This window comes from Actinopolymorpha sp. B9G3 (assembly GCF_040120725.1).
Classification (GTDB): domain Bacteria; phylum Actinomycetota; class Actinomycetes; order Propionibacteriales; family Actinopolymorphaceae; genus Thermasporomyces.
On the sequence record NZ_JBEEAB010000012.1, the window covers coordinates 1 to 115343 of the forward strand.

Here is a 115343-nt window from a genome sequence, read left to right on the forward strand (position 1 = left end):
ATACCTCAAACGTCAAATGTTCGGCCGCGCAAACTTCGACCTCCTCCGGAAACGAGTACTACTCACATGACACCACCACCAACAGTCACCGACCGGCCCACCGCCTCACGAAATTTGAGACAGAACCGGTTCTCGTGCGCAGGTCGCCCCTGGGTCCGAATGTCGCTGACCGTGAACTGGTCCTGGTACGCGGCCGCTGTTGAGGGCTAGTGAGGGAAGTTCGGGGGCACCTCAGGGGCACGCCGTCGGACCATGATCCGCTCGGTCGAGTGCAGGTAGGCGGTACTCCGCGATGATGCGTTCCGCTGCTTCGGATGCTCCAAGGACGCCGGTGTCGAGATGCAGACTCTCGCGCCAGGGTATGGGCGTGAACAGGTCGTGTTCGGCCATGGCCCGGCGCAGACCCTCGACCGTGGCGAGCTTTCCTGCCGCCCTCCGCTGCGAGTCCGGCACCCGTGCCTCCAGGACTTCCTCTGAGCAGGTGAGCTGCACCGGGCACACGCGCCCGCCGTTGCTCTCGACGACCTCGAAACGTCGCATGGTCTGCGGATCGTTGTCCGGATGGCTGTAGACCGTCGTGGAGATCAGGTCCCGTCCTGAGCGCGCTGCCTCGGCCACGATGCCCTCACGGATCGCGCGTACCTGGCGCCAGAACGGGTCACTCCCGAACTCGAAGACCGGCCGAACACAGTCGATGGCCAAGTGGTTGTGAAACACCCGGTAGCCCGTGCGAGCGGCGAGCTCTTTCGCAACGGTCAGCTTCCCGACGGCCGGCGGCCCATACAGGTAAACCAGGTCCATCGCGGGGACGATACAGGAATAGCCACACCGGAACATCCTGAGCGGGGCCCGAGCCCCCGCCGGCCGATGAGCCTGAGACGGGACGTGGATGGCATCGCTACCAGCTTGGTGACACACGGGTTAGGACCCATGCCCGCTTGTCCAGATCAGTTCAGACTTGCTCGTTGGCGCTGGAGAGAGGGCGTCGGAAACCCTCGATTGTCCAGGCCAGTCCAAGGCCGTCCGGCTGCTTGTTGCACGTGGGTTCCACGCCAGAGCGCTGGTGTTGGAGTCCAGGGTGCCATGTACATTGCGGGCTATACGACGCTGAGGCCCTTCACGTAGTCGCTGAGTCGGTGTGCGAGAGCTTGTCGTTCGGCGTACTCGATCAGCGGAACCCACTCCGGTGGAGGGACCGGGGTGCCAGCTGCGCGCGGGATGACATGGAAGTGGACGTGGGGTACCTCCTGGCCAGCTGCGATGCCGTTTCGCTGGATCAACAGCACACCGTCGGGGTCGAGAACTGCGCGCACGGCGCGAGCGGCCTGCATCATTGCGGTCATGAGTGCAGCCTCTTCGGCCGGTTCGAGGTCGAAGAGGCTTTCTACGTGGCGCTTGGGGATGACGAGCAGGTGTCCCGGGCAGCCCCCGAATGAGAACGGGTTGACGAACGTGCGGGTCAGCTCATCCTCGGTGACAACAGCGCATGGCCCCGACTTCGGTGATGGTTCGCCGGCGAGATTCCGGCAGTAAGGGCACGGATCACGGCGGGGCAGTCTGAAGCCATTGGTTATCGACATGATCGGCATGTTGGTACTTGGTGCGCAGCTGGACCAGTCGACGTCGTGGATTGGACCGGACACATCCCTGAAGATGGCCTTGCTCTTCGTGGGGCCTCCCACATGGAGTGAGGTTCATGCCTAGGCGCTGGAGACCTGAGGTATCCCTGCCTTGCAAAGGAACGTCGCGGTCTCGCGCTGCACTGAGCGTAGATCGTCGCCGTGTCGGGGTCCGGTTGTCGTGACCGTCGTTGACCGCTGCGTACCCTGATCGGCCCTGGCTTGGGGCACGCGGAGGGCACGGCGACCATGGCGGCCATGTCGAGTGGTCACTGGTTCGTCGGAGGCACGGGGAAAGGCGTCTATCCTGCCGTGGTGATCGAGAGCCCGGAGGATTTTGCGCGCCAGCTTGTCGATCGTGAGGGCGATCCTGGTCGAGCCTGGTTGGCGTCTCTACCTGGCTTGGTAGATGAGTTGCTACGGCGGTGGCGCTGCACTCCGACCGCTCCGATCACTCGCGGCCATCTCGGGATCATCCTGCCCGTGCAGCGTGACGACGGCTCGCCAGCTGTCCTGAAGGTCTCCTTCACCCATCCAGTCAACATGTACGAAGCTCACGCCTACGCCGTCTGGGGTGGGCGTGGCGCCGTGCTGCTGTACGAACGGGACGACGCCAAGTTCGCCATGCTGTTGGAGCAGGGCGAGTGGCAGACGCTGGAGGACCTCGGCGACGTTGACCAGGCAACCGCCGTGGCCGGACAGCTTGCCCGACGACTGGCCGTCCCGGCCCCGGGCGAGCTGCCTCGGCTATCTGATCGGGCCGAAGGGTGGGAGCAGTCGCTCCACGAGAACTCCGAGTTGCTGGGCCATCCGCTGTCACAGCGTGCACTGGGCGCGGCGCTCGCCACCATCCAGGACCTCGCCCGCAAGCAACCCGACACCATGGTCCACGGTGATCTGCACTTCGCAAACGTCGTACGCTCCCACCGCGAGCCGTGGCTGGCGATCGACCCTATGGGACCGGCCGGCGACCTCGCCTACGACGCGCTCGAGGTGCTCAAGCGCGGTGCTGCGAGCCTGCTTCAAGCCGTCGACCTGGAGGCGGAGCTGCGGCGTCGGTTGGCCATCTTCGCCGACGCTGCTGAGATCGAACGCGAACGGGCCATCCGTTGGGCACAAGTTCGGGCGGCGACCGGGGCACATAAGAGCCGGAAGGCCGGGAAGCCAGCCTGGATCATCGAGCAGATAGCCGAGCTTCTGGCTTGAGACCGCCTGCGGGTGGCCTGACCCCTGTGACCACTCTTCCCCGTCGTCCTCGCAACCAGCCAGATTGAAGGTCGGAGCGGAGGGGGTCAAGAGTCGGCGCAGCCGATCACGCGTGACGCCGAAGGCGCTCTTGAGGCCAGGAGCGGAGGCCGGAGACTGGCGTGCGAGGAGGGCGGGGCGGTCACCGTACCTGTGAGGCTTGCCGTCGACTCTGGAGATCTCCGCTGGCCCGCCCGGCGAGCCCGAGGACGGCCGCCCGCAAGGGCGGCGGCCGGGCGGTGCGCCGCGTCAGCGGCGCCTTGATCAAGAACAGAGCCAGATTCGGCGACACAGCGCCTGTCTGGTCACAAGTTTGGTCACATCGAGACTGAAAACGCCCCTCAGAGAGAGCCTCTGAGGGGCGTTTTGCCTGGTAGCGGGGGCGGGATTCGAACCCGCGACCTCTGGGTTATGAGCCCAGCGAGCTACCGAACTGCTCCACCCCGCGTCGCCTGGACAAGAGTACGGGGATGGCTGGAGAACAGCAAATCGGGTCAATCCCCGCACCAGCCATCCCCGGCTGGCCTGCCTCAGCCCGCATCCGGTTCGTGTGGCTCCGTGCCGGTCGCGGGTGCTTCGGGCGTGGGGGTGGCGCCGTCCTCGGCACCGCCCTGCCCACCGCGACGGGCTTCCGCTGCCCGGGCGACGGCCGCCTGCGCGCGTTCCACGGCGTCGGCGTAGGCGCTGAGGTCACCCTCCTTCAGGGCAGCCTCGGCCTCCTCGAATGCCTCACTTGCTGCGGCCAGTTCGCGCGCCACTGCGTCGGAGGTAGGCGGTGCGGGCGACTCGCCAGGCTCCTCCGGCGGTTGCTCGCTGCCGGGGTTCTCGCCGGTGTCGGCGCCCGCGTTACCGGCGAACACCATGTCGAGCGCATCCTGCAGTGTCGGCCCGACCCCGATTCCACCCCCGAACGACGCGAGAACCAGCCGCATCAGCGGATAGGCCGCGTCACCGGAACCGCGCTGGACGTAGACCGGCTGGACGTAGAGCAGACCGCCTCCGACCGGGAGCGTCAGCAGGTTGCCCTTCTGGGCCTGGCTGTCACCACGGGTCAGCGGCAACATGGCGTCGGCCACCCTGGTGTCGGAGTCGAGCTTGTTGGCGATCTGGCTCGGCCCGTCGATCTGGGTCTCGTCGAGTTGGAGCACCTGGATCTTGCCGTAGTTCTTCGACGTGGCGTCGGCGTTGACGGCGACGAAGGCGGCGAGGTTCTCACGGTTGAAGTAGATGTAGGTCGACGTCAACGAGAACTCCGGCCCGTCCGCTCCCGGCATCTGCACCGACAGGTAGTACGCCGGCTGCTTCGTGGCGTCCTGCGCGCCCTTCGTCGGGTCTGCCGGCACCTTCCAACGTTCGGTGCCCTGGTAGAACGCGCCCGCGTCCGTCACGTGGTACTGCGCCAGCACCTCGCGCTGGATCTTCATCAGGTCCACCGGATAGCGGACGTGGCCCATCAGCGCCTTGGGCATCGCGGCCTTGGGCTCGACGGTGCCTGGGAACGCCTTCATCCAGGTACGCAGGATGGGATCCTTCTCATCCCAGGCGTACAGCCGCACGCTCCCGTCGTAGGCGTCGACGGTCGCCTTCACCGAGTTGCGGACGTAGTTGAGCCGCTCGCTCGGCTGCCCCACGATCGCCGGCTGCGGCGTGAGTGACGTGGAGGTCGCGTCGTTGAGGAGCAGCCGCTGGGAGAGCGGATAGTTCTCCGACATCGTGTAACCGTCGACGATCCACTTGACCCGGCCACCGACGATGGCGGGATAGGGGTCGGAGTCGACGTTGAGCCACGGCGCGACCTTCTGCACGCGCTGCCGGGGGTTACGGTCGTAGAGGATCTTCGACTCGGAGTTGATCCGCGACCGGTTGAGCAGGATGTTGAAGTCCTGGAACTTCGTGGCGTAGAGCAGCCGGCTGCCGAACGATCCGAGCGGCACTCCGCCGTTGCCCTGGTAGGTGTTCGTCGTCTGGGTGTCGGCGCTGCCGCCCGGGATGTCCAACTCGACCGGCTCGGTGCCCTTGGGCGCGCCGACGATGGAGTACGGCGGGGACGACTCACCGAAGTAGATCCGCGGTTCGTACTTCCCCAGCTCGCCCCGGCTGGGAATGCTGCCCTCCATCCACTGAGGGCTGCCCTCGCTGGTCCGCTGGTTGCCGTAGGCCGCGACGACACCGTGACCGTGGGTGTAGACGGTGTGGTCGTTGTTCCAGTTGCGCTGGTCGGCGGGTACGCCGTCGAGGTTGACCTCGCGGACCGCGACCACGGCGTCGCGGGTCTCCCCGTCGATGGTGTAGCGGTCGACGTCGAGCGCCGGCTCGGCGAAGGAGTAGAACCCACGGACCTGCTGCAGCTGTTCGAACGTCGGGCCGACGATGGCCGGGTCGATCAGACGGACGCCAGGAAGTGTCTCGGCGTCGTTGGCGAGCTGGCCTTCGCTCGTCGTGGTTTCGGCTTCGTACCTCGTGACCTTGGTGTCAGAGACGCCGAACGCCTTCCGGGTCGCGTCGATGTTGCGCTGGATGTAGCTCGCCTCGCGCACCGGCTCGTTGGGACGGACCTGGACCTGCTGCACGATCGCGGGCCACGCCCACCCGAGCAGGGCGGCGGAGAGGACGAGCAGGCCGAGGCCGAGGCCGGGGAGCATCCAGGTGCGGCGTACGACATTGGCGAAGAACAACACCGCGCAGATCGCCGCGATGAAGGTGAGGATGGTCTTGGCCGGTACGACCGCGTGCGCGTCGGTGTAGGTGATGCCGGTGAAACTCGAGTTCGACATCTGGTGCGCCGCGACCACCAGGCCGTAGCGGTCGAACCAGTAGGCGACGGCCTTCAACAGGACGAACAGCCCGAGGAGCACCGAGATGTGCGCCTGTGCCGCGGCGGACGCCTTCTGGCCCTGGGTCTGCAGCCGGATCCCGCCGTAGAGATAGTGCGCGACCAGGGCCGCCACCAGCGACAACAGGATGATCGCGAAGCCGAATCCGATCAGGAAGCGGTACCACGGATAGCCGAACACGTAGAAGGACACGTCGAGACCGAACTGCGCATCCTTGGTGCCGAAGCTCGTCGCGTTGCTCCACTGCAGGAACGTCTCCCAGCGCCCCGACGCGCTCGAGCCGGCGATCAGGCCGAGGAGACCCGCTACCACGCCGGCGATGAGCTTGCGGTGCGGGTCGATGACGTCGCGGTAGCGGTCCAGCGTCTGCTGCTCGTTGGACATCGTGCGGTAGCGCGGCCGGAGCCGGTGCGCGAGCGCCAGGTTGGCGAAGACGACCGCCCCCAGGACGACACCGAAGGTGACGAACATGCCCAACCGCGTCAGCAGCGTGGTCGTGAACACCTGGGAGTAGTTGACCGAGCCGAACCACAGCCGTTCGGTCCAGAAGCTCGTGAAGACGGCGAAGACGGCGGCCAGAACCACGAGGACGATGATCGTCGGCACGAGCGCCCTGGTACGGACGTTGCCGCCGCGAGGGCCCGAGGGTCCGCGCCGGAAAGGATCGCGCGGTGCGGAGAAGCTGCTCACGTCGTCATCGCTCCTGGAGGTCTGGGTCGGGCTCCTGCCCGTGGCTGAGGCGCCGCCTGGTCAGATCATCCCTGGAAGGGAAACTTAGCGAAAACGTCCCGGGTTCCCCCGCGACGCCCCGCGCTCCGATGGCCGCAATGGTCGGTTCGTTGTCGCGTCGTCGGCGGCCCGTCGCCTTCATCGCGCACAGCTCGGGACACGCGCCGACGGCTGGTCGCGCAGCCGCTCGAGGGACTGTACGGCGCCACGGAGCGTGTCGACCCGGACCAGGCGGATGCCGTCGACCTGGGCCGCCGCGGCCGCCTCGCAGTTGGCGGCTGGGACGAGGAAGGTCTCGGCGCCGTTCTCCTTCGCCCCGGCGATCTTCTGCTGGATCCCGCCGATGGGTTGCACCGTGCCGTCGGCCGCGATAGCGCCGGTGCCCGCGATGTGGTGTCCGCCGGTGAGGCTGCCCTTGGTCAGCTTGTCGACGATGGCCAGCGCGAACATCGTGCCCGCGCTGGGGCCGCCGATGTCCTGCCCGAGGTTGACGGTGACCTTGAACGGGAACTCGAAGCCGTCGAACGGCGTGATCCCGACGAACGCCTTGCCCGGGTCCTGGGGTGACTTCGCCGTGGTGATGGAGACGTCGACGTCCTTGCCGCCCCGGCGTACGGCGAACTGGATCCGGTCGCCCGGCTTGTGCCTGCCCACGATGTCGACGACATCCTGGGCACCCGTGACGTGCTTACCGTCGACCGCGACGATCACGTCACCGGCCTTCAGCCTGCCGACGGCCGGTGTGTCCTCGACGACGGCCTGCACCTGGACGACCGGTGTCACCTTCTCGTTCGCCTGGCGCAGCGCGGCCGCGACGGCTGTCTGCTGGGACGTCTGCATCGCCTCGGCGTTCTCCTGCTCGACCTGCTCCGGGGTGGGGTCGCCGGGATAGAGATAGTCGTACGGAACGACCGCGACGCGTGGGTCGATCCAGCCGACGATGACGCTGATGAGGTCCAGCTTCTGGTCAGGGCTGCTCACCGCGACGGTGGTGAGGTCGAGCGCGCCGTTGGTCTTGAACGTCTCGTGCCCGCTGATCTGGACGATGGGTTTGCCGTCGACGGTGCCGAGAGTGTTCTCGGTGGGCCCAGGGCTCATCGCGGCGAACGGCACAGGAACCAGCCAGGCGACGGCTACGAGGGCGATGAGCAGGACAGCGGTCAGCGTCATCGTCGCGACACGGCGAGACATGGGCCCCAGCGTAGGTGACCGTCCCGTAAGCACCCGCGACGGTCCTCGCGATCATCCCCGCTGTTCGCAGCCCCGGTGATCATGTCGGTCGTCATGTTCGTGATCATGTTCGTGATCATGTTCGTGATCATGAAAGGAATCGGGACCATGAAGGAAAACTGGCCCATAGACCCCAAAAGTCTTCATGATCACCGACATGATCACGAACATGATCACGGGGAGCCCGGGAAAACTGAGCCGAGCGGGGCGAACGAGTTATCCGGCGCCGACCCATTCGGCGGAGCCGTCGGTGAAGCGCTGGTGCTTCCACAGCGGCACCTGCGCCTTGAGGTCGTCGATCAACTGCCGGCAGGCGTCGAACGCCTCACCCCGGTGCGGCGCGGCCACGCCCACGATCACCGCGGCCTCCCCCACCGCGAGGTCACCCACCCGGTGGACGGCGGCCACCGCGCACACCGGATGCGCCGCCGCCACGGCCGAGGCGACCTGGCGGAGTTCCTCGATCGCCGCCGGGTGCGCTTCGTACCCGAGTTCGGTCACTCCGCGTCCGCCGTCCTCCTCACGTACGACTCCCACGAACAGCGCGAGCCCACCGGCCCGGCGATCGGCGATCGCCGCCAGGACCTCGTCGACCGACAGCGGCGTCTCTCGTACGTCGAGCAGCCGGATCACATCGGCCATCGGCCCGGTCGAACTTGAAGCCACCCGCGTCATGTCCCGCCTCGCGATCTTCTCCGCCGTGCCCTGCGTACGACGGCCGCGGCGCCCAGCAGAGCCACGGTGGCGCCGGCAGCACCCATCGTCGCGGTCTCGCGCCGACCGATCCGCCGACCGAGCGCCGCGTGCCGCCCGGCCACGTCGGTCGCCAGGACCTCGCAGGCCGTCACGTTGTCATAGGCCGGCTGCCAACCGGCGGCCAGCAACTTCGCCGACGACACTACCCACGGGTGGCTCACATAGGCGAGATCGCTGGCCGGGGCGGGGGTGAGGCCCAACCGGTGCAGGCGTTCGGCAGCACCGAGGGCGAGGCCCTCGGGAAGCTCGAGCCGCGGCAGGCCGAACAGCATCTCCACCTCGTCCTGTTCGAGATAGCCCTCGCAGCCGACCGTGACCGGACCGTCAACCTTGCCCAGCACGGCGTACTCCAGCGCGCTCACGAGGTCGTCGACATGGCAGAACTGCCAGCTCGGCTTGCTCCCCCGGATCACCAGGAGCCTCGCCGCCTCGAAGTGCCGGGTGAGGAACGTGTCGACGTCGGGCCCGACCAGCATCGACGGGCGTACGACGGTCACAGACAACCCGGGATGCGCCTTCGGCGCGCGCCGGGCAAGCCACTCCATCTCCAGCATGTCCGACACGATGCCTTCGGGCCGTGCCCGCAGCGGCCCGTCCTCGTCGAGCGGCACGGAGTTGTCCGGGGCGGCGCCGTAGACCATGGCACTCGTACACAGCACCACCCGGGGTACGCCCGCCGCGGCTGCCGCCGTCAACACCGTCTGCGTGCCACCCACGTTGCGCGCGCTCCGCTGCCGCGGGTCGGAGTCGGGCGAGCGGTCGAGGTCGAGGTGGACTACGACGTCGCAGCGGGAGATGCGCTGCGCGATCGCGGGATCACGAACCTCGAGGACCCGCCATTCGACGCCCTCGAGATCGCCTCGGCGCTCGTCGATCCCGATGACCCGCTTGATCTCGGGCAGCCCGACCAGCCGCGCGGCGAGGGCCCGCCCGATTCCCGTGGACGCGCCGGTCACCGCCGCCACCAGTCCGCCGCCCCTGCGCGCCGTGACGGCAGGCCGGCGCGTCGTGCGGCGGCTCCGCCGGGCACGAACGCGGGTGGGTTCGTCGTTCAGCTGGAAACTCCCGGGCTAGGTTGGACGATATGAACGCAGTGCTACGTACGGCCGTGGCGCGCTCGTGCACCAGCCCCCCGCACACCATCATCCGTACGCAGCCATCTCTCATCCTGCCGGAGGTCCAACCGTGAGCAACGACGAGCCCGGTGCCGGGCACGAGGGCGAGGAGCCCGAGAAGCGGCAACCCGGCGGTTCGGACAACCCGTTGGCGGGGTTCGACCTCAGCGCGATCTTCGGACAGCTGCAAAGCATGTTCTCGTGGCAGGGCGGCCCGATCAACTGGCAGCTCGCCGAGGAAACCGCCCGCCAGACGATCCGCCAGGCCGGCGACGCCTCGCTGACCGCGGCCGAACGTACGACCGTGGACCAGACGGTCCGCCTCGCCGAACACTGGCTGGACGACGCCACGAGCCTGCCCGCGGGCTCGGCCGGCGAAGCGCTCGCCTGGAACCGCGTCGAGTGGCTGGAGGGCACCCTTCCCGCCTGGAAGAAGCTGATCGAACCCCTCGCGACCCATGTCGTCGGCGCGATGGAGAAGGCGCTACCCGAGCAGCCTGGACCGATGGGAGCCCAGCTCACCGGCGTCCTCACCCAGGTCGGCGGAATGATGTTCGGCGCCCAGGTCGGGCAGGGTCTCGGCCAGCTCGCCACCGAGGTTTTCGGGTCGACCGACATCGGACTCCCACTGGGTCCACTCGGTCAGCCGGTGCTCATCCCGGCCAACGTCGCCACGTTCGGCACCGGGCTGGGGCTGCCCGAGGACGACGTACGCCTCTATCTCACCCTGCGCGAGTGTGCCCACCAGCGGCTCTTCCACCACGCGCCGTGGCTGTCGGCCCACCTCTTCTCCGCCGTGGAGGACTACGCACGCGGCATGCACGTCGACGTCAGCAAACTCGAGGACCTCGCCGGCAGGATCGACATGGCCAACCCCGAGGCGTTGCAGGATGCCCTCGGAAGCGGCCTGCTCGAACCCGAGGAGACACCGCGGCAGAAGGCCGCGCTCGCCCGGCTGGAGACCGCCCTCGCACTGGTCGAGGGTTGGGTCGACGACGTGGTGACCGCCGCCGCCGCGCCGCGGATGCCGTCCGCGGTCTCCCTCCACGAGGCTGTACGCCGGCGCCGAGCCGAGGGCGGGCCGGCCGAGCAGACGTTCGTCACCCTCGTCGGCCTCGAACTCCGTCCGCGCCGGATGCGGGACGCCGCCACGTTGTGGGCGACGCTGCGGGAGACCCGTGGCATCACCGGCCGAGAGGCATTGTGGGCACATCCCGACATGCTGCCGTCGGGCGACGATCTCGACGACCCGCGCGGGTTCGCCGAGCGGGCCGGATCTCCGGACCGGATGGATCTCGGCGACCTGGGCTTCGACGTACCACCGGATGGCGGCGGGGCGGCTGCTCCGCCGGAGGAACCCGGCTCGGAGGGTCCCGGCGACCGCCCAAGCCCAGACAGGCCCGACCAGGAGGGCCCCGACCAGGAGGGCCCCGACCAGGAGGGCCCCGACCAGGAGGGCCCCGACCAGGAGGGCCCCGACCAGGAGGGCCCTGACCAGGAGGGGCCTGACACGCCTGGATCCGGCCGGTGAGCTCGCTGCATGATGACGCCGTGGCGTCGCTCTCCCGGTGGAAGGCCCCCGACGCCGAGCAGGAGGCCCTCCGGCTCGACTATCTCGCCCACCTGGCGCGGCACTCCGATGGGGTGTGGCGCAGCTGCGCACCTGCCCATCTCACCGCCAGCATGGTGGTCCTTGACCCCACCGGGCGGCATACCGCGCTGGTCCTTCACAACCGGCTGAACCGCTGGGTCCAACCGGGGGGACACTGCGAACCCGACGACGTCTCGCTGGGCTCCGCGGCCCTGCGGGAGGCGCGGGAGGAGACCGGGCTGGACGAACTCACGGGCAGCCGCGAGCCGGTCATGTTGTCCCGCCATGGAGCGCCGTGCGGTGTGGAGTCGCACCTGGACGTCCAGTTCCTCGGCATCTCGCCCGCCGATCAGGCACCCGCGGTGAGCGAAGAGTCACGTGACGTTCGCTGGTTTCCGGTCGCTGACCTGCCGCGTGACCTTGCCTCCGGAGTGCCGCAGAGCGTCACGGCCGCGGTCGCCGCGCTTGCGCTGAGCCGCTGACCAGCGTCCGGAGTTAGCGGCAGGCCCCGCGGGGAGGGCGTTCCAGCCCTTGAACCCGCAGGTCAGTCCAGGAGGACGACCGCGAGGATCACGAGCGCGACGACGACCACGCCGACCACCGCCGCGATCCTGAGGGCGGTCTGCCGGGGTTTGGGTGCCCACGGAGGTCGGGCTCCCGGCTTCGCACCGTCATCGACGAAGCGCTGGAACATGGCCGTGTTGGCGCCGGGGTCCTCGTCGCCCCTTTTCACATTCGACATGTCCGAGACCATACCGGCGTTCACCCCTTGATCGGGGATTCCGTACATCCCGCCCATTCCGGACAAGGGCAGTGACATTCCTTCCCTGCCCCGAGAAGGTCCGCGCCTCAGGGCTCCCGTGGCCGATGCCGGCCGACCCCGTACGGTATCTCCGCACCAGCGACGGCACAGGGCGAGAACGCACGAGCTCGCCGTACGGAAGGAGTGGGGTTGGGCACGCTTCCCGACGGAGGATCCGTCCGACCGATCACCCGATGGGGCGAGCCTGTCATGCACCGACCATGCCGCCCGGTCGAGGCGTACGACGAAGCACTCGCGACGCTCGTCGCGGACATGACCGCCACGATGGTCGCCGCCGACGGCGTGGGACTCGCCGCCAACCAGATCGGCGTCGACCTCCGCGTCTTCGTGTTCCGCTGCCCGGACGAGGACCAGGTCATGGTCGAAGGCGTTGTCTGTAATCCGGTCCTCGAACTGCCGACCGGCGCGGACCGACACCTCGACGACTCCGAGGAAGGCTGCCTCTCGCTGCCGGGCGCGTACGCACCCTGCGCGCGTCCCGACCGCGCCGCGGTCCGAGGCTTCGACCACAGCGGAGCGCCCGTCGTCATCCACGGCACGGGGATGCTCGCGCGCTGTCTCCAGCACGAGACCGACCACCTGGAGGGAATCGTCTTCGCCGACCGAGTGTCCAAGCGGACCCGGCGGCAGCTGTTCGGGGAGGCGGAGGAGGTCGCCGACGAGTTCGACCCGCAGTGGCCGGCCTGAGGAGGGGGCCGGGCTGGCGGTACGTCCGGGCTGGCCGTACGTCCGGGCTGGCGGTACATCTGGGCTGAGCGCGAGCGTTCCAGCGGAGGCGGGGAGGCTGCTCCGCAGACGCCCGCGAGGATCAACCCCGTCGGGTCCTACGACCGAACTCACAACGGCAGCGCGACCATGCGCAACTCGAGCGCCGCGACCACCTCCCGGGTGACCACCGCGGGACCAGCGAGTTCGCCATATGCCGCGAGCATGGCGGTCTGCAAACTCGGCCAGACCGCGTCGACACCGAGCCTGGACACCACGCCGGCCGCCCGAAGACGCTCGAAGACCGGTGAGCGGAGCGCGCCGACGTACAGACGGACACCGTTGGCCCGTAGCCGGTAGTGCAACTCGATCAGGGCCTCGCACGCACTGTCGTCGATCTCGGGCGTGTGCTGGAGGGAGAGGACGACGACAACGGGAACCGGATCGCATTCCGCGACCCGGTTCAGAACACCGCCGACCACCACAGGGGCGACCTCGTGATCGAGGGCGCGGGTCGGCGCGAGGCACAGGACATCTGTGGCGATCGAGGCCCTGCACGCATCGGTCCGCGCAAGCTCCGGTGCGACCTGACTGCGTACCCTCGGGACCGGCCAGCGAAGACCGGTGCCACGCGGAGCGACTCGGCGGGCAAGTGAGAACACATCGTCGAGCAGCATTCCGTCCCCCGCAAAGTCGTTCCCCCAAAAGACTTCTGCGAAAAGTCTCCGCGAGGAGGGTGGGTGGGGGCCTCACCCGCGCAGGATGATTGGGCAAGCGCAAAATCCCCGGGCACCGTGCTCCGGGCACACCGCAACGGCCTCGGGGCCGGGCGCATGCGCGATGAGTTCCCGCCCGTGCGGCGGCGTCATGGAGACACGACAACGAGCCGGACCCACGCACCCGACCCATGACTGGGTGCAGCAGGTGAGCCCGGCGCGAATCCGGTGAGCTCAGCGGCCCGACCGGCGCTCCGACGGATGCAACTGCGCGGCGACGTACGGCCCCACCAGATCGCCGCAGGATCGCCTCGGCGCCGCCACCTCCACGATGGCTCCGTCGTCCAGCCGCAGCCTGAGCAGCAGCGGACACGGACCCAACCGGCGAAGGTCGGCAGGCGCGTCCTCGAGATCCTCGGCGAACCGGCAGGCGAACAGCAGTACCCGCGTCAGTGCGATCCCCCGATACACGACAAGGACGTCATGCACCCACACAGCGTAGGAAACATGTCTCGACCAGCGTTGCGTCAACGTGTCGAGACCCCACGACGAGCTTCGTAACCTGCACCGGAAAACGCCCGATGCGTACACCACACGACGTCGCCGCCACAGGACGGCGATCGCGAGACTTAGCACTGCAATCACGGCAGCGCTGATCACCCACAGCATTCCCGCACCTCCCCCTGCGCGGCCCCTCCACCGTCAGCCTCGACGAGGGAAGGGGGTGCGACCACGTCCGCAGGGGATGAAACTGCGCCAGGTCGAGGGTGAAATCCGGTCCGGGCCGTCCTGGCGCCGACCCACGGGCTTGACTAGCTCTTGTTCTCGTTCTCGCACTCCGCGAGCGACAGTTGCGCCGCGGCCGAGACCCCCTCGAGGTAACCGCGAGCGCGGTCGGCCTGGGGGTAACGGCGTACGAGCTCCCAGAATCGCGGTGTGTGCCCGGGTTCGACCAGGTGTGCGAGCTCATGGATGAGTACGTAGTCGACGACCCAGACCGGCATGCCCTGCAGCCGCGAGGACAGCCGGACCGTCCCATCGCTCGGCGTACATGATCCCCAGCGCATGCCCTGGTTGGAGACCCATCGGACGCTGGCTGGCCCGGAGACCTCGCCGAGGTAGCGCTGGCACAGCGTCTGGGCCCGGGTCAGGAGCTCGGCGTCACTCGGCCGCCGGCGACGCTCCTGCGCGGCGAGCCGGTCGAGCATGACGTCGACCCAGCGGCGCTCCTCGGCGCGGGTCATTCGGGCGGGGACCATGACCACTACTCGGTCGCCCTCCCGGTAGGCGCTCACGGTGCGGCGGCGGCGGGCGCTGCGGCGCACCTCCACGTGGTAGGGCTCATCACGCGCCCGGTCTATGCGTGAACTCGGGCGCGCCTGGCTCCGCTGCCTCGACGCCGGTTCGGCCACCCCAGCAAGGTACCCCCAACAACCGACAAGGGCTGCCCCATCCACGCGCGAAGCGCCGGATTCCCACAGGCCGCCGACCGGTGAACTCGCAGGTCAGGCTCATAGTCCTGGACAGAAGGTGCCAAGCGTCCACAGGTGTGCACACACCTCATCCACCGGGAATCCCCCAGATGTGCACATGCTCTCCACAGGCTTTTCCACAGCCGTGGATAACACAGCGTGGTGGGGCGACGGCGACCAGAGTGTCCCGCACTGTCGACCACGCACTGTTGACCACGCACTGTCGACCACGGCGATATGTCGATCACTGCGTCCTGTCGATCAGCAGCCGCTGGGGCCACGAGGTGGCGATCGAGGGGCGGTCGGCTTTGACGATCTCGGGGGGTCGGGTTTGACCCGCCGTCAACCACGGGTAGCGTCGACACGGCGCCGTCCGGGAGGCACATCCCGCGACCATCACGCACACACGGGTATAAAAGGGGACACCATGGGCAGGACATGGCCATGGGGTGCCGCGCACGGAGTCGTGGACGGCGCTGGAATAAGGTGACCCGAGATCGGGCGGCCCGGGCGGGCCCGCCCTGCCCCGACCCAGCACAGCGAGGAGGGCCGTCATGGCGGAGACCTACACAGGCGAGTTCTACTGCGTCAAATGCAAGGCCAAGCGGAATGCAACCGGCGAGGTCAAGGTGAACGACAAGGGCACGCGGATGGCCAAGGCCACCTGTCCCGAGTGCGGCACCAACCTCAACCGGATCCTCGGCAAGGCCTGAGCAATCTGGCCACCGAAGGGGCGGCCGCACGATGGGCCGCCCCGCATGGTTCCACCTTGGGCGAGTTCTGGCTGCCTGGCCTCGCGCCGGTTCCTGTCCTCCGCGACGCCCAGATCCAGCTGACGGCGCTGGACACGGCTAGACCCGCTCACCCCGCCTGGTGCGACGCGTGACGATCCGCTCGGCGAGGAACGACAGGAACGGCACGGTTCCGGCTACCAGCACCGCCAGGGTCCCCCGCACCGACCAGCGGGCCCGGAGGGCGAGATCAGCCCCCAGCACGAGGTAGACCATGTACAGGAACCCGTGAATCGGCCCGACAATCGCGACCGCACGCGCGTCATCGCCCAGGTACTTCATCGGCATCGCGACGAGCGCGAGAACCAGCAGAAACACCCCCACGACGTACGCGATCACCCGGAACCGGGTGAGGCGCCCGCGCAGTTCGGGCGCCATCTGCGATGTCGTCGCCGGCGGAGTCACCGGTACGTCGGCGTCGGCCGTCATCCCTCGCCCCCAGGTGCTCCGGCTCCAGTTGCTCCGCCCCCAGATGCGCCGCTCCCACGTGCTCCGGCCCCGCGTGGCGCCGCGCTCGTGGATCTCCCATGCCCCGCCGCGACGCGGAGCGACCGGCGGTGCAGGGCGTCGAGATAGTCGTTGTACGCCTCGAGCTCAGGATCATCGGCCGCCCGGGCCATCGGGTCGGGCACGGGCGACCCCAGCGGTCGCTTCGAAGGTAGGGGTGGCAACGCCGCCTCGTCGTCGCCAGAAGAGACGTCACTGCCGGCGAGCAGGCCTCCGCTGTCGTGTGGCGTGACGGCGGCTGGGTCCACGCGGCCAGGGCCAGCCGGTGCGCTTGTGTCCGCCACCCGGTGGGACTCGAGATCCGGCGGAGGTGCTGGTTCACGCAGCAGCTTCCACCACAGGTAGACCGCGAACGCCGCGAAGAAGGGCCACTGCAGCGTGTAACCGAAGTTCTGCCAGCTGCCAGACGACGACTCGAAGCGGTTCAGCTGCCACCACGCCAGGAACAGGAACGCCGCCACGGCGAGAACGACGGTGATCGTGAACGCGATCCACCGCGGGGTGAGCAGCCGGCGGAAGGACGGTGCGGCCGCGGCGGCGGGCTGCTCCGCCTCGGTGCGCGCGTCGTCCATGATGTCGGGTTCGACTTCCTCGTTCGGTGTGGTTCTCGTCCAGCGTCGATGCCTCGCGGCCGACACTAACACCGCCTGTGGATGACGCCCGCGGGCGTCCGTACGGACGTGGCAGGCTTCTCCCCCTGCGGGCGGAGGCGTCCGCAATTGGCGCCAGCACACACGGGGAGGCACCATCGTGCGGCCACGAATCAAACCTGCCCTGCATCGGATATGGCGGGATCCCCATACGCTCCAGGTCGGTCTCGACCCTGCCCACACTCTCGTCCTCACCGGGCTCGATCCGGTGCTCGCGGGTGTGGTCGATTCCCTGACCGGCATACGCACCGAGGACGCGCTCGTCACGCAGGCGGTCGCGCACGGCGGCAGCGGAGCCGATACCAGGCGGCTCCTTCGCCTGCTCGCGGAAGGCGGCGCGCTCGACGACGCCGGACGCGCCGCGGCTGGTGCAGTGCCAGGTCTGGGGCCCGCCGAGCGGGAACGTCTCCTGCCCGACCTGGCGGCGCGTTCGGTGGCCGAGGGTTCGATCGACGGTGGCGTGGCGACCATGAGCCGCCGGCGCGAAGCGCACATCGCGGTGTTCGGCGCCGGGCGGGTGGGCGCGTCGATCATCACGCTGGTGTCGTCCTCCGGGGTAGCTCGAGTCGTCGTCGACGACCAGGCTCCGACCGCTCCGGGTGACCTGGCGCCGGCCGGTCTCGTCGCCGCCGACGTCGGTACGCCTCGCGGCGAGGGCGCGGCTCGGGCCGCCGCCCGGGCCGCACCGTCGACCGAGGTCATGGCGGTCAGTCCCGGCCATCCACTCGAGCGGCCCGATCTGGCGGTGATCGCGCCCGACGACGAGCCCGATCGCAGGATGGCGGACGCCTTCGTCCGGGCAGGACTGCCCCACCTCTTCGTCCGCATGCGCGAGGGGCGGGCGATCCTCGGTCCGTTCGTACTCCCGGGGGTGTCCTCGTGCATCCGGTGTCACGACCTGCGGCGTACGGCGCACGATCCTCGGTGGCCGAGCGTGCTCTCCCAGGCTCTCGCGGCGCCCCGAGGGGCTGAAGCCTGCGACGTGGTCCTCGGGACCGCGCTCGCGTCCCACGCCGTCATGCATGTCCTGGCGTTCCTCGAGGGCGGCCGGCCGCCGTCGCTGGACGCGACGATCGAGATGGACCTGCCTTTCGGTTCCGTACGCCGACGTACGTGGTCTGCCCATCCCGCGTGCGGGTGCCAGTTCGACCCGGAACAGCACGCCAGCGACGAGTCGGATGGTCCGCGAGACGCCGGGAAGACTCCGCGCTCCACCGGCTCGTCGGCCCACCGCCGTTCAGGCTCGTCACCGATGGCAGCGGCCTGAGGGCGGCGGCGGGATGTGGGCAGTCTTCATGCAACGCGAGTAGTCGGAACCAGGGCCTAGGGTCGCGCCTATGCGCTTTGGATTCGTACTCCCCTATGGCGATGCCCGCACAGCCGGCGATCTCGCGGCCATGGCGGAGGAGCACGGCTGGGACGGCTTCTTCGTCTGGGAGGGCATCTGGGCGATCGACGCCTGGGTGAGCCTCACCGCTGCCGCCATGACCACGAACCAGATCCGGTTGGGCACGATGCTCACACCGCTCCCCCGCCGCCAGCCGTGGGAGCTGGCGAGCCAGACGTCCACGCTCGACAATCTCTCCGGCGGACGGGTCACCCTGTCGGTGGGTCTGGGCGTCACGGGCGACGACCGGTGGTGGCTGTTCGAGTCAGATCCCGGACGCAAGGTGCGCGCGGAGCGGCTCGACGAAGGTCTCGCGATGGTGTCGAAGCTGTGGACGGGCACACCATTCGACTATGCGGGCAAGCATTTCCGCTCGCGCGCCACCGGCTCGCTGGTCCCGCCGGCAGCTCCACCGCCCGTACAGAAGCCGCGCATCCCGGTCTGGGTGGTCGGTGGCTGGCCGCGCCCGAAGTCGATGCGCCGAGCGGCTGCCTGGGACGGCTGGTTGCCTCACTACGCGCCTCACGACACGTCGGCCGGATCCGACTTCACGCCCGACATGCTCGCCGAAGGCACCGACTGGATCAGGGCGCACCGGGCGGCACAGGGGCTCACGATGGACGACTACGACGTCGTGATGGAGGGTACGACGCCCCACGACGACCCGGTGGCGGCCGCCGAGATCGTCCGGCCATGGGCCGACGCCGGCGCGACCTGGTGGCTGGACGCCGACTGGTCGAGCCTGGACCCCGACGAGGTGCGATCTGCCTCCGAACGCCGGCTCCGTGCGGGACCCCCGCGCCCCGCCCGTCTAGGGTCGGTCGGGTGACGACGCCTGCGAACCGACAGCCCCACTCCGGAGAGGGCGATCTACTCCCTGGGCAGGACGCGGCACTTGCCCAGGAAGCGGACAATGGACGTGTGAGCGATCTTCCTCGCAAAGGTCTCGCCCGCACCGTCCGGCTGGCCGGCCTGCCCCTGGGAATCGCCGGCCGTACCGCGGTCGGCCTCGGCAAGCGGCTGGGCGGCAAGCCGGTCGAGGCCGTCACAGCCGACCTGCAGCGCCGCACCGCCGATCAGCTGTTCCGCGTGCTGGGCGAGCTCAAGGGCGGCGCGATGAAGTTCGGCCAGGCGCTCTCGATCTTCGAGGCAGCCCTCCCCGAGCAGCTGATGGCGCCCTACCGTGCGACGCTCACCAAACTCCAGGACGCCGCTCCGCCGATGCCGGCGGCAACGGTGCACCGGGTGCTCGAGGAGGAACTGGGACCGCACTGGCGCCGCCGGCTCCGTGGCTTCGACGACACTCCGGCCGCCGCCGCGTCGATCGGCCAGGTGCACCGGGCACGGTGGTCCGACGGGCGGGACGTGGCGGTCAAGATCCAGTACCCCGGCGCCGCCGACGCCCTGCGGTCGGACCTGAACCAGATCGGCCGCCTCAGCCGGCTGTTCGCGGTCTGGCTTCCCGGTATGGACATCAAGCCACTCGTCGAAGAGCTCAAGGCCCGCATCGGCGAGGAACTCGACTACACCCTCGAGGCCGAAGCACAGGCCGGATTCGCGGCGGCGTACGACGGCGACCCCGAGATCGCGGTGCCGCCGGTGCGGCTCTACACCCCGAGAGTGCTCGTCACCGACTGGCTCGACGGCACACCACTCAGCGAGGTCATCGCCAACGGGACGACCGAAGAGCGGGACCGCGCCGGTCTCCTGTTCGTACGGTTCCTCTTCTCGGGTCCGGCGCGGGCGGGTCTGCTGCACGCGGATCCACACCCCGGCAACTACCGCATCACCCCGGACGGGCGCCTCGGAGTAGTCGACTACGGCTTGGTAGCCCGCCTCCCCGGCGGCTTCCCGCCACAGATCGGCCGGCTGTTGCGGATCGGCCTCGACGGCGACTTCCACGCGGTGACCGAAGGGCTGCGCGCCGAAGGTTTCATCAAGCCGGACGTCGACATCGATCCACAGAGCCTGCACGACTACCTTCAGCCGTTCACCGAGCCTGCACAGACCGCGACGTTCCGCTTCACCAGAGAGTGGATGCGGACGCAGTTCCAGCGGATCAGCGACGTGCGTGCTGACGGCGCCAGGACAGCGCTCCGGCTCAACCTTCCGCCGTCGTACCTCCTGATCCACCGGGTCTGGGGTGGCGGAATCGGAGTGTTGGCCCAGCTGGGCGCCGAGGCGCCGTTCCGGGAGGAACTGGAACGTTGGTTGCCCGGATTCTCCGACCTGCCGGCGGGCTGCCTCGCAGAAGCCGTTTCCGCTGACGAGGCTGACGAGGCGGCCGAAGCCTGAATGTCAGGCCCGCCGTTTCCTCACCGGCCCACGGGGTCGAGCCGGCCCTCGATGGTGTGAAGGTTGGCGCGAGCGCACGGCCCGCAGTAGTAGCTCGACGTCAGATCGCGCGTGAACGACACCGCCCAGCTGAGCGGCAGGTCTTCGGTTGGCGCGTGAACGCCGCAAAGGTCGCACTCGATCATTGATCCGTCACTTTCTCGCCTTGAACCCGTCCAGTAGGCCGATTCGTTCGTACGCACCATCGTCGCGCGACCGTGTAACGGCCGCGGGACAGACATGCTTCGAAACGGGCCCCTGCAAGCGCAGAATATTTCGACAGACATTGTGACGGAATGCGATTCCAGACAAGGCGCAGGGCGGCCCTTTTGTCGTCCGGCGCGTCGGAATGCGGGCGAGAGCGGGCATCGCGGCAAGTCCCGGGGTACCCGGCATCGTTCACCGGTCAGGATACGCGGGTCGGGCATGGCGGCGATCTTCCGCGTACCCGACCCCGCGTTCGAGAAGAGTGGGTCGGGCATCGCGGTGTTCACGAGATGCCCGACCCTGCTCGGTTCTTATCCGAATCGCGCCCGGATGAGGCGGGCCCGCAACGCGGCTTCCCGGCTCTTACGGCTCAGCCGCCGGGCGCGGACGAGCTGAGTCGCTTGTCGTGTCTTGCTGGACTTACTGACACGCTCATGTATCTGCGCGCGTGCCAGCTCTTCGTGGAGAAGATGCACGGAGGTGCTCCTTGGCAGATCGGTGGCCGCATCGCCCGGAATCGCACGCGCCGGGGTATCGACCGAGAGGTCTCTGGTCATCGGGTTCTCTGTGGGATAGGAGGCGGCGGCCGGGCATTCCCCGGACTCCGTCCTCAGTCGGATGGTGGTCATGCGGCGACTTCGTTCTTGCGAGGACGTCCACGCGGCCGCTTCCGCGGAACTACCACACCGGCGATGAACAGCTCGCCGCCCCAGACTCCCCACGGCTCGCGCCGAGCGAGAGCACCGTCCAGGCACTCGCGCTTGATCGGGCAGTCGACGCAGATGGTCTTGGCGAACTCGACATCGTCAGGTGATTCTGCGAAGAAGAGCTCCGGATCGAACGACCGGCAGGGAAGTTCGAACTCGCTGATGACCTCGGGTACACCGTCGAGGACGCTGAGACTCACTTTCCGGTCACCTCCTTGTGTCCTGGTCTGTGTCTGCTGGCCTGGTCTCGTTGTGCTGGCTTCCTTGTTGGGTGTGTGTCTCACTGCCTGACTGACTCCCTGGCTGTCGTCGTCGACATCGCACTGGCTGGTTCGATCGGACTGGCAACTCGATGGGCTGGGCTTTTCCATGGCTGGTCATCTCGTTCGAACTGGGCAAACAAAAGGGCCGCGGATCCCGAGTCGGGTTCCGCGGCCCTGGTGGCCGGTCAGGTCTTGTCATAAGACCGGAGGGCTCCAGGCTGGGACACCCGACAAGGGTCCCTTGGTGGTACGCCGCGAAACGCTGCTCGGAACGGACAGGTTGGCCGGGACGGACACGTTGATCGGAAGGGTGGCGGCGGACGGGGCGGAAAGACCGGCAGGAATGCGGCCGGTCGTGAGAACACTGCTCTGCTCGACACCGGTCGTGGGCGCGGCTGGCGTCGCCGGAAGCTCCGCGCTCCACGGAAGAACGCTCACGTGGCCTTGGCTGGCGGTGTCATCGCGATAGACCTTCCGGCCGCGCGCGCACGAATCGAATCCGCCTGTGGGCAGACTGGTCCCCTGGAACGCGGGCGAGACGTATGAGATGGACCGCCGAGCAGGTGTCATCGAGCGGGGAGCACCGAGCGTCAGCTCACGGCGATGACGAATCACCATGATCATCTGGCGCACCTCCCTCTGCTCGGACATGCCAAACCGCGATGCGGCGGTGTGGGGTCGAGCTGACACTACGCCTCCCCCCTGCCGAGAGCAATGCAATTAATGGGGGGACCTGCAGCCTTTACCGTTTCGTGCCCACGAGGTCCGGCGCGACGGGACCTCGGCGACTCAGCTCTCCGGCGGGAGAAGCTCGCCCTGAACCGCGGGAGGGTCGTCGGACGACACCTTCCGCGTCGGTGAACCGCCGGCACAGATCGCGAGGACGTCCTCGGCGTACCGGCCCAGCTTCGTCGAACCTACGCCCGGGACTTTCGCCAGCTCGGCGGCCGCGGTGGGTCGGGTCTCCGCGATCGCGACCAGGGTCGCGTCGGTGAAGATGCAGTAGGCAGGGACACGCTGCTCCTGCGCCTGTTCGAGCCGCCACGCCCGAAGCTTTTCGAACATCTGCTCGTCGTAGGTCGCAGGGCAGTCCCCGCACCTGCCGACCTTGCGTTCGCTGGCGTCCTGGAGCGGGCGATCGCAAGTGCGGCAGCGGGCGACGGTGCGCTGGGCCTTGCGGCCCGACCGCCCACCATTCGTTCCTTCCGCACGACGATCGGCTACCGCGCTCCCCTGCGGACGGACGGAGGCGAGGAACCGCGACGCTGATCGTCGCGACCGGCCGCCGGGCGTGCGGGCCAGCGCCCAGGAGACCGAGAGGTGAATGCGGGCACGAGTGACGCCCACGTAGAGCAGCCGACGTTCCTCCTCCACCTGGTCCGCGGTGTCGGCGTAGGTGATCGGGACTGTCCCTTCGTGGATACCGGCCAGGAAGACGGCGTCCCACTCGAGACCTTTCGCGGCGTGGAGGGTGGCCAGCGTCACCCCGTCTGCCGCGGGCGCATGCTGGGCAGCCACGCGCTCGTCGAGTACGCCGAGGAACGCCGCGAGGTCAGCACCCGGCCGCTCGCGCGACAGGTCGCCGGCGAGGGACGCCAGTGCCGCCAGCGACTCCCAGCGTTCGCGCATGGCACCGGAACCACTCGGTGGTTCTGGTGTCCAACCGATGGCGCCGAGGACGGCCTGCACTTCCGCGAGCAGTTCCGGCGAGGGGGCGTCGGCGTCGCTGGTGGCCTCTGCGTCGAGGGCCGAGCCGGCGTCAGGGGCCGAGCCGGCGTCGGCGGCGGCATCTGCGTCGGCGGTCTCTGTGTCGGCGGAGCCAGGCGTGGCGGCTACCGAGGAGCCGGCTGCGATGGGAGCGGAGTTGGCCGCCCGGGCCGCCCCACGGAGGAGCACCAGAGCTTCGCGCACCTCTGGCCGGTCGAAGAACCGTTCCGCGCCGCGGACGACATAGCGAATCCCGCGTTCGGCGAAGGCCTGCTCGAAGGCGGCGGACTGGGCGTTGACCCGGAAGAGGACGGCCATCTCGCGGAGTGGGGTGCCCTGGCCGACGAGGCGTTCGACCGCGCGGGCGATCCCCTCGGCTTCGGCTACCTCGTCGGGATACTCGGTGAAGACCGGCTCAGGGCCGTCCGGTCGCTGGGCCCGCAGCGTCAACCGGTGCTTGCTCGCCGCACCGCGGGCATCGGCCAGGACGCCGTTGGCCACCTTGACCACCTGCGGCGTCGAGCGGTAGTCGCGTTCGAGGCGTACGACAGACGCCCCGGGGTGTCGCCGGGTGAACTCGAGGAGGTATGCCGGACTCGCGCCGGCGAAGGAGTAGATCGTCTGGTTGGCGTCCCCGACCACGCACACGTCCGGCCGGTCGCCCAGCCACAGGTCGAGCAGCGTCTGCTGGACCGGGCTGACGTCCTGGTACTCGTCGACGACGAAGTGGCGGTACTGCGCCCGCACCGCCTCGGCGACCTTGGGCGAGTCGGCCAGCAGGGCGACAGCGCACAGGAGGACGTCCTCGAGGTCGAGATGGCCCCGGTCCCGGCGTACTTCCTCGTAACTGGCGAAGACACGGGCGATCGTCGCGGCGTCGTAACCGGCCAACTGGCGGCCCGCCTGCGCGGCGGCGACGGGGTAGTCGTCGGGGCGGACGTTGCTGACCTTGGCCCATTCGATCTCGCCGGCGAGGTCGCGACGCCCAGCGAGGTCGGCGGGTATCCGGCACCGCCCGGCCGCTTCCGCGACGTAACGCAGCTTGCTCTCCACGATCGGCGGTAGCTCGCTGCGGTAGACCTGCGGCCAGAAATAGCGCGCCTGTCGCAAAGCGGCCGAGTGGAAGGTGCGCGCCTGCACGCCGGCCACGCCGAGTTCGCGGAGACGGGTGCGCATCTCACCGGCGGCCCGGGTCGTGAACGTGACGGCGAGGACGCGCTGCGGCTTCCACTGCCCGGACAGGACGGCGTAGGCGATCCGGTGGGTGATGGCGCGGGTCTTGCCGGTGCCGGCGCCGGCAAGGATGCAGAGCGGTCCGTCCAGAGAGGTCGCCGCCGCGAGCTGCTCCGGGTCCAATGCCGCCAGGACCGCGTCCGGGGATGGCGCGCCAGACGCTCTTCCAGGGGCGGCCGGCCCGCCGCCGGCCGGCCCCGAGCCGGCAGCACTCGAGCCAGCATGCCCGGAGCCGGTAGGCCCGGAGCCAGCAGGTCCCGAGCCAGCCGGTCCAGAGCCAGCCGGTCCCGAGCCGGTGGGTAGCAAGGTGAGGTGCGTGGCGGCAGCGTTCGCGTCAGTCACGCCGGACCATGATTCCAGCCGCAGCGGACAACCGCAGGCGCGCGGGCACCCGTTCCATGATCATGAAGCTTTTCGGGGCCCATACGCCACGTAACCTTCATGATCACCATCATGATCACGGGAAGGACGGGAGCCACCTGGGCGCGCGTGAAAGGTGAGAGAGGTGGCGGTGAGTAGCGTGGGCCCTTGATCAGGCGGGGGCGCCGAGGCGCTCGACGACCTGCGCGACCGACGGGTTGGTCAGGGCCGAGCCGTCCGGGAACACGACGGTGGGCACGGTCTTGTTGCCGTCATTGACCTTGGCGACGAGTTCGGCCGCGTCGGGGTGCTGCTCGATGTCCACCTCGGTGTAGGCGATGCCGGCGCGCTCGAGCTGACCCTTGAGACGGCGGCAGTAGCCGCACCACGGCGTGCTGTACATCGTGATGGAGTTCGACATCGAAGGTCCTTCCGGTACATGCGTCCGTTGTTACCCGACGCTTGCCTAACACCACGGAGCTTCGCGTTCTTCCCGGATCCTCGTTTGTCACGACCAGGTGGGCCAGGAGCGCGCGGGAGGCCCGGCCGATCTCCAGCCGCCTCACCAGGAACCGGGAAGCTCCTCGCCGTACCACGTCTCGATCAGCCGCCGGGCGATGGAGACCTTGCCCGGCAGCAGAAGCTCGCCGGAATCGATGGCCGTACGGAGCTCCTCCCGGGAGAGCCAGCGCGCCTCGGCGATCTCCTCCTCGTCGACCTTGATCTGCGTCGTCACCGCGCGGGCGAAGAACCCGAGCATGAGGCTTGACGGGAAGGGCCACGGCTGGCTGCCGGCGTACTCCGGATCGACGACCTTGATCCCCGTCTCCTCGTCGACCTCGCGCGCCACCGCGTGCTCGAGCGGCTCGCCCGGCTCGACGAACCCCGCCAGGGTGGAGAAGCGGCCCACGGGCCAGCTGGGCTGCCTGCCGAGCAGACAGCGGTCGTCCTCGTCGAAGACGAGCACGATGATCGCCGGGTCCGTCCGTGGGAAGTGCTCAGCGCCACACGACGGGCAGCGGCGTACGTGCCCTCCGGCAGTCGGTCGGGTGGCCGCGCCACAGCGGGCGCAGCACGGGTGGGCGGCGTGCCAGTTGACCAGGGCCACAGCATGGACGAAGAGACCCGAGTCGCGGTCGGAGAGGATCGCGCCGGCGTCACGCAGACCGGCCCGCCGACTGCCGCCAGCGGAGGAGTTCGGCTCGGCCGGCGTAGGACCCGGCACGGCGAAGTACGGCACTCCCTCACTGTCGAGCCCGAGAAGGTACCGCTCCTCCGGCGGCTGCGGGTCGTCCAGTTCCTCGGGCGTGGTGAAGAGCAGGGCGGTCGCGTCGTCGGTGACGGGGACCTCGCCGTCGACGACCACGAGCACCCGGCATCGCGGGTCCGCCCACCGGGCGTCGACCCAGGCAGCGTTGCGGCGGCGCTCGGTCGCGCGATCAAGGGTGGAGCGGGCGAGGGCGAGCTCTGCAAGGCGCGGCACGATGTGCACTGTAACTTCCCGGTCGGCATGGCTCCGCCGCTTGTCCAGTGGACGGAGGGCACCGGCCTCAACCGGTCGTCCCGGCAGCGAGCACCACCGGTGACCGGCCCGGGCTGACCGGTGGGAGTGGTCGGTCCGGTCTGGCAGGATCGCCGGCCATGAGCATCCACATCGGCGCGAAGCCCGGCGAGATCGCCGAGACCGTCCTCCTGCCGGGCGACCCGTTGCGGGCCCGGTGGATCGCCGAGACCTACCTGCAGGACGCGAAGTGCTATTCGACCGTACGCAACATGCTGGGATTCACCGGCAACTACGCCGGACAACGAATCTCGGTCCAGGGCACCGGCATGGGTCACCCGTCGCTGGCGATCTACGTCCACGAGCTGATGGCGGACTACGGCGTACGCACCCTTGTCCGCGTGGGGTCCTGCGGCGCCCTGGTCGACTGGCTTCCGCTCCGCGCGATCGTGCTCGCGATCACGGCGTCGACGGACTCGGCGATGAACCGGGTCCGGTTCGAGGGTGTCGACTTCGCCCCGGCAGCGGACTTCGACCTGCTGCGTACGGCCTATGACGTCGCCGTCGAGCGGGATGTCGCGGCGCAGGTGAAGCCCGTGGCGTCGGTCGACGCGTTCTATTCCGACCGCCCGGAGCTCCTACAGCGCCTGGCTGACCACGGAGTGGTCGCGGTCGACATGGAGACGAACCTGCTCTACACGCTGGCGGCGAAGTTCGGGGCCAGGGCGCTCACGATCCTGACGGTGAGCGACCAGATCCCCACCGGCGAGGCGACGACCGCGCTGGAACGCGAGCGGACGTTCGCGACCATGGCCGAGCTCGCGCTGGAGACCGTCATCCGAAGCGTTCCTCAGCGGTCCTAGCGACGCCTCGTCGCCACAGGCCGTCGCCCTGGCGTACGTGCGCAACGCCGACTGAGGGGCACTCCTATCCAACGGCACGCCGCATGAGCGCGTCCCCATCCAACAGCCAAACCGGGGGTGCCGCCAGGACGCCTGTACGCATTAGGGTTCCGGCGTGGACACGGTGACGATCGGCGTACTCCATCCCGGCGACATGGGCTCGGCCGTCGGCCGGCAGCTCGCGCTACGTGGCCACGAGGTGCTCTACGCCTCGAGCGGCCGCAGCGCGGAAACGCGGGCGCGCGCGGAATGGGCGGGAATGACCGACGCGGCCACACCGGCCGCCCTTGCCCGCGACTGTGCGTTCGTCCTGTCGATCTGCCCGCCGCACGCGGCGAAGGAGGTCGCCGGCGAGTTCGCCGGCTATCGCGGCACCTATGTCGACGCCAACGCGGTGTCCCCGACGACCGCGCGCGAGGTCGGCTCGCTGATCGAGGCGGGCGGCGGACGCATGGTCGACGGCGGGATCATCGGCGGACCGCCTGAACGCGAGGGTACGACCCGCCTCTACGTGTCCGGCGCGCACGCGGACTCCGTGGTGGACCTGTTCGAGGGCACGGTTCTCGGCGTCCGCAACGTGGGCGACGACGTGGGACTCGCCTCCGCACTCAAGATGTGCTACGCCGCCTGGACGAAAGGCACCAGCGCGCTCCTGCTCGCGATCCGTGCGGTGGCGACCCGGGAGGGGGTCGACGCAGGGCTGGTCGCCGAGTGGGAGCAGTCGCAGTCCGCCCTCGTCGACCGCAGTGCCGGAGCCGCTCGGGCCGCTCACGACAAGGGCTGGCGCTGGCGCGGCGAAATGGAGGAGATCGCGGCTACCTTCGCCGCCGCCGGTCTACCGGAGGGCTTCCACCAGGCAGCCGCTGAGGTCTTCGCCCGCTCGCCGCGGCCGACTGGCACCGCGCCTGATGACGTCCTGGCCGCCGTCGTCGACACGCTTCTCCTTCCGCCGGCCGACTAGATTTCCACCGGCCGACGAGTTTCCACCGGCCGACGAGTTTCCACCGGCCGGCGAGTTTCCACCGGCCGGCGGGGTCTCCGCCCGGCCGACTCGATGCGTGGTTCCCACAGGAGTCGCCTGATACGGTGCTCCGCTCGGAGGTGACCTGGGGGTCTCAGCTGGCCGGACGCGACAGGGTTCGGTCACCGGTTCGCCTTGCCAGCAGGAAAGTTGGCGAGCATCCTTCGCAGGACACGCAGAACGATCGTCGGCTGGTTCGCGGCGAGCGCATACGTGACCCCAGTGCCTTGTCAGACGCACGCGGCCAGAACGGCGGACGACGACGAGCGGAGGCGGCATATGGCCATAACGCGACGTGATCTGCTGAACCGATCCGGAGGTGTGGGCCTGGGCGTGGTCGTGGCGGGCGCGGTCGAGTCGCTCTTCGCCGCCAACCCCGCCGCCGGCAGCCGCGGCCCGGCGACAGGCTACGGCCCGCTGGTGGAGGATCCGCGTGGCTACCTGGATCTTCCCAGCGGCTTCTCCTACCGCATCCTGAGCCGTGAGGGTGAACCCCTGCGTTCCGGTGGCGGCACTGTGCCCAGCCGTTTCGACGGGCAGGCGGCGTTTCCCGGCCGGCATGGGCGCGGAACCATCCTGGTCCGCAACCACGAGTGCCGCGAGAACGTGGCCCATCGTGTGCCGGGCCCGGCCTCCCATACGTACGACCCGTTGGGTCCCGGTGGCACCACCACGCTGGAGATCTCGGCGCGTGGAGAACTGAAGGAGGAGTACGTCAGCCTCGGAGGCTCGTTCGTCAACTGCGCCGGGGGCCTCACGCCCTGGCGGACCTGGCTGACCTGTGAGGAGACCGAGGCGAGCCCCGCCGGCAGCGAGCTGTCGCACGGCTGGATCTTCGAGGTCGATCCGTACGACAACGCCCGCAACGCCGACCCCACTCCCCTGGAGGCGATGGGCCGCTTCGCGCACGAGGCGACGGCGACGGATCCGCGGACGGGCGTCGTCTACGAGACCGAGGACGCCTTCGACCATCCGTTCGGGCTGTTCTACCGGTTCCTTCCGGAGAAGCCGCTCGGCGGCTACGGCAGCCTGCGCGCCGGCGGCACGCTGCAGGCGATGCGGCTGCCTGGCGTCACCGACCTGTCCGTGGTGACCGAGGTCGGTGCGCGCTTCGACGGTATCGAATGGGTGGACGTACCTGATCCGTTGGCCGAGACCGTGCCGATCCGGTTCCAGGACTTCGGTCCGGGCGGCATCACGCACTCGCAGAAGCTCGAGGGCTGCTACTGGGGCAACGACAGCGTCTACTTCGTCGCCAGCTTCGCGAGGAGCGAGGACGGATCGACCGCTGACCACGATGGTCAGGTCTGGCGGTACGTCCCCGACAGCAACATCCTCGAGCTGAGCCTGATCTTCCGCTACGAGCCCGACGACGACGTACCGGGAGAGGGCCCGGACAACATCTGCCTGTCGCCGTACGGTGGGTTGATGCTGGCCGAGGACGCTGGTGGAGAACAACACCTGCTGGGCGTCACCGGGAGCGGCGAGGTGTTCCCCCTCGCCCGCAACCGACAGAATGTCGGGACCCCGCAGGCACCGTCGTACGGCGAGTTCGCCGGTGTCGACTTCTCCGCCGACGGCCAGACGCTCTACGCCAACTGCTACAACCCGGGAACAACGTTCGCCATCACCGGTCCGTGGCAGCGCCAGCGCTGACTTCCTGCCTGGGCTGGGCTTCCGCGGAGGCTCAGCCCTTGACGGCGCCGAGGATGATGCCCTTCACGAAGTACCGCTGCAGGAACGGGTAGGCCAGCAGGATCGGGATGATCGAGAAGATGATCGTCGCGGCCCGGATGTTGTCGGCGGAGACGATGAGCCTCTGCAGGTCGTTCGTCGGTGCGTTGCCGCCGCCCATGCCGAGCATGCTCTGGTCGATGATGATCGACCGCATCACCACCTGCAGCGGCCATTTCGAGCTGTCGGTCAGGAAGAACAGGCCGGTGAAGAAGTCGTTCCAGTGGGCGACCGCGTAGAAGAGTCCGATCGTCGCGATCACCGGTTTCGACAACGGCAGCACGATGTGCCAGAGCACCTGCAGGTCCGACGCACCGTCGATGCGTGCGGACTCCTCGATCTCCGGCGGCAGGCTCCAGAAGAAGTTCCGCATCAGGATGAGGTTGAACGGTGACACCAGCCCGACGACGATCAGCACCCAGATACTGTTGATGAGTCCCAGCCCCTTGAGTAGGAGGTAGGTCGGGATCAGGCCCGCGCCGAAGAGCATCGGGATGATGACGAGCCACATCAGGAAGCGGTAGCCGGGGATGTAGGTCTTCGACAGGCCGTACGCCGCGGTCGTCGTGAAGAACAGGTTGAGTGCCGTCCCCACCACGGTGACGAAGACCGTGATGGCGAACGAGCGCATGAGGACCGGAGTCTCGAAGATGTAGAGATACGCCTCGACCGTCAGCGACCTGGGCAGCAACATCAACGGGTGGGCCGAGATCGCGGTGCCCGAACTCAGCGACTTCGCCAGGATGTTGACCATCGGGAGCAGCGTCACGAGCCCGAGCACAATCAGGACGACGTGGATCGTCGTGTCGGCCCACCACGGGTTCCGGTCGAGATGGGATCGGCGCGGCGCGACCTCCTTTCCGGAGGTGAGGTTGGCGTCGGTCACCGGAGTCGTCGTCATTTCCTGCCTCCGTTCACCATTGCGAGGTCCGTGGCCACCGATCGCTCGCTCACCAGATGGACCGCTGTCCAAGCCGGCGCAGGACATGGTTGGCCGTGACGATCATCACCAGCCCGACCACACCCTTGAAGAGCCCCACGGCGGTGGCCAGTTCGAACTGCGCCTCGAGCAGCCCGACCCGGTAGACGTAGGTGTCGATGATGTCGCCGACCTCGAGGACCGCGGCGTTCTGCAACTGGAAGATCTGGTCGAAGCCCGCGTCGAGCAGGCTGCCGAGTGACAGCACGAGAAGCACTGCCATCACCGGTCGCAGGCCGGGCAGCGTCACATGCCAGATCTGTCGTAGCTTGCCGGCACCGTCGACGCGGGCCGCTTCGTACAGCTGGGCGTCGATTCCGGAGAGTGCGGCGAGATAGATGATCGCGCCCCAGCCGAACTCCTTCATGATGCCGGTGATGACGACGACGGACCGAAACGTGTCGGGGTTGGTCATGAAGTTGACCCGATCCCCACCGGATTCGATGATCAACGTGTTCAACAGTCCGGTGGGCCCGAGGATGTTGATGACGATCCCGGCGAAGACCACCCAGGAAAGAAAGTGCGGGAAGTACGTCACTGTCTGCACGCCGCGCTTGAACCACATCCGGCGTACTTCGTTCAGCAGCAGGGCGAAGATGATCGGCACCGGAAAGCCGAACACGATGCGGTAGAAACTGATCAGCAGGGTGTTCTTGATGAGCTGGGGAAACTTCTCCGAGGAGAACATCACCTGGAAGTGCTCGAGGCCCACCCACGGGCTCTCCCACATACCGCGGAAGACCTTGTAGTCCTTGAACGCGATCTGCAACCCGATCATCGGCAGGTACGCGAAGATCACGAAGTAGAGGACTGTCGGCAGGATGAGGGCGTAGATCCAGCGGTAGCGCCAGACCTCGGTCGCCTTGCGCTGGAGCCGCCCGCCGCGGGGCCGCGGTCCGGTCGCCACCCTCGCCCCCGCTGGCGAGCGGATCGTCGACGTCATCGGGGAATGTAGGAAGGCTTGGACTTGTCCTTCTGCGCGGTGTTGATCTCGTCGATGATCTGATCACCGCCAGCTGCCCGCCACTTGTCCACGGCCTTGCGCCAGTCGTCACGACTCACGTCGTGGTTGATGATCGTGGACTGGGCGACCTTCTGCAGATAATCCTCGTAGAGCTGGGTGCCCTTCTTGTCCTCGACCGCCGACCTGACCGTCGGGTCGCGATAGTCCGGGTAGTCCTGGGCGCAGTACTCGTCGAACTTCCCCTTGACGTAGTCGAAGCGGTCAGGGATCTTGGCGGCCTCGAAGGCCAGCTTGGTGATGTCCCAGTCGAGCTTCTCGCTGAACGGACCGAGAAAGCCCATGGGCTCCAACTGCGGCCCCTGGAACGCCTTCTCGCGTTCGTTGTCGGGGATCGGCTCCTTGCCATCTTCGCTGACGGTGAACGTCTTGTCCCTGATTCCCCAGCGGCGAAGCTCGGAGCCGTCGGTGAGCGTCCAGTTGAGGAACCGGAAGAAGCCGTCGGGATCCTCCATCGTCCCGGATACGTAGAAGCCGCGGTCGACCGGGAAGACGAGACGGTTCCCACCGAGCTCACCCAGCGGCGAGACGACACCGACCTTGGCATTCTTGTCGATCGACCTGAGCTGGGTCGTCGCGTCCGGGATCGATGACCAGTGCGAGATCACCATGACCGACTTGCCGGCCTTGAACTTGTCGTCGGCGAAGTTGGGTTCCTTGTTGACGCCGTAGTCGGGATCGAGCAGACCGCGCTTGTGCAGATCCTGGAACCAGAAGTACATGTCGACTTCCGGCTCTTTCATGTACCACGGGATGAGCAGGTCCGGGTCGGCCGGCGACGGCTCCCAGCTGAACATGCTCACACCGAACGACGTGGCGATCTCCTTCGCGCTCCACTCGTACCCCATGGTGAACGGCACCTGTTCGGGGAATGCCGACTTGACCTTCGCGACGGTCGGGGCGAACTCGTCGACGGTGGTCGGCGGCTCGATGCCCGCCTTCTCGAACAGATCCTCGCGATAGCAGAGGAAGAACGGCACCTGCGGCCAGATCAGATTGGGAATGAAGTAAGTGTCGCCGTTCTCGTCCTTGAGGATCTTCCAGATGCTCTCCGGCACGGCCTCACGCAGGGCGGGATACTGCTCGAGGTAGTCGTCGATCGGGAGGAAGGCACCTTCGTCCTGCGCTTCCTTCCACGTCGCCGAACTCGGGCCCGATCCCCAGATGACATCGGGAATGTCGCCCGAGGCGAGGATGGTGTTGACCTTCGTGTCGTAGTCGATGACCGGAATGATCTGCACATCGATGTCGGCCTTGCCCTGCTTCTCCAACGCCTTCTCGAACGGTCCGTCCTTGGTATAGGTCGCGGGGCCCCAGGTCGGTCTGAGGTAGGTGAAGCTGACGGCCCCGTCCCCTCCCCCGGCACCGTCGTCCTTGCCTGCACAGCCGGCGACGGTCACGGTGGCGAGAACGGCGGCGCCGGAGAGGAATTGACGACGGCTGACCATGAGCGGACCCTCTTCTCGGTGTGGGCATCGTTGGCAACCTGAGCGACGCCCGAAACCTAAAATTCATGTGTCAACATGTCAATGAGGTCGGCCGCGGCTGGCCCGATCCCTGTCCACTGCCGGAAGGTCAACATGGTAAATCGGAACGGACACGCGAGAATGCGGCATCGATGACCGTGGCACGTGGGGCGGGGCGGATCCCGCTGTACGAACAGGTCACGCAGGCGCTGGCCGAGGATCTGAGCAACAACACCTACACACCAGGTAGTCGTTTCCTCACCGAACGAGAGGTCTGCGAGCGTTTCGGTGTCAGCACGACCACCGCTGTGCGTGCGCTCAACGCCCTCGTCGGAGACGGTCTGCTCGTCCGCCGCCAGGGCAGTGGCACCTTCGTGGCTGACCGGCCGCCGGCATCCATGGGGCCTGACTCCATGATCCCCGGCCCTGCCGAAGGCATGGGTACCGACCCGGCCACCAATGCGGCTACCGACACGGACGCCGACTCAGACCCGAGCGGCGCGGGCAGCTTGGGAGGCGGGCGCCGGCAGAAGACCGTGGCGTGCATCCTGCAGTACGTCGACGGCACTCACGTGACCCAGCTCCTTGGCGGTCTCGAAGCCACCTGCAACGAGCTGGGTTACCGGATGTTCCTGACCCACACGGAGAACTCCGGCGAACGCGAGACGCAGGCGATCCGCAGCGCGATCGCCGCCGACGTGAGCGGCATCGTGCTCTATCCCGCCGAGCGAGGTGCCGACCCCGCCCTCTTCGCGGAGGCCCGGCAGCAGGGCATCCCGCTCGTCACCGTCGACCGCTACCGCACTGATGTCGCGACCGATGCCGTCGTCGCGGACAACCTGGCCGTGGGGTACGAGGTGACGAGGAAACTCATCCAGCTCGGCCACGAACGGATCGCGCTGCTGTGCGACGAGACCGACTGCACCAGCGTGCGGGACCGGCTGGCCGGACACCTCAAGGCGCTGCGCGACCACCAGGTCCCGACGAGACCCGAGCTCACCGTGCTGCGCAGATACGTACGCCCCACCCATCCGACCGAGGACGGGCTGGTGGCGTCGCTCCTGGACAGCCCGGATCCCCCGACCGTGCTGCTGTGTGGCAACGGATTCGCGCTCGCGCAGGCCGTCGAGGATCTGGTCGCCCTCGGGCATGACGTGCCCGGCGACATCGACCTCGCCGGCATGGACGATGCCGGACCGTTCGACATCTTCCCGCTCACCGCGGTGGCCGCGGCGTTACCGTCGCGGGAGATGGGCGAACGGGCCGCACGGCTGCTGCACACGCGGATGTCGAGCGGTGAGCCCTACCGCGACATGCACCATGTGGTGCTGCCGATCCGCCTGCGCACCCGACAGTCCGCCCCCGGCTACCTCCGCGTCGTCACTGCGGACACTCCTTAGAAGACGGGTCCACCGGTTCGCCGATGCCGTCGACTCGCAGCCTCCCACGCCCTGCCTGCCGCGACGCCGGCACCGTGGAGCGGCGGCGCGCGGGCAGGCAGGGTCGGGGACCCGGGTCAGAGGTCGAGGACGACGACCAGGTCGTATTCGCTGTCGATGATGACACCGCCTTCACGATTCACCGGCACGGCGACCCAGCGCTCGCGATGGGCTTCGTACCACATCAGGTATTCCCGGGCTTGGTCGAGATGACGCATGGCAGGGGCTCCTCCCCGTCGGAACACTGGCCTGCCAGCCCCTCCACGTCCTTGCCCGCCGACTCATAGCGGCCGCCACCGGAGCACGATGCTCGGGAAGCCGCCGTTCGCACTATGCCGACGGCGAGTTCGAACGCATGACCGGATACTAGGTGCGGCTACCGACAGTCCTGATCGCCATCCCTTCGACGTCCCCTCATCCGGCCCGGCGGGGCGCCACTCCGGCGGCCTCGCGGTAGCGGTGGGTCTGCAGGGTCGCGACGAACATCGGCACGATGAGGACGAGTCCGCCGATCGACACGGCACCGACGATCCACGACACGCCGACCATCGCCCACGTCGCCAGTGTCCCCTCCGGACGGCGCCGGGTGAGCCGCACCGACTCCCGGGCCAGCGCCACCATGGACAGGTCGGGCTTCGCGACGAACAGCGGACCCCAGTACGTCGCACACACCGACCACAGCAGCGTGACCAGGGTGAGCACCACGACGACCGGGGCGAGATCCCGGGCATCGGCGAGCACAGCCACCCAGATCAGGATCCCGAAGGTGCCGTAGAGCGGGGCCAACGTGCGCGCGCTCCGCACGGCGTACTCACGAAGCAGTTCGCCGGCGAGTCCCAGGTCGACGTGCTGGCCCCGGCAGGCCTCGGCGGCGATCCCGAAGAGCACGGCAGTGGCCGGCGGCAGTGCCGTCGCGGAGTAGAGCGCGAAGACGATCCGCAACCAGCTAGGCAGTTGCGGAAACGCCAACGCCAGTAGGCCGGGCACCAGTTGCAGCGCCCAACCGAGATTGGCGGCTACCAGGCGTTCGACCTGCGACGAGACGGTGGCGAAGGCCGCCCAGATCGGACCCCGCCGCTCGTCGCGCGGACCCGTGTCATCCAGAAACGGCATCGCCGGCGCCCATTCGATAACCCCTCATGCCTTGCCAGACAGCGATTCTCCGCTCGCGGCGTCGAAGATGTGGACCTTGCTCATGTCCACGCCGAGCGGAACTTCCTGGTCGAGATAGCTGGTCGGCAGCCGCACCTTGAACGTCGCCACGAAGTCGGTCTGCTCCGCGGTGCTGAGGTAGACCGTGCTTCCCGCGGCGGTGGGCTCGACGAGGTTGACGATCCCACGCAGCGTGTTGTCGTCGGTGACCTCGAACGGCGCCATCCTGGGCACGTGCAGGTGTTCGGGACGAACGCCGACCTTCACCGTCCTGCCGAGGTGCCGGCGCATCCGTTCGGTCATGTCCGGATGGAGGTGCAACGCGACACCGCCACCGGTGGCGACGATGCCGTTGTCCCGGTCGGGCGCGGCCTCCAACACCAGCTCGAAGAGGTTGATGCTCGGAGTGCCGATGAAGTACGCCACGAACAGGTTGTGCGGCGTGTCGTAGAGCTCCGGCCCGGTGCCGATCTGCTGGATCTTGCCGGCGTTCATCACCGCGATCCGGTCGCCGAGTGCCATCGCCTCGGCCTGGTCGTGGGTGACGTAGACGGTCGGCTTCCGCTTCTCCCGGTGGAGGGTGAGAATGTCCTCGCGTGCCTGGTAGCGAAGCTGGGCGTCGAGATTGGACAGAGGCTCGTCGTAGAGATACAGCGACGCATGCCGCACCATCGCCCGTGACAGCGCGACCCGCTGGCGCTCACCTCCGGAGAGCTGTCGGGGCTTGCGTTCCAGCAGGTGCTCGATCCGGAACGTCTTCGCCGCCTCCGGCACCCGTTCACGCACCGTACGGCGTGGTGTCCGGCGCGACCGCAGGCCGTAGGCGATGTTCTCGAACACCGTCATGTGCGGGAAGATCGCGTAGTCCTGGAACACCATCGCGACGTTGCGATCCTTCGGCCGGATCTCGTTGACCACCTTGTCGCCGAACCTGATCTCGCCGCCAGTCGCCGGCTCGAGCCCGGCGAGCAGCCGGAGAGTCGTCGTCTTGCCACACCCGGACGGCCCGACGAGAACCAGCAACTCGCCCTCGGTGATCCCGAAACTCACCTGGTCGACGGCACGCTTCTCGTCGAACTGCTTCACCAGGTCCTCGACCGCGATCGCGTTCACAGCTTCACTCCTCGCCAGTTCTTCGGGCAGCCCATGACGGAGACGCCCCTAGAAGAGTTCGAGTACGCCGGGCAGGTGGACAGGTTCCTCGCTGTCGGCGGCGAAGAAGTACGCCCGCTCCCAGTCCGGGGTGACGCGCACCTCCGCCGTATCCGGGTAGTCCACCGGCGCCGTCACGGCGACATTGGCACCGTCGAGGTTGCCGTAGACGAAGCTGGCTCGCTCGGTGGGAATCCGCTCCAGGTGCCGCACCGGCATCCGCGCGCCGTCGGAGGTGTCGAGCCGCCAACCCTCGGCGCGTACGCCGATCCTGACCGGGCCGACCGGGACCTGCTGAGCCAACTCGAACGGCAGCTGCCACCGCGCCGCCTCGCCACCGCCGACAGTCACCTCACCACCGTCGACGTACGCCGGCAGCACGGCCATCGGAGGCGAGCCGATGAACGTGGCGACGAACAGGTTCGCCGGGGTGTAGTAGAGGTCGTCGAAGGTGCCGATCTGCTCGATGTCGCCGTCGCGCATCACCGCGATCCGGTCACCCATGAAGATCGCTTCCTGCTGGTCATGGGTGACGTAGAGAGTGGTGATCGCGAACTTCTTCAGCAGGCGCCGGATCTCGATCCGAGTCTGCTCCCGCAGCTTCGCGTCGAGGTTGGAGATCGGCTCGTCCATGAGGAACAGCTGCGGCTCACGCACGATACAGCGCGCGATCGCGACCCGCTGCTGCTCGCCGCCGGAGAGCGTGGTGGGGACCCGGCCGAGCAGGTGCTCGAACCCGATGCCCATCCGGTCGGCGGTCTCCCGCAGCCGCTGCTCCTTCTCCTCCTCGGTCTTGTGGCGTACCTCGAAGTAGTAGGCAAGGTTGCCTTGCCCCTTCATCGACGGATAGAGCGCGTAGTCCTGGAACACCATGCCCACGCCGCGTTCCTGTGGACGTACCTGGGTGACGTCCGCACCGTTGTAGAGCACCCGACCGGCGTCGGGATACTCAAGGCCCGCCACCACCTTGAGCAGGGTGGACTTGCCACAGCCGGACGAGCCGACCACGCTGACGGTCTCACCGTCGGCGACCTGCAGGCTGACACCGTTCAAGGCCGGACGCTCCCTCGACGACTCCAGGTCGACGATCCGCTCGGCGGCATACCGCTTGACCGCCTGGTCGACATCGATTCTCGCCACGAGTACCTCACCTCACTTCAGGCCACGCAGGCGAATACCCTTGAGCAGGTACTCGCGGCAGACGATGAACGCGATGAACACCGGCAGCGACTGCAGGATGCCCAGCACCATCAGGCCGTTCCACGACATGCCCGCGGACAAGATCTCCTGCATCTGCTGGGCCTGGGCGGACGCCTGTTCGGCATTGGTGGCGCCCGCCTGGGTAAATCGTTCTAGGAGCAGGTAGATCTCGACCGAGGCCGGCATCTTCTCCGGCGTCTGCAACACGATCAGTGGCCAGAGGAACTGATCCCACGCCCCACTGAACGCACCCCAGATCGCCACCGCGTAGACGGGCACACTCATCGGCAGCACGATCCGGCGGAAGATGTTGAACTCCGAACCGCCGTCGACCCGTGCCGCCTGGATGACCGAGTCCGGGATCGTGTCGAAGAACCCCTTGAAGAGCAGGAAGTTGAACGCCTGGAACACGATGGGCAGGATCACCGCCCAGTGCGTGTCCCAGATGCGCACGCTCGGGAACTCCAGGTCCGTCCCGGGAATGGTCGGCACGTCCGGCAAGGCGAACGGGAAGTTCCGGGTCAGCAGGAAGTTGGGGATCAGCGTCAACGCCGCCGGCATCATCAGCGTGCCGATGAAGAACAGGAACGACCACCTGGCCAGTGGTCCTTTCTGGAGCTTGCTGTTGGCGTAGGCCGCAAGGGACGTGATCGGGATGCCGAGGATCAACGTCCAGAACGTGATCTGCACGGAGTTGAGGAAGAACAGCCAGAACGGCCCGTCCATCAGCGACTCCGCCGCCGTGTTGGAGCCCTGGACAAGGCTCACCACCAGCCGCCAGCCGGCGAGTGTGGCGTCCTGCGGGAACCACGTCGGCGGAAACTGCAGGACCTCCTCACCGGACTTGAACGACGTGATCAGCATGAAATAGAAGGGGAACAGGTGCAGGGTGATACCGAGGCACAAGAACGCGACGACCAGCCACCATGCGATCCGGATGACCGGCTGCTTCCGCCCCACGCGTGGGAACAGCATCGCTTGGTCTCCCCTCCTTTACGTGTCGGGATCTTCGCGGAAGAACCGGCGCTGGATGATCACCAGTGCCATCGTCACGACGAACAGGAACACGCCGAGTGCCGTCGCATCCGCATAGCGCAGGCTGCGCAGCAGGTCGTAGAGATACATGACGACCGTACGGCTCGCGCCACCCGGTCCGCCGCCGGTCATGATCAACGGAAACTCGAACACCTGCGACGATCCGATGACGGCGAAGATCAACAGCATCGAGATGACCGGACGCAGCCGAGGCAGCGAGATCGTCCACACCTTGCGCCAGAAACCGGCGCCTTCGATCTCGGCCGCCTCGTAGTACGACGCCGGAATTCCCTGCAACGTCGCCATGTAGATCAGGCCCGGACCAAAGAACAGGATTCCCGGGAACACCAGCCAGAACAGCACCTGGTCGCTGGAGTTCAGGAACGGCTGCGGAGGAAGGCCAAGCCACTCGGTCGCGATGTACTGGAACAGGCCGTACTGCGCGTTGAACATGTAGCGGAACAGCAGCGTGCTCGCGATGCCCGACAACGGCAGGAACCACAGCAGCATCATCCAGCGGATGTGCCGCTTCGGCATCTCCATCAGCAGGATCGCGACCACGATCGGGATCATGAACGTCAGCGCGAGGCTCAACGCGGCATAGATCGCCGTGACCTTGAACGCCTGACCCACCAGGGGGTCGTTCCACATCCGGATGTAGCTCTCCAGCCCGGTGAACTCGATCGGGCCCCGGAAGCGGGCGTTGGTCAGGCTGATCACGAACGCCATCAGCAGCGGATACCAACCCCACGAGAGTTGGAAGAGGAACGCCGGCGCGACGAAGAGTCCTCCCTCGAGCCGGCGCCGACGGCTCAGCCTGTGCGACGTCGGCGCGACGGTCGCGATGTCGGGTGACCCCAACGGCGGGCCGGCGCCGTCTCCGGACCGTTCCGCCTCGCCAGGCCGGTCGGCTCCCTGGTCGGCCCCCTGGTCGGCCCCCTGGTCGGCCCCCTGGTCGGCGCGGTCACCCGCGCCGACCGTCGGCTGCTGACTACTCATAGGCGAACGTTCACCCCTTCAACGCCGGAAGCACGGTGCCTTCGTACCAGTCCTTGAACACGTTCTCGTAGTAGTCCGGTGCATTCTCCTGCCAGTAGCTGGCATGCGCCTCGAAATAGCCGCTTGCGGCCTTGATGAACTCCTCGTCGGCGACGCCGGAGGTGAAGCTCTGCGCCTGCTGGTTTCGGGTCGTGTCCAGCTTCTTCAGGTCCGCACGGATGTCGAGGGTGCCGCGTTCACTCGTCCACCGCGACGTCATGTCCTCGCGGGCGGTCTCGGTCGGCGCGGCGTTGGGCTCGGGCGGGAAGTAGAACGCCTCGTTGGGGGCGATCGGGATCTGGGCCGCCCGACGCACCTCGTCCATGAACTTGGTGCCCCACGCCTCGTCCGGCGAGCTGGGCACCTCGTCGAGGAGGCCCTTGTAGGTCGGCATGAAGTTCTGCCAGTCGTAGACCCGCCGGGCATCCTTGGTGCTCTCGTACACTGCCTTGCGCTGGGCGATCCAGCCAGGTCCCTGCACGTGCAGGAGCAAGCTGATCGCCTTGTCGAGCGCATCGTCTTCCAGGTCAGGTGAGAAGCCCACCAGGTCGACCTGACCCTGCGTACCCGTGGCGCGGCCGTCAAGGCCGACGGGCTGGGTCATCCAGCCAGCGACGTCCTCGATCGGCTTGCCCAGCTTGTCGGCCAGGTCGGACGGCGTCGGGTTGTCGCCGCCCGGCGTGGCCGTATAGAAGACCACGCTGTTGCTGTGCATGCAGGCGTCGCCGCGGGCGAACGCGGCCTGCACGTCACCATCCGGCATGGAGATGTCGGCGAGTGCGGACTGGTCCTCGAAGATGATCGCCCGCAGCCGTTCGATCAACGGCACCCACAGGTCGGCCTGGGCGGAGTAGTCCCACCGCCAGTTCCACCCGGTGTCCGGCGCCGGCACCTTGGCGTGGAAGTCCATGCCGTCGGCGTTCAGGCTGCCGTTGAGGGCCTGGCCCTGCATCATGAAACCCTTGCGCTTGCCCTTGGTGAGACCCTTGGCCAGCACCCGGACGTCGTCCCAGGTCCAGTCCGGTGTCGGCTCCTTCAGGCCCAACTCGTTGATGAGGTCACGCCGGTAGTGGATGCCGGTCCCGACATTGTAGAGCCAGGGGGCCGCGTAGAACTTCCCGTCGATGCCCCACTTCTCCCAGATCGGGCTGACGTAGCTCTCGAGCTTGTCGGCGACGTTGTTTACCTCGAGATACTCGGTCACGTCGGCCGTGAGCCCCTGCAGCATGGCCGAACGGACGTTCGCGCGGTTCCAGCCACCGATCACGTCGCCTGGGTACGCCGACGGAGCCGTGCCACCGGTGATCGCCGTCGTGAGCGTCTCCTGGTCCCAGACGTTGAGCGCGGAGTTCTTGATCGTGACGCCTGGATTCTTGTCCAGCCACTGCTTCAGTACCTGTGCGTACGCCTTGGTGCTCGGGTTGGCCTTCTGCTCCGCCGCCGTCGGCATCCGACCGAACGGCCATCCGTCGAAGGTCGTCAAAGTGACGTCCACTGCTTCGCCGGCGCCGCTGTCACCGCCGCCCCTCGAACACGAGGCGAGCGCCCCGCCACCGAAGGCCAACATCCCACCTGCCGCCATCGCCTTCAGCACAGCGCGACGCGACGACACACCACCCATCGCTTGACCCGCCGAGGCGGTCTTTCCCAAGAGTCCCATGATGATCGAGCCCTCCCTTTGTTCCTCCGAGACGAGGCCAGTCCTACGAGACAAGGCCATTCGAACAAGCCGTGTCGGTACGACACCTCAGCCCAGCGCGGGAGCGACGGTCTGGTCGTACCAACCCTTGAAGACGTTCTGGTAGAACTCAGGAGCGTTCTTCTCCCAGTACGTCGCGTGATCCCCGTAGTACTTCTTCGCGGCCGCGACGAACTCCTCGTCGGCGGCACTGGACGTGAAATCCGCAGCCTGCTTGTTGCGGGTCTGCTCGAGGTTTCCGAGGTCAGCCCGGATGTCGACCTTGGCCTCGGAATACCACTTCTGCGTTGCGTCGTCGTACGCCGTGGTGGTGGGTCCGGAGTTCTCTTCGGCCGGGAAGTACCACGACGTCTGTGGAACAAGGGGAATCTGGGTGGCATGGCGTACGGCATCCATGAACGTGGTTCCCCATGCCTCGTCCGGAGAGCTGGGCAGCGCCTCGACGATGCCCGCGAAGATCGGTGTGACGTTTGCCCAGTCGTAGATCCGGCGCGGGTCTTTCGTCTGGTCGAAGATCGCCTTCTTCTGCAGGATGTAACCGTCGCCGGACATGTACGTGTGCAGGTTGACCGCGGCGTCGAGCGCGTCTTCGTCGAGGTCGGGCGAATAACTCAACAGGTCCGTCTGACCTTGAGTGGTTCCGATCCGGCCGTTGGTGCCGATGGGCTGCGTCATCCAGCCGACGAGCTCCTCCAGTGGTTTGTCGAACCGCTTCTCCATGACCACGTTGGTCGTGTCCTCGTCAGGACTGTTGGTGAAGAAGACCATCGAGTTGTTGTGCATCGCTGCCGTGCCGCCGATGAAGGCGTTCCAGATGTCGGGGTCGTTCAACGTGACGTCGGCCAGCACCGACTTGTCCTCGAAGATCATTCCGCGGACACCCTCGACGAGCGGGACCCACGTGTCGGCGTTCGTGGTGTAGTCCCACCTCCAGTTCCAGGTCGTCTCCGGCGCCGGGATCTCGGTGAACATCCCCATACCGTCGGCCGCCATGCGCATGCCGAGACCCCAGCTCTGCAGCCCGATCCCCTTGCGCTTGTCCGTGGTGAGGCCCTTGGCCAGCTCGCGTACGTCGTCCCAGGTCCAGTCGGGCGTGGGCTCCTTCAGCCCCAGCTCCTTGATCAGGTCCGCGCGATAGTGGATTCCGGTGCCGCAGTTGTAGGCGAGGGGCGCCGCGTAGTACTTGCCGTCGATCGCCCAGCCGTCCCAGATCGGCTTGGCGTAGTCGGCGAGCTTGTCGTGGAGCTTGTGCTCCTCCAGGTGGTCGGTGACATCTGCGACGAGACCCTTCACCATGGCCGCCTTGACCGCGGTGCGGTTCCAGCCACCGACCACGTCGCCGGGGAACATCGACGGCGCCGTACCGCCGGCGAGTGAGGTGACGAGCAGCTCCTGGTTGTCGGTGTCGAAGTCGAGGCGCTTGATCGTGATGCCAGGGTTCTTCTTGCTCCAGGCCGAAAGCGCCTCGGCGTACGCCCTGAGCGTCGGGTTGGCCTTCTGCTCCGCCGCCGTCGGCATCGGCCCGTACGGACGGTTGCCCGTCGTCAGCACGATGTCGGCACCACCCGATCCACCACCGTCCCGGGAACAGGACGCCAGAGCACCGCCGGCCACGGCGAGCACACCGCCCCCAGCCATGCCCTTGAGCAGCGACCGCCTGGTGATGCCGTCGTGGAACGTCATGGGGTAGGAACCTCCGGGGTTTCTCACCGCTTCGTGGACGTGTGGTCGTGGAGTTCGGGCCAGGTGGCACCTGGCTCGTCGTGCTCATCCGCCGGTCGCGCGCGGAGCTTCACGTCGCGCCACCACACCCGGCCTCCGGTCAGCAGAGCGTGGAGCCGGCCCTGCGAGAGGGCGATGTCGAGGACATCGGCCACAGGTAACCCCTCGTCCCACCGGACACCGACCTCACCGGTGGCGGCCACCGACCAGATCGCGGTACGGGTGAGGACCGCCAGGCCCTCACGACCACCTGCCACGGCCCGGATCCCCTCGTCGAGCTCGGCCCATGTGGACCAGTGGCCGTGCTGGTCCCGCGCGCACAGCGTGCGACCGAGGCTCACGAGCGGCGGGTCGGCGACGGAGCGGACAAGCGGCCACGGTGTCTCCGCCCGTACCTCCCGCGCCCATGAAGCGCCCTCGTCGGTCGAAGCCCAGAGCTGGATCGCGCCCATCCGCGGGTCGCGGGTCGCCGCGAGGACGATGCCAGCGGTGACCTGCAGGACGACGAGGGGGAGGACTCCGAACGGCGCCGGGACCGACTGCCAGCTCACACCGCTGTCGGTCGTACGCAGCAGATGGTTGCCGTGCCGGGCGGGTGCCGCCAGTCCGAACCCGTCTGGCCGGAACGACAGGACTCCCGCATGACCGTCCTCGCCCGCCACGACGGCGGTCCAGGCGGCGTCGCCTCCCGCGTTCCGGCAGAGCCCCGCCGGCCCCGACGCGACCAGGGCACCGTCAGGCGCGACCGCGAGTGCCGTCAGCGGGAAGGGGGTGTCAGCCAGAGCGGACCAGGTAGCGCCCTCTCCGGCGGAGGCTTCCGGTCGCACCACACCCGACCGTGCGCCCCCGACCGCCGGGCGTCCGTTCACCAGGAGCAACCGGTCGAGGTCGTGGGTAGGTGCGGCGTGAGCGGGGCGCCACGTGGCGCCGGCGTCGGCGCTCGTGACCAGGCCGCCGGCGGTCCCCGCGTACACCGCCCCGTTGTGCACCGCCAGGCAGAGGACCGTCCGCGCGGACCCGCCGTCGTCGGCGGCGGCGGTCCAGGTCGCTCCGGCATCGACCGAACGCCAGAGCCCGGCGTCGGTGGTTCCCACCAGCAGGGTTCCGTCGTCGAGGGCAACCACCGCCGTGACCTGACCGTCGACCCTTCCGCCGGGTGTCCAGGTACGCCCGCCGTCGCGGGAGGTGAAGGTCTGCCCCGACTCGCTCGCCGCGGCGAGGACGCCCCCAGGAGTGCCGGTGACGTCCGCGTACGCGATCGCCGCGACCGCCACCCCCTGAGTCCCCGCGGACCGGCGCCACGCCTTCACACTCGTCGTCGCCGTGAAGATGCCGTCCGCCGTCCCCGCCAGCACGGTCCCGCCCGGACCGACGCAGAGCGTGCTCACCTCGTGGTCGTCGAGCCCGAAAGTTGCCGGGGCCCACGACCGGCCTCGATCGAGGCTGCGGAGCACACCGTCGCCGAGGGTGCCGGCGAGCAGGAACCCCGTGTCCTCCTGCCGCTCACCATCCCCGACGGGCGGGATCGCGACGAGTGCCGCGACCGGAGCGCCGGACCCCTGCACGTCGGCCAGTTCGGCTTCGCCGTCGCGGTGGCGGACGATGCCCTCGGCGCCGCCGGCCACCAGCCAACTGCCGCTACGGCAGATGGCCGCGACCGAGGTGAGTGCCGTCGCGATCCCGGGAACGGCATCAGCATGGGGAACTGCGCGGGTGCCCAGGTCTCCGCCAGAGCTGGGACCCGGGCCGCCGTCGAGGCGCGCCAGCCCGCCGACACCACCGATCCACAGCCGATCGCCGTCCGCCGCGAGGGCGAGCACCGGCGTGGTCAGCTCGATGTCCGGCAGCTGCCGCCATGGGGATCGCTCAGCCACGGCCCGACACCACCTCGGCGGAGACGAGCAGCGCGGCCGTCTCGCCCCCGGCCTCCAGCGCGACCGACAGGACACCGGCGACATCGCAGATACCCGCGGAACGCATGTCGACGAAGGTGTTCGTCAGCACGTCGACGCCATGGCCCGGACCCAGCTCCAGCGCCTTGCTCAACGCCACCCTCGGCTCGCGCCGGCCGCCGTTGTGGACGATCTGCAGGAACGGCGCTTCGAGACCGGTACACACGGCGTCGATGCCGAGCATCTCGTCGGAGGTCGCGCAGTCGTCCCGGTGGGCGCGTACCCGCGGGATGCAGTCCAGGAACGCCACACCGCCACCTGGTACGACGCCGTCGCGGAGGGCTGTGTGCAACAGGCGTACGGCCTTTCTGGCATTGTCCTTGCGGCCTTCGATCTGCTGGCTTGTCGCCGCGCCGACGCGCAGGGCACCCACCCGACCGGAGAGCCGGGCCTGTCGTAGCCACAGACGTTCACGGGTGGTGCGTTCCTTGGCCTGCGTGGTCTGCTCGAGCTCCCACGCGCGGGTACGCAGCCGGGCCGCCAGCTCGGCGATCGCGTCCGCGTCACCGTCGCCGCCCTGGATCGTGACGTACCCCTTCTGCACGACAGCGCGGCGGAGCCGGCCGAACCACGCCGGCTTGAACGACTCCGGCGGCCGACCCAGCTCGCTCGCCAACACCTCCGCGCCGGTCAGCAGCGCGATGTCGGCCAGGTCGTCGGACAGGTGCGTCTTCGACGTCGTGACCACGACAGGTGCGCTCACCAACGTGCCCCGGAGGTCGTTGAACCCGAACATCGCGAGCGCAGCGTCAGACACCTCGCGCGCGACCACGAGCACCGGCGGGCGGCCGGGGACGCCCAGCGTCGCTTCGAGCATCGGACGTACCTGCTCGACTGTCTTCAGCTCCACGTCGGCGACCACCACGACCGGATCGACCAGCGTCAGCTCGGTACTCGCCCCAGACAGCAGGTCCGGATCCGCCGGCCGGCCGCGCCAGCGCGCGCCGTCGATGAAGTCATACGACAGGGTCATCGGCTCGTGCTCTTCGATCTGGACGGCGCCGTCGACCCCGAGTACGTCGAGCATCTCGCCCACGACCGCGGCCAACTCGGCGTCCCCGGTCACCGCAGCGGCGAGGCCGACGAGACCCGACGCCGGCGTTCTGTCGAGGGAAGCCACCGGAGCGGCCTGGTCCTTGAGCGCGTCGCACGCGGCGGCGACACCGACCTGGATACCGCGCCGGACTAGAACCGGGTTGGCGCCCGCCGCCACCACCCGCGTGGCATGCCTGAGAATCGACCGGGCAAGGACCGTCGCCGTGGCACCGCCGTCGCCGTATCCCCCACCGACCCGGCGTACCATCTCGCGGACGAGCGCGGCGCCCGCGCTGCGGCGCCGACCTGGCAGCGCCGTGATCCGCCGCGCGATCGTGGCCGAGTCGACCAGGCTCTCCGCCGAGCCGCGGCCGACCTCGCTCAGCACGACGCCCTGCGCCGGGCCGAGAGTCACGGCCAGGAGCTGCGCGAGGGTGTCGAACCCGCCGCGCAGCTCGCGCAACGCCTGTTCGGCGTCGTCGCTTCGCCAGGTCTGCGATGCCGTTCTCATGGGACCAGGGCCTGCGCGCTGTCTGCGTCGAAGAGCCGCATCCCCTCGGCAGCCACGCCCACCCGTACCGGATCACCGGGGCCGAGGTCGCCTTCCTCACCCGCGCGGAAAACGACCGCCAGCGGCTTCTTCTCCCGGGTCATCAGCCGGACGACCGTCTCGCCGATGAGCGGCTCGACGTCGGTCACCTCGCCCTCGAGAGTGCCGGCGCCGTTCTCCGGTCCGAGTACGAACGCCTCCGGGCGGATGCCGACTGTCACCTTCTCCTTGCCGTACCGCGCGAGGGCGGGACGCCAACTGTCGGGCAACACCAGACTGGCGTCGTCTGCCACCGCGACGTAGGAACCATCGGAGTCCTGGAGCCGGGCGTCGAGCAGGTTCATCGGCGGAGTGCCGACGAAACCCGCGACGAACGTGTTGGCGGGGCGTTCGACCAGCTCGCCCGGTGGACCGGCCTGTTGCACCTTGCCGTTGGCGACCACCGCGACCACATCACCCATCGCGAACGCCTCGCTCTGGTCGTGGGTGACGTAGACGCTCGGCTTGCCCTTCTCCCGGTGCAGCGCCATGATGTCGCGGCGCAGGCGGTACCGCAGCTTGGGGTCGAGATTCGACAACGGTTCGTCGAAGAGGTACGCATCCGCGTCCTTGACCATCGCCCGCCCGAGCGCGACTCGCTGCTGCTCGCCACCGGACAGATCGGTGATCGGAGACTTCAACAACGGCGTGAGGTCGAGCTTCTCGGCCGCGGCGCGGACGCGTTCCTCGATCTCCTTGCGGCCGACCCCACCGCGCGCCTGCAGGCCGTACGCCATGTTCCCGAACACGTCCATGCTCGGATAGAGGCCGTACTCCTGGAACACCATGCCGAGGTTGCGGTCCCGCGACGGCAGCGACGTCACCGGCCGGTCGTCGATGAGCACCTCCCCCGAGTCCGGCTGCTCCAGACCGCAGATGATGCGCAGCGTCGTGGTCTTGCCGCAGCCCGACGGCCCCAGCAGGACGAGGAACTCCCCTTCGGCAACGCTGAACGACAGGTCGTCGACCGCGAGATGGTCGCCGAGTCGCCGGACGAGGTTGCGAACTTCAAGACCAGGCACAGCGCTTCCTCCATTCCGAATCGGTCGGTCGCGTCGTCATCTCGCCGCCGCATGCGCGACGACGTCCTTCATGCCGGCCCACTCTCGCCAGATGTCGGTCATGCACTCCCACCTGACCTGTTCGTGGTCGACATGGCTGAGCCGGAAGAAGATGGCGTAGCGGATGTGTGGGGACGCGTTCCCCGTGATGCCGTGGCCCAGCTGGTAGTGCGCGAGCACGGCGTCGCCTGCCCGGGCGGTCACCTGTTGTGGCTCGGGAAGCTCGACCGGCGGCATGCCCTGCAACAGAGCGGCAGGACCGTGCTCGCGGAAGTACCTTTCGTAGCGTCGATGCGTACCCGGCCAGACGGTGAAGTTGCCCGAGTACGGTCCCGGAACATCGCTGAGGAAGACACCGATTAGTGCGGTGAAATTGCGGATCTCCCCCTTCGGCACACCATTGTTCGGCGAATACATCCCGTCGATGTGCGGATGCGGCTCATGCGGCGGGTCGGTGGACGGGAACCGCAACGCCACCTGGCCGGCCCCGCGTGCGCCGGGCGCGATCTTTCCTTCACCGATGGCCGACTCCGCCAGCTCCCACAGCGGGGACTTCGTCAGCAGATCGGTGATGGCCGAGGTGGTCTGCACCTGCGGGGTGTACGACTGGGCGCGGAACTTCTGCAGCTGGTCCGGTGGAATTCCCTGCGAACCGAGCGATGCGTTGATCGCCTGCAAGGCAGCGTTGACGTACTCCTCGGGGACGATACCGGGGAGCTGTACCAGACCATTCTTGTACAGCGCCTCTTTCTGCATCCGCGTCAACTGCATGGAGCACCCTTCGGTCGTCGTACTTCCTTGTTCAGCTGGTGCTGTGGCTAGGTGCGTGGAGCAGTGGAGCTTCGCTCGACGAGATGGACGCGCAGGCGGGTATCGCGCACGCCCATCTGCGGATGGCGGACACGTTGGGCGAGGTTCCAGACCGCCTGCATGCCCAGGTGTTCCTTGTCGACCGCGATCGTCGTCAGTCGCGGCACGGTTTGCGCGGCCATGTCGATGTCGTCGTAACCGATGACGGAAAACTCGTCGGGCACCGCGATCCCCTTCTCACGCAGGAGATCGATGGCGCCGATGGCGGTGTTGTCGTTGCAGCAGAAGACGGCGGTCGGTGGCGTGGGGAGGTCGAGCAACGCCCGCATCTCGTCGCGCCCGCTTTCGGCGCTGAGCCGGCCCTCGCGGACATAGGCGTCCTCGACCGGGATCCCGGACTCGGTCAGCGCATCCCGATATCCGGCGAACCGCGCCTCGATGGAGGTCGCCGTCGACGGACCGGTGATGATGGCCGGCGGCGGATCCCGGTGACCGAGCTCGAGCAGATGCATGGTGGCCAGGTAGCCGCCCCGATGGTCATCGGCACACACGCTGTCCACCGCGACACCGGCGGCATGGTGGTCGATCACCACGCACGGGGTCCCGGTGCGCAGGATCGCGGTGATGTACTCGGCAGACACATAGCCGGCGAGGAGAAGCCCCTGAGCTTGTCGACGCTCGACGATGAGCGGCATCTGGTGGTGCGAGCTCGGCTCGTCCCGCAGGGTCTCCAGGACCAGCGACAGGCCGAGCTCGCCGACCGCCCACTGCGCGCCGTACAACACCGGGCCATAGAACGGGTTCGACGGGCCGACGTAGTGCTCAGCCCTCGCCAGCAGGCCGAAGGTCGTGATGCCGGTCGCGAACTCCTTCGTCTGGCGTCGGCGTGGGTGATAGCCGATTTCCGAGGCCGCGGCCAGGACCGCCGCCCGCGCTTCGTCCGACACCGAGGAATTGCTGGTGAACACGCCGGAAGCGGTACCGACGGAGACGCCAGCGCGTTGCGCCACATCCCGCAGAGTCGACCGCCGCCGCGTACCCACACCACGCAACCCCTTCGTTTCAATGAACGTTCAGGGAACAACGTTGGCTGGACCTTACGCGCAGGAAACGGGGGTGTTCCATGCCTGTGTCCCAAGATGGACAGGCAGGCGTACGACGCCTCGGCGTCCAGGGCGACGCCATGAAGGTTCCACTGAACGTTCAGCGGCGCAAGGGTGTTCAGGACTCGTGCGGCACCGACGTGATCAGTGCTTCTAGTCCGGCAGCGTCGAGCAGGTCGACGGGACGAACCGTCAGGCAGTGGCGGACGTAGTGGAAGGCCGCGCCGACGCGTTCGAGTGGCAGCCCGGTGAGCTGCGCCCACGCCAGCCGGTACGCAGCGAGCTGAACGGCGCGGGCGGCCTCCTCCGCGGGATCGGTGGGTGGACGCCCGGTCTTCCAGTCGACGACCTCGATCCCGGGTGCGCCCACGGCGTCCGATGTCGCGGCAGGTCCCGTCTCCACCGCGCCGGGAAGGCCCGTCTCCGACTGGAGAGAGAAGACGGCATCCGCGCGTCCACGGACGACCACCCCCGCAAGCACCAGCTCGAACGGCACCTCGACCTCTATCGGCTGACGTTCTGCCCATTCGGAGGCAAGGAAGGCTTGCTGCAATGCGGCCAGCTCCTCGTCCGGCGCCGCCTGCCCGTCGGCCGAACCAGGAAGCTCGTCGACGTCCAGCAGCTGCGGCTTGCCGTACCTCGCCTCCAGCCAAGCATGGAACGCGGTTCCCCGGCGGGCCAACGGGTTGGGCGCGCGGGGAACCGGCCGCCGGATCGCCCGGGCGAGCGCGTCGGGATCCTGGCGTAGCTGGACCAGCTGGCTCACCGACAGGCGTTCGGGGAGTTCGACGACGAGTTCGTGCCGGGCCTGGCGACGCGCCCGCTCGGCCAGCAGCAGGTCGACGTCGCGAGCCCACTCATCCGCGGCATCCGAGGTGTCCGTCGCAGGCCCGGTCTGGCTGACCGCCGCAGGTTCACCGGTTTCGGCGGCCGGAGCGACGGAGCCACGGCCCGCCGTGATCTGCTCGGCGGCCGCGGACACCAAGGCGGCTCCGGCCGCGATGTCGCCTCGCCGGTCGGCAGTGAGCGGGTCATAGGGCCACGCGTGTCGTGGCGGATCCGCCGTCACGGGATTGCCGGCCGAGACGTCGACGTCGGCACACCACACAGGGACGGTCCCCGCACCGGAGCGGCACGCCTCGGCGACCTCACGCAGATACTCGCCCGGTTCCCGTGGACGCCTGGTCTCGTCCCAGCGGTAACCCGACCACACCACCAGCTGGCGGGCTCGCGTGGTCGCGACATAGGCGAGCCGGCGTTCCTCGAGCCGGGACCACTCACCGCACTCCTGCGCGAAACGGTCGAACGCCTCCTTGACCTCGCGCTGGTCGCCGGCCGGCTCGACGTCGAGCACCGGCAACACGTCGGCGTCACCACGCAGCGCGAACGGCAGGGCGCCGACATCGGTGAGCCACGCCTTGTCCTTGGCACTCGCGGCGGGGAAAACGCCCTCGACGCCACCGGGGACGAACACGACGTCCCACTCGAGGCCCTTCGCTCCGTGCACGGTGAGCACCTGGATGCGTTCCTCGGCCACCTCCGCCTGGCCAGGTTCCAACCCGCGCTCCTCCGCATCGGCGGCGTCGAGATAGGCGAGGAACGCCGGCAGGGACGCACCCTCACCGCTCTCAGCGAACGCGACCGCGACGTCGAGGAACGCATCGAGGTCGGCGCGGCTCACCGCCACATCACCGGTGCGGGCCGCGACCTCCACGTCGAGGCCGAGGGTACGGACGACATCGGCCACGAGATCGACCAGCGGCTGACCGGCCCGGCGGCGTAGTGAGCGGAGCTCGTCGGCGACCGCCCGCAGCCGCCGATATCCCTCGCCGGACAACCGGACGCCGCCCGACGTCCTCCCGCCGTTCGGCACGTCTTTGTCCGGCCGCTCCTCGTCCGCGCCCTCTCCGTTCGGCGCGACCTCGTCCGGCGCGACCTCGTTCGGCGCGACCTCGTTCGGCGCGACCTCGTTCGCGGACTCGTCCTTCGGGAGCAGCCGAGCTGGCATCGCGTCGAGGGCATCCAGGGCATCGACGATGCTCGCGTCGTCGACCTCATCCGCGGCGTGCTCCGCAGTGGCTTCGGCCCTTGGCCCGGCCGTACTGGCCGGCTCGGCCTCCCCCCGCGCCGCCTCGGACGTGCCGGCCGCCTCGGACGTGCGGGCCGCCTCCGTCGTGCGGGCCGCCAGCATCCGCGCCCACATGCCCAGGGCCGCCAGGTCCCGCGGGCCGATCCGCCAGCGCGCGCCGGTAAGCAGCCGCATCAGCGCGTCGCCCCGACCCGGATCGGCGAGCACCCGCAATGTGGCCACAACATCGGAAACCGCAGGCGTGGTGAGCAAACCACCGACGCCGACGATCTCGACCGGCAGGCCGGCATCCCGCAACACGTGGGCGATCCGGTCGATCTGGCTCCGTTTGCGGATGAGCACCGCGACGGTACGGCCAGGCTTTCCCCGTGCTCGCAGGCGAGCGTCCGCATCCCAGATCGCCTTGGCCCGCTGCGCGATGTCGCGCGCCTCGTCGTCGACGGTGTGATGAAGCGCCGCGACCACCTTGCCGCGGCGGTTGGCCGGGTGCGCCGTCAACTCGCGTACGTCAAGACCGCCTTGACGCAACGGTTCGGCGAGCACATTGGCGACCTGGAGTACGGCGGAGCCGTTGCGGAAGCTGGTCGTCAGATCCCGAGTGCGGGCGAGCGTGCCGTCGGAGGTACGAAAATGCCGGCCGAACGCCGTCAGCGTCGCCGCGCTCGCCCCTCGCCAGCCGTAGATCGACTGGCAGGGATCGCCGACGGCCGTGATGGGATGTCCGGTCGACCCGCCGAAGAGCCCGCGCAGCATCACCAGCTGGGAGTGGCTCGTGTCCTGGTACTCATCCAGCAGGACGACGCCGTAGCGGGCCCGCTCCTGCTGCCCGACCTCGGCGAATCCTTCAGCCAGCTTGGCCGCAAGAGCCGCCTGGTCGGCGAAGTCGACCGCCTCCCGACGTCGTTTCTCCTCCTCGAACGCCGCCACCAGAGGCAGGATCTGCAGCCGGGTCCGTTGCCGGGCAAGCGCGTCGGCCACGTCTGCGTACAACGCCTTGCGCGTCCGCGCGACCGACGGTTTGGCAGCCACCGAGGCGTGCAGGCGTTCGGTGAATTCGATGATCCTCTCAGCCGACACCAGGTGGCCGCTCATCTCGCCGTGCAGTGTCAAGACAGCGTTGACAATGGTCGAGAACGCCTGATCGACGGCGTCCATCGACCCGTCGTAGGACTCAGCGACGCGGGTGGCGTACTGCCAGGCCATCGCCGGCGTCACCAGTCGCGAGCCTGGCTCTCGCCCGAGCCGCAACGCGTGTTCGGCGACGATGCGCTGCGCGTAGGCGTCATAGGTGGACACCGTGACATCGCCCGGCGACCCGTCGACGTCGCCGTCGAGCTCCACATGCCCACGGGCGCGGAGTTGGGAGAGCCGGCGCCGGATCCGCGCGGAAAGTTCGCGGGCGGCCTTGCGGGTGAACGTGAGACCCAGAACCTGTTCAGGGAGTACGAACCCGTTGGCTACCAGCCACACGACCCGGGTCGCCATGGTCTCGGTCTTACCCGATCCCGCGCCCGCCACGATCACGCCGGGTTCCAACGGCGCCTCGATGACCGCCGCCTGCTCGGGCGTCGGCGGGTGCAGGCCGAGCAGGCCGGCAAGCTCGGGCGCCGTGTAGCGGACGCCGCTCTCGCGCTGGAGCGGCAGACCCAGCTGGGTCGTCATGGTGTCACCTGCCCACCCTCGGCGTGGACCGGGCACGACCGGCGCGAAACGCACACGCCGCACCAGCGGTTCTCGGTTCCGGGGAACTCGGCGCCCGCCATGCCCTCGGCGGTGTCCGCGACCAGGCGTTCCGCCCAGTCCGGATCCTCGGCGTCGGTCAGCGCGGGCTGGCGTTGCTCCGACACCTTCGTACCACTGCCCAGCTGGACGAGCATCGCCCCACCGGGTTCGCCCTCCGCTGTGGCGAACCCCTTCTTGGCGACGGCGAGTTGGTAGGCACCGAGCTGTGGATGCTCGGCCAGGTCAGCGGCCGCCGGCTTGCTTCGACCGGCCTTGAGATCGACGATGACGAGACGTCCGTCGGGATCGCGTTCGAGCCGGTCGACGCGCCCGGTGAGCCGGGCCCGGCCGATGTCCACCTCGAAGTCCTCTTCGGCGGCGACCAGTTCGCGGGGATTGGCGCGGAGCCAGCCGGCCAGCCGCTCGACGATCGTCGCGGCCCGGTCGTGCTCCTTGACGGAGTACCACCCGGTGCCGGTGTCGAGCAGGGCCCACCGTTGTTCGAACACCTCGGGCAGGTCCGCCACGTCGACGTTTCCGGCCGCCACCTCGTAGGCGAGCGCGTGGACCAGCGTGCCGACGCCCTGGCTCAGCGCGTCGCCCGCGGTGCCGCCGCAGCTTTCCAGCAGCCAGCGCAAGGCGCACCGGCTGAACGCCTCCACCTTGCTCGGCGAGACGCGCACGGTCTCGCCGGCGCCGCGGAGCGCCCGGTCGTCGGACAGCGGCGCGAAGGCGTACCACTGTGCGGGGTCGGCGCCGCGGATGCCTGCGGCCGCGAGGCGGGCAAGTTGGTACGCCGCGGCCCGCCGTCGCTGATCGGCGCCTTCGCGATCCGCAGTGTCCGCACCGTTCGCTCCGTCCCCCTCATCCGCGGCGTTCGCTCCGTTCTCACTTTCCGCGCCGTCCCCACCGTTCACGCCGTCTGCCCTGGCGCGACCGTCCGCACCGGCGGCCGGAGCACAGACGACCGAACGCAACTCGGCGACGACCGCGGCCAGGTCGAGTCCTCGCGGTACGCGCGTGACGGGGCGTTCGTCACCTGCGCCGGTCCACGGCAGAAGTTCGTCGAGGAACCGGGACGGGTGCGCCTCTTCGCTCGACACGGCCGTCACCACCAGCCGTCGCCGCGAACGCGTCACCGCGACGTAGAACAGCCGGCGTTCCTCGGCGAGCAGGTGGCTCACGGTCGTGACCGGCGAGGCGTCGCGGCCGGCCACCAGGTCGACGAGAGACTCCGAGCCGAGCAGCGATCCCCGCAGCCGCAGGTCGGGCCAGACGCCTTCCTGTACGCCGGCGACCGCCACCACGTCCCATTCGAGGCCCTTCGCGGCGTGCGCGGTGAGCACGGCAACGGTCTCGCCCTCGGGCGCGCGCGGCGCGAGCGTGTCGGCCGGGATCTCCTGACCCAGCACGTGATCGAGGAACACCTCCGGCCCCGCCGCCGGCAGCCGGTCGACGAATCGCGCCACGGCGTCGAACAGCGCCGTCACGGCGTCGAGGTCTCGGTCGGCGGCCGCTCCGCCCGGTCCGGCGCCGGCTGCCTGCCGCGCCCACCGGTCGGCCACCCGGCTGGTCGACCACATCGCCCACAGCACCGTCTCGGCCGTCGCCGCCGGGACAGCGATCGCCTCGCGTGCCGCGGTCAGCAGGCGGGCGATCCGGGCCGCCGGAGCGGTGGCGATCGGGTCCAGGTCCACCAACGCGGCCGGGTCGTCGAGCGCCTCGACCAGGAGTACGGACGACGACCTGCCCCCACCGGTGGACAACTCGTACCGGCGAAGCTCCTGGCGCAGGCGCCGCAGGGCTAGCGCATCGGCACCTGCGTACGGACTGCCGAGCAGGTCGACCGCCAGCTGCGGATCCAGGTCGCACCGGCCGACGGCGAGTTCGAGCAGGGTGAGCAACGGTCGAACGGCCGGCTGGTCGACAAGGGGCATCTCCTCCAGCCGTACCGTCGCGGGTACGCCAGCCGACGTCAGCGCGCGACGCAACAGCGGAATGTGCGTCGCCGCCCTGACCAGTACCGCCATCCGCGACCAGGCCACCCCGCCGACCAGGTGTGCTTCGCGGAGCTGCTGGGCGACGAAGGCGGCCTCCTGGTTGGCCGAGCGCAGCAGGTGCACCTCGACCTCACCCTTCGGCAGCTCCGGTTCGGGCACCAACGACCGGTGGGCCGTGGGGCCGCCGAGCCGGCGGGCGAACCGCCGGGACGCGTTCAGCAGCACCGGACCGGACCGGCGACAGCGACCGAGGGCGACCGTGTCCGCCTCCTCGCCGTCGGCGCGCCGGAAGCGTTCGGTGAACCGCCGGATCCCGTCGATCTCCGCACCCCGGAACGCATAGATGGACTGGTCGGGATCGCCGACCACGGCCAGGTCTCGGCCGCCCCCGGCGAGCAGCGACAGCAGCTCCTCCTGGGCGGGGTCGGCGTCCTGGTACTCGTCCACGAACACGGCAGTGCGCGTCTCCCGCTCCCGCGCGAGCAGTTCGGGATCGCTACGGAGGAGGTCGACCGCCGCGCGGACCAGCTCGGCCGGGTCATAGGCCGGAGCCTCGGGCCGAAGGGCGGTGATCGCGGCGTACTGCCGGGCGAACTTCGCGGCCGCCACCCAGTCGTCGCGACGCTCTCTGCGACCCAGCGCCCCGAGTGCCCTCGGGTCCAGCCCACGCTCGGCCGCCCGGAGCAGCAGGTCCCGCAGCTCCTGGGCAAAGCCGCGGGTGAGCAGCGCCGGTCGCAGCCGCTTCGGCCAGTCCTTCGCCCCGAACTCGTCGACGTCGCCGCGCAACAGGTCGCGGATCACGAGATCCTGCTCAGGGCCGGACAGCAGTCGCGGCATCGGCCGGTCGTGCAGGACCGCCTCACCGCGCAAGAGGCCGAAGGCGTAGGAATGAAACGTCCGCGCCAGCGGCTCGCGGATCGTGCGGTCGAGTCGCGCGGCGATCCGGTCCCGCAGTTCGGCCGCCGCTCGGCGCCCGAACGTCAGAAGCAGCACGCGCGCCGGATCGAGCCCGTCGCGTTCGATCCGGTCGACGGCCGCCTCGACCAGCGTCGTCGTCTTGCCCGTGCCCGGGCCGGCGAGCACGAGCAAGGGACCGCCACGGTGCTCGACGACCTGGCGCTGTGCGTCGTCGAGTGCGGGTGCGGTCTGGTGCGTCGCAGGCCTGTCGTGAGTACGCCGGACCAGTCGATAGGTCGGAGCCGCCTCGGCGCGCCCGCTCGTGGCGACTCGATGCGTTCCGGACATGCTCGGCATTCCATCAGAAAGCACGGACAGTGCAACGACCGACGCCCGCCTGCCGCGTCCGGTGGCGGCAAACGTGGTCGATCCGGCAGGGGATCGCCACGGTGTTGGACTCCGACGCGACGCGACCATTGCCCCTTCCGCATTCTCCAACGATGAACAGCCGTCCACACCGCGCCCTTTCGGTGGATCTTCCACAGGCGCCGGATCGCGTAGTGGTCGAGATTGTCCGTGAATGCGTACTGTGTGACCGCACATAAGCCGGTCGTGCTCATAGCCGCAGGACGGGGGTTCGCGAGAGTGCGTTACGACAACGGTGAGGAGCCATCCGGCGAGCTGACCGCGACTGACCCGACCGGATGCGTCCAGGTGCGGCTGGATCCTCACTCTGGACGTCTGACCGACGTTGCACTGACGACGCGTTGGCGAGACAAGGTGGGTGTCGCCGGAATGGCTGAGGCAGTGATGTACGCCGTCATCCAGGCGCGCCTCAGCTACCTCGACTCGCGGACCAATGTGCCCGAAGACCATCCACCCGCCGCGACGGCACCACTCCTGGAGCCGGATGCGCTGGCGGGACTGACGCCCGAGGCGCAGCGCGAAGCCTGGCATCGGGTGGCCGACCTGTTGGAGTCGGTCAACTCCGAAGCTGCCGCTACCATCAGCCGGCTGCAATCCACGACTGCTGACGGCCCCGACTCTCATCCCGGACACACCGGGAGCGATGACCACCGGAATGTTTCGGTTACGTTGAACGCATCTGGCGCCATCTCCGGGCTCACCCTCAGCGAGAAGTGGCTCGGCTCGGCTTCGACCGAACGTGTGGTCGAGGCCCTTCTGGAAGCATTTCATGCGGCTTACGAATCACTCGACGCTGTACCTGGATACGACCAACCGTCCCAGACGCCGGCGGCTGACCGCATCATGGCTTTGACCAACGACCCTGCCCGCTTGGCGCGGTGGCTGCGACAGGAGGAGGACTGACCGTGCCCGGACCACGCGCGAACTCAGCCAGCTACGACATCGACCTGATGCGGCAGGATGCCAAACGTTGGGGAGACTCCGCCGATGTGCTCAAGAAGGCACAACAGGTGGCCAAGACTCTCGAACTCGACCGACACAGCTTCTCCGTTGTCGCCGAACATGTCACTGCTGCGCAAAGGTTCAAGGACATCAGCGCTACCTACAAGGCGCTGTTGGAAACGGTCATCCGCCTGCTCGGCGAGGGTCAGAGCTGCTTCGACACAATGGAGTCGCACCTCCTGACCGTGGCCCGCAACGTTGAGGTGAACGAGGACGTCAACCACGGAACCTCGACGCACATCGAGCGGTCCATAGATGGAGGGAAGTGAGATGAGCGGCAGCGCGAACACGGATTGGTTGGAGTCTCCGTGGGATGAACAGACACCCGAGGTAGTGAAGAAGGCGATCGAGTCGGGTCTCGAGAGCATCAGAAAGACCCTGGAGTCGCTGCACGGTCTCGATATCAGAACCCTTGCTGTCGGCGGAGGAGCCATGCTGCTAGGTGGCCCCATACTCGGTCCCCTCGTTGCCGGATCGGCTATAGCGCTCCTTCAGGATCGGTTCAACGACAACATCGGCGACGCTCTGGAAGTCCTTGACAACGAACGCCGCAGGATCCATGGCTACCTCGAAGGAGTTGGCAATCCTTGGAGACTCAATCATGCCGCTGGCACCTGGGGTTCGGGGATCGGTCTGCCGGTGAGCGAAGAAGCCGGGCGGTACGGCAACAGCCAGATGCTGTTGGTCGACTACTGGACGGGTGATGCCGAGAAGGCGTACGAGGATCTCCTGCCCGATCAGAAGGCCGCACTTTCCCACATCGCCCAGATCGCCAATGGCCTAAACCAACCGCTCACCGAATGCGCCAGTCACGTCACGCAATTCTGGGTGCGCATCGGCCTGACGATTGCGCGCACACTCGCGGACGTGGCAACGGCGCTGGACAACGCCGCGACGCCCGACATTCTCTCGGTGCCGGTCGAGGCCGCCGCTGCTCTGGTGAAGGGTGTTGCCGACGCCCTGGAGAACTTCCGCGAAATGATGGCAAACTTCATGAGCTCATTTGCAGAGGTCGAGGCCCTGTTGAACAACAGTGAGGCATTTCCCGGTGGTCACTGGCCGCGGTCTAAGGCGGTCATCGGCGACCCGACGCGCTGGGACAAGAAGGAGGCCTGATGTCCGATTCACGTACTCGCTCCGGCGGTGAATGGGGGCGGAGCAACACACCTCGCCAACCGGGTGTCGCGCAGCGGCCCCCGAACCCACGGAAAGCCAGCAAAGGTGTGCTGCTCGCGATCTTCTCGACTTCGATCATCGGGATTCCTGTGCTGCTCGGGCTGACCTACCTCTTGTCCAGCCGGTTCCTCACAACGGAACCTCCGACTCCGCCGCCTCCGCCGAGAGACCTGTGTGCGGCAGTCGGCAAGGAACGAATCGCCGAGTTGGTCCGTGAGCCGGTAGTCACCTCCGACCACTCGTCACGGGGCGATATTGTCGGGTGCAGCGCAGAAACCGATTCTGATGCATCGGGGTATGACGCACTCACGGTGCAGCTCAGCCGATCCGCGCCAATTGGTTCCAGGGCAGCGGAGGAAGTCGCCTCTCGGGGCATCGACGAAAGCTGCCAAGAGCTAGCCAAAACGAAGATGCCGCCGGGCGGCGCGAAGGTGCCGATGCCGGGTCTCGACACGGTAGGTGATAGGCGTTGCGCCTGGGCCGCCTACGGCGCATCCGAGAAGACAGGGAACCTGGAGATATACGCCGTGCGAGGGCCGGACATCCTGCATATCCGATACGACCCGTCCCAGACCGATGACACGACACCTCAGCGGCTGCTCGTGGCCTTCGCGCGCGACGTCCTTGCAAAGACCGATCCGGCCGGTCAGTAACCCTCCGACCTCCGGGCAGTACTCAACGACGCCGCCCTGGCGCATGAAGGCCACTGGCGTACGCACGATGCCGCCAACCAGCGCTGGATCGCGACCACGGCGGACCGGCGCAACTCCCCGGGCGTATCAGTCGGGAGGCGGCGGTCGCGGCCACGGTCGACACACTCACGGCGTAACCGGACTACTGCCCTTCATCGCGTCACCGGCGACCATGACGTGCCGGGTGCATCGCCGGAAGAACGGAATGCCGGTACGCATCGCGGTCTGCGTACTCGAACCGTCGTGGAAGAGGGACCGTTCACGCGCGCTGGACACCACCAGGTCGAACGGCGCGTGTGTGAAGTCGTAGAGGTAGAGCCTTCCGCCGGGACGCAGGACCCTGGCGAGCTCCGGCACCGCCACTTCCGGGTCGTCCCAGTGGTGCAGGCTGAAGGACGAGACAATCAGGTCGAAGGAGTCGTCCGGAAACTCGAGGCCGGTCACATCGCCGACCCGGGCGACGGCCCGGTCGCCGTAGTCCTGGAGATTGCGGTTGGCCGCCGTCACCATGTCGGCGGACAGGTCGATCCCGGTCAGCTCCACATCGGCGCGCCGCTTCGCGATCTCGACCAGGAGGACTCCGGGACCGGTGCCGACGTCGAGCACCGCGCCACCGTTCGGCATGGCGTCGGTGACGTCGTCGGCGATCCGGCGGTAGAGCCGCCGCAGCAACCGTCTGGCCACGACGTCGTAGATTCGGCTGTTCCGTCCATGGAACATCGCCGGCGTGTTCCCAGGATGGACGTGGCGGTGCGCCCGCATGGCGGCTCCTCTGAGTTGTGCGGTACAACTATAGAATCACGGTACGCCCAATAGTTGTAGAGAGCAACTCTTGCCGTGCCAGGCTCCGCATCGAGGAGGTGGCCCGCCCATGACCGACGACGCATCGGTACGCCTCCACGAAGCCCTGATGGAGCTGATCCAGGTCGCCGGCCTGCTTCAGCCGGACCAGACGTTGCCGGGTGAGTCGGTGTCCATGTCTCAGGCGTTCGCCCTGCACGAACTCGACGTCGCCGCGCCTTTGTCCCAACGTGATCTCGTCGAACGCCTCCGACTCGAGAAGAGCACCGTCAGCCGGATGGTCGCCGACCTCGAACGCAAGGCACTCCTCGTGCGCGAACGCGATCCCGACAACCGCCGTCTCTACCGGCTCCGGCTCACCGACCAGGGGCGAGCGGTCCACGCGCGCATGGGCCGCCACTTTCACCAGCACTACGTCCGGTGGGTCGCCGCGATGAGCCCGGCAGAGCGGGACGCCCTGCTGACCGGACTTCCTGCACTGGTCCGCGCGATCCGGCAGGACCTCACGGCCGACGACGACGCTCACGCCTGACCGTTGGGCTCATCCCGCCTGCATCATCGTGCGGGTCGACGAACCCGACCTTGCGCGAGCCCCGCGGATGTGCCGCCTCAGGCGTCGAGGAAGTACTGCTCCGGATTCGTCACACCCGGGTACGGAAAGTTGGCGGCGAAGAACGTCTCGGCCACCATGTTCCGGAAGTCGTTCTTCGCCACGCCGTATCCAGGTAAGGCCGTCGAGATGCCGATCATGTAGAACTCCCCCTTGGTGATGGCGAGGATCTCCTTCATCAGCGCCGCCCGCTGGTCCGCCGACGCCTCGGTCAACATCTCGTCGTACAACGCGAACTGCCGTCGCGTCGGCGCCGGAGGCCGCATGCCCGCCTCGCCTTTCGAGTGGTACCACTGTGCCCAACCCTCGGCGTATCCCGTGGTGTTTCCCCCGAGCGGTAGGTAGTACGCAGGCGTCCGCATGACGTCGAGGCCACCGTCACCGTCCCACACGGTGGCGTCGATCGCGTTGCTGGAAAGGCGTTCGTTGAACAACGTCAGGTCCTCGGGCTTGACGTTCGCCTCGATACCGACCTCTCGCCAGTGGCTGCGGACCATCTCCAGACTGTCGGCCAGGTGAGGCTTTCCGGCGCCGCTGCCGACCTGCACCGTGAACCTGATCGGCTCACCGTCCGGCCCGAGGCGCACGCCGTCGCCGTTGCGTTCGGCGAAGCCCGCCTTGTCGAGGTGCCGATTCGCCAGGTCGACGTCGTACTCGGTGTACTGCTTCGCCATCTCCTCGTCGTAGAACTCGCTCTCCGCCGTGGGCGCCACCTGCCACGGCTCACCCTGCCGCGCGTGCACGGCGCGGATGATCTCGTCGCGGTTGATGGCGTAGGAAAGTCCGATCCGAAAGTCCCTGCTCCCGAAGATCTTCCGCTTCACCGGATCGGGACAGGTGAGGTTCAGCATGATGGTCATCGTGTTGAGCTTGTCCGGTACGAGATCGAAGAAGCGGTATCCGGCGGACTCGCGGTCGCGCGCCAGTACCGGTTTGTTCTCCGTCGTCGTCACGTGCCGGTCGATCATGTCGATCTCGCCCTTGAGGACCTTGAGCAGCAGCACCTGCGCATCGCTCACGAGGTCGAACACCACCCCGTCGAGATACGGCAACTGGTTGCCTTCGTCGTCGGTCTTCCAGTAGTACGGGTTGCGGTCGAAGGTGATCCGGGTTCCCTTGCCCAGTGGGCCTTTCGGCAACCAGGCGTGCAGCCGCGGGACGTCGGGCGCCTGCCAGAGCCCACCGAAGGCGTCGCCTTCGGCCTGGACGAGGGCGAGCCAACTGTCGTAGCCCTTGGCCCTCGCGTCCGCGTCGGCGGTCGGGTTGTACTTCTTGTGGTACTTCTGGAAATAATGTCGCGGAATCCGGGTCAGGGCGTTCGAGGTCTCCGAGGCCAGGCGGTCGAGAAAGAGCCCGTTGGTCTCGGCGAATACGAACGCGACCGTCCGCTCGTCCACCTTTTCCACCTGCGCCGGCTTGTCGCCCGAGACGAACAGCGGCGGCGGCTCAGGACTGATCTCCTTGTCCAGAAGGACATCCTCATACGCGAAGACGATGTCGTCGACGGTGAAGGGCTTCCCGTCGGACCATTTCATGCCCTCGCGAAGCCGGAACTCGAAACGTGTGCCGTCCTCGTTGCTGGTGAACGACTCCGCGACATTGGGGATCACCTTCTTCCACGACAGATCCCACCGGACGAGATTTTCGTACGCCAGCGTGTAGCCCAGCCGGAAGGCGTCTCCCGGACCGATGAGGGCGTTGCGCCACTGGCCGCCGTAGGCGCCGATCCGCTCGACCGGCGCGACGACGAGTGGCTTGTCCGGCAGCCGCTCGCGCAGCGGCGGAAGCTTGCTCTGCTTGACGAGTTCGGCAAGCGAAGGAGCCTCTCCGGTGTTCTTGGCAGACGGCGGAGCCCCCTGATCCTCGCTTCCTGGGTCGAAGGAGAAGAAGCTGCATCCTGGTAGCGCGGCCGCGATCGAGAGCATGCCGCTGGTCATGAGTACCTGTCGTCGATCCATCCGTCGCGTCATCGCGGCGTCTCCCTCGCACAGCTCGGGACGAGTAGTGGGTAGGTGAGTCTGTGGTGCGGTGGTGCGGTGGTGCGGTGGTGCGGTGGTGCGGTGGTGCGGTTCCGGCTCGTTCAGCGGTTCGTCCTGAGCGACGGCACGCTGGCGGCCGACAGCAGGGTTCAGTAGCCGTGGACGTCGGGCCAGGCGATCTCGACACCGTGCTGCGCCAACACCCGCTGGTAGTCGGCCAGCCGTGTGTCGTCCGCGCGGACCTGGTGCGGTGTGACCCGATGCGTCAGGCAGTACGCGGCGAGCAGGCCGGCGGACTCGCCGATGTTCCACTCCGGCGGGTGCAACCGGTAGCAGCCGTTGGTGATGTGCGTCGTCCCGATGTTCTTGTTGGCGGGCAGCAGGTTGGTGACCCGCACGGGCAACAGCGCACCGAGCGGAATCTGGAACGGGCACGAGCCCACGTCGATGTAGTTGTCGCCGCCGGTCGACGGGTGCAGGTCGATCCGGTACGACCCGATGCCCACCGAGTCGGCGTACCGCTTGGCGCCCTGTTCACCACGCACGGCGAGGGAGACGTCCTGCTCGACGACGGTGTACTCCGCGACGATCCGGCGCGACTCCCGGATGTACGGCGCCATGGCCAGGCCATCGTGCGTCCCCATCACGTCCGGCCGCAGCCGCAGGCCCGGCAGCCCGGTCCCGCCGTCGAGCCGCGGCATCTCCGTCTGCAGCCAGTAGACGAACGATCGGCTCATCTCCCGGGCACCCTCGAGATGACGGGCCGCCTCCGCCTCGTCGACCAGACCGTCCACCGGGAACACCGACCCGCGTTCGTAGTCGATCATCGGCCAGTTGACCAGGCAGATGTCGCTCGCGAAGGCACCCGGCTCGAACTGGTGCCGGGCCAGGATCCGCCGGAACGTCCACAGGTCCTGGTCGCCGCGCCGTCCCTTGCCGGTCCCTGCGAGCGACGGATCGTCCTCTGGGTGCGGGATGACCGTGCGGTGCATCGGTTCCAGGGTCCGCGGGTTGGGGGCGACGAGCTCGAACATCCGCCCCGGCCAGTACGGCGGCTGGTAGTCCCGCCAGAACGCGTAGTTGTCGGGCTTGTCGATCGTGTGGTCAGCACCCGCCTCGTGGTCGAGGGCGAAGCACCACGAGACCGCCTGCATGTTGGCGGGCTGGCGTTCGCTGGGCGCGCTCGGCTCCCCGGTGTCGGCCTGGGACTCGAAGCCGGTCACGTACTCCGTACCCGTCAGCGGCAGCAGGTCGCCGGTCTCGGTGGCGTCGAGGATGTACAGCGCGGTCACCACGACGTCCTCGCCCGAGGTGGCGTCGCGCAACGTGACGCTCGTGACCTGAGAGCCGTCAGCGGTGGCCGCGACCGGGCGGTGGTGCAGGCGTACGTCGAGGCGGCCGGCGCTACGCGCGGGGGCCAGCATCGCCTCGAGGACGGCATGGCCCACACGAGGCTCCGCGCAGATCCGGCTGACCCGACCGTCGCCTGGATTGAGGTGGCGAGCCGCCCGGGCGGTCGACGTGAGCGGATACCACTGGCGGTAGTAGTCGCGGATGCCGTCGCGGAGCTGGCGGTAGCTCGCAGTACACCCGAACTGCTCGATCCACGGGTGCTCGTCGGGAGGCACGCCCTGGGAGGTGAGCTGGCCACCGACCCAGGAGGTCTCCTCCGACAGCAGCACGCGGTGCCCCGCACGGCTGGCGGCGAGCGCGGCCGCGACACCGCCAAGTCCCCCACCGATCACGGCGATGTCGGTCTCGATCTGCCTCATGGCTTGACCCCTCTCGTAGTGCCGGACTGCTGGCTCACTTGCGGCTCGGGCGCGGCCTCGGTGGCGAACTCGGGCGGGGACTCGGTGGCGGACCTGTGGTGGTGCCGGCCGCGAAGTCGCAGGGAAGGACGAGGCGCCGCCCGTCCGCACCATCCGCACCGGCGGCGCCCATCTCGGGCGAGTCGCTGAGCATCGCGCCGAGCATGCGTACGGCCGCGGCTCCCATTTCCAGCCGCGGGACGCGGAGTCCGCTCACGTCGGCGTCCGGTCGGAGCGGCGACGGGTCGACGAGCGTGACGAGCGAGAAGTCGTCGGGCGCGTGAAGTCCGACGGAGCTGGTGAGTTCGAGAAGCCGGCGCAGGATCGAGTCGTCCTCGGTGAGGAAGGCCGTGGCTCCGAGAGCACGCAGCCCATGCAGGTCGTCCACGCGAAGCGACCGCGCCGGGCTGACGTACAGCCGCGGATCGGGGTCGAGACCGTGCGCCGCAAGCGCCTGCCGGTAGCCCTCTTCCCGGTCCAGGACGTGCTCCGCGTCGAGCCCGGATCCGAGATACGCGATCGCATGGTGCCCCAGTGCGGCCAGCCGGCCGACCGCCTCGGCCGTGGGTGTGGTGTAGTCCGCGGCGACGTAGGCGACGTCACGTCCGGGAACGTCGCGCCGGCCGATGACGACGAAGGGGAAGTCCTCGCCCGCGAGCCGGTCGAGCTCGGAGCGGTCACGCTCGTAGCCGAGCAGGACACACCCGTCGGCCATCCGGAGCCGGTTGAAGTTGTCGCGATAGATGCGTCGGCGACCGTCAGGTCCGGCAGCACTCGTGAAGAGGATGAGGTCATACCCCTCCGCCTCGGCGGCGCGCTCGACCCCGACGAGGAACGGGTGGTAGAAGTCGGCGCTCTCCGCAGGAAAGACGGATTCGAACGTGAAGACGCCGAGTAGCCGGTTGCGCCCGCCCGCGAGGCTGCGGGCGGCGGGATTGCCGGCGTAGCCGAGCTCGGCCGCGGCGGCCAGTACGCGCTCCCGGGTCTCGGGCCGGATCGCGGCACCCCGTCCGGTCCGGCCGTTCAGGACCATCGAGACCGTGGCCTGCGAGACGCCGGCGGCGCGCGCGATGTCGCTCTGCCGGCGCCGTGGCGCGCCTCGGTCGTCCGCCACTGTCGAGCCTCCGCTTATGCGCATCAGCGTTCCTGCGTACAAGTACTTTTGCGCATAAGTACGGCGAGGGGAACCGGTCGCGGTCAAACAGTCCAGCCCCGGCCAACACCGTGCACCACCAGAAGCCGTGCACCACCAGAAGCCGTGCACCACCAGAAGCCGTGCACCACCAGAAGCCGTGCACCACCAGAAGGCCGCGCAGAGATTGCAGGATCGGGGTTGCGAAACCTCAGAAGCGGTAGGTCAGGATCAGCCCGAGGTCCCTCAGCACCCTGACGTGCCGCATCAGCCTGACGAGTGCCCGTGCGGGCAATGGCGCCCTCGTGAGCTCGGGCAGGCTCATGAAGTCCTGGGAGCCGACGAAGGACAGGCCCGGCACCCACCGCTCCAGTTCACGTGGGTCGTCGATTCCCCACCCGCCGGTCCTTGCGCCGGTCGCCTTGATCGCTCGCACATGTCCGCCGAACCGCGCGGCAAGGGAGTTCCACGAGTCGAAGACCAGATGCCCATGGGGAAAGCGTTCGACGATGCGCTGGACGAGCCGGATGAAGTCGTCCTTGTCGAGATACTGCATGAGCCCCTCGGCCACCACCAGAACCGCCTGATCGGCCGGGACCTCCTCCAGCCAGCCTTCGGCCGTCACCGAGGATCCGATCAGGTGATAGTGGTCGCGGTCGGGCACGAGCACACGGCGGAGCTCGACCACCTCGGGAAAGTCCACGTCGTACCACTCGAGGCGGGCGTCCGGGTCGAGCCGGAACGCCCGCGTGTCGAGCCCGCATGCCAGGTGCAGCACAGTCACACGGTCCTCGGTCGCGAGGGCTTGTGCCGCCACCCGGTCGACGTACTTGACCCGGACCGCGATGCTCATCGCGTCGTTGCGTGTCACGTTCAGCTTGCTGAAGTCGTAGTCGACCCGCCCGACGATCTCGTCGGCGAGCCGGTCCCCCAGGATCGGGTCCGCCGCGCGCGCATCGAGTGCACGGCCGTACAGCGTGGCGAGCATCGTCTCCGGCGCCCCGCTCAGTTCCACCTTGTGGCCCGCCATCGCACACTCTCCTCATCCGTTGTCGCCGGCGTACGAACGAAAGCGCCATCCCGCCGACCTGTCAGAGGTATCTCGCCATGGAGGACGAGATACCTCTGACAACTCACGCTCTCCCGGGCCGACGAGCGGCGCGCCGCCGGCGTCAGGTGATCGGGACGTCGCGCCGGCGGAAGCCGACCAGCCCGACCGCCACCAGCACGACCACGACACCTGCCAGCCACACGAAGGGTTCCGCCGTCACGTCACCCCCAGGCAGCTTGGGGAGGTGCGTGAACGGCGAGGCGTCGAGCAGCACCTGGTCGAGCTGCAGGAGCGCCCCCACCCAGCCCAGGAACAGGCACAGGCCGAACGCGGCCCAACTCGCGGCCGCGATCCTGGGCAGCAGGCCGAACAACGTGACGGCGACGGCTGCCAGCGTCCAGACCGCCGGCAACTGCACCATCGCGCCGGCGAACACCCGCGGCAGTTGACCACCGACATCGTCGGCGTTCAACCCGTGCACGAAGCCGGCGGCCAGTCCCGCCGCCGCGAGTGCGACAGTCGGCCCCAGGAGAGCGAAGACCAGATGGCTCGCCATCCACCTGACCCGGCCGACCGCCGTTCCGAGAACGGGTTCCAGCCGCAGGCTGGTCTCCTCCGCCCGCATCCGCAGGGTCGCCTGGATCGCGTAGGCCGAGGCGATCAGGCCGATGATGCCCAGCATCGCTGCGAGGGTCGCGTCGACGATGCCGGCCGAGCCGCCCATGCGGGCGAAGATCTCCTCCATCTCCCGGTTGCCCTTGAGCATGTCGCGGACGCCCCACGCCACGCCGCCGTAGACGAGGCCGAGCACCGTCAGCCCAGCTGTCCAGCTCACCAGCAGTCCGCGCTGCAGCCGCCAGGCGAGCCCGAGCGTGCCGCGCAGGCGCGGCGAAGCTGAGGCCGGACCGAGCCGCGGCGGAAGAACGCCGGCACCCACGTCCCGGCGGGCCGAGAGCAGGAACGCCGCAGTCACCAGGCCCAGCACGAGCACTCCGGCTGGAACGAGGATCCACCACCGCTCGTCGCCGTACGACCGGATCTGGTGCGCCCAGCCGATCGGCGAGAGACCGGACAGCCAGGAGGCGCCGTTGCCCTCACCGCCGATGTCGCCGGCCAGGCGCAGGACGAACGCCGCTCCGAGAACAGTCAGCGCGAGTCCTCTGGCAGCACCGGCCCCCTCGGTGAGCTGGGCGGCGACACCGCCGACGGCCGCGAACACCCAGCCGGCGAGCGCGAAGCTCAGACCGAAGGCGAACGACCCCGCCACCGGCAGGTCCTGGCCGATCATGCCGAGGGCGATCACCAGTGCCAGCACGAGGTTGGCGCCCAGCACGACGATCAGGGCCGCCGCGAGGTTGGCCTGTCGGCCGATCACGGTGGCGCCGAGCAGGTCCCGCCGCCCCGCCTCCTCCTCGGTTCGAGTGTGCCGGATCACCGTGAGCGCGCAGATCAGCGCGAGGATCACCGGGAACATCCCCATCCGTTGGGCGATCACCCCGCCGAGGCTCACGTCGTACAACGGCCCGTACAACGCGAGGAAGGCTGGATTGGTCCCGCTGGTGTCGGCGTACTGCTGGAGCTCGGCCTGCGTCGACACGAGCTCCCGAGTCGCCGCCACTCCGCTCACCGGGACCAGTGCCAGGACGAAGACCCAAAGCGGCAGCAGGACCCTGTCCCGCCGCAGGATCAGGCGGATCAGTCCGCCCGTCCCGACGAGGTTCTGGCCGACGGTCATCGGGTCACCTCCGACACCTGCGCGCCGTTCAGCTCGTCCTGGTAGTGGCGGAGGAACAGTGCTTCGAGGGTGGGCGGCTGGCTGGTGAGGCTGCGTACCCCCACGGCGGTGAGCTGGCGGAGCACGGCGTCGAGCTGCGCGGTGTCGACCTCGAACCGCACCCTCGTGCCGTCGACCTCCAGGTCGTGGACGCCGGCGAGGTCGCCGAGCCCGTTGGGCGTGCCCGCGAGGTCGGCGGCGATCGACGTACGAGTGAGGTGGCGCAGCTCGGACAGCGTGCCCGTCTCGACCGCGCGTCCCTGCCGGATGATCGTCACCCGGTCACACAGCGCCTCGACCTCGGCGAGGATGTGGCTGGACAGCAGGACGGTCCGGCCCCGCCGCTTCTCCTCCTCGATGCACTGCTGGAAGACCTCCTCCATCAGTGGGTCGAGGCCGGAGGTGGGCTCGTCCAACATGAGGAGCTCGACGTCGGAGGCGAGCGCCGCGACCAGCCCGACCTTCTGCCGGTTGCCTTTGGAGTACGTACGCCCCTTCTTGCGCGGGTCGAGGTCGAACCGCTCGAGCAGTTCACCCCGTCGCTTCTTGTCGAGCCCTCCGCGCAGCCGGCCGAGGAGGTCGATCACCTCGCCGCCGGTGAGGTTGGGCCAGAGGGTGACGTCGCCCGGCACGTACGCGAGGCGCCGGTGCAGCCTGGTCGCGTCCCGCCAGGGATCGCCGCCGAGCAGTTCGGCGCGGCCCGCGTCGGCCTGGAGCAGACCGAGCAGGACCCGGATGGTCGTGGTCTTGCCGGCGCCGTTGGGGCCGAGGAAGCCGTGAACCTCGCCGGTGCGTACGTTCAGCTCGAGGTCGTCGAGAGCGCGGGTACGGCCGAAGTTCTTGCACAGGCCGGACACCGCGATGGCCATGTCAGTCATCGAAGTCCTTGTTCGTGGTGGGCGCTTGTGGCGCGCGGAATGGCATCGGAAACAGCAGGCATGCCGAGCAGACTTCCTGCACGACAGGGGACGAGGACCACCTCTGCCGGGTGATCCGGGACTCCGCGACGGGAGTCCTCAGGGCGGCTCAGCCGAGCCGTGACTCACCGGCCTGGTGTCGGGGCGGATCCGAGTCCGCCTTGCGCGCGGCCATCTCCGATGACCGCATCCGCCCGTCGACGCCGCACGTGGCACGGACGGCGTCGTCCCGGATCGGATGCCGGACATGCGTGAGGGCATCGACAAACCACCGCTCTCGTGCGGCGACCTGGACTGCGCTCATCACGCCTCTCTCCATCACGTGCCCGCGCCGGCCCTCGAGGATCTCTCGGGTGGACAATTCCGGACGCGAGCATCTTGAAGCTACACTAGATTCACAACTTCGTGAAGCTTGTTACGTCGGTGATCTCAGCTCGCGAACGCGGTCAGACCAGCGGTCGGGTCCCCGGAGGTGGCGGTGACAGGAAAACAGCCGAAACGGGACGAGGATGCCGTACGCCGCTTCGTCGAGCACCTGGCGATGACCCTGGCCGACATGGGCGTACCCCGCATGCCAGGCCGGGTGCTCGCGGCGATGATGGCCGCTGACGAAGACTCCCTGACAGCCGCAGAACTCGCCGATCGCCTCGATGTGAGCCCGGCGGCGATCTCTGGCGCCGTCCGGTACCTCCTGCACCTCGGGTTGGCCGTTCGGGAACCGGTGCGTGGGACGCGTACGCACCACTACCGGCTGCCGAGCGATGTGTGGTACGAGTCCAGCATCAGCCGGAGAGGGATGGTCAAGACCGTCGCCGACCTGTCCGACGAGGGTGTCAAGGCACTCGGCGGTCCGGACACGCCGTCAGGGCGCCGGGTCGCGGAGATGGGGGCCTTCTATCGCTTCATCGAGTCGGAGATGGACAGCCTCTTCGAGAGGTGGCAGGCCGCCAAGGCCACCACACGCGACACCGCGTCCTCGTGACGGCGGCCAGCGCGGCACCAGATTCGCATGAGGGGACCCCTGCGCCAACAGGTACGCCAGACAAGGGACCCCTCACGCAATGCCAGGGCACCACGGTCAGGGCGAGCCGTCCCAGCGGGCGTTGGCCATGTCGACGCGATCGCTCCGCGGTCCACGAAACGGCGTACCTTCCGAACGCAACCGGCGTACCGACTCGCCGACGTGGCAGTCGGCGGGCCGGCCGTCGGCGCGGACCACCCGCCACCACGGCACGCCACCGCCGTAGTGCGACATCACCCAGCCGACCTGCCGCGGTCCGCCGGAACCGACGTACTCCGCGATGTCGCCGTACGCCATGACCCGGCCGGCCGGGATCCGCTCCACGACCGACAGCACCTGCTCGACGTACTCGTCGTCGCGCACGCCGCGCCCTGCCCCCTTCGTAGGAACGTGACTCAGTACGACGGCTTGTCCGGCTCGATCTGGTTGACCCACGCGGAGATCCCACCGGCGACGTGTACCGCGTCCGAGAAGCCCGCACCCTTCGCGGCCGCGAGCGCCTCGGCCGAACGCCCGCCGACCTTGCAGTGAAGGACGACCTGCTTGTCCTTCGGCAGCTTCTCGAACGCCTCGCCGGTCAGGAACTCGCCCTTGGGGATGAGCACGGCACCGTCGATGTTGACGATCTCGTACTCGTTGCGCTCACGGACGTCGACCAGCACGAAGTCGCGCTCACCTCGCGCCCGGGCGTCGAGCCAGTCCTTGAGTGTGCGTACGTCGATCGTGGAATCCACCGCAGCCTCCGCCGCCTCGTCTGAGATCACACCGCAGAACGCTTCGTAGTCAATCAGCTCGGTGACCGGCGCCGTCTCCGGATCGCGGTTGACCTTGAGCTCGCGCCAGGCCATCTCGAGCGCGTCGAAGATCAGCAGCCGGCCGACCAGCGGCTCGCCGATGCCGGTGATGAGCTTGATGGCTTCGTTGACCATGACCGAGCCGATCGATGCGCAGAGGACTCCGAGCACGCCGCCCTCGGCGCAGGACGGGACCATCCCCGGCGGCGGGGGCTCTGGGTAGAGGTCGCGGTAGTGCGGTCCGTGCTCCGCCCAGAACACGCTGACCTGGCCCTCGAAGCGGAAGATCGAGCCCCAGACGTACGGCTTGGAAAGGATCACGGCCGCGTCGTTGACGAGGTAGCGGGTGGCGAAGTTGTCGGTGCCGTCGAGGATGAGGTCGTAGCCGGCGAAGATGTCGAGGGCGTTGTCGGAGTCAAGGCGTACCTCGTGCAGGTTGACCTTGACGAAGGGGTTGATCTCGGCGATCGACTCCTTCGCCGACACCGCCTTGGACTTGCCCACGTCGCTCTGGCCGTGGATCACCTGACGCTGGAGGTTCGACTCGTCCACGGTGTCGAAGTCGACGATGCCGAGTGTGCCCACACCGGCCGCCGCGAGGTACAGCAGGGCCGGGCTGCCGAGGCCGCCGGCGCCGATGACGAGGACCTTCGCGTTCTTCAGCCGCTTCTGACCGTCCATGCCGACGTCGGGGATGATGATGTGCCGCGAGTATCGGCGTACCTCGTCGACGCTGAGGTCGGAAGCGGGGGCTACGAGCGGCGGCAGGGACACGACTGTCTCCTCGGGTGGTCGGGATCCTCTTCTGGCACCAACCTGCGCGTGCTCCCCCATGTTCCCGCACGCGGGTTCTCCCACTGTTCCCGCATGCGGTTCCCGAACCGGAGGGCGCCGTCGGGGGTCGGAGCCCCGCACCTCGTCCCGTGGGCGTGCGGGACCCCGGCGAATGACCACGCTGGGCATGCGTTCGGTAGCCGGGACTGCTGTCGATGCCTGGTCGAGTACCTCAGGCATGCTCAGCGTGGTCATTTGCCGGGTTCGTCCAGGAGGCCCGCGTCGTGGCATCCCCGGGCCTTCGGCGGGGCGTGGGCGCAGTCGGTACTTTCGGCTGACCGTCGTACGCCGAAACTCGACCAAGGTCGAGCCGGCCGGTCCCGTTGGCCGATATGCCGTCGATAGCAACATTTCTGCGGTCAGGAGCATGCCCGAGCCCGCGTCAGCGCCACCGCCCGCCTCCCGCGCCACCGCCAGCACCTGACCCACCACTGCCCGCGTCTGATGCGCGTCCACCGGCCGTGCCTGAAGGGCCCCCGTCGTCCGTGCCGGCGAAGGCGGCGACGACCGTCGCCCGTGGCGGCGTCCGTCCCCACGAACGGGCGCTCGCGCCCGACCTCGCACGCGGCCTCATGCTGCTCATGATCGTGATGTCCAACACGGGCTTCTATCTGTGGGCGGCTCCCCACGGCCCCTCGGGATGGCACCCGGTGGACGGGACGCTCGCGGACCGCGTCGCCCAGTTCCTGATGATCACGATGCTGGACCTGCGGATCTATCCGCTGTTCGCGTTCCTGTTCGGCTACGGGATGATGCAGCTCTTCCTGCGCCAGACCGTGGGCGGCACGTCCGAGCGGGCGGCCGTGGCGCTGCTGCGCAGACGGAGCCTGCTGTTGATCGTGTTCGGCTTCGTCCATGCCGCCCTGCTGATGGCCGGCGACATCATCGGTTCGTACGGCGTGATGAGCCTCCTGCTGGGCTGGCTGTTCCTGCGCCGCCGGGACCGCACGCTGCTGGTGTGGAGCGCGATCGCCGGGCTCGTCATGGTGGTGGTGACGGTCCCGCGGATCTGGGCGCTCGTCACCGGGGATCTCGCTCAGCCTGGCGTGCCCCCCACGGAGCCTGCCACCGAGGTGTACGCATCGGGCGAGTATGAGCCTCGTCCTGCTCGCGTTCTGGGCGGCGCGGCGGCGCATCCTGGAAGAACCACTGACGCTGGTCCGGGACGGCACGGGTCTCGCCGGTGGACTCGGATACATCGCGGCCATCGCCCTGGTCGCGCACGAGCTGTCCGTCCGCCGTCGGCGGCCGCGTGCCGTTGTCGCGGTGGCGGCCGTCGGCAGCCGGTCACTGTCCTGCTACCTGACCCACTCGCTGATCTTCTCGCCGCTGCTCGCCGCGTGGGGCCTCGGACTCGGCGCGGTGATGGAGAGCGCGACCAGGGCGGGCTTCGCCTGCTGCGTCTGGCTGGTCACCGTCGTCGGGGCGTACGCCCTGGAGCGGTCCGGCCGGCGCGGACCCGCGGAGTGGCTCCTGCGCCGACTCCTCTACGGCGCGAACCGAGCAACCGCGCAATGCGGGACTCCGCGACTCACTCGCCAGCGAGCTTGCGCATCTGCTCGAGGACGCTGGTGAGCTCGCCGTCCATCCGCATCGTGTCGCCCATCATCTCGTCGAGTGACTGCTGCAACTCGGCAACCTGCTCGCCGATCTCCTCCGGGTCCGGCCGGCCGTCCCCACCGAAGGTCTCGTCGAGGACTACCTGAATCTGCCCCTGCGCATCGGCCCGCGCGGCATTCACCAGTCGCAGGATCTCCGCGGCCAGGTCCTCCGAGGGCATGCGCATCACCCGAGGATCCAGCTTCAGCTCTTCGACACCGGTCGCTTCGTTGAACGACACGGAGATCCGCTCGTCCTCACTCGTCGCCGAGCCCGTCACCTCGCCGATCCGGCGCTGCAGCTCCTCCGCCTTCGCCAACTGCTCGCGTTGCGTGGCCATGATCTCTTCCGGACTCCGCAGCAGATCCCTGAGATCGAAGCTCTCCGATGTCATGCACTTGCCCCTCTACGCCCATAGCCGAGAACGCGAAGCCAGCCCCTGCCACGAGGGCGTGTATCCCGCTCGTCAGACACCGCTGAAGTTGCTGAGTCCCTTGAGGCCGGCCCGCTTGTACTTCTCGAGCATGTTGCCGACGATGTCCACCGCGGAGTCGCCGAGGTTCTGCCAGCCACCGCCCTCGATCTCACCGATCTTGTAACCGTCCACGGCAGCGGCGTTCAGTCCCATGACACCGACGAGACCCGCATGGGCCCAGCCCACCTTGATCATGATCTCGTCCATCACCCGGATGATGGTCTGCACGGTCTTGATCAACGGCCTGCCGAAGTTGCGGATGGTCATCGCCGCACCCTGGCCGAAAGGGATGGCCATCAGGATCCAGAACGTGATCGCCATCGCGGCGAGGGCCACCATGATCGCCATGGCGATCGTGAGCTGGAGGAACCGCAGCATCGCGACGACCCCGGTCATCGCCGCCGTAACGTAGCCGAGCTGGGCGGTGGCGAGAATGCCGGCGCGGTGGACGGTGAGGAGTCTTGCGAACTCTTCCTGGTCCGCTGCCTTCCAGTTCTGCTCGGTGATGCTGTCGCCGTGCTGCTGCAGTTCGTCGTAGAGCTGGCTGCCCAACTTGGCGGACTCGTGGATCATCGAGCACGCCTCCATCATCTTGGCGGTGTCGGTGCGGATGAGGGCCAAGCGCATCGGCACGCTGGTGAGGGAGTCGCTCGGCATCCAGTCGCTGACGATGCTCTCCGCCTTGCCGAAGCGGATCACCCGAGTCGTCCGCGTCGCGCGCTTCGAGACCTGACCGGAGATCCTTTGCAGGGCGCCCAGGAGAATCCCACTCTTGGCCGCCGAGACGGGCAGCAGCAACTCGGGGAACGCCGAGCAGGCGGCGAGCGAGGAGTAGAAGGCGATCTCGCCGAATTCCTTGCCGGGACCCACCGCACCGGCCATCGAGTCATACGAGTTGCTCATCCGCCATCCCTGATCGTGGAGTTCACTTCGGTCGCTTCCCAGTTCCTGGACGTCTTCTGGGCAGCATCATTGATCTCGGCCGAGATCTCCTGCTTGATCTGGAACGACTGCTCGACGTATTCAGAGCCGAAGAAGAACGACGCGACGACGAACATCCCTCCGCCCTGGCCGGCCGCCATCATGGCGTCCTGGGCGTCGGCCGCCAGCCGGCTCGCCTGCGGCATGGTGTCGTTGGCCGACCGTTCGATTCGCTTACCCAACTGGCTGACGTAGTCCCAGTCCACTGCCCTCGGTCCCATGGGAGCAGCGTACGGGTCCAGAACACTGCCGCGGGACGTGGTCGGCCCCCGTCTGTGGATAACTCGACGAACGCCACCACCGCCACGTCCGACGCGCTCATCAGGGAGCTCCGTCAGGTCACGCGCAACGGCGACCGGTCCTTTAGTGTGAACATGTGGACTACACGATTCTGCAGACGGCCGCGGACACCGACAGCGTGATCGACGCTCTCACCACGCTCGCGCCGGGCTGGTCGGATCGCACCGGCATCGAACACGCGCAGGGCTGGACCACGGTGCCAATGGAACCCCGTACTGCCAGCCAGTTCGCACCACTGCTCGCCAACCTGCTCGGGCGCGGCGTACTGGTCTGGACGGTCGACGCCGAGCACTGCCGGGTGTCCCTCCACCGTGCAAACGGCTCGGTGGTCGAAGCGGTCGATCGCCCGGACCAGGTGGACGAACTCGCGAGGGCGTTCCACGAGAGTCATCTCCTCGTTTCCGCTGAGGGTGAGAAGGACAAGACCCCGCTCGCCGCAACCGCCTCCGATCCGGCGCGGTCCCCTAACGACCGGCACCGGGCCTTCTCCGAGCTGCTCGGCGTACCGCATGTGGCGCCGACCCGGCCGCCTGCCCCGAACCCCACCGCGCCGTCGCTGACGAGCGCCAGCGCACCTCTGGGCACGGATCAGTTCCGGCGGCGTGAACGGATCAGGAGCACGCGGAGTTGGCTCCACCTCTTCTCGGGCCTGGGCGGTGTCGCCATCGTTCTGCTGGTGATTCAGGGACCGTGGCTGCTCATTCCCGTGTTCCTGGTCGTCATCGGCGTGCTGCAGGTGATCCGGTTCTGGATCGGCCGGTCCCTGCCTCCGGGTGACGCCAAGAGTCGCCCGGTCACGCTGGGATGAGGGACCCTGGCACAAGCCCGGTTGGATGAGGGGACCTCTGCGTCAACTCCACGTTGGATGAGGGACCCCTGCGCCAATAGGTTCGCGGCAGGGGACCCTCATGCAAAGGGACTCGAGCCTCAGCGGCCGGGCGGCGGGACGATCGCGTCGATCTCGGCCAGCTCCGCGGCCGTCGGCTCCCACTCACCGGCGGCGGCGTTGGCCTTGACCTGCTCGGCCGACATCGCCCCCGCGATCACCGAACCGCAGCCCGGCTGGGCGGCAAGCGCGCCGAATGCGATCTCCAGCAGCGACCGCCCTTCGTGTTCGGCGCCCCATGCGATCAGCGCCTCCACCCGGTCGAGCTTGTCATCGGTGACGTAGCCCTCGCGTGCGGCCAGGCGGGAGTTCGACGGCACCGGCTGCCCGCGTCGGACCTTGCCGGTCAGCAGACCGTTGGCGAGCGGAAAGTACGGAAGCACGCCGACGCCGTAGTGCCGAGTCGCCGGGACCACCTCGGCCTCGGCACCGCGTTCGAGCAGGGACCAGTGGTTCTGCGCCGAGACGAACGGTGCCACGCCCAGCTCCCGCGCCACGTGCGCCGCTTCGGCGATCTGCCAGCCGCGGAAGTTGGAGTGCCCGGCGTACCGGATCTTCCCTTCCTTCACCAGCTCGTCGAGTGCCGACAGCGTCTCCGCGATCGGGGTGTGCCAGTCGGGTACGTGGATCTGGTACAGGTCGATGTAGTCCGTACGCAGCCGGCGCAGCGACTCCTCGACCGCCCGCCGGATGTACGCCCGGCCGCCCCGCGCCCCGGCAGCCGCGCCGTAGCCCATGTCACCGCCGAACTTCGTCGCAAGCACCACCTGGTCACGGCGTCCCGTGAGCACCTGCCCGAGCAGGTCCTCCGAGCCGCCCTTGCCGTAGACGTCGGCGGTGTCGAAGAGGGTGATGCCGGCCTCGAGGGCCGCGTCGACGACCTCCTGTGTGCCGTCGAGGTCGAGCCGGCCGCCGAAGTTGTTGCAACCGAGTCCGACGACGGATACCTGCAGTCCTGAATTTCCCAAGGGTCGATAGCGCATGTCCAGAGAGCCTACGGCCCACCTGACCAGCGACGTCGCCGGTGACCCGACCGGTCGCGGACCACCCGGGCACTGCCGGCGGCCACACCGCCCTGGACCGCTCATCTCGGCGCATCACGTGCAAAAGCTTCCACAACCGCCGCCAAACCGTCATGATGTGTCAGCTTTCTCGGATCACCCATTTCCATGTGAGTCATCGGCTTCCCACATGAGTCACGGGCCGGCCCTTTCGCGTACGCAACCTGCGTCGCTCCCGGCCAACGGGGCCACGACTCGCTCTGGCTTCGGACCCCGGTCCCGCTGTCCGGGCGCGCGGACGGCAGGACCGCCTGGAAGGAGTGCAGTGAGAGTTCGCCGATCCACCGCGGTCGCGACAGCCGCCACCGCAGCAGTCGCCGCCCTCGCCACGCTGGCCGCCACCGCGGCCGGTATCCCCGCGGTCGCCTCGCCGCCCGCGGGAGACCCGGCGCCCGCCCGTCAGCACGCGCCGGACGACCTGCCCAACCCGTACGCAGAGAAGCTCCGCGAAACCCGCAAGGCCGCGATCGAGAAGGTGTTGCGCGGCGAGGCGAAGGTCGAACGTCGCGGTCACTCCGACGTCGTACGCATGGCCAAGGGCGACTACGCCCAGGTCAGCATGGAAAAGACCGACAAGATCTTCACCATCCTCACGGCGTTCGGCGACCAAACCGATCCGCGCACGGGGGGCTCCCCTGGCCCGGTGGCCAACGAGATCGCCGAGCCCGACCGCCGGCGTGACAACACCACCTCGTGGGCGCCCGACTTCAGCCGCGACTACTACCTCGACCTCTTCTTCGGTCAGGACGGCGAGTCGATGTCGACCTTCTACCGCGCGCAGTCGCAGGGCCGCTACACCGTGGCCGGCGACGTGAGCGACTGGGTGCAGCTTCCGTACAACGAAGCGCGGTACGGCAGCAACGAGATCGCCCAGTCCGACGGTTACTGGAACTACGTCAAGGACACCGCGAAGGCGTGGTACGACGCCGAGGTCGCCGCTGGCAAGTCGGCTGCCGAGATCAAGGAGTACCTCGCGCAGTTCGACACGTGGGACCGCTACGACTTCGACGGTGACGGCAACTTCGACGAGGCCGACGGCTACGTCGACCACTTCCAGGCGGTCCACGCGGGCGAGGGTGAGGAGGCCGGCGGCGGCGCACAGGGCGGCGACGCGATCTGGTCGCACCGCTGGTACGCGTTCCAGGGCCTCAACGACGGCCCCGACGGAAACCCGCGCGGCGGCGTCCCGATCGGCGACACCGGCATGTGGATCGGCGACTACACCACCGAGCCGGAGAACGGCGGCCTCGGCGTCTTCGCCCACGAGTTCGGCCACGACCTCGGTCTGCCCGACCTCTACGACACCGCCGGCGGTGACAACAGCACCGGATTCTGGTCGCTGATGTCGTCCGGCTCGTGGCTCAACAAGGGCAAGGACGACATCGGCACCTCGCCCGGCTACATGGGCGCCTGGGAGAAGCTGCAACTCGGCTGGCTCGACTACGACGTCGTCTCACCCGACCGCGCGTCGACCACGGTGCTCGGCCCGGCCGCCCTGTCCACGGACAAACCGCAGGCGCTGGTGGTACCCCTGCCCAAGGAGTCGGTCACCACCGACTACAACGACCCGTTCTCCGGGTCCTTCGAGTGGTGGGGAGGCAGTGCCGACGACCTCAACCGGATGCTCCGGCGCACCATCGACCTGACCGGGAAGTCCAGCGCGTCGATCACCGCCAAGGCGTGGTACGACATCGAGGAGGGCTACGACTTCCTCCGTGCCGAGGTCTCGACGGACGGCACACACTGGGAGGGTGTCGGTGAGCCGGTCGACGGCACCTCCGACGGCGAGTGGGTCGACCTGACCTACGACCTGACGCCGTACGCCGGTCAGTCGATCCAGTTCCGGTTCCGCTACACGACCGACGGTGGCGTGCACCTGGCCGGGCCTATGCTGGATGACATCGCGGTCACCGCCGACGGTGCGCAGGTCTTCTTCGACGACGTGGAAGCGGGCACCAACGGCTGGACCGGCAACTGGACCAGGTTCGGCGGCAGTGTCACGGAGCTCAAGGGCACCTACTACCTCGCGGAGAACCGTCAGTACATCGGTTTCGACGCGAACCTGGAGACCGGCCCGTACAACTTCAACCGCGCGATCAGCAAGCCCGACTGGGTACAGCACTACCCGTACCAGAACGGCCTGCTCGTCACGTACTGGAACGAGAAGCAGGGCGACAACAACACCTCACGCCACCCGGGTGAGGGTCTGATCCTGCCCGTCGACGCGCGTCCCGGGCTGATCGCCTACGAGGACGGGTCGCTGGCCAACGGCCGGGCACACTCCTTCGACGCGACGTTCGGACTGGAGAAGACCCAGCCGATCACACTGAGCAAGGAGGTCATGGCGGGGAACCAGGTCCAGGTGCTCATCGCCGACGTCCCCGCGTCGAAGGCGATCCGTACCTTCGACGACTCCGACCCGAACGCCTACTGGAACGCCGCCAACCCCAGCAAGAGCGTCAAGGTGGCGGGCTACGGCGTCAGGATCGTGGTCACCAAGCAGTCGGCCAACGGCCGCCAGCTGACGGTCGCGGTCCGCCCAGCGGACTAGGCCCGTACCGACCAGGGAGCCGGGTGTGGGCGGGCGCATGCGTGAGTACGATGCCCGCCCACCCTGCGCGGAGCCGGCGTCCGACAATGACCACGCTGCCCATGCTGGTGGTGGCCGGGGTCCGACAAATGACCACGCTGCCCATGCTGCTGGTAGCTGGAACTGGTACCGACACCTGTCCGGACAGCACAAGCATGGGCAGCGTGGTCATTTGCAGGCGCGGCCGAAGCCCCGCCCAAGCCCAGGACACGACAACGGACCGTGATCGGGTCCCATTCCGCGGACAGGTGGCGCTTCGTCGGTGTGACGGCGAGGATGGCGGATATGGCACCCGCGAAGACGAGTTCGGTCCGTGTACGCGTCGACGGCCAGGTCCTCGCGCTGTCCAACCTCGACAAGGTGCTCTATCCGACGACGGGGTTCACCAAGGGCGAGGTCATCGACTACTACACCCGGATCGCCCCCGCCCTGCTCCCCCGCGTCGCCGACCGGCCGCTGACGCGCAAGCGCTGGCCCGATGGCGTACACAAGCAACCGTTCTTCGAGAAGAACGCACCACGCGGCACACCGGAGTGGGTCCGCACAGTGACGATTCCCTCACCGGGGAGCACCCGCGGTACCGAGGACGTGGAGTACGTCGTCGTCGACAAGCTCCCGACCCTCGTCTGGCTCGCCAACCTCGCCGCGCTCGAGCTGCACGTACCCCAGTGGAAGGTCGGCCCTCGCGGCGGGATCCGCAAGCCTGACCTGCTTGTCATCGACCTCGATCCGGGGCCGCCGGCCGACCTCGTGCAGTGCTGCGAGGTGGCGCTCCTGCTCCGCGACCTGTTCGAGGCCGACGACCTGCGGGCCTGGCCGAAGACGTCAGGGTCGAAGGGCATGCAGCTCTACGTCCCGCTGGTCGAGACGCCGGGCGAGGCCACCTCCGGCTACGCCAAGCAGCTCGCCGAGCAACTCGCCGGCGAGCACCCGAAGCTGGTCGTCGCCACCATGACAAGGGCTGCCCGCCCGGGCAAGGTGTTCCTCGACTGGAGCCAGAACAATCCGGCAAAGACCACCGTCGCGGCGTACTCCCTGCGCGGCAACGAGACCCCGACCGTCTCCACGCCGCTCACCTGGGACGAGGTCGACGGCTGCCGCCGGGCGGCCGATCTGACGTTCAGTCCGGACGAGGTCCTGGACCGGGTGGAGAGCCTCGGCGACCTCTTCGCCGACCTCGGCTCGGCCCCCCAGCGCCTCCCCTGATCAGGGGTGACGGATCTGGGCAGATCCGCCCGGACTGTCGCGTTCTGCGTACCCACCCGCCCGGTTCGGAGTTAGTGTCGTTCGGAGAACCGCAACGTCAGGGATCCGATCAGCCACGATCTCATCCGCAAGAACGGAGGCGCGCACCATGACCGACGTCGAGGTCCCGTTCGAAGACGCAATCGAAGTCGAGGACGACGAGGCAACCGAGACTCCGCTCGATCACGAGGGCGAGGAACTCGACCTCGAAGCTCCCGAGGCCGATGCGGCCGACCAGCACCACGAGGTTGCTCTCGACGACGAGGACTACCGCTGACACCTCGCGGACCGAAGTGTCTGCCCAAAGCGCCGGTATGATCACCGACCGTTGACCTCAGCCGCCGGGGGAGCCGACGTCAGGTCGGCAGAGGAGGAGTCGAAGTGACGATGTCGGACATTCGCCCCCGGGGTGGCAGGCTCCCCCGCCAGGCACGTCGCGCCCAGCTTCTCGACGCAGCCCAGCAGGTCTTCGTCGCCGCCGGCTACCACGCCGCCGCCATGGACGACATCGCCGAGCGGGCCGGCGTCAGCAAACCCGTGCTCTACCAGCACTTTCCGGGCAAGCTGGAGCTTTACCTCGCGCTCCTGGACGCCTCCTGCGACGCACTCGTCGACGCCGTACGCACCGCCTTGGCCTCCACCCAGGACAACCAGGAACGCGTCGCGGCGACGATGGACGCCTATCTCGACTTCGTGGGCAACGACGGCGGTGCGTTCCGGCTGGTGTTCGAGTCCGACCTCACCAGCGAACCGGCCGTCCGTGAACGCGTCGACAAGGTGAGCCGCGCCTGTGCCGAGGCGATTTCGGCGGTCATCTCCGAAGACACCGGCCTCCCACGGGAGGAGGCCATGCTCCTCGCTGCCGGAATGGCCGGGCTCGCGCAGGTCACAGCCCGCTACTGGGTGTCGGCCGGCGGCACCATCGACCGTGACGAGGCCGCGAAGCTCCTCACCACGCTCGCCTGGCGCGGTATCCGCGGCTTCCCCCGCGCCGACTGACCGACGCCACGAACCTCACCCGCAAACCGTCGGCTAGCCTCGACTGTGCCGGCGCGGATTGCCGCAGTTTCCTGCGGTGCGCGATCCGAACGAAGTGCACGAAACGAAGAGAAGGTGGGCCGTGGAGGTCAAGATCGGCGTCCAGCACGCTCCGCGAGAGATCGTGCTCGAGAGCAACCAGGGTCCTGACGAAATCGAGGCCGCCCTGAGCAAGGCGCTCGAAAGCGACGACGGCCTGTTCAGCCTGGCCGACGAGCGTGGTCGCCGGGTCCTGGTACCCGCTGAGCGGATCGCCTACGTCGAGCTCGGGGCCCAGGAAGAGCGGCGGGTCGGCTTCGGCGCCATGTGACCCACAGGTCCGGCCCGGCGCAGGATCCGTCGTTGTCACAGCGGTTGTCACAGCATGGGTGACTGACGCCTTGCTGCGTACCTTCGCCCAGATGTCCCGCACCCCCCGCGGCCCGCTGGCGCACGGCGGATACCTCGCGTACCCCTCACCAGAACGGGACTTCCGGCACCACCGGGGGCACCACGGGCGGGAGTACGGTGAGTCACAAAGAGAGGGGGGCCATATGAGCATCATCGGCGTCATCATTGCCGGAATCATCATCGGCCTCTTGGGCAAGTGGATTGCTCCGAGCAACCGCGACAACATTCCGCTGTGGCTGACCGTGATCTGCGGTGTCGCGGGGGTGTTGGTCGGCTACTGGCTGGCCACGGTCTTCGGAGTCGCAGCCACGTCAGGAATCGACTGGCTCCGCTGGCTCATCAGCGTCGTCGTGGCTGTGATCTTCGTTGCCATCGCGTCTTCGGTCATGGCCCGTCGCGGGAGCAAGATCTCGCACTAGAGGCGCACCAGAGGACAGACAGTCAGGACTGCAGGCCCAGGGTGGCCATCCGGTGTGCGTGCTGCTCGGTGAGGCGGGCGAACATCCGGCCGATGGCGGCGAGGTCCATCCCGGGGCGGTCGACGCCGCCGACGAGCAGGGCCACGAGTGCGTCCCGCTCGGCGGCGACGCGTTGTGCCTGGGAGAGCGCTTCGCCGACGAGTCTGCGTCCCCAGAGCGCGAGCCGGCCACCGACGCGAGGGTCGTCGGCAATGGCCTTGCGTACCCGATCAACCACGAAGGTGACGTGCCCGGAGTTCTCGAGCACCTCCAGCACGAGGGCTCTGGTGTCGGCGTCGACGAAGGCCGCGACCTCGCGGTAGAAGTCCGTGGCGATCCCGTCGCCGACGTACGCCTTCACCAGTCCTTCCAGCCAGTCGGCCGGTGCGGTGTGCCGGTGGAACTCGTCGAGGGCCGCGCGGAAGGGTTCCATCGCCGACACGGGCTCGACCCCGAGTTCCTGGAGCCGGTCGCGGAGCCGCTCGAAGTGGTGGAACTCGGTCACCGCGAGCGCACCGAGGGCCGCCTTGTCGCCCAGCGTCGGCGCCATCGTGGCATCGTCGGCGAGCCGCTCGAATCCGGTGAGTTCGCCATAGGCGAGTACGCCCAGGAGGTCGATCACCGCCGGCCGGTAGACCGGATCCTCCTGGGCCGCCACCCCACCGCTCGCCCCTGCTCCCCCGGCTGGCGCGTCCCTACGGCTGGCCTCGCTGTCCTTCGCGCTCATGGGGCATGAGCTTAAGGGGTCACACGGGACGGAGTACGCGGTGCGACGACGCCTGCCAGGCCCCCGGGATCCGGCGGCGGTTAGACTCCGTGGCGAGGGCTTCCCGTGATCCGGGCATCCGGCGGGCGATTGCCGCTCCGGCCGCCCGAGGGCGGGCCCGATTCCGACACGCCACGGCGTACGAACAAGAGGCGAAAAGCTCTGACGACTTTCAAAGAACTTGGCGCGCTCCCCGACATCGTCGACGCGCTCGATCGCGTCGGGATCACGGAGCCGTTCCCCATCCAGGAGATGGCGATTCCGATCGCGCTCACTGGTGCTGACCTGATCGCGCAGGCGCGAACCGGCACCGGCAAGACGCTCGCATTCGGCGTGCCCCTACTGCAGCGCATCGTCAGCCCGCGGGACCGCGACTACGAGGACCTGGACGCCCCCGGCAAGCCGCAGGCGCTGGTCGTGGCACCGACGCGGGAGCTGGCGCTCCAGGTGACGGCCGACCTCACGGCTGCCGGCTCGATCCGAGGAGCGAGGGTTCTGACGGTTTATGGCGGGGTGGCCTACGAACCACAGCTCGACATGCTGAAGTCCGGCGTCGACGTCGTGGTCGGAACCCCTGGCCGGCTGCTCGACCTCGCCGACCGCCGGGCACTCGTCCTTTCCCATGTGAAGGTGCTGGTCCTCGACGAGGCCGACCGGATGCTCGACCTGGGCTTCCTGCCCGATGTCGAACGCCTGATCAAGATGACTCACGAGCTGCGCCAGACGATGCTGTTCTCGGCGACGATGCCGGGCGACGTGGTGCAGCTGGCCCGGCGGCACATGCGGCACCCGGTCAACGTGCGCGCGGAGTCCGCCGACGAGAGTCAGGTGGTGCCCGCGACGGCGCAGTTCGTCTACCGCTGCCATGATCTCGACAAGGCCGAGATCCTGGCGCGACTCCTCCAGGCGGAGAGCCGCGGCCGGGTGATGATCTTCTGCACCACCAAGCGTGGCGCGCAGAAAGTCGCCGACGACCTCGCTGACCGTGGCTTCGTTGCGGCCGCGATCCATGGTGACCTCGGCCAGATCGCCCGGGAACGGGCGCTGGAGCGGTTCCGCTCGGGCAAGGTCGACGTCCTGGTGGCCACCGACGTCGCGGCCCGCGGGATCGACGTCGAGGGGGTCACCCACGTCGTCAACCACACGTGTCCCGACGACGAGAAGACCTATGTCCACCGAATCGGGCGTACGGGCCGAGCGAGGGCATCCGGCATTGCCGTGACGTTCGTCGACTGGCAGGACCTTGCTCGGTGGAAGGTCATCAACGCCACGCTCGGTCTCCCGTTCGAGGCGCCGGTGGAGACGTACTCCACCTCCGAGCACCTCTTCCACGACCTGGGCATCCCGAAGGACGCGACCGGCCGGGTAGGCGAGCCCCGCGGCCCCAGCCGCGACAAGGTCAGCCGCGACAGGGCCGGCAGGGACAAGGGCGAACGTGACCGGCAGGACGGGCCGGCGGGCCGGCGACGCTCGCGCGGGCGGCGCGGCGAGGCTACTTCTGACCGGACGACCACCAGGGACGACAATCGGGAACAGGACGGCCGTGAGGGCCGGTCCAGCCGGGGCCGCCGGCGCCGCCGACTCCGTTCGGGCGTCGTCGTCGCGGAGAAGGATGCGGGACCCTCCGACCCCGCGGACGGCACCGAGGCAGCGGCCGGACCTACTGGTTCTCGGGGCAATGCCGACACCGACATCGCGAAGGACCGGGACCATGCGCCCGGCACCGCCGCGACCGGTGGGCACCATGCGACCGGCACCACGGCACCGTCGGGAACATCGACAGACACGGTGACCGACGCGCGGCAGCCCGCCGCTCCGGCCTCGTCATCGTCGACCGGAGAAGGCGGGGGCACCTCTCGCACCGCGCGGCGCCGGAGGTTCCGACTGCGGCGCCGACGTACCTCTTCTGATGCGGCGGGGGACGCTGAAGGCGCAGAGGGCGCTGGACACGGCGAGAAAGCGTCCGGCTGAGCCAGCCCGTTCTCCGGCGATGCGACCCTCATGATCGGTACGTCATGAGCATGCCCTGACAAGTGACGTCGTGTGCCGCTCCAACCTCATGTTCCGCACCGATGGCGGTGCCGAAGCTCAAGGCCTACGCGCAGGTTGATGCGGTCCGGCCGCCGCTCACGCCAGGACGACGACGGGAGTCCCCGTCGGCGCGAAGTCCCACAGGGCCTTGGCGTCGGGTCGTGCCTGGCGTACGCATCCATCGGACAGTGACTGCCCGAGTTGACGAAGGGTCTGTACCGGCTCGCCGGTCGCGATGCTGATCGGGATGTCATGAAACCCGATCGCCGCGTTCTCTCCGAAGGTGAACGTCACCATGTATTCCATCCGCTCGGTGCCGTGATAGCTGGTCGTGTTGCGGCGCTTGCGGATGACTTCGTACCTGCCGGGCCTGACCTGACCGTACTTCGTCCCTGACACGAGATAGCTGCGTAGGACGGTGTCGTCTCCCTTGACCAGCCAGACCCGGTTGGCCTTCAGGGCATAGACGACACGGGTGCCGGTACCGCTGCCGACGGGGAGGGCGTCTGGCCGTGGCGTCGTGGGTGCCGGTGAAGCTGTCCATGCCTTCGCTGTAGGACTCGTCCCGCTATGCGGTGTCGGGTCCGGGGCCTTTCGGAGGGGACCGCCTGCCCGATCCGCCAGATCGCGCTGACGGTCCTGCACGGTGTCGGCGGCGGGCTGCACGATGGTCGTGCCGACCGGGATGAGACCGGTCGCGCCGAGCAGAGCGACCGTGAGGGTGAGGACCGAGAGGCCCGCCGAGAGGATTCGGCGGTGTCCCAGCCGGCGTGACCGGCGGGCGGCGTGCCTCATCGACGATCCTCCTCACGCTGCGTGCGAGCAGTCCAGCCGTGAGCTATCAACAGGCTAGGTCCGACGACCCCAGTGCGGGCCGCCCCCATCGTATTGGGGTAAATGACCAGCTTTCGACCCTGGGCCATCCGCACTGGCTTCGACGGGACCTGGCTTCGACTGCTGGGGATCACAGCGTAGTGGTACCTCCACTCGAGATCGATCGGGACCGCGCTGGGACGAGGACTGCGGGATCGAACCGACCGTCGCGTTGCATGCGGATACGCGGACCGCTGTTGCACCATCCGAGCAGCTACACCTGGAGGAGCCTCCCATGGGTGTGTCACGCGTACGCACAGTCCAACAGTTCCAAAACGGAACCCCGTGGCGCCCTGCATGTCACCGGTTCTGTCGGCGCCTTGTGCCACTGTTGTCGGGTGAACCGGACAGATCGTCTCCACGCCCTGACCGAGGAGCTGCGCCGCGCCGGGCCGAGAGGGTGCAGTTCGCAGCATCTCGCCGAGCGGTTCGCGGTGAGCGTCAGCACCATCAAGCGCGACGTCACCGCCATCCAGCAGGCAGGCACTCCGATCAGGGCACGAAACGGGCCCAGCGGTGGTTACGTCCTCGAGGCCGAGGACACGCTGCCTCCGGTGCAATTCACTCATGCACAGGCGATGGCGGTTGCCGCGGCGCTCGCGGCCAACTCCGAAGCCCTGATCGCCCCCGACGGTGCCGCCGCACTCAAGAAGATCGCCGCCGTGTTGGACATGGAGTCGCGCCACGAGGTGGTGAAACTACTCGGCCGGACGCAGCGCCCCGCCACCGAGTCCGCACCCGCACCACGTGTCATCGACGAGGCTCTGCGCCAGCAGCGCGTCGTGGTCCTGGACTACGTCGACGCGAAGGGCGAGTCGACCCGGCGCCGCGTCGAACCCCTGGAGCTGACGCACACCGGTGACCACTGGTACCTCGTCGGATGGTGCCTGCGTCGCGACGCCGTGCGGTGGTTCCGACTGGATCGGGTCCGTTCCGCGCACCTGACTCCGGATCCGGTCGTCGGCCGGGATCTGCCCGCGATTGGCGCTCCACCGCCAGACGCGGGTCCCGTCGGCGTGGTCATCAACCTGGATACAGCGCGCCGTAGGCGATGAAGCCGCACGCCCACGCAGCCAGCAGATAGAGCCATCCCCGCAGTGCACGGTCCTTCTGCCACGCGAGAACGCTCAGCACCACGATGGGTATCAGCAACGCGGTCGCCGCCGGCAGGCGTCCGTCGTATTGACCGAACACCCAGAGCATGGCGAGCGCCGTGAACGCGATGGTCAGCCCACCGAGCAGCTTGCGCGGCTCTGCCAGCAGGCGAAGCAGATCCATGGTTCCTACCGTAAGCGGCAAAGCCCTACCCGGCGAGCCGTTGCAGACCCCGTCAACCCACGGCCGTGTCGAGACCGTCCCACGGCCGGTTGCTCGGGTATGCCGAACGTCCCTCGGGACAGTGGGCTGAGAAGTCGCACCATGCGCACTGCGGCCCTGGCGCCGGCGGAAAGGTTCGCTCACACTCGGCCGGCGAAAGCCCTTGTGCGTAAGCGGCTTCGGCTTCGGCCGCTTCGGCCCCGATCCCGTCGGCCCGAGCGATGTGGCGGGTGAGCGACTCGGCGCTGTGCTCCCACCACACGACAGTGCCGGTCGGGAGATGATGCAGCTCGACGCGCCGGCAGCGGCGGTGGAGGGTGCGTGCAGTAGCGGCGGCGTAGACGGCGAGCGCGAGTGAACTCCGCGCGTCGGCCGTAGTGAGGCTGCGGCGACCGGTCTTGTAGTCGACGACGACGAGCTCGACCTCTCCGGGACCGCCGGGCGGTTCGCCAGCAGTGTCGCCTTGGTCGCCAGCAGTGTCGCCTTGGCCGCCGGCAGCGTCGCCCTGGTCGCCGGCAGTGTCGCCTTGGTCGCCGGGTTTGCTACTCACCGGGCGGGCGTCCACGCGGTCGATCCTGCCGGACAGCGCCAGGGACGGCGTGGTCACGGCAACCGTGCGTTCGACCCCGATCGGCTCGTCGCACGGGTCCAGGCCGGTGACATAGTGCTCCACCATCCGGCGGGCGTAGTCGCACCAACGGTCGCTCTGTGCCGAGTCTCGGAAGCCCTCGTCGATCCAGACCCGTTGCAGGATCTGGCCCGCAGCATCGGGGGTACGTCCATGCACCGGCAGCCGCCACCAGGAGGCCAACGCGGTGTGGACGCTTGCACCCACACTGTTGTGCGCCCACGGCGGACCCTTCGGCGGGGTGGGTCGCTCCAGGTAGGTGAAGCGGTAACGCCGCGGACAGTCCAGCCAACCGAGCAACCTGGTCGGCGTCGCTCGGAAGAGCCGGCGCGGCATGGCCTCGAAGCCCAACTGCTGTTGTGGTGCCCCCATGCCGGCCATCCTGCCAACGACCACCCACAACCCGTCCTCGCCCCCTCGCAGAGGCGATCTCGCTCCCGAGTGAGGGGCACCGTTCGCCAACCGTGCCCTGCGTGAGGGGTACCCTGCACCAACAGGTTGGGATGAGGGTGCCGCCCCCCACGCGACACATGCGACACACGCGACGAGGGCGGTGACAGGTGGGACAGGAGTGGGACGTCACGGCAGGTAGGGCTGCGGAACCACCCGTTCCGACCGCTCGGCGTTGACCCGCGCCCGGTCGAGCAGGCGCAGGAACTCACCCTCGCTGGTGGTGCAGCTGCCCAGTTCGTGGCCGTCCTTGCCGGTCCCGTGATGGTCGCTGGACCCGGTGACCACGAGGTCGAGGTCGCCCGCGAGCCCGCGCAAGGCCCTGCGTACGGCCTCGTCGTGGTCGTGATGGTCCACCTCGACACCGGCCAGGCCCGCGTCGGCGAGGGAGGCGATCACATCGTCGCTCAGCACCTTGCGGCTGGCCCGCCCGCGCGGATGCGCCAGCACGGGTGCTCCGCCGGCCGCGATGATCCGGGTGACCACGTCGGTCGGTTCCGGTGCGTACCTCGTGATGTATGCCGGCTTTCCCTCGCTCAGCCAGCGGTCGAACGCCTCCCGCCGATTCGCGACATGACCAGCCGCCACCAACGCGTCGGCCACGTGTGGCCGTCCGAGCGACGTCGCGTCCCGCGACTGGGCGGCCACGTCGGCGACGTCGAGTACGACCCCCACGGCACGCAGGCGTTCGAGGATCAGCGGAACCCGGGCGTTGCGCCCTTCGCGGACGCGTTCCAGCATGGCCTGCAGTTCCGGCTCGCCCGGATCGGGTAGGTACGCCAGCATGTGCACACTCGTGGCGGCCAGGCGGCACGACACCTCGGCACCCACGACGAGCCCGATCCGGAGGCGTTCGGCCTCCGCGCGCGCCTCGTCCCACCCGGCGAACGTGTCGTGATCGGTCAGCGCCAGGACATCGATCCCGGCCGCCGCCGCGTGGTCGACGAGGACGCCCGGCGAATCGGTACCGTCCGAGCAGCGTGAGTGCGTGTGCAGGTCGATGCGCACCGAGGGCTCCCGAGTGGCGTGCGAACAATCTGGCACACCTTAGGGCGTACCCGCCCAGGGATTCAGGAGCCGCCGAGGCGAGGCGTCAGCGCGCCGTAAGGAAGCAGATCGACCTCGCGCCCCAAGGTGCCCATGTCCGCGAGGCTGAACGGTTCGAGCAGCAGCGCCCCGGCGGTCTCGGGGTGGAAGACCAGCCACAACCAGAAGCCCTCCGCCTCACCCGCGTAGACAGCGCGATCAGCGGGTCCGCGGACGAACCACAGCGGCGTCGGCCGGCCGCCGGCCTGGACCTTCGCCTGCGGAGCGCCGTCACCGAACGCGTCACCCGGGTCCGCACCCGACAGTCCGGCATAGCTCGCGCCCAACCCGATGCCCATCTCCTCGGCCACCAGCAGCAGCTCCCCGGGCCCGCCGAGCGGGTTCGGCCCGCTGCACGCGACGACCGTGGCGCGGACGCCTTCGACCTCGCTGCCGGCGTGGCCGACGCCGGTGATGACCCATCCGTGGGGAATCGGCCACGGCAACCAGATCGGGAGCCGCGACCGCGAGGCCAACCAGCGTACGAAAGCCGCCGACGGTTGACTGAACGGACGCAACGGGGGTACCGGTCCGTGCGCCCCGCAGTTCCAGTTCGTGTCCCACGGCGACGGGGCGCGCAAGGATCCTTGACATCTCGGGCAAACTGGATCGCCCTTCATGCGTACGACGTTCCTCCCTGAGACGGCGCAGGTCAAGGGTGGACGCCGCAAGGTGTACAGATCACGTACAGATCCGGTCCTCACAGGCCTTGATCGCCGGCACGGTACGCATGCCACGATGGCCCGCATGCTTTCGAGTCGCCGCTCGTTCCTCACCGCCGGCGCCGGGTTCCTCGCGGCCGGCACCGCCGGTGTCGGGCTCGTCGAGGCCCGCATGCTCCCCGGCCGCGTCTACCTCCACACCGCGCTGGGACTCACCGGCGAGGACGGCGTCATCCCCCATGTCAGACCAGGTCCCCGGGTCGACAAGGAGTACGCCTCCCGCGCGTGCAAGGGCGACCTGGTGCGATGGTCGGTTGCGTACCCTCCCGGCGTACCCACCGACGCCCGGCTCCCCGTCGTCCTCGCCCTGCACGGCCGGGGTGGTGACCACCGGTTCGCGTTCGACGAACTCGGCCTCGACCGGTACCTCGCGGCCGCGGTCGCCGCGTGGCCCACGCCCTTCGTCGTCGTCTCGGTCGACGGCGGACCGGACAGCTTCTGGCATCGTCGCCGCGACGGCCGCGATTCGCAGGCGATGATCCTCACCGAACTCCTCCCCCAGCTTGCCGCCCGCGGCCTGCGTACCGAACGCATCGGCCTGATCGGCTGGTCGATGGGCGGCTACGGTGCCCTGCTCCTGGCCGAGCAGCACCCCGACCGGATCGCGACGGTCGTGGTGTCGAGTCCGGCGTTGTGGCAGGACTACGCCGAGGTGCCCGAAGGTGCGTTCGACGGCGAGACCGACTTCCGGGCCCATGACGTCTTCGCCGACCCGTCGGCGTTCGAGGACATCCGGATCCGGGTCGACTGCGGGCGCGACGATCCGTTCGTCGACGCGACGCAGGCGTTCGTCGACAGCCTGCCGACGCGGCCGGCGGGCGGGTTCCAGCCGGGGGCGCACACGGCCGGCTACTGGCGGCGGATGGTGCCTGAGCAGTTCGAGTTCCTCGCCTGGAACTTCTGACGGTTGCCGCGAGCGTGCACCTCCCCGGACCACCCGGGTGGTGGGCCGGCGGAGGTTCAGAGCGTCGGTGGCGTACTGCACACTGGGGCGCGTGCGGGCGAGCCGACTGATCTCCGTCGTCCTGCTGCTCCAGGCCAGGGGCCGGATGACGGCGGATGAGCTGGCGAAAACCCTCGAAGTGTCCGTACGCACGATCTACCGCGACGTCGAGTCATTGAACGCCGCCGGTATCCCCCTGGTCGGCGAGCCCGGCAACGACGGCGGCTACCGCCTCCTCGACGGCTACCGCACCCGGCTGACCGGGCTCACGGCCGACGAGGCCGAGTCCCTGTTCCTCACCGGCGTGCCGGCCGCGGCGGCCGCACTGGGCCTCAGCGAGGTCGCGACCGCGACCCAACGCAAGCTGCTCGCGGCGATCCCGCAGACCGCTCGAGAACGTGCCGAGCACGCCCGGCAGCGGGTTCATGTCGACCTGGAGCCCTGGGGCCAGGAGGCGCTGGCCGAACCGCTTCTTCCCGAACTGCACCAGGCGATCTGGGCCGACCGGCTGATCCTCGTGCGATACGGCACGACCACATCGGCCGTCGAACTGGCGCCACTAGGCCTGGTCTGCAAGGGCACCCCCTGGTATCTGCTGGCTCTCCGTGGCACCGCCATCCGGACCTACCGCGTGTCCCGCCTGCACAGCCTCAGCGTGACCGAGAAGCGCTTCGTCCGTCCTGCCGACTTCGACCTTGTGCGGCACTGGCAGGACGCGGTGGCGGCGTACGCCGAGACGTTCGGCCGCATGGTGGTGAAGCTCCGCCTCCGCGGCAACGCACTCCTTCGGGCCCAGTGGGTGCAGGCCCGGTCCCGCACCATCGCCGAGCCCGACACCGAGGGCTGGTCCGACGTCGTTCTGGTGGTGGAAGATCCCGACAACGCCCTCGACGTGATCCGTACCCTCGGCAATGACGTCATCGTCGTCGAACCAGCCGCGCTACGCACGGACGCGGTCGCGATGGCACAGACATTCGTCGCCGCCAACACCTAGGGGGTGTCTGATGGATAACGATCGGCTCGCGGCGGGTCAGGCGTTCCAGCTGAGGATGGCGGGAGTGTCGCGTTCCCAGCCGAGCACGCTCACAGTCGTGGTGTCGAGGACCAGGTGGGCGCCGGCCTCAGCGGACTGACCGATCCAGCGGGCTCCCAAGACCCGCAGGAGGTGGCCGTGCGCGAAGAGTAGGGCGCGCTCGCCGGCTTCCGTGCGTACCCGGTCGATGATCCGGTCCACCCGCTCGGCCACCTCCAGCGCCTTCTCCCCACCTGGCACCGGATGGGTCCAGATGGTCCAGCCAGGGCTGTCCCGCTGAATCTGCGCGGTGGTCAGGCCTTCGTACTCGCCGTACCTCCACTCGTGGGCGTCGGCATCGACCTCAGCACGGTCCCCGAAACCGGCCAGCCGGGCCGTGTCGCGGGCGCGTAGGAGCGGGCTGGTGAGGACCAGGTCGAACGACGTACCGGCCAACCGGGTCCGAAGCTCCCGTGCCGCGCGTTCGCCTTCGGCGGTGAGGGGCAGGTCGGTAACGCTGGTGTGCTTGCGCGTACGACTCCATTCGGTCTCGCCATGCCTGGCGACCCACAGGTCGGGCTGGCCGCGGGTCATCCGGCGCTCGCGGTGCGTACGGCTGGCTCCTTCGTCACAGGGTGCCTGTGTGCAAGGCCAGCTTGGCGAGAAGGTTGCGCGCTTCCTCCGCCTTCTGCGGTTGGCACAGGAGGTCGTAGGTCGACGCGACCACCTGCGTACGTGAGGTGAAGTCGCGGTGGCCGCCCGTCGCGCGGTAGCCGACCCAGCCGAAGATGACGCCGAAGATCGCGCCGATCACGACTCCGGTGATCACAAGGACGAGCGCACTGCCCCCGCTCCTGGCGAACAGGCTTATCAGGATGCCGACGAAGAGCCCCCACCACGCGCCGGCGCCGGCGCCGACGGCGATGGCGCGGCCCTGAGTGAGACGGCCCGTCACCCGCTCGACCAACCGCAGGTCGCTGCCCACGATCGTGACGTTCTCGACCGGGAACTTGTTGTCCGACAGGTAGTCGACCGCGCGTTGCGCGTCCGCGTAGTTGGGGTACGACCCGACCTTGAGGCCGCTGGGCGGCTCGGGAAGCGGAGCAGCCATCGTGGACACCTTCCTCTCGAAGGTCTCACCGGTCCGCGGGCCGTCTTTGCCCGTACGCGCAAGATCGACCAGTCGCGGTTCGTCGTCGGCAGCTGAAGTGTTCTCCTTCGAGGATGCCCCACCTGTTGCGGGCGATGCGCAAGATCGGCGGTTTTGCCGCTGGTAAACTGGGGGCGGTTCGCGTCGTCTTGTCGTGACATCTCACGGTTGTGATGACTCTCGAAACCAATCATCAGGCAAGGTTGGCAATTCCCCACGATGCACGGTGAATTCGCCACGTGTCGTGGGGAATGATCACCCAAGCGTGATCATTCCGGCCAAACCGCGGTCGCGGCTGGCTTTGCCCTTGCGAGGGCCCGGCGTCGAGGAGGTGGTCGCAGGTGAAACCTGCTTATCCCTGCAGTACCAGCGTCCTCCGACGCCGATCTGAGCTCGCGCGCTAGCAGGCGGTCGACGCCCTGACATCCGCGCGAGGCTGACCGCCGACACGAGCCCGGTTCGATCTCGTCTGGTCCAGAGCGGCCTCGGAGGACCTCCGCCGCCCACCTTCGCATCGTGGGCGCCTTCATTGCCGTTTCCGCCGACGAGGAGGTCAGTCGACCATGGCAGCATCGAGCACATCTGTCCGTCCTGGGAGAAACGCCGTGCTCGCAGGGCGCCGCGCCCGCGCGATGATGCGTGCGATCCGCCGCCGATCCCTGCCCGACCGGCTCGTCGTACCGTCCGCTGACGCAGGGGCGACGACGACCAGTCCCGAACAGGCGATCGTCGACTGGGCGTTCTACCGCGACGGCAAGCGCCAGGACGACGTCACGTCGTACGCCGAGGGGGTACGCCGGGCACGGCAGGGTGGCGGCTTCGTCTGGATCGGTCTCTTCGAGCCGACCGAGAGCCAGCTGGCCGGCCTCGCCGACGAGTTCGACCTGCATCCCCTGGCGGTCGAGGATGCGGTGACCGCGCACCAGCGACCGAAGCTCGAACGCTACGACGACTCCCTGTTCGCGGTGTTCAAGACCGTGCGCTACGCACCACAGGGCCAGGTCGCCACGTCTGGCGAACTGGTGGAGACCGGTGAGGTGATGGCGTTCGTCGGTGCGGAGTTCGTGGTGACGGTCCGACACGGTGACCACAGTGAGCTGGGGCAGGTACGCCGCCAACTCCAGGACAACCCCGAGCACCTGGCGCACGGTCCGTCCACTGTGCTCCACGCCGTGGCCGACCGGGTGGTCGACGACTACCTGGCGGCGGTCGACCGGTTGCAGGACGACATCGACGAGCTGGAGATCTCGGTCTTCTCGGCGCGTGGCGCCCGTGACGTCGGCCGGGTCTACCAGCTCAAGCGGCAGGTCCTCGAGCTCAAGCGGGCTGTCGCGCCGTTGACGGTACCGTTGCGCCACCTTGCCGAGCGGCCGCTGCGGTTGGTGGCGCCGGACATCAGGGAGTACTTCCGCGACGTCGAGGACCACCTCACCCGGGTCCGCGAGCAGGTCGCCGCCTTCGACGAGTTGTTGACGTCGATCCTGCAGGCGAGCCTCGCTCAACTCACGGTCGCAGAGAACGAGGACATGCGGAAGATCTCGGCGTGGGTGGCGATCCTGGCGGTGCCGACCATGATCGCGGGGATCTACGGCATGAACTTCACCCACCTACCAGGGGCCGATTCGCGGTTCGGCTATCCGGCGGTCCTGCTGGTGACGCTCGTCATCTGTGTGACGTTGCACCGCTACTTCAAGCGCAACGGCTGGCTCTGAAGCCCTCGGGTCCGGCTGCCCGACGCTATCGCTCGGCCGTTTCATGATCAGGTGTCACGAATGGCTGGTTGCCGAGCCGAGAAGCTGCCATTCGTGACGCATGATCACGGCCGCGGCGTCGCCCAGCTGTCTTGACATCGAATGACCTCGCCCGAATACTCGATGCAGAGTATTCGGTGCAACAAGGGCGATGAACCGGTCGGCCACCTCCACGGCCCACCGCGCGCCGCGACTGACCCACCACCGCACCGGCACGGCCCGAGGACCGGGCTCGAGGCAAGGAGGACCGGATGACGAGGCGCAAGGTGTCCAACCCCCTCGCCCTCGCCGTGCTGTCCCTGCTGCTCGAGCGCCCCATGCATCCGTACGAGATGTCGCGCACGCTCCGGGAACGCAACAAGGAAGGCAGCATCAAGCTCAACTACGGCTCGCTCTACTCGGTCGTCGACAAACTGGTGGCCCATGGCCTGATCGAGCCGCAGAAGACGGTCCGCGACGGCCGACGGCCCGAACGCACGGTCTACGGCGCGACCAGCGCCGGCCGGGCCGAGTTCGAGGACTGGCTGGCCGAGCTCCTGGCCATTCCCGTGAAGGAGTTCTCACAGTTCGAGGCCGGCCTCTCCCTTCTCCCGGGCCTCCCGCCCGAAGAGGTGGTCGACCTGCTCGACCAGCGCTGCGTCCAGCTCGAGCACTCCCTCGCTTCCTCCGAGGCCATCCTGAAGGCCAGCGCACCGTCGCTGCCGCGCTTGTTCTGGATCGAGTGGGACTACGTGCGCACCCATCTCGAGACCGACCTGCACTGGACCAGGAAGCTCGTCGGCGAGATCCGCGACGGTTCGTTCGACGGCCTCGCAGATTGGCGTGCGTTCCACACCGACGACACCTCGCCCGACCTCGCCGATCCGGCCCGCGACGTACCGGCCGACGACACACGAGGCAGTGACACACGGGGTGGGGGCGGTGCAGACAAGGACACGACCGCCGACGTCCCGCAACGGAAGGCCTCCGGCCGGAAAGGGAGGCTCAAGAGCGTCTGAGACCAGAGCAGCGCCAACACACGAAGGCCCTGACGCAGGTGCGGCAACACCTGGGCCAGGGCCGAGATCTCCACATCGTTCCGGTCCGTACGAACGAACCCTCGCGACCCGAAGACCGCACTTCCCACCTTAGGCCGTGTCTCACGTGCCCAGCCGCGAGGACCGCTCGCCGGACCGGACCGTCCCAGTAGGTAGTCCCATGGGAGGTTCACCGCCGCATGTCCAGCACGACCACCACCACGTCCCCGCCCGGCGGGGCGCCGCCGAGCCGAGACGGCTTCGCCATCGAGGCCCGCGACCTGTCCAAGACCTACGCCGGAAAGGTTCGCGCTCTGACCGGCCTGAGCGTCTCGGTCGGAGCCGGCACGGTCTTCGCGCTGCTCGGCCCGAACGGCGCCGGCAAGTCGACGACCGTCAAGATCCTCACCACGCTGACCCGACCGGACGCCGGAACCGCCACAGTCGCCGGTCACGACGTGCTTCGGCACCCCGACGCCGTACGCCGGTCGATCGGCTACGTCTCGCAGAAGCCGCAGTTCGATCCCGAGGCGACAGGGAGCGAGAACCTCTACCTGCAGGGGCGGTTGTACGGCGTACCACGCAAACAGCTCAGAACCCTGGCTCGTGCCCTTCTGGAACGGTTCGGGCTCGGTGACGCCGCACATCGGCCGGCGCGTACGTACTCAGGTGGGATGCAACGCAAGCTTGACGTCGCGCTCGCCCTCGTCCATACACCGAAGGTTCTGTTCCTCGACGAGCCGACGACCGGACTCGACCCGCACGCGCGCGCCGACATGTGGCAGGAGATCAGCCGATTGGCGAGCGACGACGGACTGACCATTCTGCTGACAACGCACTACCTGGACGAGGCCGACCAGCTCGCCCACGAGGTGGCGATCGTGGACCGCGGTGCGATCGTGGCCCAGGACAGCCCCGAACGACTGAAGAGTGAGCTGCGCGGCGACGCGATCCTCGTTGAGTTTGCGCAACCCGCGGTTGACAGCGAGATCGCCGCCGCCCTCGGCCGCCTCGACGGCATCCGCGAGATCAGCGTGGACGGTGCCAGCGTCCGCGCGCGGGCCGATCAAGGGGCACGGGCAGTGCCCGCCGTCCTCGCCACCCTCGAAGCGACCGGGGTCGGCGTCGCGTCGGTCACGGTCGCCCGACCGTCGCTCGACGACGTGTACCTGAGGTACGCAGGACGGCGGTTCGACGAGCGGGACGGCCAGCTGAGCAACGGATCCGCCACGCACCACACCGAGGAGGTCGGCCGATGAGTGTCCCGATGGCTGCCACGTTCGTCCAGGCTGGAAACCTCACCCTTCGGGAGATCCGGGCACTGCTGCGGCAGCCGCTGTACATCGCGGTGGCGCTGATCCAGCCCCTTGTGTGGCTGCTGCTGTTCGGCCAACTCTTCAAGCGGGTCGTGGAGATTCCAGGATTCGCCGGCGGTTCGTACATCACCTTCATGACGCCCGGGATCGTCGTCATGACGGCGCTTTTCACCAGTGCGTGGACGGGCATGGGCCTGATCGACGACATGGAACGCGGGGTCATGAACCGGTTCCTCGTCTCGCCGACCAGCAGGGGCGCGATCCTCGCCGGCAAGATGGCCCATCTCGCGGCCAGCCTTGCGATCCAGGTGCTCATCGTCGTCGGCATCGGCCTGGCGATGGGTGCGCGCTACCCGGGTGGGGTGGCCGGCGTGCTCGTGACCGTCTGCGTCGCGGTGTTGCTCGCCGTGGGCTTCGGTTCGTTCTCCAGCGCGGTCGCGTTGCTCGTACGCCGGCGCGAGTCGCTCATCGCGGCGTCGCAGTTCCTGGTGCTGCCGATGTCATTCCTGTCCTCGACGCTGATGGCGAAGGAGATCGCGCCGGAGTGGATCCAGCGGGCGGCCACCTTCAATCCCGTCGACTGGGCGGCCACAGCCAGTCGTGGGGCGTTGTCGGCCGATCCGGAGTGGGGTGCCGTGCTACTGCACTGTGGGTACCTGGCGGTGTTCGCGGGAGCGCTCGGATTCCTTGCCACGCGGGCGTTTCGTTCGTACCACCGCTCGGTGTAGGTGGCGCTCGGTGTAGGTGGCGCTCGGTGTAGGTGGCGCTCGGTGTAGGTGGCGCTCGGTGTAGGTCGCGCTCGGTTGTAGGTGGCGGCTCTTCCATGATCATGAAGGGAAACCGGCGTATACGCCGACAAAACATTCATGATCACGATCACGATCACGGGGTGGTGGGGGCCGTGGACATCGCGCGCAGTGACTCGGCCTCGTCGCGTAGTGCGTCGAGTGCGGCCCGCACGCCAGCTTCGGCAGTGCCCGCGTCGCTCACGAGGTCGACCAGACCCTGGTCGTCACCGAGCGCGGCGATGGCGTCGCGGACCCGGTGATGGATCGTCTCGGACTGGACCGCGGCATCGACGGCGAGGAGCATCTGGTCGACCCGCTGCACCGCTTCGGCGTACCGGTGGACCGCCTGGATCCGGCGGGCGATGGCGGCCTCGGCCGTACGCACCGCCGCGGCGTGCTCGGGCAGGCCACCTCCGGTCTCGCCCAGCAGCCGCCTCGCCGCCGCCAACTGGACCAGCGCGTTCGCGATCCGCCACTGTTCACCGCCGAGCAGCGCGACACCGTCACCGAGTTGGCCGTCCCGTTGCGCACGGGAGCAGGCGACCAGGAGGACTGCGTCGACCACCTCGCGCATCGCCCGCCGATCCTTCTCGTGCAGGTCCTGGCCGGGGATGATCACCTGCGGGCGAACCTCGGCGTCGTCGCGTTGCCCGTTGACGTGCCGCCGAACCTGCCAGGCGACATGACCGACTGCCGGGGCGCCCAGCAGGAGCATCACGGCCCGCGCCACCAGATCGATGTTCGGCTGCAGGACGAGAAAGAGCCAGAGCAGCCCAAAGCACACGACGAAGACGACCCCGACGGCGTTGACCCGCTCGGTCGTATGAGTGAGCCACCGCTGCGCCGACCGCCAGACGCGGACCCGATCGGTATGAGTGATGTCAGGGGGAACAAGAATGTCGCGGCCCTCACGACGGATGACGCCTGCCGAGGACGGGATGGCGAGCCGAGTCCCGTCGGTCGGGTCCTCCGCCAGGAAACGCCGCCAGCGCGACCGGGCCGCATCTCCCCCACTTCCGGGTCCGGTCCTCGGCGTCGGCGGAGTGGTGCCGTACCCATCCATGGCGGCAGGGTAGCCGCCCGGATCACCATGTGGGAGCCTCGTGCACGTGGCAGCACAGCACCAGCCCTCGCCCGAGGTCCTTCGTGCACTCGTGGAAGAGTCGACCCGCAAGTCCTCGGTCATCTGGCTGCGCTACGGCGACGAGGCACGTGCGCGGCCGGCCTGGCACGTCTGGCACGACGGCGCCGCCTACGTCGTCACCGCCGGCCCGGAGGCAGACCGCCAGCAGGGGCGGCTGGGCGAGGTCGAGCAGCACCTTCCCGGACTCGCCGAAGCGGAGACCGCCACGGTGACCTGCCGGGCGAAGGACAGCCGTGCCCGCCTCGTCACCTGGCGGGCCCGCGTCGGACACCTCACTCCGCGTACGCCGGAATGGGAGGGCGCGGCGGCCGCGCTCGCGGGCGACCGGCTCAACGCGACCGACGCCGCCCACCTGCTCGAACGCTGGAGTGCGTCCGACACGATCCTTCGGCTCACCCCGACCGGCGAGGTCCTCGAAGGACCGGGCCGGATGCCCACCGACGACACGGCCGTTCCGCCACCGGGCAGTCCCGCAACCACGACCGGGCGCCTCCCGTGGGTCGTGCACAAGCGGGCGCGGGGACGTCCGCGCCTGTCCTGAGCACGCCACGCCATCCCCTGTAGCCCCCGCTGGGCGCTTTCTTCGCGCGAGCAAGTACGCAGGTCAGCGACCGGGTTAGCCTGACCAGGGCGAGGTGGTACGCCGAAGCCGAAGGGGGCGCAGGCATCGTGAGCGGAACCCCGAGCAGAGTGTTCCTCGCGAGGCTGGCGTCCACGGCCGTCTTCGACCCGCGCGGCGACCAGGTGGGAAAACTCCGCGACGTCGTGGTGACGCTGCGCCCGCAGGGCCGAGCGCCGCGGGTGCTCGGCCTGGTCGTCGAGGTTCTCGGCCGGCGGCGCATCTTCGTCCCCATGACGCGGGTCCTGGGGATCGACGTCGGCCGCATCGTCACCACCGGGCTCATCAACATGCGGCGCTTCCAGCAGCGCCCGACCGAGACGCTGGCGCTCGGCGAGCTGCTCGACAAGACGGTGACGCTGCGCGAGACCGCCGAGGATGTCACCGTCTTCGACCTCGGCATGGAGCAGGCCAGGACACGGGACTGGCTGATCACCAAGGTGGCGATCCGTAAGCCGGCCAAGCGATTCGGTCGCCGCGGGCAGACCCTGGTCGTCGACGTCGACGCCGTGACCGGGCTCAGCCTGCCCGAGGAGGACCAGGGCGCGACCCATCTGCTGGCGACGTTCGAGTCGATGCGGGCCGCCGACCTGGCGAGCGTTCTGCACGACCTGCCGCCGAAACGCCGCGCCGAGGTGGCCGCCGCACTCGCCGACGAACGCCTCGCCGACGTGCTGGAGGAGCTGCCGGAGGAGGACCAGGTGGAGATCCTCCGCGGCCTCGACGTCGAACGCGCCGCCGACGTCATCGAGGAGATGTCTCCCGACGACGCCGCCGACCTGGTGGCCGAACTGCCGCAGGAGACGGCGGAGCACCTGCTCACCCTGATGGAGCCCAAGGAGGCCGAGGACGTCCGCCGCCTCCTGACCTACGAAGAACACACCGCCGGCGGGCTCATGACCAGCGTGCCGGTCATCCTGCCGCCCGACGCCACGGTCGCCGAGGCACTCGCCCGGGTCCGCAACCCCGACCTCACCCCGGCCCTGGCGGCACAGGTGTACGTATGCCGGCCCCCGCTCGAGGTGCCCACCGGGCGGTGGCTCGGCGTCGGACACCTCCAGCGGCTGCTCCGGGAGCCACCGTCCGCGCTCGTCTCCGGCGTCATCGACACCGAACTCGAGCCGCTGTCGCCGGAGGCCTCGCTGCAGGACGTGACCGGCTACCTCGCGACGTACAACCTGGTGGCTGCCCCGATCGTCGACGAGTCCGGCCGGCTTCTCGGCGCCGTCTCCGTCGACGACGTGCTCGACCACCTGCTGCCGGAGGACTGGCGGGAACGGTTCGCAGAGGTGAACCGTGGCTCATGACCCGTGGTCGGGCGACAGCCCTGGCACCGGCCCGCACTCGCGGCGGTTGGACATCCCGCGCCAGCCTGGCCGGACGTTCCGCCCGCGCTACGACCCGGAGATCTTCGGACGCTTCGCCGAAGGCTTCGCGCGGTTCATGGGCACCGCCCGCTTCCTTGCGTACATGACGGCGTTCGTCATCGTGTGGGTGACCGTCAACCTGGTGGGGATCTTCGGGCTGCACTGGGACCCGTATCCGTTCATCCTGCTGAACCTGTTCTTCTCCACCCAGGCGTCCTACGCCGCACCGCTCATCCTGCTCGCGCAGAACCGGCAGGAGGCCCGCGACCGCGTGCAGTACGACCAGGACCGCGACATGAACATCCGCACCCGCGCCGACATGGAGTTCCTGGCCCGCGAGGTGGCGTCCCTTCGCCTCGCGATGAACGAGGTCGCGACCCGTGACTACCTGCGTTCAGAGCTGCGTTCGCTCCTGGCCGAGCTCGACGAACGCGCCGTGCGCGGTGCCCGCCCGGAACAACGCGGCGACGGCCCGTAGCATCGGGGTATGACAAGCCTGCCCACCCAGGAGCAGATCCAGGCCGCCCTGGCCGGCGTGAACGACCCCGAGATCCGCCGGCCGATCACCGAGCTCGGCATGGTGCGGTCCGCCGAGGTACGCCCGGACGGCACGGCCGTCACCACGGTGCTCCTCACCGTCGCCGGCTGTCCCATGCGGGAGACCTTGACCCGGGACGTCACCAATGCGCTGTCCGCCCTGCCCGGGGTGAAGGACGTCCAGGTGACCCTCGACGTGATGTCGGACCAGCAGCGCCAGGAGCTGCAGGGGCGGCTCCGGGGGTCCGCTCAGGCGAAGGAGAACCCGTTCGCGCGGGCTGACTCGCTCACTCGGATCTACGCCGTGGCGTCGGGCAAGGGCGGCGTCGGCAAGTCGTCGCTCACGGTCAACCTCGCGGTATCGATGGCGAGCCAGGGGCTCAAGGTCGGCCTGCTCGACGCCGACGTCTACGGCCACTCCGTCCCGTCGATGCTGGGGATCGCCGACCTGCGGCCCACGCGGGTCGAGGACATGATCATGCCGGTCCCTGCGTACGACGTGAAGGTGATGAGCATCGGCATGCTCAAGCCGGGCCGCCAGCACGTCGTCGCCTGGCGTGGTCCGATGCTCGACCGCGCACTGGGGCAGATGCTCGCCGACGTGTTCTGGGGCGACCTCGACGTGCTGCTGCTCGACCTGCCGCCGGGCACCGGGGACATGGCGATTTCGGTGGGCCAGCAACTCACCAACGCGGACGTCGTGGTGGTGACCACGCCGCAGGAGGCCGCGGCCGAGGTTGCCGAACGCGCCGGCACGATCGCGTCGATGCTGCACCAGAAGGTGGTCGGCGTGGTGGAGAACATGTCGTGGCTGCCGTGCCCGCACTGCGGTCCGAACCACCGGATCGACGTCTTCGGCACGGGTGGCGGCACCCGCGTGGCCGCGACCTTGAGCGAACGCCTGGGCTACGACGTTCCACTGCTGGGTGAGGTGCCCCTCGACCCGCGGTTGCGGACGGGTGGTGACTCCGGCGTCCCTGTGGTGCTGGACCAGCCCGATGCCGCCGCCTCCGAGGTCCTGCACGGTCTGGCGAAGGAGCTCGCCGACCGTCGGCCAAGCCTGGTGGGGCGTTCCCTCACCATCACGCCGACTTCGCGGTAAGGCGGCTGCGGCGGCGCACCGGGCGCAAATGACCACGCTGAGCAGGCCGGTGGCAATCAAACAGGCACCGACACCTATTCCACGTGGCACTCACATGGGCAGCGTGGTCATTGCCCGGCACTCACATGGGCAGCGTGGTCATTGCCCGAGGCGGCCGGAAACTCAGGTGGCTTCGGTGTCGAACGGCGGGACGGTGACCGGCCTGTGATCGGCGCCCGTCTGGGACTCGACCTCGGCGTCCGCCTCGGGCGCGGGTGCCGTGTCGACGAGCGTGTCGGTGCCCTCGGCTCCGGCATCCACGCCTTCGGGGGTCGCCACCGTCACATCGCCGTCGCTCGTCCCGCTCTTGCTCGTCGTCCCTGAGCCGTTCGTCGACCCGTTGACCTTGGACGTGGTGGACTTCGCTGGCTTGTCGTCGACACGGAGATCGTCGCGGATGTCGAGATCGCGGTCGATCCGCAGGTCGTCCTCGTCGAGATCGTCGAGCACGTGCTTGCGAACGAAGTTCCGCGGGTTGAGATCGCGGATGTCCAGGTCCTCGAACTCCGGCCCCAGCTCGCGACTCAGCTCCCGCCGGGCGTTGGCCGCCATGTTGCGGACCTGGCGGAGGCCACGAGCGGCCTGCCGGGCAATGTCGGGCAGCCGGTCGGGCCCGAAGATGAACAGCGCGGCAACAGCCAGCACGACGAACTCCAGGGCACCGATGTCGAACACGGGCCCAGCGTAACCCTCCCGTCCAGGTGACGGCCGGGCACGGCAGGCCAGGTCCTCCCCCGGCCAGTCCAGGAGCCCGGCACCGGCTCAGGCGACGGCGCCCTGACCGCTAGCCGGTTTCCTTGCCGAGAGTGACGATCGCCTTACGTTCCTTGCCGCCGCGTTCGTACACCATCTCCACCCGCTGGCCTGGTACGTAGCTGCGGATCTGCACGATCAGGTCGTCCGCCCCGGTGACCTTGTGCCCGTTGATCACCGTCACCAGGTCGCCTCGCGCGAGACCGGCGTTCGCCGCGGCACTGTCCGGCTGGATGTCGCCGAGGCGGGCGCCGGGACCCTCATGGCGTACGTCGACCACGGCACCGACCACTGGGTAGACCGCGTGGCCGGTACGGATGATCTGGTCGGCGGTCCGCCGCGCCTGGTTCATGGGAATGGAGAAGCCGAGGCCGATGCTGCCCTGCTGCTCCCCGCCGCTGAACGGTTCCTGGTCGCCGACGGTCGCGATTGCGGAGTTGACCCCGATCACCTCGGCCTTGAGGTTGACCAGCGGACCGCCCGAGTTGCCCGGGTTGACCGCGGCGTCGGTCTGCAGCGCGTTGATGAACGACATCTCCGACTCCGCCCCGCCAGCGGTCACCGGGCGGTTCCGGGCGCTCACGATCCCGGTGGTGACGGTGCCCGTGAGGCCCAGCGGCGAGCCGAGGGCGACGACAGGTTCACCGACCCGTACCCGGTCGGAGTCGCCGAGTGCCACGGGCTTGAGGTTCTCCACGTCCTTCACGCGGACCACCGCCAGGTCGTACGCCGGACTCCGCCCGACGATCTGGCCCGGGACCTCCTCGCCACCGTGCAGCGACACCTTGATCGTGCCGCCGCTCGCGGCCGGCGCGACCACGTGGTTGTTGGTGAGGATGTAGCCGTCCTTGCGGATCACGAAGCCCGACCCGCTGGCGCTGCCCGGTCCGCCGGTGGCCTTGATCTGAACCACACTCGGGAGCAGGGCCTGCGCGACGGTGGCGACGTTCTCCGGCTTCGGAAACGCCTTGCCCTCCGCGCCGAGGTCGTCCTCGCTCGCCGGCGCGTCGGTCGAGATGAGCGCCGGGCCGAACTGCAGGGTCGCGAGGACACCCGCCGTCCCACCGAGAGCGGCGGCGACCAGGGCGATCGTGACCGCCAGCGCGACCAGGACCGCACGCCGCGGATAGCGCCCGAACCACGGCTCCTTCGCCTGGACTGGACTGGCGGCAGGCACCCCGAAGGCCCGGTTGGCCGGTCCCGCACCGTTGTGGCTGCCGCCCGGGACAGGTCGTGCCCACGGCGGCGGCGGCTCGAAGTCGGGACGCTCAGCCGGGAAGTGCTGCACCCATCCGGCCCGCTGCGCGGGGACCTGCTGGGTGGTGGAAGCCGATCCGCTCGGCGGAGTAGCGACCGCCTCCCCGTTGCCCGGGGCGGCGGAGGCCTCGTCGCGAGGACCTTCCGGACGATCACGTCGCTCGGTCATCTAGCCCCGCCCTTTCCCCTTGTCACACCCCGATGTGGCACCGGACCGCAGGCGTCAACCGTTATTCGAAGGGATTCAACCAGGAGACCATCCGGGACATCCCCCGGTCCAGCCGTTGTGCAAGGCCGGTCCCATCTCGCGTGGGATCACTGTGCGGAAACGCCCCAACCACGGCATCCACGGCATCAGGCGTATCGCACACCGCGGTGTAAACCAGGTCGTCATGCGCCCAGACCGCGTACGACGACAGACCGTATCGCACGTAGATCTTCGCCCGGTCCACCCGGATCTCCGCAAAGCCGTCGAGCGCGGACCCGTCAAGCCGACCCCGCTGTTGGAACACCGAGGCGCCGCTGAGGCCGTCGGAGTACGAAAGATGCAGGGTGGCGCCGGCGTCGGTCGTACGTACGTCATAGAGCCCGAGCCCACCGGGAAGGCGCCGGTCGCAGCAGTCCCAGCCCCGGTCTGCGAGGACGGCGTAGGAGCGTGGAGGGACCACGTCGGCCGGCTCGCTGGCGAGTGCCGGCGGCAGGCCTGAGCGGGTCACGCGTGCGCCGATCCTCGCCGTGACGAACCCACTGGCGCGGGTGATGACGCCGTGGCGGGTGAACACCTCGCGGCGGAGCAGCAAGCCGGTTGCCTCGTCGATCCAGAACTTCGCGGCAATCGAACCGTCGTGCCGGCGGGCGGCCACCACGGTCGCCTCGCGGTGCGCCGCGGTCGCCGCACCGGCGAGCTGGACGGAGTACGCACGGGCGAGTGCGACGACGCTGACCGCCTGCGCGTCGACCGCCGCAGGCGCCGGGCTCGGCTCGATCCCGCGCGTCGCCGACCCTGTGGGGGCCGGCGAGCGACCCGCCGGGGTGGCGGTGGACGAGGGCTCGGCGCTGCCGGGTCGACCGCGGGCCACGAGAGCCGCGTCCGCGCCACGGTCGTCCGCCGCGTGGCCCCGGTCCGGTGCGCCGCGCTTGCCGCCCACGGTGTCGCGGTGGATCCGGACGACGGTGCCACGCCCCGGAATGTTGGTGACGTCGACGAGCTCGGACATGCTGCCCTTCGCCGTAGCGCCCGCGGCCTCGGTCCATACCGCGATGAACTTCGTGCCGGTGTAGGCGGTCGTCCACTCGGCTCGCGTGGCCCGGCGAAGCGCCGCCAGGGCTTCGGGGTGGTCCCGGGCCGCTGGGACCGTATCGCCTTCGCCGGCGACTGACCTGCCTCCTGGCCCGCGATTGTTCGTACCTTCCGTCGCCGGAGGCACGGCCAGGCCGGTCGCAGCTCCGCTGGTGAGAAGGACTCCGGCCAAGACGACGAACGCCACGAACCGCACAGGTGCCGCGCGTCGAGGACCGTGCCGCGGCGACTGGTCAGTGCTGTCGACATCGCTGCCGGCTCTCAGGCCGCTTTCACTGCCGATGCCGCCTTCAGAGGTCAGGCCGCCATCACCGTCCACGCCGCTTTCACTGTCCACGCCGCCCCCAGCGTCCCGGGCGTTCAGCGACCGGACGAGCGGCCGCGGAGCCCACGTTCCAGGACCGCGGTCACGGCACCCGGATCGGACAACGGTAGGTCGGACACAGTGTCGGCGTGCTCGACGGAGTACTGCTGGATGGGGGGTACGACGGTCACCTCTGGATGAGCGTCCCCGCCTGCGGCGAACGCGGCGACCGCCGCCATGCCCGCCATGGCCGCGAGGCCGGCCATACCGGCGGCCATCCGGCGCGGGAAGCGGCCGGCAGCCATCGCCATGGCCGAAGCGTCACCCGGGCGACGTGTGCCCGGCTGCGCTGGCGGCCGAGCTGGCCACGGACCGGTCCGCCTTCGCCAGGCGCGCAGGGAAGACCGCTCGCGCATGCGTAGAGGTCCGACGGCATGAGCCGCTCCGACCACCCTCGGCTCACGGCCGACAGCACCAGCCGTCCGGCCCGCGCCGGTCGTCGGGTCGGTGCCGGTCGTCGGGTCGGTGCCAGTCGTCCGGTCTATGCCGGTGGTCGGGTCGGTACCGGTCGTCGGGTCGGTGCCAGTCGTCGGGTTAGTGCCAGTCGTCCGGTCGGCGGCACCCACCGAGGTGAGCGCACCCAGCCCGAACAGGGCGGCCTGGAAATCCTCCGTAGGAGCCGGATCAGGTGTGCCGGCGAGGATGGCCTTGACCTGGCGTTCGGCGTCGACGGCGGCGCGGCATTCGGCACAGTGCGCGAGGTGAGCGAGAACGCGGTCGCGGCTCTCGTGGTCGAGCTCACCGTCGACCAGTGCGGACAGACGGGCGTGGGCGTGGTTCACCACACCGATCCTCCTCCGCCACCGGCCGGCTGACCGGCCGGGTGAGGTTCGGGGCGTTCCACCCCTTCCGAACCTTCTGGGCGGGTGTGCTCCGCGGATTCGAGGCGAGCGGGCTCTGCGCACTCAGGGGCAGCGGCCTCAGCGACGGCGGACTCAGCGACGGCCTGCTTGACGGGCATCCGGTGCCTGAGGGCCTCCCGCAACTGGGAGCGGCCGCGGTGGATCCGACTGCGGACGGTGCCGAGCTTGACGCCGAGCGTCGCAGCGATTTCTTCGTACGACAGTCCCTCGATGTCGCAGAGCACGACGGCTGCCCGGAACTCCGGCGGCAGCGCTTCGAGCGCGGCCTGGATGTCGGCGTCGAGGTGGCGGTCGTCGTACGCCTCCGCGGGGCTCGGTTCGGACCCGGGCAGGCGTTCGGGGGCGTCGTCAGGCAGCGAGTCGAACCGGATCCGCTGCCGGCGGCGGGCAAGGTCGAGGAACAGATTCGTCGTGATCCGGTGCAGCCAGCCCTGGAACGTGCCGGGCGTATAGGTCGAAAGGGAACGAAAGACGCGGACGAACACCTCCTGGGTCAGGTCCTCCGCATCGTGCCGGTTACCCGTCAACCGATAGGCGAGCCGGTAGACCCGAGATGAATGCGTACGGACGATCTCCTCCCAGGACGGAGGCGTCCAGACGTCGACGGGTGCTGTGCCCGCGAGATCCTCTGCCACCAGACCCACCTCCCCACATCGCCCAGCCGGCGGATGCCGGCTTCCGTGGCGTCGGACGCCACGGTTCACCGCTGCCGGCCGGCCGCACACAACCGACCGCTTCCGCCGGCAGGTGTTCCATTGTTGCCACTGTCCACCCAAAATGGCTCCGGCCGAACCCTGGTCTTAGCCCCTTCTTAGGAATGCCAGAGGTCAGGGTTCGCCCGGACCGGCCCTAAAGCCCGATTCTGGTGGTAAAGGGCACTAGGCTTCGGTGACGCAACGTGTCCGGAGAAGCCGGACAGAACGGCCCGCGGCTCGAGCCCAGGGCAAGACTCACAGGAGGTAGTCGTCTCCATGGAGATGAAGCCCGCGACCTGGGCCTACGCCGAGAACTTCATCGCCGAGGACGACGTGCTGGTGCAGGCCCGCAACCGCGCGGCCGAGGTCGGTGCGACGCCGATCGGCCAGGGCGGGGGCGCCACGCTGCGTTTCCTCGCCGCGACCGTCAGCGCCAAGACGGTGGTGGAGATCGGCACCGGTTGCGGCGTCTCCGGGATCTGGATGATCCGAGGCATGCGGCCCGACGGCACCCTCACCAGTGTCGACGTCGAAGCCGAGCACCAGCGGCTTGCCCGGGAGTCCTTCGCCGACGCGGGCATCCCACCGCAGCGCACCAGGCTGATCACCGGACGCGCGCTCGACGTGCTCCCGCGGCTCACTGACAACGCCTATGACCTGGTGTTCTGTGACGGTGACAAGGAGGAGTACCCCGACTACTACGAAGCGGCGTTGCGACTCCTGCGACCTGGTGGCGTGGTGGCGATCGACAACACCCTGTGGCACGACCGGGTGGCCGATCCGGCTCAGCGCGACCCTGCGACGGTGACGATTCGTGAGCTGGGCAAGCGGATTCTCGACGACGAACGCGTCGTTCCCGTCCTGCTCCCCGTCGGCGACGGCCTGCTCTGCGCCGCCAAGCGCGGTTCCTGAAGGGCCCGACCGTTCCGCAAATGACCACGCTGCCCATGCGTCCGGTAGCCCGAACAGGCACCGACACCTGTCCCAGGTTCCCCTGGCCCGGCTGACCAGGCCACGTCACCGGCCCGGGGCAGGTCCGCTGGGTCGCCGGGTGCCGTGCGCATCACCGGCCAGGGGCAGGCCCGCTGGGTCGCCGCGTGCCGTCGGAACGTCAGTCGAGGATGCGCTGGCCCTTGCCGAGCACGGTGATGCCGCCTTCGCTGACGGTGAATCCGCGCGCCCGGTCGGCCTGCTTGTCGACGCCGACCTCGGCACCTTCGGGCACCACGATGTTCTTGTCGAGGATCGCATCGCGTACGACCGCTCCATGCCCCACGACCGTCCCGTCGAGGATCACGGAGTTGGTGACCTCCGCCCCGACCTGGATGCGTACGCCTGGCGAGAGGACCGAATGGTCGACCGACCCGGAGACGATCGACCCCATCGACAGGATCGAGTCGCTCGCCCTGCCCCCCGCCACCAGCTTCGCGCCGGGATCCTGCGGGAAGCTCGTGTAGATCGGCCACTCCCGGTTGTAGAGATTGAAGACCGGATCGACCGAGACGAGGTCGGTGTGTGCTTCGTGGTAGGAGTCGAGCGTCCCGACGTCCCGCCAGTAGTTGCGGTCACGCGCTGTCGTGCCGGGCACCTCGTTGTTGGCGAAGTCGTAGACGTGCGCGTCACCCTTGTCGGTCATCATCGGGATGATGCTGCCGCCCATGTCGTGGACCGAGCCCTCGTCATCGGCGTCCATGCGTAGGGCGTCGAGCAGGGCGTCGGTGGTGAAGACGTAGTTGCCCATGGACACGAACGTCTCGTCAGCATTGTCGGGCAGGCCTGGTGGGTCCGCCGGCTTCTCGAGGAAGGCCCGAATCGTGCGTCCGTCCGCGCCGGTCTGGATGACGCCGAACGACGACGCCTGCGTACGCGGCATGCGGATCCCGGCGACGGTCACTCCAGCCTCGCTGGCGATGTGGCTCTCGACCATCTGCGAGACGTCCATCCGGTAGACGTGGTCGGCGCCGAACACGATCACGTAGTCGGGCTGGTCGTCGTGGATGAGGTTCAGCGACTGGTAGATCGCGTCGGCACTCCCCTGGAACCACCGCGGGCCAAGGCGCTGCTGCGCCGGCACCGGCGTGACGTAGTTGCCGAGCAGCGTCGACATTCGCCAGGTCAGCGAGATGTGCCGGTCCAGCGAATGCGATTTGTACTGCGTGAGTACGCAGATCCGACGTATCCCGCCATTGGCGAAGTTCGAGAGGACGAAGTCGATGAGCCGGTAGGTGCCGCCGAACGGCACGGCCGGCTTGGCCCGGTCGGCTGTCAACGGCATGAGTCGTTTGCCCTCGCCGCCGGCCAGAACGATCCCGAGCACGCGCGGATCCTTGCCCATGTGCGCACCCTAGTAGGCGAGCGTTGCGGATGGGTGACGGCAGGCTGTCCTGGCTGTACCTGGCCGTCGCGGCCCATCCCCCATCCCACGACAGCGCAATCCCCACGACAGCGCCATCCGGGCTGTGGCACCTGCGGGACGGCCCATCCCCCGGACAGCGCGGGGCAGCCCGGCCCCACCACTGCCCATCCCCGGGACAATGGGCACATGCCCGAACTGGTTGCGCCCACGACCCGCGTCCACGCATCGTTTCTCCAGGCCATGACGGAGTTCCACGCCGAGGGTCGCGGCCGCGGCTCGGACAACTCGATGATCGGGCGCGAGACCAGGGCGTACGCAGCGACCTGGGAGACCCCGGAGGGTTTCGCGGCGTACGTCGAGACCCTGGTCGCGGCCGCTCGTGAGGACACCCCGCGACCCGACGGCCTCGTCCCCGCGACCAGCCTCTGGTGGGTCGACGGCTCCACCTATCTGGGACGCCTCGCGATCCGGCACCGGCTCACGCCGTTCCTGCTCGAGCAGGGCGGTCACATCGGCTATGACGTACGACCGACTGCACGAAGGCGCGGGCATGCGACCGCGATGCTGCGTGCGGCGTTGCCCATCGCGAACGGGCTCGGTCTCGCTTCGGTCCTCGTTACGTGCGACACCGACAACGTGGCGTCGCGGAAGGTCATCGAGTCGGCCGGTGGGGTCTTGGAGGATCAGCGCCTGGACAAGCTGCGCTTCTGGGTGCCTACCAGCTGACGCCTCATCGCCCTCCGCCCGCGATTGGCCCGGTCCAGCTCAACTCGCGTCCGGCTCACCCGCAGCCGTCTGACCGTCCGCCTTCGACCCACGAGCAGGCACCTCGCCGCCTGACGTCCGTTCTGCGAGGAATGTGCCTCGCTGCGGGACGCCTGGAACGCGGGAGATCTGTCCCGCTCTGGGCGGTCCAACCTCCGACAACTCGCAGGACTTGCCGCCTAGTGTCCTGCTCCCGGATCACGGTCGAGCTGGGCGAGGAGGCGCTTGGGCGCGACCTGGCGATAGGCGTCCTCGACGATCTCCGCGATCCGGTCCCAGTCGACGTCGACGTCGAGGTAGACGCCGAGCCACCCCCGATGTCCGACGTACGGCGGGCGGTAGAAAAGCTCCGGCTCACCCTCGACCAGCATGGTCTGGACGCCTTCGGGCGCGGCGCACCAGAACCCGAGCCTGTCATCGTGGTGATGATCGGCGTAGCTCACGAAGACCTTCTTGTCCCGCACGAACCAGGTCGGCTCGCCGTGGCTCGGGCGTTCGGTGACCTCGGGCATCGCGAGGCACAGCGCTCGCAGCCGCGTCAGCGGATCGGTCCGCGCCGGATCGCTCTCCACCATCCGCCGATCCTCACACAGCCCACCGACACCTCACACCGACCCTACGACCACCCTGGCGCCACGCACACGCCCTGGCGCCACGCACACGCCCTGGCGCCACGCACACGCCCTGGCGCGACGCACACGCCCTGGCGCCACGCACACGCCCTGGCCTCACGCGCACCCCCGCCTCACGGAGACCCTGGCGGCACGAAGACACAGAACTCGTTACCCTCCGGGTCAGCCAGAACCGCCCACCGATAACGGTGTTCGGTCAGGTCGGTCTCGACCGTTCGCGCACCGAGACCGACGATCCGGTCGACCTCGGCCTCCAGGTGTTCGACACCCAAATCGAGGTGCATGCGATTCTTGGTGGACTTCGGTTCCGGAACTTCCTGCAGGAGCAGGGTCGGTCCCCCGTCCGAGACGAGGCTCAAGTACGGCGGCGCATCGAAAGCCGGTCGGTAGCCCATCGGCGACAACGCAGCCTCCCAGAAACGTGCGAGCGCCCCAGGATCCTTGCAGTCCAGCGTCACGACGATCTCCATGGGCCGACGCTATCCGTTGCGTACATCTGCGTACGACCGAATAACGTCAGCAACACCGCTCGGGCGATCCCGTGCCGTGTGGGGCACAAGGGACCAGCATGATCACTCGCGCGCGACGTCGAAAAGTCGCATCGCCTCCACGCACAGGTCGCCCGTCCACGAATCGACCCCTTCGGCGATGCTCCAGCACGCGTTCGCGAGATGGTTGAGCATCTGGTACAACGCCACGAGGCGCTCGGGGCGGCCCGCGATCATCGGATCGTGCGCGCAGTACGCATCGAACAGGCGCGGCTGAAGCAGCGGGGGCAGCGGGTGGCCGGCCGGCCCGCCGAACGCGAACGTGGCAAGGTCGTAGAGCGGATCGCCGATGGCCGCGGCCGCCCAGTCGAGGATTCCGGTGACCGCACCTGTCTCCGGATCGACGAAGATCTCCGACAGGCCGAGGTCCGCGTTGAGGAGGGCCGGTCGTACGTCGTCAGGGACGACCGCGCGGATCACCCGGTCGACCTCGGCGGGAAAGCTGGCGGGCAGGTCGTCGTGCGCGACAAGGACTTTCGCCGACTCCGCCGCCTCGGAGCGCATCCATGCACGCCAGGTCGGCGACGTACCGCGCCCGCCGTTGTCCAGCCAGCCGTATCCGGGCAGGCGCACCCCGTGGAGCCGGGACAGGTACTCTGCCAGGTCGTTGATCGTGACGGTCGTCGCCGGCTCCGGCAGCGTGCGTGTATCCCATTGCTGGCCGGGAACTCGACCCATCAGGATCCAACTTCCGCCCGGCAGCCGCGTATCGTCGCCAAGGTCGAGAATCTCCGGGACTGGCACTCCCGCGTCACGAGCGGTGCGGGCGACGAACGCTTCGGCTCGCACGCTCCGGTCCCCGTTGGCCTT

Annotated in this window: 110 protein-coding genes and 1 tRNA gene (1 of these 111 running past the window's edge); 41 read left to right on the top strand and 70 right to left on the bottom strand. The window is 68.6% G+C overall.

The features are described 5' to 3' along the window. Positions 1-231: 231 nt before the first annotated feature. Positions 232-801 carry a P-loop nucleotide/nucleoside kinase family protein gene (locus ABNF93_RS20585; RefSeq protein ID WP_349329744.1) on the bottom strand — a complete coding sequence of 190 codons (570 nt, stop codon included), beginning with the start codon at positions 799-801 and terminating at the stop codon, positions 232-234. Between the two features lie 296 nt (positions 802-1097). Beyond that, entirely contained in the window at positions 1098-1589 is a 492-nt protein-coding gene (locus ABNF93_RS20590) for an HIT family protein (RefSeq protein WP_349329745.1), read from the bottom strand. A gap of 288 nt (positions 1590-1877) precedes the next feature. On the opposite strand from ABNF93_RS20590, the gene ABNF93_RS20595 reads away from it, so the two are divergent. Continuing rightward, positions 1878-2825: an aminoglycoside phosphotransferase family protein gene (locus tag ABNF93_RS20595; RefSeq protein ID WP_349329746.1), complete on the top strand. Its 948-nt coding sequence runs from the start codon at positions 1878-1880 to the stop codon at positions 2823-2825. A gap of 410 nt (positions 2826-3235) precedes the next feature. Here ABNF93_RS20595 and ABNF93_RS20600 read toward each other — a convergent pair. From ABNF93_RS20600 to ABNF93_RS20620, 5 genes are all read right to left on the bottom strand, one after another. Continuing rightward, positions 3236-3312: transfer RNA gene (locus tag ABNF93_RS20600), tRNA-Met, on the bottom strand. An 82-nt stretch (positions 3313-3394) separates the two neighbouring features. Further along, a complete protein-coding gene (locus ABNF93_RS20605) occupies positions 3395-6388 on the bottom strand; it encodes a UPF0182 family membrane protein (RefSeq protein ID WP_349329747.1) in 2994 nt (997 codons plus the stop codon). Between the two features lie 177 nt (positions 6389-6565). Then, the gene (locus tag ABNF93_RS20610; protein ID WP_349329748.1) at positions 6566-7618 is read right to left on the bottom strand and encodes a YlbL family protein; all 1053 of its coding nucleotides are present in this window, start codon (positions 7616-7618) and stop codon (positions 6566-6568) included. A 255-nt stretch (positions 7619-7873) separates the two neighbouring features. Then, positions 7874-8299, bottom strand: a complete 426-nt coding sequence (locus ABNF93_RS20615) for a molybdenum cofactor biosynthesis protein MoaE (RefSeq protein WP_349329749.1) — start codon at positions 8297-8299, stop codon at positions 7874-7876. Between the two features lie 29 nt (positions 8300-8328). Continuing rightward, complete coding sequence (locus ABNF93_RS20620) at positions 8329-9369, bottom strand: NAD-dependent epimerase/dehydratase family protein (RefSeq protein ID WP_349329750.1); 1041 nt, start codon at positions 9367-9369, stop codon at positions 8329-8331. A 229-nt stretch (positions 9370-9598) separates the two neighbouring features. On the opposite strand from ABNF93_RS20620, the gene ABNF93_RS20625 reads away from it, so the two are divergent. Then, positions 9599-11059 carry a zinc-dependent metalloprotease gene (locus tag ABNF93_RS20625; RefSeq protein ID WP_349329751.1) on the top strand — a complete coding sequence of 487 codons (1461 nt, stop codon included), beginning with the start codon at positions 9599-9601 and terminating at the stop codon, positions 11057-11059. Continuing rightward, positions 11056-11601 (top strand): NUDIX hydrolase, encoded by a 546-nt coding sequence (locus ABNF93_RS20630; RefSeq protein WP_349329752.1) that lies wholly within the window; start codon positions 11056-11058, stop codon positions 11599-11601. The genes ABNF93_RS20625 and ABNF93_RS20630 overlap by 4 nt, the downstream gene beginning before the upstream one ends. Before the next feature lie 62 nt (positions 11602-11663). Here ABNF93_RS20630 and ABNF93_RS20635 read toward each other — a convergent pair whose 3' ends face one another. After that, positions 11664-11861 carry a hypothetical protein gene (locus tag ABNF93_RS20635; protein WP_349329753.1) on the bottom strand — a complete coding sequence of 66 codons (198 nt, stop codon included), beginning with the start codon at positions 11859-11861 and terminating at the stop codon, positions 11664-11666. Positions 11862-12071: 210 nt separating this feature from the next. Here ABNF93_RS20635 and def point away from each other — a divergent pair, with 210 nt between their 5' ends. Further along, on the top strand, positions 12072-12629 hold the full coding sequence (gene def / locus ABNF93_RS20640) for a peptide deformylase (protein WP_349329755.1): 558 nt from the start codon (positions 12072-12074) through the stop codon (positions 12627-12629). 149 nt (positions 12630-12778) lie between these two features. On the opposite strand, the gene ABNF93_RS20645 is transcribed toward def, so the two are convergent. The 3 genes from ABNF93_RS20645 to ABNF93_RS20655 all read right to left on the bottom strand — a co-directional run bounded on the left by ABNF93_RS20645 (position 12779) and on the right by ABNF93_RS20655 (position 14688). Further along, positions 12779-13324 (bottom strand): STAS domain-containing protein, encoded by a 546-nt coding sequence (locus ABNF93_RS20645; protein ID WP_349329757.1) that lies wholly within the window; start codon positions 13322-13324, stop codon positions 12779-12781. Between the two features lie 273 nt (positions 13325-13597). Beyond that, the gene (locus ABNF93_RS20650) at positions 13598-13852 is read right to left on the bottom strand and encodes a hypothetical protein (protein WP_349329758.1); all 255 of its coding nucleotides are present in this window, start codon (positions 13850-13852) and stop codon (positions 13598-13600) included. A gap of 323 nt (positions 13853-14175) precedes the next feature. Then, a complete protein-coding gene (locus ABNF93_RS20655; protein ID WP_349329932.1) occupies positions 14176-14688 on the bottom strand; it encodes a M48 metallopeptidase family protein in 513 nt (170 codons plus the stop codon). Between the two features lie 701 nt (positions 14689-15389). Between ABNF93_RS20655 and ABNF93_RS20660 the strand changes: the two genes are divergently transcribed. Beyond that, positions 15390-15548 carry a DUF5679 domain-containing protein gene (locus ABNF93_RS20660; protein ID WP_349329759.1) on the top strand — a complete coding sequence of 53 codons (159 nt, stop codon included), beginning with the start codon at positions 15390-15392 and terminating at the stop codon, positions 15546-15548. Between the two features lie 138 nt (positions 15549-15686). Here ABNF93_RS20660 and ABNF93_RS20665 read toward each other — a convergent pair whose 3' ends face one another. Both ABNF93_RS20665 and ABNF93_RS20670 read right to left on the bottom strand, forming a co-directional pair. Further along, the gene (locus ABNF93_RS20665; protein ID WP_349329760.1) at positions 15687-16055 is read right to left on the bottom strand and encodes a DUF3817 domain-containing protein; all 369 of its coding nucleotides are present in this window, start codon (positions 16053-16055) and stop codon (positions 15687-15689) included. Continuing rightward, positions 16052-16705 carry a hypothetical protein gene (locus tag ABNF93_RS20670; RefSeq protein WP_349329761.1) on the bottom strand — a complete coding sequence of 218 codons (654 nt, stop codon included), beginning with the start codon at positions 16703-16705 and terminating at the stop codon, positions 16052-16054. The genes ABNF93_RS20665 and ABNF93_RS20670 overlap by 4 nt, the downstream gene beginning before the upstream one ends. Positions 16706-16883: 178 nt before the next feature. On the opposite strand from ABNF93_RS20670, the gene ABNF93_RS20675 reads away from it, so the two are divergent. The 3 genes from ABNF93_RS20675 to ABNF93_RS20685 all read left to right on the top strand — a co-directional run bounded on the left by ABNF93_RS20675 (position 16884) and on the right by ABNF93_RS20685 (position 20465). Further along, positions 16884-18050: a ThiF family adenylyltransferase gene (locus ABNF93_RS20675; RefSeq protein ID WP_349329762.1), complete on the top strand. Its 1167-nt coding sequence runs from the start codon at positions 16884-16886 to the stop codon at positions 18048-18050. Between the two features lie 70 nt (positions 18051-18120). Further along, positions 18121-18999 (top strand): LLM class flavin-dependent oxidoreductase, encoded by an 879-nt coding sequence (locus ABNF93_RS20680; RefSeq protein ID WP_349329764.1) that lies wholly within the window; start codon positions 18121-18123, stop codon positions 18997-18999. Between the two features lie 92 nt (positions 19000-19091). Continuing rightward, a complete protein-coding gene (locus ABNF93_RS20685) occupies positions 19092-20465 on the top strand; it encodes an ABC1 kinase family protein (RefSeq protein WP_349329765.1) in 1374 nt (457 codons plus the stop codon). Positions 20466-21022: 557 nt separating this feature from the next. On the opposite strand, the gene ABNF93_RS34970 is transcribed toward ABNF93_RS20685, so the two are convergent. The 5 genes from ABNF93_RS34970 to nudC form a co-directional block, all read right to left on the bottom strand. Beyond that, positions 21023-21340, bottom strand: coding sequence for a putative WhiB-interacting protein (locus tag ABNF93_RS34970; RefSeq protein WP_502877597.1), 318 nt, complete (start codon positions 21338-21340; stop codon positions 21023-21025). Beyond that, positions 21337-21618 (bottom strand): WhiB family transcriptional regulator, encoded by a 282-nt coding sequence (locus ABNF93_RS20690; protein ID WP_349329766.1) that lies wholly within the window; start codon positions 21616-21618, stop codon positions 21337-21339. Before ABNF93_RS20690 ends, ABNF93_RS34970 begins: the two co-directional genes overlap by 4 nt. 852 nt (positions 21619-22470) lie before the next feature. Further along, positions 22471-24744: an ATP-dependent DNA helicase UvrD2 gene (locus tag ABNF93_RS20695; protein ID WP_349329768.1), complete on the bottom strand. Its 2274-nt coding sequence runs from the start codon at positions 24742-24744 to the stop codon at positions 22471-22473. 409 nt (positions 24745-25153) lie between these two features. Further along, positions 25154-25402, bottom strand: a complete 249-nt coding sequence (locus tag ABNF93_RS20700; protein ID WP_349329770.1) for a mycoredoxin — start codon at positions 25400-25402, stop codon at positions 25154-25156. 141 nt (positions 25403-25543) lie between these two features. After that, the gene (nudC, locus tag ABNF93_RS20705) at positions 25544-26464 is read right to left on the bottom strand and encodes an NAD(+) diphosphatase (protein WP_349329771.1); all 921 of its coding nucleotides are present in this window, start codon (positions 26462-26464) and stop codon (positions 25544-25546) included. A 158-nt stretch (positions 26465-26622) separates the two neighbouring features. Between nudC and deoD the strand changes: the two genes are divergently transcribed. The 3 genes from deoD (at position 26623) to ABNF93_RS20720 (ending at position 30061) form a co-directional block, all read left to right on the top strand. Beyond that, positions 26623-27345 carry a purine-nucleoside phosphorylase gene (gene deoD, locus ABNF93_RS20710; RefSeq protein WP_349329772.1) on the top strand — a complete coding sequence of 241 codons (723 nt, stop codon included), beginning with the start codon at positions 26623-26625 and terminating at the stop codon, positions 27343-27345. A gap of 154 nt (positions 27346-27499) precedes the next feature. Beyond that, on the top strand, positions 27500-28345 hold the full coding sequence (locus ABNF93_RS20715; protein ID WP_349329773.1) for a DUF1932 domain-containing protein: 846 nt from the start codon (positions 27500-27502) through the stop codon (positions 28343-28345). A 339-nt stretch (positions 28346-28684) separates the two neighbouring features. Then, positions 28685-30061, top strand: a complete 1377-nt coding sequence (locus ABNF93_RS20720) for an alkaline phosphatase PhoX (RefSeq protein WP_349329774.1) — start codon at positions 28685-28687, stop codon at positions 30059-30061. 31 nt (positions 30062-30092) lie between these two features. On the opposite strand, the gene ABNF93_RS20725 is transcribed toward ABNF93_RS20720, so the two are convergent. From ABNF93_RS20725 to ABNF93_RS20735, 3 genes are read right to left on the bottom strand one after another with little or no spacing between them, the layout of a single operon-like run. After that, the gene (locus ABNF93_RS20725) at positions 30093-31040 is read right to left on the bottom strand and encodes a carbohydrate ABC transporter permease (protein ID WP_349329775.1); all 948 of its coding nucleotides are present in this window, start codon (positions 31038-31040) and stop codon (positions 30093-30095) included. Between the two features lie 49 nt (positions 31041-31089). Further along, positions 31090-32061 carry an ABC transporter permease gene (locus ABNF93_RS20730; RefSeq protein ID WP_349329776.1) on the bottom strand — a complete coding sequence of 324 codons (972 nt, stop codon included), beginning with the start codon at positions 32059-32061 and terminating at the stop codon, positions 31090-31092. Continuing rightward, positions 32058-33587, bottom strand: a complete 1530-nt coding sequence (locus tag ABNF93_RS20735; RefSeq protein WP_349329777.1) for a substrate-binding domain-containing protein — start codon at positions 33585-33587, stop codon at positions 32058-32060. Before ABNF93_RS20735 ends, ABNF93_RS20730 begins: the two co-directional genes overlap by 4 nt. A gap of 170 nt (positions 33588-33757) precedes the next feature. Here ABNF93_RS20735 and ABNF93_RS20740 point away from each other — a divergent pair, with 170 nt between their 5' ends. Continuing rightward, the gene (locus ABNF93_RS20740; protein ID WP_349329778.1) at positions 33758-35005 is read left to right on the top strand and encodes a GntR family transcriptional regulator; all 1248 of its coding nucleotides are present in this window, start codon (positions 33758-33760) and stop codon (positions 35003-35005) included. 116 nt (positions 35006-35121) lie between these two features. Here the strand turns inward: ABNF93_RS20740 and ABNF93_RS20745 are convergent, their stop codons facing one another. The 15 genes from ABNF93_RS20745 to ABNF93_RS20815 form a co-directional block, all read right to left on the bottom strand. Next, the gene (locus tag ABNF93_RS20745) at positions 35122-35262 is read right to left on the bottom strand and encodes a hypothetical protein (RefSeq protein ID WP_349329779.1); all 141 of its coding nucleotides are present in this window, start codon (positions 35260-35262) and stop codon (positions 35122-35124) included. 196 nt (positions 35263-35458) lie between these two features. After that, positions 35459-36157: a hypothetical protein gene (locus tag ABNF93_RS20750; RefSeq protein WP_349329780.1), complete on the bottom strand. Its 699-nt coding sequence runs from the start codon at positions 36155-36157 to the stop codon at positions 35459-35461. A 24-nt stretch (positions 36158-36181) separates the two neighbouring features. After that, positions 36182-37309, bottom strand: a complete 1128-nt coding sequence (locus tag ABNF93_RS20755) for an ABC transporter ATP-binding protein (RefSeq protein WP_349329781.1) — start codon at positions 37307-37309, stop codon at positions 36182-36184. Between the two features lie 48 nt (positions 37310-37357). Beyond that, positions 37358-38488 (bottom strand): ABC transporter ATP-binding protein, encoded by a 1131-nt coding sequence (locus tag ABNF93_RS20760; RefSeq protein ID WP_349329782.1) that lies wholly within the window; start codon positions 38486-38488, stop codon positions 37358-37360. 12 nt (positions 38489-38500) lie between these two features. Continuing rightward, positions 38501-39523 (bottom strand): carbohydrate ABC transporter permease, encoded by a 1023-nt coding sequence (locus ABNF93_RS20765; RefSeq protein WP_349329783.1) that lies wholly within the window; start codon positions 39521-39523, stop codon positions 38501-38503. An 18-nt stretch (positions 39524-39541) separates the two neighbouring features. Next, a complete protein-coding gene (locus tag ABNF93_RS20770) occupies positions 39542-40582 on the bottom strand; it encodes a carbohydrate ABC transporter permease (RefSeq protein WP_349329784.1) in 1041 nt (346 codons plus the stop codon). 10 nt (positions 40583-40592) lie between these two features. Continuing rightward, positions 40593-42281, bottom strand: a complete 1689-nt coding sequence (locus ABNF93_RS20775) for an ABC transporter substrate-binding protein (protein WP_349329785.1) — start codon at positions 42279-42281, stop codon at positions 40593-40595. An 87-nt stretch (positions 42282-42368) separates the two neighbouring features. Continuing rightward, the gene (locus tag ABNF93_RS20780; RefSeq protein ID WP_349329786.1) at positions 42369-44003 is read right to left on the bottom strand and encodes an ABC transporter substrate-binding protein; all 1635 of its coding nucleotides are present in this window, start codon (positions 44001-44003) and stop codon (positions 42369-42371) included. Positions 44004-44026: 23 nt separating this feature from the next. After that, positions 44027-45916: a WD40/YVTN/BNR-like repeat-containing protein gene (locus tag ABNF93_RS20785; protein ID WP_349329787.1), complete on the bottom strand. Its 1890-nt coding sequence runs from the start codon at positions 45914-45916 to the stop codon at positions 44027-44029. After that, the gene (locus ABNF93_RS20790; protein ID WP_349329788.1) at positions 45909-47540 is read right to left on the bottom strand and encodes a TCP-1/cpn60 chaperonin family protein; all 1632 of its coding nucleotides are present in this window, start codon (positions 47538-47540) and stop codon (positions 45909-45911) included. Before ABNF93_RS20790 ends, ABNF93_RS20785 begins: the two co-directional genes overlap by 8 nt. Continuing rightward, positions 47537-48640 carry an ABC transporter ATP-binding protein gene (locus ABNF93_RS20795; RefSeq protein WP_349329789.1) on the bottom strand — a complete coding sequence of 368 codons (1104 nt, stop codon included), beginning with the start codon at positions 48638-48640 and terminating at the stop codon, positions 47537-47539. The genes ABNF93_RS20790 and ABNF93_RS20795 overlap by 4 nt, the downstream gene beginning before the upstream one ends. Before the next feature lie 36 nt (positions 48641-48676). Further along, on the bottom strand, positions 48677-49450 hold the full coding sequence (locus ABNF93_RS20800; RefSeq protein ID WP_349329790.1) for a phytanoyl-CoA dioxygenase family protein: 774 nt from the start codon (positions 49448-49450) through the stop codon (positions 48677-48679). 47 nt (positions 49451-49497) lie between these two features. Further along, on the bottom strand, positions 49498-50532 hold the full coding sequence (locus ABNF93_RS20805; protein WP_349329791.1) for a LacI family DNA-binding transcriptional regulator: 1035 nt from the start codon (positions 50530-50532) through the stop codon (positions 49498-49500). A 178-nt stretch (positions 50533-50710) separates the two neighbouring features. Next, on the bottom strand, positions 50711-54343 hold the full coding sequence (locus tag ABNF93_RS20810) for an ATP-dependent helicase (protein WP_349329792.1): 3633 nt from the start codon (positions 54341-54343) through the stop codon (positions 50711-50713). Further along, positions 54340-57648 (bottom strand): ATP-dependent helicase, encoded by a 3309-nt coding sequence (locus ABNF93_RS20815; protein ID WP_349329793.1) that lies wholly within the window; start codon positions 57646-57648, stop codon positions 54340-54342. The genes ABNF93_RS20810 and ABNF93_RS20815 overlap by 4 nt, the downstream gene beginning before the upstream one ends. 447 nt (positions 57649-58095) lie before the next feature. Here ABNF93_RS20815 and ABNF93_RS20820 point away from each other — a divergent pair, with 447 nt between their 5' ends. The 4 genes from ABNF93_RS20820 (at position 58096) to ABNF93_RS20835 (ending at position 60557) form a co-directional block, all read left to right on the top strand. Beyond that, positions 58096-58629 (top strand): hypothetical protein, encoded by a 534-nt coding sequence (locus ABNF93_RS20820; protein WP_349329794.1) that lies wholly within the window; start codon positions 58096-58098, stop codon positions 58627-58629. Positions 58630-58631: 2 nt separating this feature from the next. Then, the gene (locus ABNF93_RS20825) at positions 58632-58997 is read left to right on the top strand and encodes a hypothetical protein (protein ID WP_349329795.1); all 366 of its coding nucleotides are present in this window, start codon (positions 58632-58634) and stop codon (positions 58995-58997) included. Between the two features lies 1 nt (position 58998). Beyond that, complete coding sequence (locus ABNF93_RS20830) at positions 58999-59844, top strand: hypothetical protein (protein WP_349329796.1); 846 nt, start codon at positions 58999-59001, stop codon at positions 59842-59844. 107 nt (positions 59845-59951) lie between these two features. Then, complete coding sequence (locus ABNF93_RS20835; protein ID WP_349329797.1) at positions 59952-60557, top strand: hypothetical protein; 606 nt, start codon at positions 59952-59954, stop codon at positions 60555-60557. 165 nt (positions 60558-60722) lie between these two features. Here ABNF93_RS20835 and ABNF93_RS20840 read toward each other — a convergent pair whose 3' ends face one another. Then, positions 60723-61358 (bottom strand): class I SAM-dependent methyltransferase, encoded by a 636-nt coding sequence (locus ABNF93_RS20840; protein ID WP_349329798.1) that lies wholly within the window; start codon positions 61356-61358, stop codon positions 60723-60725. 109 nt (positions 61359-61467) lie between these two features. Between ABNF93_RS20840 and ABNF93_RS20845 the strand changes: the two genes are divergently transcribed. After that, positions 61468-61929, top strand: a complete 462-nt coding sequence (locus tag ABNF93_RS20845; protein WP_349329799.1) for a MarR family winged helix-turn-helix transcriptional regulator — start codon at positions 61468-61470, stop codon at positions 61927-61929. Between the two features lie 77 nt (positions 61930-62006). Here the strand turns inward: ABNF93_RS20845 and ABNF93_RS20850 are convergent, their stop codons facing one another. Beyond that, positions 62007-63977, bottom strand: a complete 1971-nt coding sequence (locus ABNF93_RS20850) for an ABC transporter substrate-binding protein (protein ID WP_349329800.1) — start codon at positions 63975-63977, stop codon at positions 62007-62009. 42 nt (positions 63978-64019) lie between these two features. On the opposite strand from ABNF93_RS20850, the gene ABNF93_RS20855 reads away from it, so the two are divergent. Then, a complete protein-coding gene (locus ABNF93_RS20855) occupies positions 64020-64142 on the top strand; it encodes a hypothetical protein (RefSeq protein ID WP_349329801.1) in 123 nt (40 codons plus the stop codon). Here ABNF93_RS20855 and ABNF93_RS20860 read toward each other — a convergent pair. From ABNF93_RS20860 to ABNF93_RS20885, 6 genes are all read right to left on the bottom strand, one after another. Then, positions 64136-65758, bottom strand: coding sequence for an FAD-dependent oxidoreductase (locus tag ABNF93_RS20860; RefSeq protein ID WP_349329802.1), 1623 nt, complete (start codon positions 65756-65758; stop codon positions 64136-64138). The two genes, ABNF93_RS20855 and ABNF93_RS20860, sit on opposite strands and share 7 nt — an antisense overlap. Before the next feature lie 34 nt (positions 65759-65792). Further along, the gene (locus ABNF93_RS20865) at positions 65793-66911 is read right to left on the bottom strand and encodes a LacI family DNA-binding transcriptional regulator (RefSeq protein WP_349329803.1); all 1119 of its coding nucleotides are present in this window, start codon (positions 66909-66911) and stop codon (positions 65793-65795) included. Between the two features lie 229 nt (positions 66912-67140). After that, the gene (locus ABNF93_RS20870; RefSeq protein ID WP_349329804.1) at positions 67141-67959 is read right to left on the bottom strand and encodes a class I SAM-dependent methyltransferase; all 819 of its coding nucleotides are present in this window, start codon (positions 67957-67959) and stop codon (positions 67141-67143) included. 142 nt (positions 67960-68101) lie between these two features. Beyond that, positions 68102-69715 carry an ABC transporter permease gene (locus tag ABNF93_RS20875; protein WP_349329805.1) on the bottom strand — a complete coding sequence of 538 codons (1614 nt, stop codon included), beginning with the start codon at positions 69713-69715 and terminating at the stop codon, positions 68102-68104. After that, complete coding sequence (locus ABNF93_RS20880) at positions 69712-70632, bottom strand: ABC transporter ATP-binding protein (RefSeq protein ID WP_349329806.1); 921 nt, start codon at positions 70630-70632, stop codon at positions 69712-69714. Before ABNF93_RS20880 ends, ABNF93_RS20875 begins: the two co-directional genes overlap by 4 nt. A gap of 148 nt (positions 70633-70780) precedes the next feature. Beyond that, complete coding sequence (locus tag ABNF93_RS20885) at positions 70781-70975, bottom strand: hypothetical protein (protein WP_349329807.1); 195 nt, start codon at positions 70973-70975, stop codon at positions 70781-70783. A 174-nt stretch (positions 70976-71149) separates the two neighbouring features. Here ABNF93_RS20885 and ABNF93_RS20890 point away from each other — a divergent pair, with 174 nt between their 5' ends. Then, a complete protein-coding gene (locus ABNF93_RS20890; RefSeq protein ID WP_349329808.1) occupies positions 71150-71653 on the top strand; it encodes a GbsR/MarR family transcriptional regulator in 504 nt (167 codons plus the stop codon). 96 nt (positions 71654-71749) lie between these two features. On the opposite strand, the gene ABNF93_RS20895 is transcribed toward ABNF93_RS20890, so the two are convergent. From ABNF93_RS20895 to ABNF93_RS20905, 3 genes are all read right to left on the bottom strand, one after another. After that, a complete protein-coding gene (locus tag ABNF93_RS20895) occupies positions 71750-72055 on the bottom strand; it encodes an MGMT family protein (RefSeq protein WP_349329809.1) in 306 nt (101 codons plus the stop codon). Positions 72056-72087: 32 nt separating this feature from the next. Beyond that, entirely contained in the window at positions 72088-73260 is a 1173-nt protein-coding gene (gene moeZ, locus ABNF93_RS20900; protein ID WP_349329810.1) for an adenylyltransferase/sulfurtransferase MoeZ, read from the bottom strand. 802 nt (positions 73261-74062) lie between these two features. Next, on the bottom strand, positions 74063-74344 hold the full coding sequence (locus tag ABNF93_RS20905; RefSeq protein ID WP_349329811.1) for a hypothetical protein: 282 nt from the start codon (positions 74342-74344) through the stop codon (positions 74063-74065). Between the two features lie 68 nt (positions 74345-74412). Between ABNF93_RS20905 and ABNF93_RS20910 the strand changes: the two genes are divergently transcribed. Beyond that, positions 74413-74895 (top strand): DUF418 domain-containing protein, encoded by a 483-nt coding sequence (locus ABNF93_RS20910; RefSeq protein WP_349329812.1) that lies wholly within the window; start codon positions 74413-74415, stop codon positions 74893-74895. Here the strand turns inward: ABNF93_RS20910 and ABNF93_RS20915 are convergent. The 3 genes from ABNF93_RS20915 to ABNF93_RS20925 form a co-directional block, all read right to left on the bottom strand. After that, positions 74852-75313 (bottom strand): YbaB/EbfC family nucleoid-associated protein, encoded by a 462-nt coding sequence (locus tag ABNF93_RS20915; RefSeq protein ID WP_349329813.1) that lies wholly within the window; start codon positions 75311-75313, stop codon positions 74852-74854. The genes ABNF93_RS20910 and ABNF93_RS20915 overlap by 44 nt on opposite strands. Positions 75314-75385: 72 nt before the next feature. Beyond that, positions 75386-76297: a hypothetical protein gene (locus ABNF93_RS20920; RefSeq protein WP_349329814.1), complete on the bottom strand. Its 912-nt coding sequence runs from the start codon at positions 76295-76297 to the stop codon at positions 75386-75388. Further along, a complete protein-coding gene (locus ABNF93_RS20925; RefSeq protein WP_349329815.1) occupies positions 76294-76596 on the bottom strand; it encodes a hypothetical protein in 303 nt (100 codons plus the stop codon). Before ABNF93_RS20925 ends, ABNF93_RS20920 begins: the two co-directional genes overlap by 4 nt. Before the next feature lie 155 nt (positions 76597-76751). Between ABNF93_RS20925 and ABNF93_RS20930 the strand changes: the two genes are divergently transcribed. Next, positions 76752-77483, top strand: coding sequence for a hypothetical protein (locus tag ABNF93_RS20930; protein ID WP_349329816.1), 732 nt, complete (start codon positions 76752-76754; stop codon positions 77481-77483). 119 nt (positions 77484-77602) lie between these two features. On the opposite strand, the gene ABNF93_RS20935 is transcribed toward ABNF93_RS20930, so the two are convergent. Continuing rightward, a complete protein-coding gene (locus tag ABNF93_RS20935; RefSeq protein WP_349329817.1) occupies positions 77603-78544 on the bottom strand; it encodes an aldo/keto reductase in 942 nt (313 codons plus the stop codon). Positions 78545-78887: 343 nt separating this feature from the next. Between ABNF93_RS20935 and ABNF93_RS20940 the strand changes: the two genes are divergently transcribed. The 6 genes from ABNF93_RS20940 to ABNF93_RS20965 all read left to right on the top strand — a co-directional run bounded on the left by ABNF93_RS20940 (position 78888) and on the right by ABNF93_RS20965 (position 84304). Beyond that, positions 78888-81173 carry an immune inhibitor A domain-containing protein gene (locus ABNF93_RS20940; RefSeq protein ID WP_349329818.1) on the top strand — a complete coding sequence of 762 codons (2286 nt, stop codon included), beginning with the start codon at positions 78888-78890 and terminating at the stop codon, positions 81171-81173. Positions 81174-81497: 324 nt separating this feature from the next. After that, on the top strand, positions 81498-82418 hold the full coding sequence (ligD, locus tag ABNF93_RS20945) for a non-homologous end-joining DNA ligase (protein WP_349329819.1): 921 nt from the start codon (positions 81498-81500) through the stop codon (positions 82416-82418). Between the two features lie 148 nt (positions 82419-82566). Further along, positions 82567-82734 carry a hypothetical protein gene (locus ABNF93_RS20950; protein ID WP_349329820.1) on the top strand — a complete coding sequence of 56 codons (168 nt, stop codon included), beginning with the start codon at positions 82567-82569 and terminating at the stop codon, positions 82732-82734. Between the two features lie 110 nt (positions 82735-82844). Next, positions 82845-83456 carry a TetR/AcrR family transcriptional regulator gene (locus ABNF93_RS20955; RefSeq protein WP_349329821.1) on the top strand — a complete coding sequence of 204 codons (612 nt, stop codon included), beginning with the start codon at positions 82845-82847 and terminating at the stop codon, positions 83454-83456. Between the two features lie 121 nt (positions 83457-83577). Further along, positions 83578-83805, top strand: coding sequence for a DUF3107 domain-containing protein (locus tag ABNF93_RS20960; protein ID WP_349329822.1), 228 nt, complete (start codon positions 83578-83580; stop codon positions 83803-83805). A gap of 58 nt (positions 83806-83863) precedes the next feature. Continuing rightward, positions 83864-84304: a GlsB/YeaQ/YmgE family stress response membrane protein gene (locus ABNF93_RS20965; protein ID WP_349329823.1), complete on the top strand. Its 441-nt coding sequence runs from the start codon at positions 83864-83866 to the stop codon at positions 84302-84304. A gap of 22 nt (positions 84305-84326) precedes the next feature. Here the strand turns inward: ABNF93_RS20965 and ABNF93_RS20970 are convergent, their stop codons facing one another. After that, positions 84327-85070 carry a ferritin-like fold-containing protein gene (locus ABNF93_RS20970; protein ID WP_349329824.1) on the bottom strand — a complete coding sequence of 248 codons (744 nt, stop codon included), beginning with the start codon at positions 85068-85070 and terminating at the stop codon, positions 84327-84329. A gap of 201 nt (positions 85071-85271) precedes the next feature. Here ABNF93_RS20970 and ABNF93_RS20975 point away from each other — a divergent pair, with 201 nt between their 5' ends. Beyond that, positions 85272-87080, top strand: a complete 1809-nt coding sequence (locus ABNF93_RS20975; protein WP_349329933.1) for a DEAD/DEAH box helicase — start codon at positions 85272-85274, stop codon at positions 87078-87080. A gap of 156 nt (positions 87081-87236) precedes the next feature. Here ABNF93_RS20975 and ABNF93_RS20980 read toward each other — a convergent pair whose 3' ends face one another. After that, positions 87237-87935 (bottom strand): L,D-transpeptidase, encoded by a 699-nt coding sequence (locus ABNF93_RS20980; protein ID WP_349329825.1) that lies wholly within the window; start codon positions 87933-87935, stop codon positions 87237-87239. Positions 87936-88351: 416 nt separating this feature from the next. On the opposite strand from ABNF93_RS20980, the gene ABNF93_RS20985 reads away from it, so the two are divergent. Continuing rightward, a complete protein-coding gene (locus tag ABNF93_RS20985) occupies positions 88352-89068 on the top strand; it encodes a helix-turn-helix transcriptional regulator (RefSeq protein WP_349329826.1) in 717 nt (238 codons plus the stop codon). Here the strand turns inward: ABNF93_RS20985 and ABNF93_RS20990 are convergent. The 4 genes from ABNF93_RS20990 to ABNF93_RS21005 all read right to left on the bottom strand — a co-directional run bounded on the left by ABNF93_RS20990 (position 89037) and on the right by ABNF93_RS21005 (position 92330). Beyond that, positions 89037-89291 carry a hypothetical protein gene (locus ABNF93_RS20990; RefSeq protein ID WP_349329827.1) on the bottom strand — a complete coding sequence of 85 codons (255 nt, stop codon included), beginning with the start codon at positions 89289-89291 and terminating at the stop codon, positions 89037-89039. The genes ABNF93_RS20985 and ABNF93_RS20990 overlap by 32 nt on opposite strands. Positions 89292-89343: 52 nt before the next feature. After that, the gene (locus ABNF93_RS20995; RefSeq protein ID WP_349329828.1) at positions 89344-90330 is read right to left on the bottom strand and encodes a RecB family exonuclease; all 987 of its coding nucleotides are present in this window, start codon (positions 90328-90330) and stop codon (positions 89344-89346) included. 207 nt (positions 90331-90537) lie between these two features. Beyond that, on the bottom strand, positions 90538-91416 hold the full coding sequence (locus ABNF93_RS21000) for a PHP domain-containing protein (RefSeq protein ID WP_349329829.1): 879 nt from the start codon (positions 91414-91416) through the stop codon (positions 90538-90540). 62 nt (positions 91417-91478) lie between these two features. Continuing rightward, positions 91479-92330, bottom strand: coding sequence for a DUF6758 family protein (locus ABNF93_RS21005; protein ID WP_349329830.1), 852 nt, complete (start codon positions 92328-92330; stop codon positions 91479-91481). On the opposite strand from ABNF93_RS21005, the gene ABNF93_RS21010 reads away from it, so the two are divergent. Then, positions 92242-93120 carry an alpha/beta hydrolase gene (locus tag ABNF93_RS21010; RefSeq protein WP_349329831.1) on the top strand — a complete coding sequence of 293 codons (879 nt, stop codon included), beginning with the start codon at positions 92242-92244 and terminating at the stop codon, positions 93118-93120. The two genes, ABNF93_RS21005 and ABNF93_RS21010, sit on opposite strands and share 89 nt — an antisense overlap. A gap of 91 nt (positions 93121-93211) precedes the next feature. Further along, on the top strand, positions 93212-94153 hold the full coding sequence (locus ABNF93_RS21015; RefSeq protein ID WP_349329832.1) for a helix-turn-helix transcriptional regulator: 942 nt from the start codon (positions 93212-93214) through the stop codon (positions 94151-94153). Positions 94154-94189: 36 nt separating this feature from the next. Here the strand turns inward: ABNF93_RS21015 and ABNF93_RS21020 are convergent, their stop codons facing one another. Next, entirely contained in the window at positions 94190-94765 is a 576-nt protein-coding gene (locus ABNF93_RS21020) for a histidine phosphatase family protein (RefSeq protein WP_349329833.1), read from the bottom strand. Positions 94766-94799: 34 nt separating this feature from the next. Then, positions 94800-95282 (bottom strand): YflT domain-containing protein, encoded by a 483-nt coding sequence (locus tag ABNF93_RS21025; protein WP_349329834.1) that lies wholly within the window; start codon positions 95280-95282, stop codon positions 94800-94802. Between the two features lie 602 nt (positions 95283-95884). Between ABNF93_RS21025 and ABNF93_RS21030 the strand changes: the two genes are divergently transcribed. The 4 genes from ABNF93_RS21030 to ABNF93_RS21045 all read left to right on the top strand — a co-directional run bounded on the left by ABNF93_RS21030 (position 95885) and on the right by ABNF93_RS21045 (position 100132). Then, positions 95885-97033: a magnesium and cobalt transport protein CorA gene (locus tag ABNF93_RS21030; protein ID WP_349329835.1), complete on the top strand. Its 1149-nt coding sequence runs from the start codon at positions 95885-95887 to the stop codon at positions 97031-97033. Positions 97034-97323: 290 nt separating this feature from the next. Further along, positions 97324-98070: a PadR family transcriptional regulator gene (locus tag ABNF93_RS21035; protein WP_349329836.1), complete on the top strand. Its 747-nt coding sequence runs from the start codon at positions 97324-97326 to the stop codon at positions 98068-98070. A gap of 218 nt (positions 98071-98288) precedes the next feature. After that, positions 98289-99347 carry an ATP-binding cassette domain-containing protein gene (locus tag ABNF93_RS21040; RefSeq protein ID WP_349329837.1) on the top strand — a complete coding sequence of 353 codons (1059 nt, stop codon included), beginning with the start codon at positions 98289-98291 and terminating at the stop codon, positions 99345-99347. After that, positions 99344-100132, top strand: a complete 789-nt coding sequence (locus ABNF93_RS21045) for an ABC transporter permease (protein ID WP_349329838.1) — start codon at positions 99344-99346, stop codon at positions 100130-100132. Before ABNF93_RS21040 ends, ABNF93_RS21045 begins: the two co-directional genes overlap by 4 nt. Positions 100133-100286: 154 nt before the next feature. On the opposite strand, the gene ABNF93_RS21050 is transcribed toward ABNF93_RS21045, so the two are convergent. Next, entirely contained in the window at positions 100287-101255 is a 969-nt protein-coding gene (locus tag ABNF93_RS21050; RefSeq protein WP_349329839.1) for a hypothetical protein, read from the bottom strand. A gap of 46 nt (positions 101256-101301) precedes the next feature. Between ABNF93_RS21050 and ABNF93_RS21055 the strand changes: the two genes are divergently transcribed. From ABNF93_RS21055 to ABNF93_RS21070, 4 genes are all read left to right on the top strand, one after another. Then, positions 101302-101877 carry a hypothetical protein gene (locus tag ABNF93_RS21055; protein WP_349329840.1) on the top strand — a complete coding sequence of 192 codons (576 nt, stop codon included), beginning with the start codon at positions 101302-101304 and terminating at the stop codon, positions 101875-101877. 128 nt (positions 101878-102005) lie between these two features. Continuing rightward, complete coding sequence (locus tag ABNF93_RS21060) at positions 102006-103262, top strand: magnesium transporter MgtE N-terminal domain-containing protein (protein WP_349329841.1); 1257 nt, start codon at positions 102006-102008, stop codon at positions 103260-103262. Beyond that, the gene (locus ABNF93_RS21065) at positions 103252-103800 is read left to right on the top strand and encodes a DUF1003 domain-containing protein (protein WP_349329842.1); all 549 of its coding nucleotides are present in this window, start codon (positions 103252-103254) and stop codon (positions 103798-103800) included. Before ABNF93_RS21060 ends, ABNF93_RS21065 begins: the two co-directional genes overlap by 11 nt. A gap of 9 nt (positions 103801-103809) precedes the next feature. Next, positions 103810-104961: an Mrp/NBP35 family ATP-binding protein gene (locus ABNF93_RS21070; RefSeq protein WP_349329843.1), complete on the top strand. Its 1152-nt coding sequence runs from the start codon at positions 103810-103812 to the stop codon at positions 104959-104961. Between the two features lie 162 nt (positions 104962-105123). On the opposite strand, the gene ABNF93_RS21075 is transcribed toward ABNF93_RS21070, so the two are convergent. From ABNF93_RS21075 to sigE, 5 genes are all read right to left on the bottom strand, one after another. Next, the gene (locus ABNF93_RS21075) at positions 105124-105675 is read right to left on the bottom strand and encodes a sec-independent translocase (protein WP_349329844.1); all 552 of its coding nucleotides are present in this window, start codon (positions 105673-105675) and stop codon (positions 105124-105126) included. Positions 105676-105784: 109 nt separating this feature from the next. After that, positions 105785-107179: a S1C family serine protease gene (locus ABNF93_RS21080; RefSeq protein ID WP_349329845.1), complete on the bottom strand. Its 1395-nt coding sequence runs from the start codon at positions 107177-107179 to the stop codon at positions 105785-105787. Positions 107180-107240: 61 nt separating this feature from the next. Continuing rightward, positions 107241-108647: a sigma-E factor regulatory protein RseB domain-containing protein gene (locus ABNF93_RS21085; protein WP_349329846.1), complete on the bottom strand. Its 1407-nt coding sequence runs from the start codon at positions 108645-108647 to the stop codon at positions 107241-107243. A gap of 23 nt (positions 108648-108670) precedes the next feature. Further along, the gene (locus ABNF93_RS21090; protein WP_349329847.1) at positions 108671-109456 is read right to left on the bottom strand and encodes an anti-sigma factor family protein; all 786 of its coding nucleotides are present in this window, start codon (positions 109454-109456) and stop codon (positions 108671-108673) included. Next, the gene (gene sigE, locus ABNF93_RS21095) at positions 109453-110175 is read right to left on the bottom strand and encodes an RNA polymerase sigma factor SigE (protein WP_502877600.1); all 723 of its coding nucleotides are present in this window, start codon (positions 110173-110175) and stop codon (positions 109453-109455) included. The genes ABNF93_RS21090 and sigE overlap by 4 nt, the downstream gene beginning before the upstream one ends. Before the next feature lie 333 nt (positions 110176-110508). Between sigE and ABNF93_RS21100 the strand changes: the two genes are divergently transcribed. After that, positions 110509-111144: an O-methyltransferase gene (locus ABNF93_RS21100; RefSeq protein WP_349329849.1), complete on the top strand. Its 636-nt coding sequence runs from the start codon at positions 110509-110511 to the stop codon at positions 111142-111144. 199 nt (positions 111145-111343) lie between these two features. Here the strand turns inward: ABNF93_RS21100 and glgC are convergent, their stop codons facing one another. Further along, complete coding sequence (gene glgC / locus ABNF93_RS21105; protein ID WP_349329850.1) at positions 111344-112567, bottom strand: glucose-1-phosphate adenylyltransferase; 1224 nt, start codon at positions 112565-112567, stop codon at positions 111344-111346. A gap of 207 nt (positions 112568-112774) precedes the next feature. Between glgC and ABNF93_RS21110 the strand changes: the two genes are divergently transcribed. Next, positions 112775-113314 carry a GNAT family N-acetyltransferase gene (locus tag ABNF93_RS21110; RefSeq protein ID WP_349329851.1) on the top strand — a complete coding sequence of 180 codons (540 nt, stop codon included), beginning with the start codon at positions 112775-112777 and terminating at the stop codon, positions 113312-113314. A gap of 218 nt (positions 113315-113532) precedes the next feature. Here ABNF93_RS21110 and ABNF93_RS21115 read toward each other — a convergent pair whose 3' ends face one another. The 4 genes from ABNF93_RS21115 to ABNF93_RS21130 form a co-directional block, all read right to left on the bottom strand. Continuing rightward, positions 113533-113928, bottom strand: a complete 396-nt coding sequence (locus ABNF93_RS21115; protein WP_349329852.1) for an MmcQ/YjbR family DNA-binding protein — start codon at positions 113926-113928, stop codon at positions 113533-113535. Between the two features lie 170 nt (positions 113929-114098). Then, complete coding sequence (locus tag ABNF93_RS21120; RefSeq protein ID WP_349329853.1) at positions 114099-114455, bottom strand: VOC family protein; 357 nt, start codon at positions 114453-114455, stop codon at positions 114099-114101. A gap of 102 nt (positions 114456-114557) precedes the next feature. Continuing rightward, positions 114558-115322: a phosphotransferase family protein gene (locus ABNF93_RS21125; protein WP_349329854.1), complete on the bottom strand. Its 765-nt coding sequence runs from the start codon at positions 115320-115322 to the stop codon at positions 114558-114560. 20 nt (positions 115323-115342) lie between these two features. Further along, position 115343, bottom strand: partial view of a hypothetical protein gene (locus ABNF93_RS21130; protein ID WP_349329855.1) — a 1-nt sliver only. 146 nt of this gene lie beyond the right edge of the window; a 1-nt sliver of its 147-nt coding sequence is all that appears in the window; its start codon lies off the right edge, out of view; the stop codon is cut by the window's right edge — 1 of its three bases falls inside, at position 115343.

Coding starts and splice junctions, on each gene's coding strand:
- ABNF93_RS20585 (WP_349329744.1), bottom strand. CDS start 801: ATGGACCTGGTTTACCTGTATGGGCCGCCGGCCGTCGGGAAGCTGACC.
- ABNF93_RS20590 (WP_349329745.1), bottom strand. CDS start 1,589: ATGCCGATCATGTCGATAACCAATGGCTTCAGACTGCCCCGCCGTGAT.
- ABNF93_RS20595 (WP_349329746.1), top strand. CDS start 1,878: ATGTCGAGTGGTCACTGGTTCGTCGGAGGCACGGGGAAAGGCGTCTAT.
- ABNF93_RS20610 (WP_349329748.1), bottom strand. CDS start 7,618: ATGTCTCGCCGTGTCGCGACGATGACGCTGACCGCTGTCCTGCTCATC.
- ABNF93_RS20615 (WP_349329749.1), bottom strand. CDS start 8,299: ATGGCCGATGTGATCCGGCTGCTCGACGTACGAGAGACGCCGCTGTCG.
- ABNF93_RS20635 (WP_349329753.1), bottom strand. CDS start 11,861: ATGTCGAATGTGAAAAGGGGCGACGAGGACCCCGGCGCCAACACGGCC.
- ABNF93_RS20645 (WP_349329757.1), bottom strand. CDS start 13,324: ATGCTGCTCGACGATGTGTTCTCACTTGCCCGCCGAGTCGCTCCGCGT.
- ABNF93_RS20660 (WP_349329759.1), top strand. CDS start 15,390: ATGGCGGAGACCTACACAGGCGAGTTCTACTGCGTCAAATGCAAGGCC.
- ABNF93_RS20665 (WP_349329760.1), bottom strand. CDS start 16,055: ATGACGGCCGACGCCGACGTACCGGTGACTCCGCCGGCGACGACATCG.
- ABNF93_RS20670 (WP_349329761.1), bottom strand. CDS start 16,705: ATGGACGACGCGCGCACCGAGGCGGAGCAGCCCGCCGCCGCGGCCGCA.
- ABNF93_RS20680 (WP_349329764.1), top strand. CDS start 18,121: ATGCGCTTTGGATTCGTACTCCCCTATGGCGATGCCCGCACAGCCGGC.
- ABNF93_RS34970 (WP_502877597.1), bottom strand. CDS start 21,340: ATGACCACCATCCGACTGAGGACGGAGTCCGGGGAATGCCCGGCCGCC.
- ABNF93_RS20700 (WP_349329770.1), bottom strand. CDS start 25,402: ATGTCGAACTCCATCACGATGTACAGCACGCCGTGGTGCGGCTACTGC.
- deoD (WP_349329772.1), top strand. CDS start 26,623: ATGAGCATCCACATCGGCGCGAAGCCCGGCGAGATCGCCGAGACCGTC.
- ABNF93_RS20720 (WP_349329774.1), top strand. CDS start 28,685: ATGGCCATAACGCGACGTGATCTGCTGAACCGATCCGGAGGTGTGGGC.
- ABNF93_RS20725 (WP_349329775.1), bottom strand. CDS start 31,040: ATGACGACGACTCCGGTGACCGACGCCAACCTCACCTCCGGAAAGGAG.
- ABNF93_RS20730 (WP_349329776.1), bottom strand. CDS start 32,061: ATGACGTCGACGATCCGCTCGCCAGCGGGGGCGAGGGTGGCGACCGGA.
- ABNF93_RS20735 (WP_349329777.1), bottom strand. CDS start 33,587: ATGGTCAGCCGTCGTCAATTCCTCTCCGGCGCCGCCGTTCTCGCCACC.
- ABNF93_RS20740 (WP_349329778.1), top strand. CDS start 33,758: ATGACCGTGGCACGTGGGGCGGGGCGGATCCCGCTGTACGAACAGGTC.
- ABNF93_RS20745 (WP_349329779.1), bottom strand. CDS start 35,262: ATGCGTCATCTCGACCAAGCCCGGGAATACCTGATGTGGTACGAAGCC.
- ABNF93_RS20750 (WP_349329780.1), bottom strand. CDS start 36,157: ATGCCGTTTCTGGATGACACGGGTCCGCGCGACGAGCGGCGGGGTCCG.
- ABNF93_RS20765 (WP_349329783.1), bottom strand. CDS start 39,523: ATGCTGTTCCCACGCGTGGGGCGGAAGCAGCCGGTCATCCGGATCGCA.
- ABNF93_RS20770 (WP_349329784.1), bottom strand. CDS start 40,582: ATGAGTAGTCAGCAGCCGACGGTCGGCGCGGGTGACCGCGCCGACCAG.
- ABNF93_RS20775 (WP_349329785.1), bottom strand. CDS start 42,281: ATGGGACTCTTGGGAAAGACCGCCTCGGCGGGTCAAGCGATGGGTGGT.
- ABNF93_RS20780 (WP_349329786.1), bottom strand. CDS start 44,003: ATGACGTTCCACGACGGCATCACCAGGCGGTCGCTGCTCAAGGGCATG.
- ABNF93_RS20790 (WP_349329788.1), bottom strand. CDS start 47,540: ATGAGAACGGCATCGCAGACCTGGCGAAGCGACGACGCCGAACAGGCG.
- ABNF93_RS20800 (WP_349329790.1), bottom strand. CDS start 49,450: ATGCAGTTGACGCGGATGCAGAAAGAGGCGCTGTACAAGAATGGTCTG.
- ABNF93_RS20810 (WP_349329792.1), bottom strand. CDS start 54,343: ATGACGACCCAGCTGGGTCTGCCGCTCCAGCGCGAGAGCGGCGTCCGC.
- ABNF93_RS20815 (WP_349329793.1), bottom strand. CDS start 57,648: ATGTCCGGAACGCATCGAGTCGCCACGAGCGGGCGCGCCGAGGCGGCT.
- ABNF93_RS20820 (WP_349329794.1), top strand. CDS start 58,096: ATGGCTGAGGCAGTGATGTACGCCGTCATCCAGGCGCGCCTCAGCTAC.
- ABNF93_RS20830 (WP_349329796.1), top strand. CDS start 58,999: ATGAGCGGCAGCGCGAACACGGATTGGTTGGAGTCTCCGTGGGATGAA.
- ABNF93_RS20840 (WP_349329798.1), bottom strand. CDS start 61,358: ATGCGGGCGCACCGCCACGTCCATCCTGGGAACACGCCGGCGATGTTC.
- ABNF93_RS20845 (WP_349329799.1), top strand. CDS start 61,468: ATGACCGACGACGCATCGGTACGCCTCCACGAAGCCCTGATGGAGCTG.
- ABNF93_RS20850 (WP_349329800.1), bottom strand. CDS start 63,977: ATGACGCGACGGATGGATCGACGACAGGTACTCATGACCAGCGGCATG.
- ABNF93_RS20860 (WP_349329802.1), bottom strand. CDS start 65,758: ATGAGGCAGATCGAGACCGACATCGCCGTGATCGGTGGGGGACTTGGC.
- ABNF93_RS20870 (WP_349329804.1), bottom strand. CDS start 67,959: ATGGCGGGCCACAAGGTGGAACTGAGCGGGGCGCCGGAGACGATGCTC.
- ABNF93_RS20875 (WP_349329805.1), bottom strand. CDS start 69,715: ATGACCGTCGGCCAGAACCTCGTCGGGACGGGCGGACTGATCCGCCTG.
- ABNF93_RS20880 (WP_349329806.1), bottom strand. CDS start 70,632: ATGACTGACATGGCCATCGCGGTGTCCGGCCTGTGCAAGAACTTCGGC.
- ABNF93_RS20885 (WP_349329807.1), bottom strand. CDS start 70,975: ATGAGCGCAGTCCAGGTCGCCGCACGAGAGCGGTGGTTTGTCGATGCC.
- ABNF93_RS20910 (WP_349329812.1), top strand. CDS start 74,413: ATGAGCCTCGTCCTGCTCGCGTTCTGGGCGGCGCGGCGGCGCATCCTG.
- ABNF93_RS20915 (WP_349329813.1), bottom strand. CDS start 75,313: ATGACATCGGAGAGCTTCGATCTCAGGGATCTGCTGCGGAGTCCGGAA.
- ABNF93_RS20920 (WP_349329814.1), bottom strand. CDS start 76,297: ATGAGCAACTCGTATGACTCGATGGCCGGTGCGGTGGGTCCCGGCAAG.
- ABNF93_RS20925 (WP_349329815.1), bottom strand. CDS start 76,596: ATGGGACCGAGGGCAGTGGACTGGGACTACGTCAGCCAGTTGGGTAAG.
- ABNF93_RS20935 (WP_349329817.1), bottom strand. CDS start 78,544: ATGCGCTATCGACCCTTGGGAAATTCAGGACTGCAGGTATCCGTCGTC.
- ligD (WP_349329819.1), top strand. CDS start 81,498: ATGGCACCCGCGAAGACGAGTTCGGTCCGTGTACGCGTCGACGGCCAG.
- ABNF93_RS20950 (WP_349329820.1), top strand. CDS start 82,567: ATGACCGACGTCGAGGTCCCGTTCGAAGACGCAATCGAAGTCGAGGAC.
- ABNF93_RS20955 (WP_349329821.1), top strand. CDS start 82,845: ATGTCGGACATTCGCCCCCGGGGTGGCAGGCTCCCCCGCCAGGCACGT.
- ABNF93_RS20970 (WP_349329824.1), bottom strand. CDS start 85,070: ATGAGCGCGAAGGACAGCGAGGCCAGCCGTAGGGACGCGCCAGCCGGG.
- ABNF93_RS20980 (WP_349329825.1), bottom strand. CDS start 87,935: ATGAGGCACGCCGCCCGCCGGTCACGCCGGCTGGGACACCGCCGAATC.
- ABNF93_RS20990 (WP_349329827.1), bottom strand. CDS start 89,291: ATGGATCTGCTTCGCCTGCTGGCAGAGCCGCGCAAGCTGCTCGGTGGG.
- ABNF93_RS20995 (WP_349329828.1), bottom strand. CDS start 90,330: ATGGGGGCACCACAACAGCAGTTGGGCTTCGAGGCCATGCCGCGCCGG.
- ABNF93_RS21010 (WP_349329831.1), top strand. CDS start 92,242: ATGCTTTCGAGTCGCCGCTCGTTCCTCACCGCCGGCGCCGGGTTCCTC.
- ABNF93_RS21005 (WP_349329830.1), bottom strand. CDS start 92,330: ATGCGGGCCTCGACGAGCCCGACACCGGCGGTGCCGGCCGCGAGGAAC.
- ABNF93_RS21020 (WP_349329833.1), bottom strand. CDS start 94,765: ATGACCCGCGGCCAGCCCGACCTGTGGGTCGCCAGGCATGGCGAGACC.
- ABNF93_RS21025 (WP_349329834.1), bottom strand. CDS start 95,282: ATGGCTGCTCCGCTTCCCGAGCCGCCCAGCGGCCTCAAGGTCGGGTCG.
- ABNF93_RS21030 (WP_349329835.1), top strand. CDS start 95,885: ATGGCAGCATCGAGCACATCTGTCCGTCCTGGGAGAAACGCCGTGCTC.
- ABNF93_RS21035 (WP_349329836.1), top strand. CDS start 97,324: ATGACGAGGCGCAAGGTGTCCAACCCCCTCGCCCTCGCCGTGCTGTCC.
- ABNF93_RS21040 (WP_349329837.1), top strand. CDS start 98,289: ATGTCCAGCACGACCACCACCACGTCCCCGCCCGGCGGGGCGCCGCCG.
- ABNF93_RS21045 (WP_349329838.1), top strand. CDS start 99,344: ATGAGTGTCCCGATGGCTGCCACGTTCGTCCAGGCTGGAAACCTCACC.
- ABNF93_RS21050 (WP_349329839.1), bottom strand. CDS start 101,255: ATGGATGGGTACGGCACCACTCCGCCGACGCCGAGGACCGGACCCGGA.
- ABNF93_RS21070 (WP_349329843.1), top strand. CDS start 103,810: ATGACAAGCCTGCCCACCCAGGAGCAGATCCAGGCCGCCCTGGCCGGC.
- ABNF93_RS21080 (WP_349329845.1), bottom strand. CDS start 107,179: ATGACCGAGCGACGTGATCGTCCGGAAGGTCCTCGCGACGAGGCCTCC.
- ABNF93_RS21100 (WP_349329849.1), top strand. CDS start 110,509: ATGGAGATGAAGCCCGCGACCTGGGCCTACGCCGAGAACTTCATCGCC.
- glgC (WP_349329850.1), bottom strand. CDS start 112,567: ATGGGCAAGGATCCGCGCGTGCTCGGGATCGTTCTGGCCGGCGGCGAG.
- ABNF93_RS21110 (WP_349329851.1), top strand. CDS start 112,775: ATGCCCGAACTGGTTGCGCCCACGACCCGCGTCCACGCATCGTTTCTC.
- ABNF93_RS21115 (WP_349329852.1), bottom strand. CDS start 113,928: ATGGTGGAGAGCGATCCGGCGCGGACCGATCCGCTGACGCGGCTGCGA.
- ABNF93_RS21120 (WP_349329853.1), bottom strand. CDS start 114,455: ATGGAGATCGTCGTGACGCTGGACTGCAAGGATCCTGGGGCGCTCGCA.